The 115,343-nt window shown below is 59.5% G+C and carries 100 protein-coding genes, 21 tRNA genes and 2 rRNA genes; 64 read left to right on the forward strand and 59 right to left on the reverse strand.

What is annotated here, in order from left to right; all coding sequences use genetic code 11:
* From VIM61_01860 to rpsT, 4 genes are all read left to right on the forward strand, one after another.
* A 23S ribosomal RNA gene (locus VIM61_01860) occupies positions 1 to 1,295 on the forward strand; the annotation flags it as partial.
* A gap of 137 nt (positions 1,296 to 1,432) precedes the next feature.
* Positions 1,433 to 1,548, forward strand: a 5S ribosomal RNA gene (gene rrf / locus VIM61_01865).
* Positions 1,549 to 2,457: 909 nt separating this feature from the next.
* A tRNA-Met gene (locus tag VIM61_01870) sits at positions 2,458 to 2,532 on the forward strand.
* Between the two features lie 17 nt (positions 2,533 to 2,549).
* Entirely contained in the window at positions 2,550 to 2,828 is a 279-nt protein-coding gene (gene rpsT / locus VIM61_01875; GenBank protein HEY8899148.1) for a 30S ribosomal protein S20, read from the forward strand.
* Between the two features lie 277 nt (positions 2,829 to 3,105).
* On the opposite strand, the gene VIM61_01880 is transcribed toward rpsT, so the two are convergent.
* From VIM61_01880 to VIM61_01910, 7 genes are all read right to left on the reverse strand, one after another.
* Positions 3,106 to 3,738, reverse strand: coding sequence for a lysophospholipid acyltransferase family protein (locus tag VIM61_01880; protein ID HEY8899149.1), 633 nt, complete (start codon positions 3,736 to 3,738; stop codon positions 3,106 to 3,108).
* Positions 3,723 to 4,373: a (d)CMP kinase gene (gene cmk / locus VIM61_01885; protein HEY8899150.1), complete on the reverse strand. Its 651-nt coding sequence runs from the start codon at positions 4,371 to 4,373 to the stop codon at positions 3,723 to 3,725. Before cmk ends, VIM61_01880 begins: the two co-directional genes overlap by 16 nt.
* Positions 4,370 to 5,734, reverse strand: a complete 1,365-nt coding sequence (aroA, locus tag VIM61_01890) for a 3-phosphoshikimate 1-carboxyvinyltransferase (GenBank protein HEY8899151.1) — start codon at positions 5,732 to 5,734, stop codon at positions 4,370 to 4,372. The genes cmk and aroA overlap by 4 nt, the downstream gene beginning before the upstream one ends.
* Positions 5,724 to 6,590, reverse strand: a complete 867-nt coding sequence (locus tag VIM61_01895) for a prephenate dehydrogenase/arogenate dehydrogenase family protein (protein HEY8899152.1) — start codon at positions 6,588 to 6,590, stop codon at positions 5,724 to 5,726. Before VIM61_01895 ends, aroA begins: the two co-directional genes overlap by 11 nt.
* Positions 6,587 to 7,006: a hypothetical protein gene (locus tag VIM61_01900; protein HEY8899153.1), complete on the reverse strand. Its 420-nt coding sequence runs from the start codon at positions 7,004 to 7,006 to the stop codon at positions 6,587 to 6,589. Before VIM61_01900 ends, VIM61_01895 begins: the two co-directional genes overlap by 4 nt.
* Positions 7,007 to 7,100: 94 nt before the next feature.
* Positions 7,101 to 7,484 (reverse strand): hypothetical protein, encoded by a 384-nt coding sequence (locus VIM61_01905; protein ID HEY8899154.1) that lies wholly within the window; start codon positions 7,482 to 7,484, stop codon positions 7,101 to 7,103.
* 35 nt (positions 7,485 to 7,519) lie between these two features.
* The gene (locus VIM61_01910; GenBank protein HEY8899155.1) at positions 7,520 to 8,182 is read right to left on the reverse strand and encodes a C39 family peptidase; all 663 of its coding nucleotides are present in this window, start codon (positions 8,180 to 8,182) and stop codon (positions 7,520 to 7,522) included.
* Positions 8,183 to 8,215: 33 nt separating this feature from the next.
* Between VIM61_01910 and VIM61_01915 the strand changes: the two genes are divergently transcribed.
* Entirely contained in the window at positions 8,216 to 8,971 is a 756-nt protein-coding gene (locus tag VIM61_01915; protein ID HEY8899156.1) for a hypothetical protein, read from the forward strand.
* Here VIM61_01915 and VIM61_01920 read toward each other — a convergent pair.
* Both VIM61_01920 and VIM61_01925 read right to left on the reverse strand, forming a co-directional pair.
* On the reverse strand, positions 8,968 to 9,969 hold the full coding sequence (locus VIM61_01920) for an ATP-binding cassette domain-containing protein (protein HEY8899157.1): 1,002 nt from the start codon (positions 9,967 to 9,969) through the stop codon (positions 8,968 to 8,970). The two genes, VIM61_01915 and VIM61_01920, sit on opposite strands and share 4 nt — an antisense overlap.
* Before the next feature lie 2 nt (positions 9,970 to 9,971).
* Complete coding sequence (locus VIM61_01925) at positions 9,972 to 10,454, reverse strand: tRNA (cytidine(34)-2'-O)-methyltransferase (protein HEY8899158.1); 483 nt, start codon at positions 10,452 to 10,454, stop codon at positions 9,972 to 9,974.
* Positions 10,455 to 10,643: 189 nt separating this feature from the next.
* On the opposite strand from VIM61_01925, the gene VIM61_01930 reads away from it, so the two are divergent.
* The 11 genes from VIM61_01930 (at position 10,644) to VIM61_01980 (ending at position 24,079) form a co-directional block, all read left to right on the forward strand.
* A tRNA-Arg gene (locus tag VIM61_01930) sits at positions 10,644 to 10,715 on the forward strand.
* Positions 10,716 to 10,934: 219 nt separating this feature from the next.
* Positions 10,935 to 11,714 (forward strand): TIM barrel protein, encoded by a 780-nt coding sequence (locus VIM61_01935; GenBank protein HEY8899159.1) that lies wholly within the window; start codon positions 10,935 to 10,937, stop codon positions 11,712 to 11,714.
* A gap of 236 nt (positions 11,715 to 11,950) precedes the next feature.
* A complete protein-coding gene (locus VIM61_01940; GenBank protein HEY8899160.1) occupies positions 11,951 to 14,308 on the forward strand; it encodes a glycoside hydrolase family 127 protein in 2,358 nt (785 codons plus the stop codon).
* A gap of 58 nt (positions 14,309 to 14,366) precedes the next feature.
* Positions 14,367 to 15,347, forward strand: a complete 981-nt coding sequence (locus VIM61_01945; GenBank protein ID HEY8899161.1) for a family 43 glycosylhydrolase — start codon at positions 14,367 to 14,369, stop codon at positions 15,345 to 15,347.
* Positions 15,348 to 15,437: 90 nt separating this feature from the next.
* Positions 15,438 to 17,810, forward strand: coding sequence for a beta-galactosidase (locus tag VIM61_01950; GenBank protein HEY8899162.1), 2,373 nt, complete (start codon positions 15,438 to 15,440; stop codon positions 17,808 to 17,810).
* A 19-nt stretch (positions 17,811 to 17,829) separates the two neighbouring features.
* Positions 17,830 to 18,438, forward strand: coding sequence for an adenylyl-sulfate kinase (gene cysC, locus VIM61_01955; protein HEY8899163.1), 609 nt, complete (start codon positions 17,830 to 17,832; stop codon positions 18,436 to 18,438).
* A gap of 37 nt (positions 18,439 to 18,475) precedes the next feature.
* Positions 18,476 to 19,381, forward strand: coding sequence for a sulfate adenylyltransferase subunit CysD (gene cysD / locus VIM61_01960; protein HEY8899164.1), 906 nt, complete (start codon positions 18,476 to 18,478; stop codon positions 19,379 to 19,381).
* Between the two features lies 1 nt (position 19,382).
* Positions 19,383 to 20,630, forward strand: a complete 1,248-nt coding sequence (gene cysN, locus VIM61_01965; protein HEY8899165.1) for a sulfate adenylyltransferase subunit CysN — start codon at positions 19,383 to 19,385, stop codon at positions 20,628 to 20,630.
* Positions 20,631 to 20,722: 92 nt separating this feature from the next.
* Positions 20,723 to 21,151: a hypothetical protein gene (locus VIM61_01970; protein ID HEY8899166.1), complete on the forward strand. Its 429-nt coding sequence runs from the start codon at positions 20,723 to 20,725 to the stop codon at positions 21,149 to 21,151.
* Between the two features lie 208 nt (positions 21,152 to 21,359).
* Positions 21,360 to 21,878 (forward strand): polysaccharide biosynthesis/export family protein, encoded by a 519-nt coding sequence (locus tag VIM61_01975; GenBank protein ID HEY8899167.1) that lies wholly within the window; start codon positions 21,360 to 21,362, stop codon positions 21,876 to 21,878.
* A gap of 50 nt (positions 21,879 to 21,928) precedes the next feature.
* Positions 21,929 to 24,079, forward strand: a complete 2,151-nt coding sequence (locus VIM61_01980) for a polysaccharide biosynthesis tyrosine autokinase (protein HEY8899168.1) — start codon at positions 21,929 to 21,931, stop codon at positions 24,077 to 24,079.
* Positions 24,080 to 24,137: 58 nt separating this feature from the next.
* Here VIM61_01980 and VIM61_01985 read toward each other — a convergent pair whose 3' ends face one another.
* On the reverse strand, positions 24,138 to 25,604 hold the full coding sequence (locus VIM61_01985) for an O-antigen ligase family protein (protein ID HEY8899169.1): 1,467 nt from the start codon (positions 25,602 to 25,604) through the stop codon (positions 24,138 to 24,140).
* Between the two features lie 102 nt (positions 25,605 to 25,706).
* On the opposite strand from VIM61_01985, the gene VIM61_01990 reads away from it, so the two are divergent.
* The 35 genes from VIM61_01990 to VIM61_02160 all read left to right on the forward strand — a co-directional run bounded on the left by VIM61_01990 (position 25,707) and on the right by VIM61_02160 (position 61,182).
* The gene (locus tag VIM61_01990) at positions 25,707 to 27,719 is read left to right on the forward strand and encodes a hypothetical protein (GenBank protein HEY8899170.1); all 2,013 of its coding nucleotides are present in this window, start codon (positions 25,707 to 25,709) and stop codon (positions 27,717 to 27,719) included.
* A 47-nt stretch (positions 27,720 to 27,766) separates the two neighbouring features.
* Complete coding sequence (locus tag VIM61_01995) at positions 27,767 to 28,543, forward strand: MBL fold metallo-hydrolase (GenBank protein ID HEY8899171.1); 777 nt, start codon at positions 27,767 to 27,769, stop codon at positions 28,541 to 28,543.
* 17 nt (positions 28,544 to 28,560) lie between these two features.
* Positions 28,561 to 29,247: an acylneuraminate cytidylyltransferase family protein gene (locus tag VIM61_02000; GenBank protein ID HEY8899172.1), complete on the forward strand. Its 687-nt coding sequence runs from the start codon at positions 28,561 to 28,563 to the stop codon at positions 29,245 to 29,247.
* 31 nt (positions 29,248 to 29,278) lie between these two features.
* On the forward strand, positions 29,279 to 30,229 hold the full coding sequence (locus VIM61_02005) for a phosphoglycerate dehydrogenase (protein HEY8899173.1): 951 nt from the start codon (positions 29,279 to 29,281) through the stop codon (positions 30,227 to 30,229).
* Complete coding sequence (locus tag VIM61_02010; protein ID HEY8899174.1) at positions 30,226 to 30,966, forward strand: SDR family oxidoreductase; 741 nt, start codon at positions 30,226 to 30,228, stop codon at positions 30,964 to 30,966. Before VIM61_02005 ends, VIM61_02010 begins: the two co-directional genes overlap by 4 nt.
* Before the next feature lie 322 nt (positions 30,967 to 31,288).
* The gene (locus VIM61_02015) at positions 31,289 to 31,723 is read left to right on the forward strand and encodes a hypothetical protein (GenBank protein ID HEY8899175.1); all 435 of its coding nucleotides are present in this window, start codon (positions 31,289 to 31,291) and stop codon (positions 31,721 to 31,723) included.
* Positions 31,724 to 31,753: 30 nt separating this feature from the next.
* Positions 31,754 to 32,812, forward strand: coding sequence for a GDP-mannose 4,6-dehydratase (gmd, locus tag VIM61_02020; protein ID HEY8899176.1), 1,059 nt, complete (start codon positions 31,754 to 31,756; stop codon positions 32,810 to 32,812).
* Positions 32,813 to 32,844: 32 nt separating this feature from the next.
* Complete coding sequence (locus VIM61_02025; GenBank protein HEY8899177.1) at positions 32,845 to 33,771, forward strand: UDP-glucuronic acid decarboxylase family protein; 927 nt, start codon at positions 32,845 to 32,847, stop codon at positions 33,769 to 33,771.
* 36 nt (positions 33,772 to 33,807) lie between these two features.
* Positions 33,808 to 35,202: a UDP-glucose 6-dehydrogenase gene (locus VIM61_02030; protein ID HEY8899178.1), complete on the forward strand. Its 1,395-nt coding sequence runs from the start codon at positions 33,808 to 33,810 to the stop codon at positions 35,200 to 35,202.
* A gap of 94 nt (positions 35,203 to 35,296) precedes the next feature.
* Entirely contained in the window at positions 35,297 to 36,199 is a 903-nt protein-coding gene (locus tag VIM61_02035) for an exosortase/archaeosortase family protein (GenBank protein HEY8899179.1), read from the forward strand.
* On the forward strand, positions 36,186 to 36,917 hold the full coding sequence (locus VIM61_02040; protein ID HEY8899180.1) for a hypothetical protein: 732 nt from the start codon (positions 36,186 to 36,188) through the stop codon (positions 36,915 to 36,917). Before VIM61_02035 ends, VIM61_02040 begins: the two co-directional genes overlap by 14 nt.
* A gap of 110 nt (positions 36,918 to 37,027) precedes the next feature.
* Entirely contained in the window at positions 37,028 to 37,942 is a 915-nt protein-coding gene (locus VIM61_02045) for a sugar nucleotide-binding protein (protein ID HEY8899181.1), read from the forward strand.
* A gap of 59 nt (positions 37,943 to 38,001) precedes the next feature.
* A complete protein-coding gene (gene rfbB / locus VIM61_02050; GenBank protein HEY8899182.1) occupies positions 38,002 to 39,069 on the forward strand; it encodes a dTDP-glucose 4,6-dehydratase in 1,068 nt (355 codons plus the stop codon).
* A 29-nt stretch (positions 39,070 to 39,098) separates the two neighbouring features.
* Positions 39,099 to 39,473, forward strand: a complete 375-nt coding sequence (locus VIM61_02055) for a four helix bundle protein (protein HEY8899183.1) — start codon at positions 39,099 to 39,101, stop codon at positions 39,471 to 39,473.
* Between the two features lie 38 nt (positions 39,474 to 39,511).
* Entirely contained in the window at positions 39,512 to 40,438 is a 927-nt protein-coding gene (rfbA, locus tag VIM61_02060; GenBank protein ID HEY8899184.1) for a glucose-1-phosphate thymidylyltransferase RfbA, read from the forward strand.
* A gap of 710 nt (positions 40,439 to 41,148) precedes the next feature.
* Positions 41,149 to 41,385 carry a hypothetical protein gene (locus VIM61_02065; GenBank protein HEY8899185.1) on the forward strand — a complete coding sequence of 79 codons (237 nt, stop codon included), beginning with the start codon at positions 41,149 to 41,151 and terminating at the stop codon, positions 41,383 to 41,385.
* A 586-nt stretch (positions 41,386 to 41,971) separates the two neighbouring features.
* Positions 41,972 to 42,190, forward strand: a complete 219-nt coding sequence (locus VIM61_02070) for a hypothetical protein (protein ID HEY8899186.1) — start codon at positions 41,972 to 41,974, stop codon at positions 42,188 to 42,190.
* Positions 42,177 to 42,725 carry a hypothetical protein gene (locus VIM61_02075; protein ID HEY8899187.1) on the forward strand — a complete coding sequence of 183 codons (549 nt, stop codon included), beginning with the start codon at positions 42,177 to 42,179 and terminating at the stop codon, positions 42,723 to 42,725. Before VIM61_02070 ends, VIM61_02075 begins: the two co-directional genes overlap by 14 nt.
* A 356-nt stretch (positions 42,726 to 43,081) precedes the next feature.
* Positions 43,082 to 43,348, forward strand: coding sequence for a type II toxin-antitoxin system prevent-host-death family antitoxin (locus tag VIM61_02080; GenBank protein ID HEY8899188.1), 267 nt, complete (start codon positions 43,082 to 43,084; stop codon positions 43,346 to 43,348).
* Positions 43,345 to 43,764, forward strand: a complete 420-nt coding sequence (locus tag VIM61_02085; GenBank protein HEY8899189.1) for a type II toxin-antitoxin system VapC family toxin — start codon at positions 43,345 to 43,347, stop codon at positions 43,762 to 43,764. Before VIM61_02080 ends, VIM61_02085 begins: the two co-directional genes overlap by 4 nt.
* A gap of 341 nt (positions 43,765 to 44,105) precedes the next feature.
* Positions 44,106 to 44,684, forward strand: a complete 579-nt coding sequence (locus VIM61_02090; GenBank protein HEY8899190.1) for an acyltransferase — start codon at positions 44,106 to 44,108, stop codon at positions 44,682 to 44,684.
* A complete protein-coding gene (locus VIM61_02095) occupies positions 44,681 to 45,760 on the forward strand; it encodes an NAD-dependent epimerase/dehydratase family protein (GenBank protein HEY8899191.1) in 1,080 nt (359 codons plus the stop codon). The genes VIM61_02090 and VIM61_02095 overlap by 4 nt, the downstream gene beginning before the upstream one ends.
* Before the next feature lie 5 nt (positions 45,761 to 45,765).
* The gene (locus VIM61_02100) at positions 45,766 to 46,653 is read left to right on the forward strand and encodes a glycosyltransferase family 2 protein (GenBank protein HEY8899192.1); all 888 of its coding nucleotides are present in this window, start codon (positions 45,766 to 45,768) and stop codon (positions 46,651 to 46,653) included.
* 12 nt (positions 46,654 to 46,665) lie between these two features.
* Positions 46,666 to 47,298: an acyltransferase gene (locus VIM61_02105; GenBank protein ID HEY8899193.1), complete on the forward strand. Its 633-nt coding sequence runs from the start codon at positions 46,666 to 46,668 to the stop codon at positions 47,296 to 47,298.
* Between the two features lie 14 nt (positions 47,299 to 47,312).
* On the forward strand, positions 47,313 to 48,482 hold the full coding sequence (locus VIM61_02110; protein ID HEY8899194.1) for a glycosyltransferase family 61 protein: 1,170 nt from the start codon (positions 47,313 to 47,315) through the stop codon (positions 48,480 to 48,482).
* A 71-nt stretch (positions 48,483 to 48,553) separates the two neighbouring features.
* Positions 48,554 to 49,798 carry a hypothetical protein gene (locus VIM61_02115; GenBank protein ID HEY8899195.1) on the forward strand — a complete coding sequence of 415 codons (1,245 nt, stop codon included), beginning with the start codon at positions 48,554 to 48,556 and terminating at the stop codon, positions 49,796 to 49,798.
* 182 nt (positions 49,799 to 49,980) lie between these two features.
* Complete coding sequence (locus tag VIM61_02120; protein ID HEY8899196.1) at positions 49,981 to 51,042, forward strand: glycosyltransferase; 1,062 nt, start codon at positions 49,981 to 49,983, stop codon at positions 51,040 to 51,042.
* A gap of 7 nt (positions 51,043 to 51,049) precedes the next feature.
* Positions 51,050 to 52,423: a hypothetical protein gene (locus tag VIM61_02125; protein HEY8899197.1), complete on the forward strand. Its 1,374-nt coding sequence runs from the start codon at positions 51,050 to 51,052 to the stop codon at positions 52,421 to 52,423.
* A 112-nt stretch (positions 52,424 to 52,535) separates the two neighbouring features.
* Positions 52,536 to 53,591, forward strand: coding sequence for a glycosyltransferase family 4 protein (locus tag VIM61_02130; GenBank protein ID HEY8899198.1), 1,056 nt, complete (start codon positions 52,536 to 52,538; stop codon positions 53,589 to 53,591).
* Positions 53,581 to 54,420: a hypothetical protein gene (locus VIM61_02135; protein HEY8899199.1), complete on the forward strand. Its 840-nt coding sequence runs from the start codon at positions 53,581 to 53,583 to the stop codon at positions 54,418 to 54,420. The genes VIM61_02130 and VIM61_02135 overlap by 11 nt, the downstream gene beginning before the upstream one ends.
* Entirely contained in the window at positions 54,417 to 55,625 is a 1,209-nt protein-coding gene (locus VIM61_02140; GenBank protein ID HEY8899200.1) for a glycosyltransferase family 4 protein, read from the forward strand. The genes VIM61_02135 and VIM61_02140 overlap by 4 nt, the downstream gene beginning before the upstream one ends.
* Positions 55,618 to 56,745 (forward strand): glycosyltransferase, encoded by a 1,128-nt coding sequence (locus tag VIM61_02145; protein HEY8899201.1) that lies wholly within the window; start codon positions 55,618 to 55,620, stop codon positions 56,743 to 56,745. Before VIM61_02140 ends, VIM61_02145 begins: the two co-directional genes overlap by 8 nt.
* A gap of 34 nt (positions 56,746 to 56,779) precedes the next feature.
* Positions 56,780 to 57,796 carry an acyltransferase family protein gene (locus VIM61_02150; GenBank protein ID HEY8899202.1) on the forward strand — a complete coding sequence of 339 codons (1,017 nt, stop codon included), beginning with the start codon at positions 56,780 to 56,782 and terminating at the stop codon, positions 57,794 to 57,796.
* Positions 57,797 to 57,933: 137 nt separating this feature from the next.
* Positions 57,934 to 59,430, forward strand: coding sequence for an exopolysaccharide biosynthesis polyprenyl glycosylphosphotransferase (locus tag VIM61_02155; GenBank protein ID HEY8899203.1), 1,497 nt, complete (start codon positions 57,934 to 57,936; stop codon positions 59,428 to 59,430).
* 396 nt (positions 59,431 to 59,826) lie between these two features.
* Complete coding sequence (locus tag VIM61_02160) at positions 59,827 to 61,182, forward strand: hypothetical protein (protein HEY8899204.1); 1,356 nt, start codon at positions 59,827 to 59,829, stop codon at positions 61,180 to 61,182.
* 114 nt (positions 61,183 to 61,296) lie between these two features.
* Here the strand turns inward: VIM61_02160 and VIM61_02165 are convergent, their stop codons facing one another.
* Positions 61,297 to 62,697, reverse strand: a complete 1,401-nt coding sequence (locus tag VIM61_02165; GenBank protein ID HEY8899205.1) for an outer membrane beta-barrel protein — start codon at positions 62,695 to 62,697, stop codon at positions 61,297 to 61,299.
* 69 nt (positions 62,698 to 62,766) lie between these two features.
* Positions 62,767 to 63,420 carry a toxin-antitoxin system YwqK family antitoxin gene (locus VIM61_02170; GenBank protein ID HEY8899206.1) on the reverse strand — a complete coding sequence of 218 codons (654 nt, stop codon included), beginning with the start codon at positions 63,418 to 63,420 and terminating at the stop codon, positions 62,767 to 62,769.
* Positions 63,421 to 63,846: 426 nt separating this feature from the next.
* Here VIM61_02170 and VIM61_02175 point away from each other — a divergent pair, with 426 nt between their 5' ends.
* A complete protein-coding gene (locus VIM61_02175) occupies positions 63,847 to 64,569 on the forward strand; it encodes a hypothetical protein (GenBank protein HEY8899207.1) in 723 nt (240 codons plus the stop codon).
* A gap of 146 nt (positions 64,570 to 64,715) precedes the next feature.
* Here the strand turns inward: VIM61_02175 and ppdK are convergent, their stop codons facing one another.
* The 3 genes from ppdK to rnr form a co-directional block, all read right to left on the reverse strand.
* Positions 64,716 to 67,463, reverse strand: coding sequence for a pyruvate, phosphate dikinase (gene ppdK / locus VIM61_02180; GenBank protein HEY8899208.1), 2,748 nt, complete (start codon positions 67,461 to 67,463; stop codon positions 64,716 to 64,718).
* A 219-nt stretch (positions 67,464 to 67,682) separates the two neighbouring features.
* Complete coding sequence (locus VIM61_02185) at positions 67,683 to 67,898, reverse strand: DNA-binding protein (GenBank protein ID HEY8899209.1); 216 nt, start codon at positions 67,896 to 67,898, stop codon at positions 67,683 to 67,685.
* A gap of 87 nt (positions 67,899 to 67,985) precedes the next feature.
* Positions 67,986 to 70,520, reverse strand: a complete 2,535-nt coding sequence (gene rnr / locus VIM61_02190; protein HEY8899210.1) for a ribonuclease R — start codon at positions 70,518 to 70,520, stop codon at positions 67,986 to 67,988.
* Between the two features lie 94 nt (positions 70,521 to 70,614).
* Between rnr and VIM61_02195 the strand changes: the two genes are divergently transcribed.
* Positions 70,615 to 71,181 carry a type II secretion system protein gene (locus VIM61_02195; protein HEY8899211.1) on the forward strand — a complete coding sequence of 189 codons (567 nt, stop codon included), beginning with the start codon at positions 70,615 to 70,617 and terminating at the stop codon, positions 71,179 to 71,181.
* 22 nt (positions 71,182 to 71,203) lie between these two features.
* Positions 71,204 to 71,274 (forward strand) — tRNA-Gly (locus tag VIM61_02200).
* A gap of 395 nt (positions 71,275 to 71,669) precedes the next feature.
* On the opposite strand, the gene VIM61_02205 is transcribed toward VIM61_02200, so the two are convergent.
* The 5 genes from VIM61_02205 to VIM61_02225 form a co-directional block, all read right to left on the reverse strand.
* On the reverse strand, positions 71,670 to 72,134 hold the full coding sequence (locus tag VIM61_02205; protein ID HEY8899212.1) for a hypothetical protein: 465 nt from the start codon (positions 72,132 to 72,134) through the stop codon (positions 71,670 to 71,672).
* A 404-nt stretch (positions 72,135 to 72,538) separates the two neighbouring features.
* Positions 72,539 to 72,925, reverse strand: a complete 387-nt coding sequence (locus VIM61_02210) for a hypothetical protein (protein ID HEY8899213.1) — start codon at positions 72,923 to 72,925, stop codon at positions 72,539 to 72,541.
* Positions 72,922 to 73,344: a hypothetical protein gene (locus tag VIM61_02215; GenBank protein HEY8899214.1), complete on the reverse strand. Its 423-nt coding sequence runs from the start codon at positions 73,342 to 73,344 to the stop codon at positions 72,922 to 72,924. The genes VIM61_02210 and VIM61_02215 overlap by 4 nt, the downstream gene beginning before the upstream one ends.
* Positions 73,341 to 74,624: a hypothetical protein gene (locus VIM61_02220; GenBank protein ID HEY8899215.1), complete on the reverse strand. Its 1,284-nt coding sequence runs from the start codon at positions 74,622 to 74,624 to the stop codon at positions 73,341 to 73,343. Before VIM61_02220 ends, VIM61_02215 begins: the two co-directional genes overlap by 4 nt.
* Positions 74,621 to 74,857, reverse strand: a complete 237-nt coding sequence (locus tag VIM61_02225; GenBank protein ID HEY8899216.1) for a hypothetical protein — start codon at positions 74,855 to 74,857, stop codon at positions 74,621 to 74,623. The genes VIM61_02220 and VIM61_02225 overlap by 4 nt, the downstream gene beginning before the upstream one ends.
* Before the next feature lie 74 nt (positions 74,858 to 74,931).
* Here VIM61_02225 and VIM61_02230 point away from each other — a divergent pair, with 74 nt between their 5' ends.
* Complete coding sequence (locus tag VIM61_02230) at positions 74,932 to 75,639, forward strand: hypothetical protein (protein ID HEY8899217.1); 708 nt, start codon at positions 74,932 to 74,934, stop codon at positions 75,637 to 75,639.
* 101 nt (positions 75,640 to 75,740) lie between these two features.
* Here the strand turns inward: VIM61_02230 and VIM61_02235 are convergent, their stop codons facing one another.
* From VIM61_02235 to VIM61_02250, 4 genes are all read right to left on the reverse strand, one after another.
* Positions 75,741 to 76,100 (reverse strand): response regulator, encoded by a 360-nt coding sequence (locus VIM61_02235; protein HEY8899218.1) that lies wholly within the window; start codon positions 76,098 to 76,100, stop codon positions 75,741 to 75,743.
* Positions 76,097 to 77,014 carry a PEP-CTERM sorting domain-containing protein gene (locus VIM61_02240; protein HEY8899219.1) on the reverse strand — a complete coding sequence of 306 codons (918 nt, stop codon included), beginning with the start codon at positions 77,012 to 77,014 and terminating at the stop codon, positions 76,097 to 76,099. The genes VIM61_02235 and VIM61_02240 overlap by 4 nt, the downstream gene beginning before the upstream one ends.
* Positions 77,015 to 77,294: 280 nt before the next feature.
* Entirely contained in the window at positions 77,295 to 77,666 is a 372-nt protein-coding gene (locus VIM61_02245) for a superinfection immunity protein (protein ID HEY8899220.1), read from the reverse strand.
* A 61-nt stretch (positions 77,667 to 77,727) separates the two neighbouring features.
* Positions 77,728 to 78,195, reverse strand: a complete 468-nt coding sequence (locus VIM61_02250) for a hypothetical protein (GenBank protein HEY8899221.1) — start codon at positions 78,193 to 78,195, stop codon at positions 77,728 to 77,730.
* 93 nt (positions 78,196 to 78,288) lie between these two features.
* Between VIM61_02250 and VIM61_02255 the strand changes: the two genes are divergently transcribed.
* Together VIM61_02255 and VIM61_02260 are read left to right on the forward strand one after the other, a co-directional pair.
* Entirely contained in the window at positions 78,289 to 78,534 is a 246-nt protein-coding gene (locus VIM61_02255; GenBank protein ID HEY8899222.1) for a helix-turn-helix transcriptional regulator, read from the forward strand.
* A gap of 167 nt (positions 78,535 to 78,701) precedes the next feature.
* Positions 78,702 to 78,983 (forward strand): helix-turn-helix transcriptional regulator, encoded by a 282-nt coding sequence (locus VIM61_02260; GenBank protein HEY8899223.1) that lies wholly within the window; start codon positions 78,702 to 78,704, stop codon positions 78,981 to 78,983.
* 68 nt (positions 78,984 to 79,051) lie between these two features.
* Here VIM61_02260 and VIM61_02265 read toward each other — a convergent pair whose 3' ends face one another.
* The 11 genes from VIM61_02265 to VIM61_02315 form a co-directional block, all read right to left on the reverse strand.
* Positions 79,052 to 83,245 (reverse strand): DUF3883 domain-containing protein, encoded by a 4,194-nt coding sequence (locus VIM61_02265; GenBank protein ID HEY8899224.1) that lies wholly within the window; start codon positions 83,243 to 83,245, stop codon positions 79,052 to 79,054.
* Positions 83,246 to 83,275: 30 nt separating this feature from the next.
* Positions 83,276 to 86,491: a DUF499 domain-containing protein gene (locus VIM61_02270; GenBank protein HEY8899225.1), complete on the reverse strand. Its 3,216-nt coding sequence runs from the start codon at positions 86,489 to 86,491 to the stop codon at positions 83,276 to 83,278.
* A gap of 108 nt (positions 86,492 to 86,599) precedes the next feature.
* The gene (locus VIM61_02275; protein HEY8899226.1) at positions 86,600 to 89,794 is read right to left on the reverse strand and encodes a DUF1156 domain-containing protein; all 3,195 of its coding nucleotides are present in this window, start codon (positions 89,792 to 89,794) and stop codon (positions 86,600 to 86,602) included.
* Between the two features lie 6 nt (positions 89,795 to 89,800).
* On the reverse strand, positions 89,801 to 90,895 hold the full coding sequence (locus tag VIM61_02280; GenBank protein ID HEY8899227.1) for a serine/threonine-protein kinase: 1,095 nt from the start codon (positions 90,893 to 90,895) through the stop codon (positions 89,801 to 89,803).
* 28 nt (positions 90,896 to 90,923) lie between these two features.
* Positions 90,924 to 91,379, reverse strand: coding sequence for a hypothetical protein (locus tag VIM61_02285; protein HEY8899228.1), 456 nt, complete (start codon positions 91,377 to 91,379; stop codon positions 90,924 to 90,926).
* 27 nt (positions 91,380 to 91,406) lie between these two features.
* Entirely contained in the window at positions 91,407 to 91,958 is a 552-nt protein-coding gene (locus VIM61_02290; GenBank protein HEY8899229.1) for a hypothetical protein, read from the reverse strand.
* Complete coding sequence (locus tag VIM61_02295; GenBank protein HEY8899230.1) at positions 91,951 to 95,424, reverse strand: helicase-related protein; 3,474 nt, start codon at positions 95,422 to 95,424, stop codon at positions 91,951 to 91,953. Before VIM61_02295 ends, VIM61_02290 begins: the two co-directional genes overlap by 8 nt.
* A 330-nt stretch (positions 95,425 to 95,754) precedes the next feature.
* Complete coding sequence (locus VIM61_02300) at positions 95,755 to 96,372, reverse strand: hypothetical protein (GenBank protein ID HEY8899231.1); 618 nt, start codon at positions 96,370 to 96,372, stop codon at positions 95,755 to 95,757.
* Between the two features lie 9 nt (positions 96,373 to 96,381).
* Positions 96,382 to 97,002 (reverse strand): 7-cyano-7-deazaguanine synthase, encoded by a 621-nt coding sequence (locus VIM61_02305; protein HEY8899232.1) that lies wholly within the window; start codon positions 97,000 to 97,002, stop codon positions 96,382 to 96,384.
* A gap of 8 nt (positions 97,003 to 97,010) precedes the next feature.
* A complete protein-coding gene (locus VIM61_02310) occupies positions 97,011 to 98,327 on the reverse strand; it encodes a nucleoside 2-deoxyribosyltransferase (protein HEY8899233.1) in 1,317 nt (438 codons plus the stop codon).
* Between the two features lie 10 nt (positions 98,328 to 98,337).
* Positions 98,338 to 98,760 (reverse strand): hypothetical protein, encoded by a 423-nt coding sequence (locus tag VIM61_02315; GenBank protein ID HEY8899234.1) that lies wholly within the window; start codon positions 98,758 to 98,760, stop codon positions 98,338 to 98,340.
* A 519-nt stretch (positions 98,761 to 99,279) separates the two neighbouring features.
* Between VIM61_02315 and VIM61_02320 the strand changes: the two genes are divergently transcribed.
* The 4 genes from VIM61_02320 (at position 99,280) to VIM61_02335 (ending at position 102,628) form a co-directional block, all read left to right on the forward strand.
* Positions 99,280 to 100,443, forward strand: a complete 1,164-nt coding sequence (locus VIM61_02320) for an AAA family ATPase (GenBank protein ID HEY8899235.1) — start codon at positions 99,280 to 99,282, stop codon at positions 100,441 to 100,443.
* Between the two features lie 475 nt (positions 100,444 to 100,918).
* On the forward strand, positions 100,919 to 101,380 hold the full coding sequence (locus tag VIM61_02325) for a hypothetical protein (protein HEY8899236.1): 462 nt from the start codon (positions 100,919 to 100,921) through the stop codon (positions 101,378 to 101,380).
* 1 nt (position 101,381) lies between these two features.
* Entirely contained in the window at positions 101,382 to 102,146 is a 765-nt protein-coding gene (locus VIM61_02330; GenBank protein HEY8899237.1) for a phage Gp37/Gp68 family protein, read from the forward strand.
* Positions 102,143 to 102,628 (forward strand): hypothetical protein, encoded by a 486-nt coding sequence (locus VIM61_02335; GenBank protein ID HEY8899238.1) that lies wholly within the window; start codon positions 102,143 to 102,145, stop codon positions 102,626 to 102,628. The genes VIM61_02330 and VIM61_02335 overlap by 4 nt, the downstream gene beginning before the upstream one ends.
* A 43-nt stretch (positions 102,629 to 102,671) precedes the next feature.
* Here the strand turns inward: VIM61_02335 and VIM61_02340 are convergent, their stop codons facing one another.
* On the reverse strand, positions 102,672 to 103,022 hold the full coding sequence (locus VIM61_02340) for a hypothetical protein (protein ID HEY8899239.1): 351 nt from the start codon (positions 103,020 to 103,022) through the stop codon (positions 102,672 to 102,674).
* A gap of 232 nt (positions 103,023 to 103,254) precedes the next feature.
* Between VIM61_02340 and VIM61_02345 the strand changes: the two genes are divergently transcribed.
* Together VIM61_02345 and VIM61_02350 are read left to right on the forward strand one after the other, a co-directional pair.
* Positions 103,255 to 103,572, forward strand: coding sequence for a hypothetical protein (locus VIM61_02345; protein HEY8899240.1), 318 nt, complete (start codon positions 103,255 to 103,257; stop codon positions 103,570 to 103,572).
* Entirely contained in the window at positions 103,569 to 105,062 is a 1,494-nt protein-coding gene (locus VIM61_02350) for a hypothetical protein (GenBank protein HEY8899241.1), read from the forward strand. Before VIM61_02345 ends, VIM61_02350 begins: the two co-directional genes overlap by 4 nt.
* Positions 105,063 to 105,396: 334 nt before the next feature.
* Here the strand turns inward: VIM61_02350 and VIM61_02355 are convergent, their stop codons facing one another.
* The 9 genes from VIM61_02355 to VIM61_02395 form a co-directional block, all read right to left on the reverse strand.
* Positions 105,397 to 105,981, reverse strand: a complete 585-nt coding sequence (locus VIM61_02355) for an HNH endonuclease (protein ID HEY8899242.1) — start codon at positions 105,979 to 105,981, stop codon at positions 105,397 to 105,399.
* Positions 105,982 to 106,023: 42 nt separating this feature from the next.
* A complete protein-coding gene (locus VIM61_02360) occupies positions 106,024 to 107,418 on the reverse strand; it encodes an RtcB family protein (protein HEY8899243.1) in 1,395 nt (464 codons plus the stop codon).
* Positions 107,419 to 107,541: 123 nt separating this feature from the next.
* The gene (locus VIM61_02365; GenBank protein ID HEY8899244.1) at positions 107,542 to 108,318 is read right to left on the reverse strand and encodes a nucleotidyltransferase domain-containing protein; all 777 of its coding nucleotides are present in this window, start codon (positions 108,316 to 108,318) and stop codon (positions 107,542 to 107,544) included.
* A gap of 93 nt (positions 108,319 to 108,411) precedes the next feature.
* Positions 108,412 to 109,845 carry a TROVE domain-containing protein gene (locus VIM61_02370; protein ID HEY8899245.1) on the reverse strand — a complete coding sequence of 478 codons (1,434 nt, stop codon included), beginning with the start codon at positions 109,843 to 109,845 and terminating at the stop codon, positions 108,412 to 108,414.
* Positions 109,846 to 110,165: 320 nt separating this feature from the next.
* Complete coding sequence (locus tag VIM61_02375) at positions 110,166 to 111,344, reverse strand: Fic family protein (protein ID HEY8899246.1); 1,179 nt, start codon at positions 111,342 to 111,344, stop codon at positions 110,166 to 110,168.
* Positions 111,345 to 111,652: 308 nt separating this feature from the next.
* Positions 111,653 to 111,727: transfer RNA gene (locus VIM61_02380), tRNA-Lys, on the reverse strand.
* Positions 111,728 to 111,731: 4 nt separating this feature from the next.
* A tRNA-Leu gene (locus VIM61_02385) sits at positions 111,732 to 111,808 on the reverse strand.
* Positions 111,809 to 112,000: 192 nt separating this feature from the next.
* Positions 112,001 to 112,075 (reverse strand) — tRNA-Leu (locus tag VIM61_02390).
* A 7-nt stretch (positions 112,076 to 112,082) separates the two neighbouring features.
* Positions 112,083 to 112,157 (reverse strand) — tRNA-Leu (locus VIM61_02395).
* A 492-nt stretch (positions 112,158 to 112,649) separates the two neighbouring features.
* Here VIM61_02395 and VIM61_02400 point away from each other — a divergent pair.
* Positions 112,650 to 112,904, forward strand: coding sequence for a hypothetical protein (locus VIM61_02400; protein HEY8899247.1), 255 nt, complete (start codon positions 112,650 to 112,652; stop codon positions 112,902 to 112,904).
* Here the strand turns inward: VIM61_02400 and VIM61_02405 are convergent.
* The 14 genes from VIM61_02405 to VIM61_02470 form a co-directional block, all read right to left on the reverse strand.
* Positions 112,890 to 112,967: transfer RNA gene (locus VIM61_02405), tRNA-Arg, on the reverse strand. The genes VIM61_02400 and VIM61_02405 overlap by 15 nt on opposite strands.
* A gap of 12 nt (positions 112,968 to 112,979) precedes the next feature.
* Positions 112,980 to 113,053: transfer RNA gene (locus VIM61_02410), tRNA-Val, on the reverse strand.
* Between the two features lie 30 nt (positions 113,054 to 113,083).
* Positions 113,084 to 113,159 (reverse strand) — tRNA-Gln (locus tag VIM61_02415).
* Between the two features lie 254 nt (positions 113,160 to 113,413).
* Positions 113,414 to 113,489 (reverse strand) — tRNA-His (locus VIM61_02420).
* A gap of 10 nt (positions 113,490 to 113,499) precedes the next feature.
* Positions 113,500 to 113,576: transfer RNA gene (locus VIM61_02425), tRNA-Arg, on the reverse strand.
* Between the two features lie 4 nt (positions 113,577 to 113,580).
* Positions 113,581 to 113,654: transfer RNA gene (locus tag VIM61_02430), tRNA-Gly, on the reverse strand.
* Positions 113,655 to 113,663: 9 nt separating this feature from the next.
* A tRNA-Phe gene (locus VIM61_02435) sits at positions 113,664 to 113,738 on the reverse strand.
* 3 nt (positions 113,739 to 113,741) lie between these two features.
* Positions 113,742 to 113,815, reverse strand: a tRNA-Ile gene (locus VIM61_02440).
* Between the two features lie 166 nt (positions 113,816 to 113,981).
* A tRNA-Ser gene (locus tag VIM61_02445) sits at positions 113,982 to 114,070 on the reverse strand.
* An 87-nt stretch (positions 114,071 to 114,157) separates the two neighbouring features.
* Positions 114,158 to 114,230 (reverse strand) — tRNA-Arg (locus VIM61_02450).
* A gap of 107 nt (positions 114,231 to 114,337) precedes the next feature.
* A tRNA-Asp gene (locus tag VIM61_02455) sits at positions 114,338 to 114,414 on the reverse strand.
* A 106-nt stretch (positions 114,415 to 114,520) separates the two neighbouring features.
* Positions 114,521 to 114,595 (reverse strand) — tRNA-Ala (locus VIM61_02460).
* Positions 114,596 to 114,604: 9 nt separating this feature from the next.
* A tRNA-Ile gene (locus tag VIM61_02465) sits at positions 114,605 to 114,677 on the reverse strand.
* Between the two features lie 94 nt (positions 114,678 to 114,771).
* Positions 114,772 to 114,845: transfer RNA gene (locus tag VIM61_02470), tRNA-Gly, on the reverse strand.
* Positions 114,846 to 115,343: the final 498 nt, after the last annotated feature.

A 115,343-nucleotide genomic window follows, 5' to 3' on the forward strand; every position in this document is an offset into this window, starting at 1 on the left:
GTCGAGAAAAGCCACTGTGTATACTAAGGTGCCCGTACCGTAAACCGACACAGGTGGGTGGGTAGAATATACCAAGGCGCGTGAGTGAAATCTCTAGAAGGAACTAGGCAAATTAGCCCCGTAACTTCGGAAGAAGGGGCGCCCCGCAAGGGGCCGCAGTGAAAGGGGTCAACCGACTGTTTAACAAAAACACAGCACTCTGCCAAGTCGAGAAAGACGACGTATAGGGTGTGACACGTGACCAATGCGGAAAGATTACGGTAAGAGGTTAGCTAGCAATAGCGAAGCTTTGAGCCCAAGTCCCCGTGAATGTCGGCCGTAACTATAACGGTCCTAAGGTAGCGAAATTCCTTGTCGGGTAAGTTCCGACCTGCACGAATCGTGTAACGAGTTGACCGCTGTCTCAACGAGGAGCTCAGCGAAGTTGTATTGGCGGTGAAGATGCCGCCTGCCCGCAGTAGGACGGAAAGACCCTATGCACCTTTACTGTACGCTGTCACTGTTGTTTCGATTTTATTGCTTAGCGTAAGTGGGAGACTTTGATCCCAGCCTTTCGGGGCTGGAGGAGTCGTCAATGAAACACCACCCTATGGGATTGGAACATCTAACCTTGACCCATCATCTGGGCAAGAGACACTGGCAGCCGGTCAGTTTGACTGGGGCGGTCTCCTCCCAAAGAGTAACGGAGGAGTACGAAGGTTGGCTCAACCTGGTTGGCAATCAGGTGACGAGTATATGGATATAAGCCAGCTTGACTGCGAGACTTACAAGTCGAGCAGGTACGAAAGTAGGTCCAAGTGATCCGGTGGTTGAATGTGGAATTGCCATCGCTCAACGGACAAAAGGTACGCTAGGGATAACAGGCTGATCCTGCCCAAGAGCTCATATCGACGGCAGGGTTTGGCACCTCGATGTCGGCTCATCACATCCTGGGGCTGGAGAAGGTCCCAAGGGTCCGGCTGTTCGCCGGTTAAAGTGGTACGCGAGCTGGGTTCAGAACGTCGCGAGACAGTTCGGTCCTTATCCACTGTGGGCGCAGGAGAGTTGAGGGGTTCAATCCTTAGTACGAGAGGACCGGGATTGACAAACCTCTGGTGTTCCAGTTGTCGCGTCAGCGGCATTGCTGGGCAGCTATGTTTGGAAAGGATAAGCGCTGAAAGCATCTAAGCGCCAAGCCTCTCCCAAGATGAACTCTCCCTGAAGAGTCGTGGTAGACCACCACGTTGATAGGCCATGGGTGCAAGCGTAGCAATACGTTCAGCTTAATGGTACTAATACTCGTCCGGCTTTTTATTCTGAGCAACTTTTGCTCAGCAACATTGAAGAAACTGCGGAATTTTGCTCGATATGCGGATGTCAGAGAACTTTTGTTCTTTAGGTATCGTCAGATATCCGGGCCGCGACAAGCGACCAACGCTTATGCGGTCCGTAATCTGGTGATCCTTGCACAGTGGACCCACCCGTTCCCATCCCGAACACGGAAGTGAAACGCTGTAGCGCCGATGGTAGTGCATCTATAGGTTGTGCGAGAGTAGGTCGTTGCCAGTAATATGCCCCGTTCCTTGGAAACAAGGAACGGGGCTTTTTTTTGCGAGTTCATTATTCTCCTCGAGAGAATAGTGACTGTAATCAACATGCTGACCGACGGGGAGAGTTGATTTCATCATTTGTCGGAAAAGCAGCCCCGCACGCGAAATTGTCGCGTCGAACACTTTGTTATAGGCAGCGTTGCGGCGGCTTCCCTTGCCATAAATCGACGTCAAACGCGGTTTTCATGACGATCGGTTAATGTCTCAAAATCTGGCTGGGCGACTGGAAAGGGGAGAGTGGGTTGTTCAAACCGTTGCGGGGAGAGTTTTTCGACTTCGGAAAGTTGGGCTCACTGCCCGTCTCCGTCTTCCGTTTAGAATCGTTCGTCCAGGCAGACGTCGATATCGCGGGGGCGTTTGGTGTTTCTGAATTCGCATGTCCAAGCGAATTCGTTTTTCCTTTCAACGGTTCGCGTGGTTTGGCTGCTTCGAGAGTTGATCAGCGTTTCGTATCCGGAAGATGGCGACCACCAGAACTGCTTTCGACGGTGTATGGAGATCTGCGACGCTGTAGTCGTGCGAGATGGTTTCTTGGAGAATGATTCGCCTCCAAGACTTGACCGCGTCAGCATTCTCCGACGGGTTCCCTTCAATCAGATCGAAGTAATACTTGGACCCGCACGATGGGGAGGGCTTTGGCGCAGGGTTCGCTCCTCAGAATTGATAGAACTGCGGCGGCTATTCGTCGCCACGAGGTCAGCTCGGTCCTTTGGTTTTGAAGAGAAATCCGACCGTTGGATTTTGCGAGAGCGAATGGATGAGATCGGAGATTCCAACTCCGTGATGCGGGGCGAATCGCAACTTCCACTGTTTTCGTGCTTGCTTACGCTGTGGAGATATCTATATTCGCCGACCCTACCGTTTTTACGCCAGAGTAGCTCAGGGGTAGAGCAGGGGACTCATAAGCCCTTGGTCGGGGGTTCAATTCCCTCCTCTGGCACCAATTTTACCAAACTTAACATGGCCAATACCAAATCCGCCGCCAAGCGTTCGCGACAGACCGTCGTTCGCACCGAGCGCAATTCCAGCATCCTGACTGGCTTGAAGAATCAACAGAAGAAGTTCCGCAAGGCGATCGCTGAAGGAAACCTTGAAGCGGCGAAGGCCGGCTACCAGAGCGTTGTTTCGGCTCTCGACAAGGCCGCCAAGCGTGGTGTCATCCACAAGAATGTGGCGAATCGCCGCAAGAGCCAGATCGGCCGTGCGCTGAAGCCGAAGGCTGAAGCGGCCGCCGCCTGATTCGGTTTCGCTTCTCGAAATTCAAGCCCGCTGGCTGCTCGGAGTGCCGGCGGGCTTTTTGCGTTCTCTAACCGGCCGGGGGGACGAGGTCAGGGCGTTGGCTGGCCTGGAAAAAGTGGCAGGCCTTGGGCGTTCGATGGGGACGTGCTCTCCCGTGAGATTGAAACGACCGTGTGGGCTGCGCTGTGAAAAATGATCGGGAGGACGTTGCCGAACCCGATGAGTGCTGCTACGAGCAGGAGTAATCTCGAGATTCCGCCAGAGGAGGGATGCGAACTCATTTCTCGTCGACGCGCAGTTGACCGATTGCATCCATGACGCGCTGGCCGAGCTGGCGATAGGTTTCCCGATTCGGTGGAGCGACATCCGATTCTGAAAATTGGATGGGCTTGCCGATGACGACCGTAATCGGGTGCAGTTTCACTTTCTTGGACCCCTTTGGAAAGGCCTCGAACGATCCGAAAATGCGAACCGGAACCACGGGAGCGAGGGTCTTGGCGATGACAAGACCGACTCCTGCCTGCGCAGGCTGAAGATTGCCATCGCTGGAGCGAGTGCCTTCGGGGAAAAGAACAACACCTTCGCCCGACTTGACCTTGCGGATAACGGTCTTGAGCGCCGACATGTCATTGCCGTCCCGATCGACGGGAATGACGTTCATGTCCGGAAACATGGGGCCGAAGAACGGCCAATCCATCAGGGTCTTGCGCGCGAGATAATGGACGGCGCGGCGGGAGCAGATTCCGACCAGCGGGGGATCGAAATAACTTTGGTGATTTGCGGCGAGAATGAAGCCGCCGGTTTCGGGAAGTCGTTCCCGATGGACGATACGGAAACGGAAAAATATTCGCGCGAGGATGCGGGAGAGGTTTGCGAAGAACCAATACGTGAATGTCATGCGCGCTGACATGAGGGGAGGCCTTTCTCGAGAAGGGCGTCGTAGATGACCGCAATGACTTCTTCGAGGTTCAGCGAAGTGGTGTCGATGACGGTGGCGTCGGTCGCAATGGTGAGCGGAGCCGTGTGGCGAGAGGAGTCGAGACGATCGCGGGCCGCAATTTCGTCGGCCTGGCCCTGAGCGTTGCGGCGGCGCTGGCGCACCTCGGGGCTGGCATCGAGGTAGAATTTGAAGGGGCTATCGGGAAAGACCACCGAGCCGATGTCGCGACCCTCGACAACGGAATTGCTGGTGCGGGCGAGGGCGCGAAACTCCGCGACGAGGCGCTCGCGGGTGGCGGGGACGGAAGAGACCGCGGAGACAGCGCGGTTCACCTCTTCGGCGCGAAGCTCGTCCAGTGGTCGGTAGCCATCGATCTCGATAAAGGAATGATAGTCCTCGAAGCCGGTGCGAAGGGAGGCCCCGGCGACGCTTTCGGCAATGGCGGAGGGCGATTGGGGGGCGATGCCGTTCCTCAGCACATACCAGGTGAGGGCGCGATACATGGCACCGGTGTTGATGAACGAAAAGCCGAGCAGCTGAGCCAGGCCTCGGGCGACGCTGCTTTTTCCGGAAGCGGCAGGTCCGTCGATGGCAATGACCGTCATAGCGTGTTTTCGGAACGCTGACGTCGGATGCTGGATCCGACAGAGCCGCGCTCGATCGACGATTTCCTTGGAAGGGCCTTTCCGGAGCGGACACGATTGAGCGTTTCTTCGAAGCCGGGATAGGACGTGGCGACGCATTCGACGTCCTCGATGATTGTCTCGCCGCTTGCGAAGAGGCCGGCGATGGCGAAGGACATGGCGATGCGGTGATCGCCGAAGCTGGGCAGCGTTGCTCCGCGAAGTTTGGCGCCGCCCGTGATTGCCATGCCGTCTTCGAATTCCTCGACGGTGACACCCATTGCGCGAAGGTTCTGGGCCACGGCCGCAATGCGGTCGGTTTCCTTCACGCGGAGTTCCGCGGCGCCGCGGATCGTGGTCGTGCCCTGAGCGAGCGCTGCCGCCACGGCGAGGGCGGGAATCTCGTCGATGACGTTCGGGATCTCATCGCCTTCGATGGTGGTGCCGTTGAGGGTGCCTCCGGTGATTTCGATGACGCCGCGAGGTTCGCCGTCGGCGGACTCCACGATTTCGCGCAAACGGGCGCCCATGCGCACCAGCACATCGAGCACGCCGGTGCGTGTCGGATTGAGGCCGACGTTTTCAATGAGAAGATGGGCGCCAGGTTGCGCGGCAGCCGCGACGAGCCAGAAGGCGGCACTGGAAACATCGCCGGGCACTTCGAAGTCGCGGGACTCGAGGGTCTGGCCGCCGTAGACGGTGATTTCGTTGCCCAGGCGGATGGGGCGAACCTGAAAATACTCGAGCATGCGCTCGGTATGATCGCGCGAAGGTGCGGGCTCGACGACGGTGGTCTTGCCGGAGGCGAAAAGGCCGGCAAGCAGGACCGCGCTCTTCACCTGGGCACTCGCGTGGGGCATTTCGTAGCGGATGCCGGTGAGCGGGCCGCCGGTAATCTCGAGGGGCAGCGTGTCGCGGCTTCCATGAGCCTTTAGCTGGCCGCCCATTTCGGTGAGCGGCGTGATCACGCGGCGCATGGGACGTTGCGAGAGCGATGCGTCCCCGATCATGCGGGTCGAGAATGGCTGCGCGGCGAGAATGCCGGAAAGCAGGCGCACGGTGGTGCCAGAGTTTCCGCAATCCAGATCGGACTCGGGTGCGGTGAAGCGACCTTTCGAGCCGTGCACGATGACGGTGCCGGGCTCGGGGTGCTCGATCTGGACGCCGAGTTTTCGCATCGCCTCCATCGTGGCGAGGCAGTCCTCTCCCTCGAGGAAGTTCGTGATGACGCATGTGCCGTTCGACAGGGCGCCGAGCATGATGGAACGGTGCGAGATGCTCTTGTCGCCCGGAACGGTGAGCTCGGCGACAATGGGCGCGGATTTGGTAACCTTAAAATACATCGAATTTCTGCCGGGCGGAGCGGCCTTCGGCGAGCAGGGCGTGAATGGCGGCCGTGTCGCCGGACTCCAGTGCGGCACGGATGTTTTGCAGGATTTCCGTCAATTCCGCAATCGAAGTCGAAATCTCGTGGCGATTTGCCTCGAGAATTCCGGTCCAGAGATCGGGATGGCCGAGGGCAATCCGGGTGGAGTCGCGATAGCCGCCACCGGCCAGGTGGGGCCAGTCGGCGTCTGGAACGGAACGGTCGATGCAGGCGGCCAGCGCCGAGGCCACGGTGTGCGGAAGATGGCTGGTGCGGGCCAGGGCGGCGTCGTGGGCGGCAGCCGTCATCTCGACGATGCGGCAGCCGGCGGTTTCCCACAGATCGCGCACGACCGCGAGCGTGTCGGGTTGGGTGGTCTCCGTCGGCGTGACGACACAGGTCGCCCCGTCGTAAAGGTCGGCCGAGGAAGCCTCGATCCCGGCGCGGTCGGAACCGGCGATGGGATGGGCGCCGAGAAAGCGGTCGCCAAGAATTGGCGGAAGGGTGTCACCAACGACGCCTTTCACGCTGCCGGCGTCGGTGACGACGGCAGCCGGCGAGAGGCTGGCCGCGAATTGCGCGGCCAGCGCGGGCATGACTTCGACCGGAGTGCAGAGCACGACGCAGCGGGCGCCGGTGACGATGGCCGGGAGGTCGGTGCTGGCGATGTCCGCAAAGCCGAGCTGGCGCACGGTCTCGAGCGGCGCCTCGTTCCGGCTCCAGACACGAATTTCGACTTCGGGTGCCCGGGCGCGCAAGGCGAGGCCGAGGGACCCTCCAATCAATCCGGGGCCGATGATGGCGACCGGGCTGAAGCGAGCAGCGGAGCTCAGGGGACGAGGAAGATCTTGCCCGAGTAGGGGTCCTTGACTTCGGTGTTCGGCGGGAAGCCGCGGACGTCGACGTAGCCGGCATACGGGGCGTGCGGGCTGGTCACGAAACCGGGCTTTCCGGCCACCGGGGTGCCGAAGGGGATGTTGCGCTCGGGGGCGGCGGCGGTCGCGGGCTCCGGCGTGGGCGTCGGAGCGACATCCGTCGTGGTCGGAGCGGTCGGCTCCGGCGTGGGCGTCGGAGCGGCGTCGGTGACAAAATCCGTAGCGGTGCCGGGCGTCGAGGCCTGGTAGCCGTAGTTGTTCGTGCCGGTCTGGGCGGCCGTGTTCTGACGTTGCCGGGGACGGGATTCCTCTTCGCAGGCGGCGAGTAGCACCAGAGTGAGAGCTGCCGGAATGATCAGAGAGGAGAATTTCATAAATCTTGGCGAATGGGGATAGAGATCATTTTTTCTGGAGGAACTTCAAACCCTTTTTGGGCTTTCCCATGTTTCCGCCGACCGCGCGGGGCGATCAGGGCACGAGAAAGGTCTTTCCGGAATAGGGATCCTTCACCTCGCTGTTTGGAGCGAAGCCTCGAACGTCGACATAGCCGGAATTCGGGGAATAGGGGCTGACGACAAAGCCGGGTTTGCCAGGCACCGGAATTCCGAACGGGATGTTGCCAGTGGTCGCGGGCGTGGCCTCGGGAGTCGGGGAGGGATTCGCTTCGGCCGGCGTGGGCGAAGCTTCCGGGGCAGGTGAGGGGGAGGCTTCGGGGGAGGGCGAAGGAGCCGGAGAAGCACCGGATTGCGCGGGCGGGACCGGGGGCGGCACGGGAGGTTTCGTTTCCGTTTCGCAGGCCGCGAGGAGAAGCATCGCGGAGACGGTCGAGGTGGCCAGCAGTGCAGTTTTCATCGGCATTCCCGAGGATCGATGGATGCGGGGGAAGTTCAATCCTTTTCCGCCTCGGGAGGCCATTGCACCGCGCCAGGTGGGGTCTTTTCGAAGAAGCGCAGAGCCTCGATCGGCCGGCCGAAGTCCTTGAGTGGATAGACGCCGCGCGCGCCGCCGGCGCCGGGGTCGCGAATGAGGTAGTCGAACCCGCGTTTGCCGACGATCACCACAAAATGCGTCGTGCCGCTCGGGTAGCGCACGCGCACGATCACGGGGTTGCCGGCGAGGAGGTTGCGGTCGATCAACGCGAAGGAGGGCTTGTCCTCGTAGGCCTTGCGGGCAATTGCCGGTGGATAGGCGGCAGCGGCTTCCCAATAGAGCCAGCCCTCCGGGGTGAAGCCGCCGTGTTCCGTGACGAAGGTATTCAAACGGCCGGGGTCCACGTCCGCGCCATAGCTGGCCAGCACCATCGCAGCGGAACTCACCGCGCAGCCCTCGGCGCCGAGGGTCGCGGGCGTCGGCCCGAGGGGATCGGAGGCCCAGCGGCGGTCTCCCTGGAAGAACTGCGGCACGTCGAGAATTTTCTCCGGAAAGAAATAGAGGCCGCCACTGGCGCTGAGCGGCGCGCGAGGCTCCTGCCACTGCCAATACCAGGCGCCGCCCGCGATCGCGCTCACCAGCACGATGGCGAGAGCGGCAAAAATGCGCCTTGCGGTCATGCGTCCACGGTATTTCTTCAATGCACCCGCTCAATGAGAATTCTTCGACTTCTTGCCGTCCTTTTGATTGCGCCGTCCCTCCATGCGGCGGACTGGAATGCGGCCGTTCTTGCGGCGGTGCGCAGCATGCCGACTGGCGGTGGGTATTCGGTGACGAGTGAGACCAGCGCGCGGTTGCGGGCGGCGACGGGCGTCGGGGCGGACAATCTACGGATCAGTCCTGCCATCGCGCGGCCGAGTTATTGCTCCGGAGCGACCTATCTCGTGCTGCTGAAAGCCCTGGCCGGGGCGCAGGCGACGGGTGCGTTGCAACTCGATCCCGCCACGCTGCAGGCGCTCGCGCCGGCGATGCAACGCGATGGGCAGGGAGCGTGGGGCCGCTGGAATGCGAACGGGCCGGGAACGGCGAGGCTGTTTCACGAGCTCGGCGTGGGGCGAAATTTTACGAGCTGGGAGGCCGCGCGGCCGGGAGACTTTCTGAAGATTTTCTGGCGGGATGCGGTCGGCTCGGACGAGCGCGGACATTCCGTGATCTTTCTGGGCGTGGAAAATCGTGACGGCGTCGAGTCGGTGAGGTTCTGGTCGAGCAACAAGCCGGATGGCTACGGCGAGAAGGTCGTGCCGAAGGCAAAGATCGCGAGGGCGCTGTTTTCGCGCCTCGAGCAACCCGAGCGCTTCGCCGGAATCGCGCGCGTCCCGGCGGTCGATCCCTATCTTGCAAGTCTGCTCGAGCGGCGTTCGAGCTTTGCGGAAGCCTGCGCGAAATCGGGAGTCGCGGTGCCGCGCTAGGTTTTCGCGGGCAGGCCGGCGCGGGCGTGGTTCTCGCCGAACGTGCGCCGGATCACTTCTTCGATCGGCATTTCCTGCACGGAGAAATCCACGACATCGGCCTCGGCCAGAATGTGACGGCAGATCTCCGCGACCCGGGGGCGGTCGACCTCGAGACGCAGGTGCGTGGGCGTTGCCTCGAGCACCGTGCCGAGGTGGGAAAACGAGCAGTGGCACGCGCGAGTGAAGTCGACCTCGATGATCTTCGTCTTTGCGAACTGCGTGGTGACGTCCTCGAGCGGGCCGTCGAAGAAGAGCCGACCGCGGTCGATGAGGATCACCCGTTCGCAAAGCTCCTCGATGTCCTGCATGTAATGGCTCGTCAGCAGGATCGTGATGCGGCTGCCTTCGTTATAGGTCTTGAGGAAGTCGCGCACCTTTTTCTGGCTGGTGACGTCGAGACCGATCGTGGGTTCGTCGAGGAAGAGCACCTTCGGGTGGTGCAGCAGCGCGGCGATGAGCTCAAATTTCATCCGCTCACCGAGACTGAGCTCGCGCACCATCACGCCGAGCTTGTCGGCGCAGTCGAGCATCGTCGTGAGATCGTCCACTGTGCGATTGAAGTCTGCGTGGTCGATGCCGTAGATGGCGCGGTTCAATTCCAGCGACTCGCGGGCGGGCAAATCCCACCATAGCGCGTTTTTCTGGCCCATCAGCAGGCTGAATTGCCGCTTCATGGCCGGACGCCGATGCCAGGGAACGAAACCGAGCACGCTGGCGTCGCCGCTGCTGGGTTGAACGAGGCCGGAGAGCATCTTGAGCGTCGTCGTTTTGCCGGCGCCATTGGGGCCGAGGAAGCCGACGAACTCGCCGGGTTCGACCGAAAAGCTCACGCCATCGACCGCAGCCGTTTCGTCATAGCGCCGGTGGAGCAGGCCTTTCACCGCGCCGAGCACGCCCTGTTCCTTGCGATAGACGCGATAGATTTTGCGGAGGTTGCGGGCTTCGACGGACGGCATGGTCAGGAGTGGATCGGGGGCTCGAGCGGAGCCGGTCGGGCAAGCTGGCGTTTCGCTTCGTAGAGCGCAATGCCCACGGAGGTGGAAAGATTCAGGCTTCGCGCGCCCGGCTCCATGGGAATCGTGAGACACGTGGCGGGGTTGGCGGCGAGCAGCGATTCGGGCAGTCCGCGGGTTTCGCGACCGAAGACGAGATGGTCGCCGTCGCGGAAGTCGGCGTCCCAGTAGAGCTGCGAGGTCTTGGTCGTGAAAAAGTGAAATCGCGCGGAGTCGGCGGCGGCCGCTCGCAATGTCGCGAAGTCGGACCAGAGATGCACGTCGACTTCCTTCCAGTAATCCATTCCGGCGCGGCGCAGAGCGCGGTCATCGAGCGAGAAGCCGAGGGGCTCCACAAGATGAAGTCGGGTGCCGGAGGCGAGACAGAGTCGCGCGATGTTTCCCGTATTCGGGGGAATTTCCGGTTCGACCAGCACGACGTGGAGCATCGCGCGGAGGCTAGCCGCGGGCGAGGCCGTTGGCAAATGCGGCCGGACGATGAGGAAAACGGAGGCGGGAGCCTCCGGTGCCGTGGTGGTTTTTTCTTTGAGCTTGGAAGGACTTGCCTCAATCTTCGCAGGCGACGTCGCTGCGGCCGACTTGAAAAAATGGGAGTCGGGCAGCCGAGTCCCCACGAAGCCCCTGTAGTTCAACGGATAGAACGGAGGTTTCCTAAACCTTAAATCTGGGTTCGATTCCCGGCAGGGGCATGTTTTTTGGTCCTGTGATTTCGATGGGCAGGGAGGAGCGTTTTACCGCCGCCGGTTTTGAGTCGCTGCGGGTGGGAGAGCGGTTAGTAGATCGACGCAGTCGATGCTGGAGAGTGCAGCGCATCAGGATGAAATCCTTCCTCACAGTCTTGCCTTGATCGCGTAATCCTCCCGGAGAAAATTGCGGCTAAATTGCATCGTTTGAAAGAGTCATCTCCCATGTTCCGGATTGGTTTGGTTTCTGCGACGTTTCGTCATCTGGCACCCGAGGAGATCATTGCGGTCGCGCAGGCGGCGGGCATCGAGGGGCTGACCTGGAGCGGAGACGTTCACGTGCCGCTGGGGCAGCCCGACCGCGCCTGCGAAGTGGCTCGCCGGACGAAGGATGCCGGTCTGGAGATCGAGGGTTACGGATCCTATTACCGCGCGGGTTGTGCGGATGGCGTTCAACTGTTCGAGCGGGAATTGGAGGCCGTCCTTGCGCTCGGCGCGCCGCGGATCCGCGTCTGGGCTGGGACGAAGGAAAGCGCGGTGGTCACGGACCGCGAGCGGGAGACGATCATCGAGGATCTCCGGCGCTGCGGGCAAACCGCTCGACAAGCCGGAGTGACGCTGGCGATCGAATTTCACTCCCATTCGCTGACCGACACTGCGGAGTCGACGGCGGCGTTGATGATGGCCCTGGAGGGCTCCGGGGCGCGGCTTTACTGGCAACCGCCGAATGGAATGCCCTCCGGCGACGCGGTGGCGGGATTGCGAAAAATCCTGCCGTGGGTCGATCATGTCCATGTCTTCCACTGGATCGTTCGCGAGGGGGAGTTGATCCGGCTCCCGCTGTCGAAGGGGGGCGAGGTCTGGCCCGGGTATCTTGGCGTCTTCGCGGAACGACCGATGCCTCGGTGGGCGCTGCTCGAGTTCGTTGCGGGGGATGATCCGAAACAATTCGCGGCCGATGCCCAACAGCTTCGAGACTGGCTACAGTCACCGGGAAAATGCTAGCGCGGCGGCTGCCCGGTCCTGTCCGGTAGCGAGCTGCCGTCGTGCGATTCGTCGCGGTGAACGAGGCGTGTCTTGACAGTAAAGTATGCTCTCCTTTGACGGGCAGGAGAAGTGCCGTTCTAGTGACGGCTGAATTCCCTTCAAATCGGCCACCGACAAAGGTCCGGTCAACTTCCTCCTCCATGTTTCTTTCCTTTCTTCGTTTCGCCCTTCTCTTGTGCTCAGGATTTCCCCTCGTGATTCGCGCGGCGGACGCTCCGATTTCTCCGCAGGCGCAACCGTTCCCGCTGGCGGATGTGCGGCTGCTCGATGGGCCGTTCAAGTCGGCGCAGGACGTGAATGCGCGCTATCTGCTCGAGGTGGTGAATGTCGATCGCCTGCTCGCGGGATTTCGCGCTCAGGCGAAGTTGCCGGCGAAGGCAGAGCGCTACGGCGGCTGGGAGGCGCGGGGCATCAACGGGCATAGCCTCGGGCATTATCTTTCCGCCGTTTCCGCGCTCTACGCCGCGACCGGCGATCCGAAGGCGTTGAAGAAGATCGAATACGTCGTCGCGGAGCTTGCCGCCTGCCAGCAGGCGAATGGCGATGGCTACGTGCTGCCGGTGAACAAGCAGATCTACGAGGATATTCGCCGCGGGCAGATCCAGGCCTCTGGCTTCTCGCTGAATCGGGAATGGGTGCCGAATTACAATTTGCACAAGGTCCTCGCGGGACTTCGCGACGCCTATCGCTACGCCGGCAACAAGCAGGCACTCGCCGTCGAGCGCGGCATGGCGGACTATCTCGCGGGCGTTTACAAGGACCTCACTCCCGCGCAGGCGCAGGAGATTCTTCGGGCCGAATATGGCGGGCTGAACGAGGTCTTCGCCGATCTCAGCGTGGACACGGGCGATCCGCGGTATCTCGAGCTGTCGCGCACCATTTTTCACCACGATGCCATTCTCGATCCGCTCGAGCAGGGGCAGGATCGCCTCAACGGGCAGCACGGCAACACGCAGATCCCGAAGATCATCGGCATTGCCCGCGATTACGAACTCACCGGCGAGGCGAAATACCGGACGGGAGTGCAGACGTTCTGGGACAGCGTCGTCAACCTGCGCACCTTTGCGAACGGCGGTCACGGTGAGCACGAGCATTTCTTCCCGCCGGCGCAGTTCCCGCAAAAGCTTGGCAAGCAGGACACGGAGACCTGCAACACCTACAACATGATCAAGCTCACCGGGCAGATGTTCTCGTGGGATCCGAATGCCGCGGAGATGGACTACGTCGAGCGCGGGATCATCAATCATCTCCTCTCGAATATCGGCCGCCAGCCTGGGGAGTTCGGTTACTTCGTGAGCTTCGACCCGATCGCCACGAAGGTCTTCTCGAAGCCCGAGGGCGGCTGGTGGTGCTGCGTGGGGACGGGCATGGAAAATCCGGCGCGCTACGGCGAGCAGGTGTATTTCCACGATGCCACTTCGCTGTGGGTGAACCTGTTCATCGCGAGCGAGCTGAGTTGGAAGGAACGCGGAATCCAGCTGCGCCAGGAGACGGCGTTTCCGGATTCCGACACGGTGCGCTTCACGTTCAAGGCCGCCGCTCCGACGAAGCTCGCGCTGCGCATCCGCCATCCTTTCTGGTGCACGCGGCCCGAGGTGAAGATCAATGGCGCCCCCGTGGCGGTGAAATCGGAGCCGTCCTCGTATTTCACGATCGACCGCGTCTGGAAGACCGGAGATGTCGTCACGTTGCGCCTGCCCATGACGCTGCGCGTCGAGGCGCTGCCGCACTCCGATGGCAAGGTCGTGTCGGTGCTCTACGGTCCCAATCTTCTTGCGGGCATCGTGCCGGCGAAGCCCGGAGCGCCCGACCCCGCGAAGGAGCGGTGGGATGACCATCTCAAGGCGCCGGGGCAGGTCCCGGGGACGCCCCCGGTATTCATCGCGGAGAATTACGAGGCGCTGCTTCGGCGTTTTCAGCCGACGGGCCGGGCGTTTGCCGAATTCCGCAGCGTCGGCGTCGTATTGCCGCAGGACCTCACGTTTGTGCCGCTCCATCGCGTCTACGAGGAGCACTACGCCGTTTATCTTCCCTTCGCGACGCCGACCGAATGGAAGCAGCGCGAAGAGGAGATTCGAGCGGCGGAGGCGGCAAAAGCCCGCCTGGACGCGGCGACGCTGGACGCCGTGCAGCCGGGATTTCAGCAGTCCGAGGTCGAGCACAACTTCCAGTCCGAGAACAGCGAGACCGGCTCCTTTCGCGATCGCAAATGGCGCGACGCGCGGACCGGTGGCTGGTTCTCCTACGATCTTGCCGTCGATCCGAACAAGCCCATGGCACTTATCGTGACCTACTTCGGCGGAGATCGCGGCCGCACCTTCGACGTTCTTGTCGACGGGAAAAAGGTCGCCACCCAGAAGCTCGACGGCCGGCAGAATGGCAAGTTCCTCAATGTGGTTTATGCGCTTCCGGCCGATTCGACCCGGCGCAAGACCAAGGTCACCGTGCGGCTGCAGGGCGTTGGAAACTCGCTGGCTGGCGGCGCTTATGATCTGCGAGTGCTGCAGGCCGATGCGGCCAAAGCCCTCGTCCCCGCCACCGAAAATCCCTGATTTTTCTCCCATCAAGATCCTTCGCACTCTTCTCATCACTGCGACCGCGGCCTTCTGCATGGCCGCCGAGCCGAGCCCGGCCGCCGCGCCGCCGAAGCCGATCCTCGGCGGATTCACGGCCGATCCCGCCATCCGCGTCTTCGGCGACACCTATTACGTGTATCCGACGACGGATAAGCCGAACTGGGAGACGACGGAGTTCGTCGTCTGGTCCTCGAAGAACCTTGTCGATTGGAAACGCGAGGGCGTGGCCCTCGATGTCACGAAGGATCTGAAGTGGGCCGACCTCAAGGCGTGGGCGCCGGACTGCATCGAGCGGAATGGCACCTATTATTTCTACTTCTGCGCCCGCGGAAAAATCGGGGTGGCGACGGCGAAGGCGCCGGTGGGACCGTTCAGGGACGCCCTCGACCGCCCTCTCCTTGAACGCATGGGCAAGACGGACAAGCGGATCACGTCGAACACGATCGATCCCTATCCCTTCATCGATGATGACGGTCAGGCCTATCTCTATTGGGGGAACGGCAACGGCATCGTGAATGTCGTGAAGCTGAAGCCCGACATGATCACGATCGACGGCGATCCGATCGAATTTCGTATCGAGGGTGGCGATGCGACCTTCCGGGAGGGCGTCGTGGTTTTCAAGCAAGGCGGAAAGTATTATTTCATGTGGTCGGTGGACGACGCGCGCAGCGACAACTATCGCATCGGCTACGGCACGGCCGACTGTCCCCTTGGGCCGGTGACGATTGCCGCAGCGCCGATCATTCTTCAAAAGAATGGCCTCGCCAAAGGCACCGGCCATCACAGTGTGGTGAACATTCCCGGGACCGATCGCTGGTATGCGGTTTACCACCGCCACGCGATTCCCAACGGCAGCGGCTATCAACGCGAGACCTGCCTCGCGCGCATGGAATTCGAGCCCGACGGCACCATCAAACCGATGGACCCCATGGTGACGCCGTTCAAGCCCGGCGATGTCGGCGAACCCCTCGTCAACGGCAAGGGGGCACCCGACGGTCTGCCGAAGAGCGAATAGCCGGGAACATCCTTCGCCCGGGCGACATCCGCGCGCCGTCCGCCCTTGTCGAAGCGGAGCTCCTTCTCCTAGGCTGCAGAATTCCCTCCCATGAAATCCTGGCTTGCTTCCGCATTGCTCCTGTTCTCCCTGGCTCCGGCTCTTCCTCTCGCTGCCGCATCGGATGGTTCCGCGACCTCCGCCCCGAAGCATACGTTCGCCATTGGCGAAAAGGACTTCCTGCTCGATGGGAAGCCTCTGCAGATCCGCTGCGGCGAGATTCATTTCGCCCGCGTGCCTCGGGAATACTGGCGCAATCGGCTCGAAACCCTGAAGGCGATGGGCCTGAATGCGGTCTGCGCCTACCTCTTCTGGAATTTCCACGAGTTCGAGAAAGGGAAATTCGATTGGAGCGAGCAGCGGGACGTCGCCGAGTTTTGCCGGATTGCGCAGGAGGTTGGCTTGTGGGTCGTCCTGCGGCCCGGTCCATACGCCTGCGCCGAGTGGGACGGGGGTGGGTTGCCGTGGTGGCTGCTGAAGAATCCCGACATCAGGATGCGCTCGCAGGATCCGGAGTTTCTCTCCGCAGCCACGAAATGGCTGAAGGAAGTCGGGCGCGTGCTCGGGCCGCTGCAAATCACCCACGGCGGCCCGATCCTCATGGTGCAGGCGGAAAACGAATACGGCCTCTACGGCGCCGACGTGGAATACATGGGGAAGATTCGGCAGGCGCTCCTCGACGCCGGGTTCGACGTGCCGCTGTTCGCCTGCGATCCCCGCAGCGCGCTGGCGAAGGGATATCGAGAGGACTTGTTTCAGGTCGTAAATCTTGGCCGCGATCCGAAATCGGCCTTCGCCAGGCTGCGGGAAGTGCAGCCGAAAGGGCCGTTGATGAGCGGGGAGTTCTATCCCGGGTGGTTCGACACGTGGGGCGCGCGCCATCACCTCGGGGACACGAAGCGCTATCTCGGCGACCTCGAGACCATGCTCTCGATGGGCGCCTCTTTCAGTATCTACATGGCCCACGGCGGAACGTCGTTTGGCATGTGGGCGGGGGCGAATCGGCCGTTCAAGCCGGATACGAGCAGCTACGACTACGATGCCCCCGTCTCCGAGGCCGGCTGGGTTGGCGAAAAGTTCGAACTCACCCGCGACCTGATCAGGAAGTATCTCGCGAAGGGCGAGACGCTGCCCGAACCGCCGGCGCGCCTGCCGGTGGCGACCGTGCCGGCGTTCCCCTTCACGGAAATCGCTCCGGTGTTTGCGAATCTCCCGCAGGCCGTGAAGGACAAGGAACCTCGCAACATGGAGGATTACGATCAGGGCCACGGCTGCACGGTCTATCGCACGACCCTGCCGGCGGGCCCGGCGGCCACTCTCAGCGTCGGCCGGGCGCATGATTTCGGCTGGGTCTTCATCGACGGCAAGGAGGTCGGCATGATGGATCGCCGCAATCGCACCTACGCCGTGGATCTCCCCGAACGCGCGAAGCCCGTGCAGCTCGATATCCTCGTCGAGGCGATGGGCCACGTTAATTTCGGCACCGAGATTCACGACCGCAAAGGCCTCGCGGGCCCCGTCGTTCTGCGCGCGAAGGACGGCGCGGAAACCCCTGTCGAAGGCCCGTGGGACGTTTTCCCACTGCGTCTCGATGCGCCGGAACTGGCCGGCTTGAAGTGGGAAAAAACCACGCCCGGAGCGAAGGCCGCCGGCCCGGCTTTCTGGCGCGGCTCCTTCGAGATCGAGAAGCCCGCGGATACCTTTCTGGACCTGCGAAAATGGGGCAAGGGCGTCGTGTGGGTGAACGGACACTGCCTTGCCCGCTACTGGAACATCGGCCCGACGCAGACCGCGTATCTGCCCGGAGTCTGGCTGAAGCCCGGCCGCAACGAAGTCGTCATTCTCGATCTCGTCGGTCCGGAAGAACCGGTGGCTGCGGGCCTGAACGAGCCGATCCTCGACGAACTTCGCCTCGATCTCGACAAGAGCCGTCCGCTCTCGGCCTACGGAAAATTGAAGATTTCCGGCGTGGCGCCGCTGGTCTCCGGATCGTTCGCGCCCGGTGAAGAGCCGCAGGAAGTGAAATTCGAGAAGCCGGTGAATGCCCGTCAGGTTTGTTTCGAGGCCGTGGACTCGCATGATGGCAGGCCCGTCGCGGCTGTCGCCGAAATCGATTTCCTCGACGCCGGGGGGCGATCGATCCCGCACACGGACTGGTCCATCGCGTATGCTGACAGCGAGGAGGGCGTGAGGGACGACGGGGCCGCATCGAATGCCATCGATGGCCAGGTTGCGAATTACTGGATCACGGAGTTCAGCAAATCCCAACCGGCTTATCCGCACCAGCTCGTCATCGATTTTGGAAACCCGACGGAGATCGCGGGCTTCCGCTACGTGCCGAAGGCGGGCGAAAAAGAACCCGGCCGCATCAAGAATTATCGCATCTTTGTCGGTGACGCGCTCGCCGAGATGCCGCAGAAGTGAGGGTCACACCACCGAGAGAATGTCTGCCGTGAGCGTGCCCGAGAATATTCACACCCAGTTTCATCGCTTCGTTCCGCCGTCGGAAAAAGAGCAATTGCTCGGCCAGCGCGGCGTGGTGGCCTGGCTGATCGGGCTCTCCGGTTCAGGCAAATCCACCATTGCCGCGGCGGTGGAGCGCACCCTGCAGGACGAGGGCCGGTTCAGCGTCATTCTCGACGGCGACAACCTGCGCAGCGGGCTCAATCGCAACGTCGGCTTTTCCGACGACGACCGGCGCGAGAACGTCCGTCGCACCGCCGAGGTCGCGAAATTGTTTGCGAGTCAGGGCGTCATCACGCTCGTGTCGCTGATCACGCCGCGCGAGGAATTCCGCCGCTCCGCACGCGAGATTCTCGGCGACGCCTACGTGGAGGTCTACGTGAAGGCGCCCTTCGACCTGTGCGCCGAGCGCGACCCGAAGGGCCTCTACAGGAAGGCGGCTGCCGGCGGCATCGCGAATTTCACGGGACGGGACAGCGGATTCGAGGAGCCGACGGAGGCAAATCTTGTGCTGGACACGGCGGCGGCATCCGTGGACGAATGTTCGGCTCGATTGGTCGCTCTGCTCCGGAATCATTTCGCGGCGTAGGGCGCCGGCCGTCTCTGGCGGCATCCCTTCAATCCGTATGCCTGATTACAATTTAAGCCACCTCGACCAGCTGGAAGCCGAGGCCATCTACGTTCTGCGGGAAACCGCGGCCCAATTTCGCAAGCCGGCCCTCCTGTTTTCCGGCGGCAAGGATTCCATCGTGATGGCGCACCTCGCGCGAAAGGCCTTCTGGCCGGCGAAGATGCCCTTTCCGCTCGTGCACGTGGACACGGGCCACAATTTTCCCGAGACGATCACCTATCGCGACGAATATGTCGCGAAGCTCGGCGCGGATCTGCTTGTCGGATCCGTCCAGGAGTCGATCGACACCGGTCGCGTCGTCGAAGAAAAGGGCATCAACGCCTCCCGCAACAAGCTCCAGACCGTCACTCTGCTCGACACGATCGAGGCGAACCAGTTCGATGCCTGCCTCGGCGGCGGCCGCCGCGACGAGGAAAAGGCCCGCGCCAAGGAGCGCTTCTTCTCGCACCGTGACGAGTTCGGCCAGTGGGATCCCAAGAACCAGCGCCCCGAGCTCTGGAACCTCTTCAATGGCCGCAAGCACGAGGGCGAGCATTTCCGCGTCTTCCCGCTCTCGAACTTCACCGAGATGGACGTGTGGCTCTATATCCAGCGCGAGAAGATTCCCCTCCCAAGCCTCTATTTCTCGCATGAACGCGAGGTTTTCGCCCGCAATGGCAGCCTGCTCGCCGTTACGGATTTCGTGACCGTTCAACCCAACGAAACCGTCGAAAAGAAGGTCGTGCGCTTCCGCACGATCGGCGACGCGACCTGCACCGGCGCCGTGGAATCCACTGCCGCGACGATCGAGGAGATCATCGACGAGGTGGCCGCTTCCCGGCAGACGGAACGCGGCACCCGCGCCGACGACAAGCGCTCCGAGACGGCGATGGAAGACCGCAAGCGCGAAGGATATTTCTAAAATGGACATTCTCCGTTTCACGACCGCCGGATCGGTCGACGATGGCAAATCCACCCTCATCGGGCGCCTTCTCTACGATTCCAAAAGCATTTTCGAAGACCAGCTCGCCGCCGTGGAGGAAAGCTCCCGCCGCCGTGGCGATGCCGTCGTCAATCTCGCGCTGCTCACCGACGGCCTGAAGGCCGAGCGCGAGCAGGGCATCACGATCGATGTGGCTTATCGCTATTTCGCGACGCCGCGCCGCAAGTTCATCATCGCGGACACTCCGGGGCACATCCAATACACCCGGAACATGGTCACGGGCGCCTCGACGGCAAATCTGGCGATCATCCTCGTCGACGCGCGCAAGGGCGTCATCGAGCAGACGAAGCGGCATTCGTTCATTGCGGACCTTCTGCGCATCCAGCACGTCGTGGTCGCGATCAACAAGATGGATCTCGTCGACTACGACCAGGCCGTCTACGATCGCATCGTCGAGGAATACAAGGCTTTCGCGTCCCGCCTCGACAACCTCGTCGAGATCACGACGATTCCGATCAGCGCGCTCAACGGCGACAACGTCGTGGAAAAGTCCGCCGCGATGCCGTGGTATCAGGGCCCGTCGCTGCTCTATCATCTCGAGACCGTCTACGTCGGCGGCGAACACAACCACGTCGATGCGCGGTTTCCCGTGCAATGGGTCATCCGCCCGCAATCGAACGAGTGGCACGATTTTCGCGGCTACGCGGGCCGCGTGGCCGGCGGGGTTTTCAAGCCCGGAGACGATGTCACGGTGCTTCCATCTGGATTCACTACGAAAATCAAGGAAATTCATGCCGACACAGGCTTGCTGGATGAAGCCTTCGCGCCGCAGTCGGTGACGATCACCCTCGCGAACGAGATCGATATCTCCCGCGGCGACATGATCGTGAAAGCCAATAACCAGCCGGAGGTGTCGCAGGACATCGAGGCCATGATTTGCTGGTTTTCGCAGACCCCGCTGGCCGAGCGCGGCAAGTATCTTCTCCGGCACACCACTCGGGAGACCCAGGTCGCGATCAAGGACGTTCGCTATCTGGTCGACATCAACACCCTTCACAAGATCGAAGGGCCGGCTTCCTGCGCGATGAACGATATTGGTCGCGTGACGCTCCGCACGGCCGCTCCGCTCATCCACGACGCCTATCGGCGGAACCGAATGACAGGATCGTTTGTGCTCATCCATCCCGGAACGAACGAAACCGTTGCGGCAGGGATGATTGTGCAATAAATTTTCGTTGACGCAGCGTGGAAGTCGCTCTAACAACAGCGGCGGTGCGGTGAGAGATTCACCCTAAAGAATTCCAATAAAAACAGGGAAATATGAACATCAAGAAAATTGCTACAATGATCGTCGTGGGCGCCATTGCCCTCGTGGTGGGAGCCCCGATGAAGGCGGAGGCGGCCTCGGACAACAAAACGCGGATCAAGAAACTGTCGAAGGAGCTTAAGAAGCTTCCGAACAATTCCGCGCCCATTGCCAAGGTCACCCAGCTGGTTTCCAAGCTCTCGAAGCTGGATCCCAAGAAAGCTGCGAAATACTACAAGACCGGCCTCAAGAAGCTTGCCAGCAATCCTGAGCAGCAGAAGCAGGCCAGCAAGCTCGCCAAGGTCGTGACGAAGATCGTGAACAAGTCCGGTCTGAGCGAGAGTGAAATCGCCAAGATCACCAAGGGCGTCGATAAGGAAGAAAACAAGGTCCCGCCCTATCAGGCTTACGTGACGGTTTCTTACGAATACGCACTCGCCTGAGTTCATAACCACAGTTTAAAGAAAAAATGGGAGGCAGGTTTGCCTCCCGTTTTTTTATCCCCATCGACCGTTTCTTTCTATTGCCCGGTCCGGTGAAAAATGTGACGCAATCTGTATGAGTTTGAAGTTCGTTCTGCGGCGGGTCGTTCCTGCCATCGCTCTGGCGCTGGGAATCTCGAGTTGTTCGAGTCCCATCCAGGAGCGCGAGGTGACCGGAGTGGCGGCCACGACCTCCTCGGAAAACTACAAACTCGTCTCCAATGATCTGGTTCGGATCGACGTTTTCCAGGAGCCGGACATGCAGACCGAGCAGCGCATCGCGCAGGATGGCACGGTTAACATCTCTCTCGCGGGTCGCGTTCCCGTCGGCGGGCTGACGATGGAGCAGGCCGGTGATCTCATCGCGGAGAAGCTGAAAGGCGGGATTCTGATCAATCCTCAGGTGACCGTGAGTGTGATCGAATACGCCCCTCGCCGCTTTTCGGTGCTCGGTCAGGTCAATCGGCCGGGAGCCTTTGAAATTCCCGGAGAGGAGATCGTGACCCTGCCTACGGCGATCGCCATGGCGGGTGGAAATACGCAGATCGCCAATCTGCGGGAAGTGCTGGTGACCCGGAATCGAGACGGCAAGGTTTACGACATCAAAGTCAACTTGCAAAGTCCGCAGGGTCGGCAATTTGTTGTTGGAAAAGGGGACATGATCATGGTCCCGGAAAGCCTGTTTTAATGATTTCTCGACCGACCCCTCCCGAAGGATCTCAGCCTTATCCCGCGCCGGTGGAAACCGACGAAGGCGGAATTTCCATCGATTTTCACCGCATCTTCGAGGCCCTCAAAAAGTATTTTTGGGTCGTCCTTCTCTTCCTGATCGCCGGAATCGTCGGCGCAGTGGCGTATCTGAACATCGCCACACCGATTTACGAGTCCTACTCGGTGTTGAAGGTCGAGCAACGCGTGCGTGATGCGGCGCCATTTACCTCGAACAGTTCCGAGGGGTTGGAAGATTTGCGATCTCTCGAAATGGTGGCCACGTTGCAGCGGGGCTTCCTCAGTCGCACGCTGATGGGCGAAGTGTCCGACCACTTGAAACTCGCCGAGCGCAAGGGCTTTCTGCCCAAGAGCGTTCCGGCTGATGAGAAGCAGAATGCGATCATCAAATATCTTTTGAAGAACACCGACGCTCAGGTGATCCGGGGAACGCGTCTGATCCAGCTGTCCTTCGAACATCCGGATCCGGATATTGCGACGGAAGTTACCGGCGCGTTGATCACCGAATACAAGGCCCTCGATGCGGATCAGCGCCTTCAGGCCGCGAGCGGAAGCCTTGCTTACCTCCAGCGCGAAAAGGAGCGCCTGGAGAAGCAGCTCACGGATTCCGGGGAAAAACTGGCCTCCTACACGCGCAACCTGGGAAGCGTGTCCGTGGATGACGAGCTGAACATCATCGCCGATCAGCTCAAGGAGCTCAACACACGGCTGACGATCGCGATTTCGGATCGGCTGAAGTTGGAGGCCGATTACGAGCAGATTCAGAACGTCCGGAACGATCCGCAGGCCCTTTTGCAGATCGAGAGCGTTTCCAAGCTGCCGGAAATCCAATCCGCGCGGACTTCCCTGAACCAGATCGACGGAGAGATCGCGAAAATGCAGGAGCGCTACGGGCGGGATAATCCCCAGCTCGTTCAGCTCCTCAGCCAGCGCGAAGGTTTGCAGAAGGCTCTTTACGCGGAAGCTTTGCGGGGTCCGCGAGCGGTGGAGATTTCGTTGCGCGCGGCGGTGCAGAACGAGAAGAGCCTCGAGCGGGAGACGAAGAAGCAGGAGATCAAGACTATCGACGTGAAGGATCTCGCCATGAAGACATCGGTGATGCGCCGGCAGATCGAGGCGGATCAGCTCGCCTACAAATCGGTGTGCGAGCGGCTGAACGACGAGGAGTCCCAGGCGCGTAGCCAGCAGATTTTCCTTCAGGTGATGGACGCTCCTTCTCCGGCAGCGCAGGTGAAACCGCGGCCGTTGCTCGTCGTTGCCCTGGCGCTGGTCGCCTCGATGGGTCTCGCGGTGGGCACGATTTTCCTTCTGGCGATTGCGGATACGTCCCTGAAGTCGGTGGACGAAACCGAGCGCGCCCTCGGCGTTCATGTGCTGGCGGCCATCCCCCAGCTTTCGGCGTCGCGTGACGAGAAGGGGAAGACACCGAGCACGCTGGCACGCATTCCCCTTCTGGAAGATCCGCATTCGACCATCAGCGAATCCTTCCGCACGATGCGCGCTTCCCTTCTGCTTCTGGAGGAAGACGAACAGCCCTTCGTTCTGATGACAAGTGCGGTGCCCGGCGAAGGAAAGTCCTTCTGTTCGATCAATCTGGCTGTGGCCATGGCGCAGCAGGGCATGAAGACGCTCCTCGTCGACGCGGATTTGCGTAAACCGGTGATCGAAGGGCGCTTGTTTGGAACGTCGGATGAACGAGGTCTTTCCGATTTCCTGATGGGCAAGGTGGATTTCGAGGATGTTCTCCGCCCGACGAAAGTGCCCAATCTTTACGCGATTACCGCGGGGCGGCGTTATGCGAATCCCGCCGAGTTGCTGCTCCGACAGGAACGCGTGAAGGAACTCCTCGACAATGTGCAGAAGCAGTTTGACCGCGGCATCGTCGATTCCGCCCCAGTTCTTGCGGTGAGCGATACCCTGAACCTTGCCCGTCACTTCAAGACGATCGGCCTGGTGCTGCGTTCCCACAAGACCCCGCGCCGGCTTGCCGTGCGGGCGGAGGATCTTCTCGCGCGGACCGGACATCCGGTCAGCGGCGTGGTGCTGAACATGGTTCCCGCGCGTGGTGCGGCCTACTATTACTACAGCTACGGGAAGGAAGGACAGACTTACGGCGCGCCGGCCGACGGGGTGAAGGCTCCGGCACACGCCGAGGTCTAGCGTTATCCGGCGCGGAGAGGGGGCACGTAAACCCCTCATCTCGCTTGTCCGTGAGCGGTCAGGACGAAAGGGCGGACGCGGCTTGCCGCCGGCGTTCCGCCTTGGCTCGAAGAACTCGCCATCCCAGCGCGACCCAGATCAGGAAGTAGAACTGGATCGAGACAATCTGCATGGGAAAATCGACCGCGGCATGGAGCGCGGTGAGCATGATTGCGACGAAGGCCCCCCGTTTGACGAGCGGCGCGTCTGAGGCGGGGATGGCGTCGAAGAATTTTCGGAGCTTTTCTCCGATCCCGTATTCGTAGCCGAATTCCTCGGGAAAACGGGATCGACCGTTTGCCGAAGTCTTGCCGGCAAGCAGAAGACAGGTGCCGGTAATCAGAATCAGTCCCCAGAAGGCCGTTCCGATGTAGCCCCATTCCACGAGGGTCTGGATGTAGTCTTCGTGTGCGACCCAGAAGGGGTAGTTCGCGATATTTGGTTCGTTACTGAAGTATTGAAGATGAACCAGTCGAAAGGTGCCGGCTCCGAATCCGGTCCAGCCGGCGTCGGGGATGAGCTTCACGAACAGTCGATAGGCCATGAGGCGGTCGTTCCCTGCGAAGGTGCTTCCCATAAGAGAGTTCCACCGGTTCCACGGCATCGCAATGGGGAGTGCGGCAAAGAGAAGAATTAACGGGATCGCCCCGGCAAGAAGAGCAGGCCAGGAGATGCGGCGAAAGACTTGGCGCTCGTTTCTGACGAGATAGAAGAGGCTCACAAGGACGAAGGCGATCAATCCGACGACGCCCAGTGCCTGCCCGGCTTTGGAAAGATTGACATAAAGAGCTGCGAAAACGAGAAGAGCGCCAGCCAGCCAGATGGACCAGCCACGTCCGCGAGTGAGCGCCATCTGGACGCCGATCCCGGCCAGGGCCGGCCACATGAGATTCAGGAACGACGCCCCGTTTCCCCAATAGCGGTAGGTTGCGAACGAGAGCCAGACGTTCGGATCGACCGAGGAACGGAGGCGGAAGGTGCCCGGGGCGATTTTCTGAAGGAAGAAGAAAATGACCATTCCCGTGGCGGTCACGGCGATTGTCAGGAAGAGTCCGCGAGTCCATTGCGGGTGAGCGAACAGATCCGTCGCCAGGAGGAGGGTGCCCAGAAGCACGCTTGTGCGAACCATGGCGGCGACCGAGAGGTCGTAATCGAAGGTGGCGAAATCGAAGATGAAGTCCGACCATGCCTCGGGTGCCGGAAGGGCATTTTCGTTCGTAGGGTCCCACCAGGAAGCGATGGTAACGGCCCATCCCAGGGCCAGAATCGCAATCACGAGAAGCGGGAGAACGATCCCAGTCTTGGGAAGCTTTCCACCGATCAGGCAGCCGAGAATCCAGACGACAATGGTGATCCCCATCGTCCAGTTGAATGCGTGAATGCCGTCTTCGCGCGTGAGGCCGTAGGCGACGGCGGCCGCAATGATGTGGATGAGGAAGGACAGGCGGGCACCCTGAATCAGCCTTTCTCCGAGGATGTCTCTCATGCATGGGAAGGGATTCTCAAGCCCAAGGGCATTGCAAGACAAAACCTTGTCGCAGCGGAATTCCTATGCGATAGCGTCGTGCTCCTCCGAACGCCTTTTCCGATGCCCGCTCCCGAACCGTCCCCGGTCACGCTCAAGAAGCGCAAAATTCCCATCTGGCAGCAGGTCCTGAACTGGTATCTGAAGCTGCGTCTGCTCAACAAAATCGCGTTGTTGTTGCTGCTGGCGGCCATTCCGACGGCCGCGATCGGCTACAAGGTGCTCCGCCCGGCTTACAAGGAGTGGAAACAGCGAAATGCGCTGGCACTGGCCGCGAGTTGCATTGCCAGGAAGGACGACAAGGGGGCGGTGCTGGCTTTTCGGCGGGCCATCATGGCCAATCCCAAGAATCCCCGGGTCTGGGAGCAACTGGGAACTTATTTGGAGAGCAGGAAGTCTCCGGAGGCCCTCTGGGTGTGGGATCGCCTGGCAATGGTGCAGCCGACTACGGGAAATCATCTCCGGGTGGCAAAAGCGGCATTGGCAATCGGGGACTGGCAGCGCGCCCGGACCCATCTGGATGCGGTTCCGGAGGCAGAGCGGAGTTCTCGGGAGTATCGGCTGCTCTCCGCGCAGACGTTAGCCGCCTCCAATCAGGTGGCGAAGGCGGAATCCCTGATCACCCAGGTGCTCAAGGAGCATCCTGACAATGCCGACGCGGCTTTTTTGCTGGGTCAGATCCGAATGAATTCGACGGATCCTGCCGTGCGGGCGCAGGCGCAGGTGCAGATGAGGGCTCTGGCCGATGGCAAGGGCCCGCTGGCAATGGAAGCCCTCCGCCTTCTGACGATTCAGGAAATGAGGACGGGGCAGAATATGCTCGCGGCCTCGGATGCCGGGGAGTTGATCAAGCGCCCGGAAGCTCAGGTGAGCGATCAACTGCTATTTCTCGATCTTGAATTCATGACGCAGAGTTTTTCGCTGCCGATTTCGATCGAGAAGGCCCGCAAACTCGCGTTGGCGAATCCCGAGAACACGCGTCCGATTATCAGTTATCTCATTCGCCGCGGACTCGCTGCCGAGACTCTCGCGTGGCTGGAGCGGCAGCCCCCCGAGACGGTCAATGCACCGGAAGTTTTTCCGGTGCACCTCGACCTCGCGATTTCCGCGCGTGATTGGGACAAGGTCTACGCGCTCCTCGCGAAGGCCGATCCGCCCATCGCTCCGGAAATGCTGACGAAACTGCGCACGATTCAGGACGACTTCCGCGCCGATAAGCCGGATGCCATCACCAAATGGGGCGAACTCGCTTCCGGGGCTCGAAATAATCTTTTCCTGCTCGGCACGATGGAACAGCTCTCGGCGGCGTGGAACTGGCCGCAGGGTCGCGAGAAGGTCCTGTGGACGATCTCCGAGGTCGTGCCGTCGAACCAGTTCGTTTGGAAGGAGCTCCTGCCCATCGAGTTGAAGGCGGGGAATACCCCGGCAGTGCTCCGAATCCTGGCCGCGCTCACGGCGCTCGATCCGTCGAACCAGCAGTTGCGCACCAGTTGGCTGACGTTGCAATTCCTGCTCCAGCGTGGCGAGGGCAAGGATTTGCTGGGGATGGCGGAAGCCGATGCGAAAGTGTCGGACGCTCCCGAGGTGCAGGTGATTTATGCCGCGCTTCTCGCGGATGCCGGGCGCACCGATGACGCGATCACGGTGATCGAGAAGATCCCCGCCGAGGCAAGGAACACCCCTCGAATTGCTGCGTATCTGACCTACGTCTACGCGAAGGCGAAGAAACCGGATGTCGTGAAAAGCCTGCTTGGAGTGGTGCAGGGGGATACCAAAGGGCTGTTGAATGAGGAGATTGCGCTGGCCCAGCGCTCGCTGGCGATCGCCGAGCAGCGCCCCGAGGACAGCATTCCCTCGAGGGCAGCGCAGGCCATGGATGAGGAGTCGGCCGCCCGCGTGCTCCACGAGCTCGAAGGTCTGCGAGCTGATCCGGGCGCGGACCGTCAACGTCTGCTCGAGCAGCTCAAAAGCCAGGGCGTCGATGCCACGGGAGCGAACGACCAGCTGAAACGCCTGCGGCAGGAACTGCAGAAGGACGCCGCGTCGACTCCCGCCCCGCGGCCGGTGAAACCCTGATCGCCAAGGAACTCGACGCGGAAGCGCTGGCCGAAAAGACTGTCCGGATGAGCGATGTTCGACTTCTGGCCCTCGGGCAATCCGGCTTCGTCCTCGATGCCTTTGGGACTCGCCTGGTCATCGATCCTTACCTCTCGGACAGCGTTGCGGAAACCTATGGCGAGAGCCTGCGCCGGCAGATCCCCATTGTCCGGCCGCCGGGTGATCTGACGGGGGTCGATTGGATCCTTTTGTCGCACGCCCATCTCGACCACACCGATCCCGCCACGCTGCGCCCGCTTTTGCGAGCTTCTCCCGGAGCGAGGTTCATTGCTCCGTATGAGTCTCGCGCCATCGTCGAAGGCCTGACGGCGGGCGGTAACGAATTGTGTGTTCCTCCGACGAACTGGCTCGAGCTGGGGCCGGAGCTCGCCGTGCGCGCGATCCCGGCCGCGCATCCGGAGCTCGCAAGGAATGCCGCGGGGGAGCTGCGGGACGTCGGCTATCTGTTGCGTTGCGGCACGAAGACGATCTACCACGCGGGAGATACCAGCCCGGATCCCGCCCTGGTGGAGGCGTTGGCCGGGGAGATGGTCGACTTTGCGCTGCTGCCGATCAACGAACGGAATTACTACCGCGATCGCGAAGGAATCATCGGCAACATGTCGGTGCGCGAGGCGTTTCAACTTGCCGCAGAGATCGGTGCGCGCACGCTGGTTCCGGTCCATTGGGACCTCTTTGCGCCAAACCGCGTCTATCCCGAGGAAGTCACCGCCCTTTTCGATCGCGAATCCCTGCCGTTCCGCCTTGAGTTTCTGGCTGCGGGTGAGGAAAAACAGCTCTGACAATTTGTCGTTGAAGTATGTCCGTTCCGAAAGTCGTCGCCCTCCTTCCCATGAAAGCGCACAGCGCGCGCGTGAGCGGAAAAAATTTCCGGTCCTTTGCCGGCAAGCCGCTGTTTCGGTGGATTCTCGATGCGCTGCTGAGCGTGGAGGACATCTCGTCCGTCGTGATCAATACCGATGCCCGGGACATCCTCGCGGCCAACGGTCTCGTGGACGGCGATCGCGTGATGATCCGCGACCGAAAGCCGGAGATCTGCGGAGATTTCGTGAGCATGAACCTCGTTCTGGCCGACGATGTCGCGAACGTTGCAGCCGACGCCTACCTCATGACGCACACGACGAATCCGCTGTTGCGGCCGGCGACGATCCAGCGCGCGCTTGCGGCTTATCAGGAAGGCGTCGCGGCTGGCACCGCCGACAGCCTGTTCACCGTCAATCGATTCCAGACCCGCTTTTATCGCGAGGATGGCTCTCCGGTGAACCACGATCCGAACGTGCTTCTCCGCACGCAGGATCTCGAACCGTGGCTCGAGGAAAACTCGAACGCCTACATTTTCAGCCGCGAGAGCTTTGCCGCGACCAACGCGCGCATCGGCGCCAGGCCGATTCTTTTCGAGACGCCGCGCATCGAGTCCGCCGACATCGACGACCAGGAAGGCTGGGACATCGCCGAGACGCTCGCCAAAGCCACCCTGCGGGCCTGAGATTCCGCCCGCGCCAATTCCCTCACATCCCATGAAAATTTTGCTGACCTGTCCCCCGATGCTGCGGGCAGTGGACCGCTTTCGCGACCGCTTTGCCGCGCTGGGCTATGAACTCACGACCCCCGACGTCCCTCAGATATTGCCCGAGGAGGAGCTCATCGAGCTCGTGCCGCAATTCGACGGCTGGATCATCGGCGATGACCCCGCGACCGCCCGCGTCTTCGAGGCGGGAAAAGCCGGCCGGTTGAAGGCCGCCGTCAAATGGGGGGTCGGCGTGGACAATGTCGACTTCGCCGCCTGCAAGCGCCTGGGGATTCCGATCACGAACACGCCGGGCATGTTCGGCCGCGAGGTGGCGGACATGGCGATGGGCTACGTCATCGCGCTGGCGCGCGAGCTTTTCGCGGTGCATGCCGGTATCCGGGCCGGCGGCTGGCCGAAGCCTCCCGGCATTTCTCTCGCGGGCAAGACGGTCGCCCTCGCGGGATTCGGCGACATCGGCCGGAACACCGCGCGGCGTTTGCTGGCGAGCGAGATGCGAGTCGTCGCCTATGACCCTTATTTCAAGCCCGCCGAAGGGCTCGAGGCCGTGGAAAATGCCGCGTGGCCCGATCGCCTCGAGGAGGCGGATTTCATCGTGCTGACCTGCGCGCTCACGCCGGAGAATCGTCACATGCTCGGGGCCGCGGCGCTCGGAAAAGTGAAGCCCGGTGTGCGTGTCGTGAACGTCGCCCGCGGTCCGCTCGTGGACGAGGCTGCGCTCTCGGCGGCGTTGGCCGATGGCCGGGTGCGCAGCGCGGCGCTCGACGTCTTCGAGGTCGAGCCGCTGCCGATGAATTCGCCCCTGCGAGCGTTCGACCAGTGCCTCTTCGGCTCGCACAATGGTTCCAACACGATCGACGCCGTCGTGCGGACGAGCGAGCGGGCGATCGACTTGCTCGACGGATTCCTGAAAGCCCTCCCGGCGGAGGTCGCATCATGAGCCAGCGCACCGCTTTGATCACCGGCGCCCTCGGAGGCATCGGCATTTCCCTCTGCGAGGAGTTTCGCCGCGCGGGCTATTTCGTGATTGCCACCGATCGCAAGGATGGCGATTGCGCCTGCGACGAGTTCCTGAACATCGATGTGCGCGATCTTTATCGGAGCGAGGAAACCCGAAAATCGGTGCGCGCCGATGTGCAGCGGCTGGTCGGCGACACGGGCCTGCACGTGCTGGTCAATAACGCCGCGTCCCAGGTGCTCAACCGCACCGACGATATCCAGATCTCGGACTGGGACGAGACGCTCCAGACGAACCTCATCGCCCCGTTCCTCTTCTCGCAGATGCTGCTGCCGGAGATCGAGCACGCAAAGGGCTCCGTGATCAACATTGCGAGCATTCATTCCGTGGCCACGAAGCCCGGCTTCGTCTGCTACGCGACGAGCAAGGCCGCGCTGGTGGGGATGACGCGCGCCATGGCCGTCGATCTCGGACCGCGCGTGCGCGTGAACGCCATCAATCCCGCGGCGACGGCGACGCCCATGCTGCTGGCGGGATTCGAGGGCAAATCGGCGGAGTTCGACGAGCTCGCCAAAAAGCATCCCCTCGAACGCATTGCCCAGCCCTGGGAAGTCGCCAAGACCGCTCTCTTTCTGGCCTCTTCGGATGCGGCGTTCATCACCGGCGCCTGCCTTCATATCGACGGCGGAATCGGGGGGCGTCTGCACGATCCGGTGTGAGCCCCAGCCCGAAAATCCCGAAGGTCGCGACTTGGCAACGGTTGCTTTCAGTTAGGAATAAATGACCGGGCGAGTCATTCTGTTCACTTTTTCTTGAACATTTTCAAAGTTCGCGATTCCTTGCGTCCATGGCGGCGGGGATCGAACGAACCGGACGCATGGGCGAGGGGCCTTTCGGCTCCCCGCACCAAGGGCGGCAGCATGCCCGGACGTTACGCAAGACGTTATCGAGGCGGGACTAATGGGGGAAAATCCGTTGCCAGAATCCGCGGATGCTGCGGAGGAGTTGACTGCGTTCCAGAACGAATGCATCGAGATTTTCGTGCGCGCGTCGCAGTTGCTTTCGATTCCGCGATCGATCGGCGAAATTTACGGTCTGCTCTATGCGAGTCCGCAGCCGATCTCGATGGACGCGATCATGGAGCGTCTCGCGATGAGCAAGGGCTCGGTAAGCCAGGGATTGCGCTGGCTGCGCGAGATTGGAGCCGTGCGCTCGACCTATTTTCCCGGCGATCGGCGGGATCACTTCCTCGCGGAAACCGAACTCCGAAAACTCGCGGCCGGATTCTTGAGGGAACGGATTGGCCCCCATTTGCGGTCCGCGGAGGACAATCTGGGCCGTCTGACAGAGACGGCGGCCAAAATTGGGGACGGCGATAAGGAGTTTGTGGCCGACCGGCTGGCAAAGATGCAGACCTGGTATCGGTTGTCGAATCAAGTGCTGCCGTTTTTTTTACAGGCGACAGGCAAGTTTTAGAAGTTCGATCGTAACACCCTGAAACAATTTATGAAGACAGCGCTTATCACCGGCATTACGGGCCAGGACGGCTCCTATCTCACGGAGCAGCTGCTTGCCAAGGGCTACACCGTTCACGGCATGATTCGCCGCTCGAGCAGCTTCAATACGGGACGGATCGATCACCTTTACAGCGATCCGGAGATCATCGATAAGCGACTTTTCCTCCACTACGGCGATCTCACCGATTCCAGCAATCTCAACCGCATGCTCGAGAAGGTCGGGCCGGATGAAATCTACAACCTCGGCGCCCAGAGCCACGTGAAGGTCTCGTTCGATGTCCCGGAATACACCGGCGAGGTCGACGCGATGGGCACGCTGCGCTTCCTCGACGCGATCAAGGAAGTCGGTCTGAAGGACAAGACCCGCTTCTACCAGGCGTCGACGAGCGAACTTTACGGCCTCGTGCAGGAGGTTCCCCAGACCGAGAAGACGCCTTTCTATCCGCGTTCGCCCTACGCCGTCGCGAAGCTCTACGGCTTCTGGATCATCGTGAACTACCGCGAGGCCTACGGCATCCATGCCTCGAACGGCATCCTTTTCAACCACGAGTCTCCCCGCCGTGGGGAGACCTTTGTCACGCGCAAGATCACGCGGGCCGCGGGCCGCATCAGGGAAGGTCTCGAGGATTGCCTCGTCATGGGCAACATCGATTCCAAGCGCGACTGGGGTTATGCGCCGGAATACACCGACGCGATGTGGCGCATCCTTCAGCAGGACACGCCGGACGACTACGTCTGCGCGACGAACGAGACGCACACCGTCCGCGAGTTCATCGACCTCACCTTCAGGCAGCTCGACATGGAGTTGGAATTCAAGGGTGAGGGCGTGAACGAAGTCGGTATCGAGAAGAAGACCGGCAAGGTTCGCCTGAAGATCGATCCCCGCTATTTCCGTCCGACCGAGGTCGAACTCCTCATCGGCGACTACACGAAATCGAAGCTCAAGTTCGGCTGGGAGCCGACCACCCGTTTCGAGGAGCTCGTCCGCATCATGACCGACGCGGATTGGAAGCTCGCCCAGCGCGAAAAACTCGGCCTTGGGCAGTAATCAGCCGCATTTCGATTTCACCATCATTTACCATGCGCATTCTTGTCACCGGCGGGGCAGGGTTTCTCGGTTCCCATTTGTGCGATCGGCTCGTCGAGCGCGGAGATGAGGTGCTCTGCCTCGATAATTTCTTCACGGGGCGGAAGGCGAATATCGCCCACCTGCTCGGGAATCCCCGCTTCGAGCTCATTCGTCACGACGTCATCGATCCTTTCAAGTTCGAGGTCGACCAGATTTACAATCTCGCCTGCCCGGCCTCGCCGCCGCATTACCAATACAACCCCATCAAGACGACGAAGACGTCGGTGATGGGCGCGATCAACTGCCTCGGCCTCGCCAAGCGCGTGAAGGCGCGCGTTTTCCAGGCCTCCACGTCGGAGGTTTACGGCGATCCCGCGATTCACCCGCAGGAAGAGAGCTACTGGGGCAACGTGAACCCGATTGGTCGCCGGTCCTGCTATGACGAGGGCAAGCGCGTCGCCGAGACGCTCTTCTTCGACTACCATCGCGAGAACAAGGTCGATATCCGCATCGTTCGCATTTTCAACACCTACGGGCCCCGCATGCACCCGAACGACGGCCGCGTCGTCTCGAACTTCATCGTGCAGGCGCTCAAGGGCGAAGACCTCACCGTTTACGGCGATGGCTCGCAAACGCGCTCGTTCTGTTACGTCGACGATCTCATCGAGGGCTTCATCCGCCTGATGAACCAGGACGAAACCGTGGGCCCGGTGAACATTGGCAACCCCGGGGAATTCACGATGCTCCAGCTTGCGGAACTCGTGCTCGAAAAGGTTGGCGGCCCGTCGAAGATCGTGCATCGTGACCTTCCGGCAGACGATCCGAAGCAGCGGCGACCCGACATCACCCTCGCCAGGAAGCATCTCGATTGGGAGCCGACCGTTCCCCTCGAGGAGGGCATCGAACGCACGATCGCCTACTTCAAAACGGCCATCTGATTGGCTGAAATCCTTTTTAATCGCGCAACGTCTTACATGAAAATTACCTGTCTTGGAGCTGGTTACGTGGGTGGTCCCACGATGGCGATGATCGCCGCCAAATGCCCCGATATCGAAGTCACCGTCGTCGATCCCAACGCCGCCCGCATCGCCGCATGGAATTCCGACACCCTGCCCGTTTACGAACCGGGGCTCGATGAGGTCGTCAAGGAAGCCCGCGGTCGCAACCTCTTCTTCACCACCGAGGTCGAGGCCGCCATTCGCGCCGCGGAGATCATTTTTGTGAGTGTCGGCACTCCGACGAAGACCTACGGCATCGGCGCCGGTCGCGCGGCCGACCTCAAGTATATCGAGAGCGCCGCTCGTATGATCGCCGAAGTCGCCGAGGGGCCGAAGATCATCGTCGAGAAGAGCACCATCCCGGTGAAGACCGCCGAGGCCATGCTCACGATCCTCCGCGCGAATTCCAAGAAGGGCACCTTCCAGGTCCTCTCGAATCCCGAGTTCCTCGCCGAAGGCACGGCGATCGCCGACCTGCAGAAGCCCGATCGCATCCTCATCGGCGGCGAGACCACCCCCGAAGGCGCCGCCGCCGTCGAAAAGCTCGTCTCCGTCTATGCCCGCTGGGTGCCGCGCGAGCGCATTCTCACGACGAACCTCTGGTCGTCCGAGCTTTCCAAGCTCGTCGCGAATGCCTTCCTCGCGCAGCGCATCTCGTCGATCAATTCCATCTCGGCCCTCTGCGAAGCCACCGGCGCCGACGTCGACGAAGTCGCTCATGCCATCGGCACCGACTCGCGCATTGGCCCGAAGTTCCTCAAGGCCTCCGTCGGCTTCGGCGGGTCCTGCTTCCAGAAGGACATCCTCAACCTCGTCTATCTCTGCGGCCACTTCGGCCTGCCCCAGGTCGCCGCGTATTGGGAGAGTGTCGTGCAGATGAATGACTGGCAGAAGCGCCGCTTCGCGCACCTGATCGTCAGCACGCTCTTCAACACCGTCTCCGGCAAGCGCATCGCCGTGCTCGGCTTCGCGTTCAAGAAGGACACCAACGACACCCGCGAATCCGCCGCGATTTCCGTCGTGCAGGACCTCCTCGAGGAAGGCGCGACCGTCGTCGTGTATGACCCCAAGGTCTCGGCCGAGGAAATCCGCCGCGACGTGCTCGGGGCCAGGGAAAATTCGCGGCTCGTCATCGCCGAGAGCGCCGAGGAAGCCGCCAGGGGCGCCCACGCCGTGGCGATCGTCACCGAATGGGACGCCTTCAAGGAGCTGGACTGGGCGGCAATCTACGCCGGCATGCCGAAGCCTGCGTTCGTGTTCGACGGCCGCAACATCCTGCCGGCCACGAAGCTGCGCGAGATCGGTTTCCGCGTCTTCGCGATCGGCAAGCCCGTCCAGCGTCGCGAGAGCGACCTCATCGGCGCGAACTGATCCATCCCTCTTCCGCCGGGCGGCCGGGGGCATTAGTCCTTGCGCCCGGCTCTCCCCTCCGTAGATTCCGGCCTCCCCTCCGGATTTTCCTGTTTTGAACTCGTCCCCCGTTTCCGCTTCCGCCGATTCGCGCTCGGGCGTGGCCAGCATGGCTGTCTCGCCATGGATCCTGGTCGCGCTGCTTGCCTTCGTCTGGCTGCCGGCGATTCGGCAGTGGAGTTACGACTGGAGCACGAATCCTCAGTATTACTATGGCTGGGCCGTGCCCTTGCTTGCCGCCTACCTTGCCTACGAGAGGTGGGAGACACGCCCGGCGGCGCGCCCGCTTGTCCGTTTCTGGGTGTTCCTTCCGCTCGTTGGGCTTGCGGCCCTGCAATTGCCCGTGAGGTGGTTCGGCGAGGCGAATTCCGATTGGTGGCCCGTGTGGTGGGCCTACGGAACGATCTGCGTCGGGGTCACGCTCGGCCTGCTCGCCCTGTTCGGCGGCGCGGGCTGGGTCAGGCATTTTTTGTATCCGTGCCTGTTCATGTTCACGGCGATTCCCTGGCCGACCTATTTCGAAATTTCCGTGGTGCAGCGGTTGATGGGAATCAATGCCGCGATCTCCGCCGAGATCGTTTCTGCCCTGGGAGCGCCGGCGATCGCGGTCGGTAATGTCATCGAGGTTTCCAGCGGAGTGCTCGGAGTGAACGAAGCCTGCAGCGGAATCCGCTCCCTGCAATCCACGCTCATGGCGGCATTCTTCCTCGCCGGTCTCTACCAGTTGCGGAGCTTCGGCATTGCGCTCCTTGCCGGGGTGGGGGTGTTGATCGCGTTCACCTGCAACATCATTCGCACGACTTTCCTCACTTACGAAGGCGCCACCAAGGGCGTGGAGGCCACCGAGAAGTGGCACGACACGGCCGGCTTCGTCATTCTCGGCGTGGTCCTCGTTTGTCTCTTCTTCATCAGCCAGTTTCTCGACCGGCGCACCGCTGCTCGGAATGTCCACCGCTGAATCCTCTCGCCGGCAACCGGCTTCCGACGCACAAGGCCGGGTGAAGTTCTCCCGCATCGGCTGGGGAATCGCCATCGCGGTGGCCCTGTGGTTCGCGCTCAGCGAAGGGGCGACGGAAATCTGGTATCGGCTGCACGAAATGCGCGCCACGAAGAATCCGGCATGGTCGTTTTTGTGGCCCGACTCGCCGGAGGCGCAGGCCGAGGGAATCTCCGTCGCGAATTTTCAGGAATTTCCGGTCGCTGGTCAGGAGGTGCTCCATTTCGACCGCGCCCGGGCCGCGACCTGGCAGGCGGGTGACATTCGCTGGATTGTCACCGTGCTTGAATGGAATCCCGGCACGAAGGCCAGCGCGATGGATTCGCGCCACAATCCCATGATCTGTCTGCCTTCCGTGGGGTTCCAACTCGTCAGGGAACTGGGCTCCTCGAAGATTTCTTCACCGGTCGGCGACATTTCCTTCCGCGGTTACGAATTCCGGCGCGGCGGAGGGACGCCGTATGTCTTCTCCGCCGTCATTCGTCCATTGGAGATGCCGGAGGGAACCCTGCGCTCGGGTCGCTTGGAGCGTCGACTCACTCAGCTCGAGAAAGCCGTGAATGGCAATCGCCAGAGCCCGGAGCGCATTCTTCTCATCGCTGTCGAGGGGCCGAAGACCCCGGAGGCGGCGGAGAAGGCCCTTCGCGAGACCTTCCCGGGCTGGGTCAAGGTCAGCTAACGCCGGTCGAAGGCCGAGGTTCAAGTTGAAGGCAACGAGGGGCTCCTCTCTCGAGGCTGGCAACTTGAACTCGAGACTTCAACGTCCACTTTCCTCTTAAACTTTACGTCATGATCTATCTGCTCGGAGGCTCCGGCTATGTTGGCCTGGCCTATCAGGAACTGCTCACCCGCAAGGGCATCGCCTTTCGAAATCTCCGCCGCGCGGAAGTCGATTATTCCGACACGGCCACGCTCACCGCGACGCTGGAACGGGATCGCCCGGATTTCGTGATCAATGCCGCCGGCTACACCGGCAAGCCCAATGTCGACGCCTGCGAGCTGCATCGCACCGATTGTCTCTTCGGGAATGCCGTCCTTCCGGGGCGGATCGCCGATGCCTGCGAGGCGGCGGGCATTCCGTGGGGGCATGTCTCGTCGGGTTGCATCTACACCGGCGCCCGGCCGGATGGGGGCGATTTCACCGAGGAGGATGCGCCGAATTTCAGTTTCCGGCAGAATAATTGCAGCTTCTACAGCGGCACGAAAGCCCTCGGGGAAGAAGTCCTTGCTGGCCGGCCGAATGTTTACATCTGGCGCCTGCGCATCCCGTTCGATCACGTCGACAGCCCGCGCAATTACCTCACGAAGGTCATGCGCTACCCCCGCCTCCTTGCCGCGGAGAACTCCATCTCGCAGCTCGAGGAATTCGTCGCCGCGACCTTCGCCTGCTGGGAAAAACAGGTGCCCTTCGGCACCTACAACGTCACGAACCCCGGCCGCATCACCACTCACCGTGTGGTCGAGCTCATCGAGGAAAGCGGCGTCTGCCGGAAGGACTGGGATTTCTTCGAAACCGAGGAGGAGTTCATGCGCCTTGCCGCGAAGACCCCGCGCTCGAACTGCGTGATGACCTCCGCCAGGCTCGCCTCGGTCGGCATCACCATGACGCCCGTGGAGGACGCCGTCCGCGCAGCCCTCGCCAACTGGAAAAGTGCGCCGTCCACAGGGATTGAAGGGGTAAAAGGGATCCGGGGAGAAGAATAGATTCCCAGAACGCAAAGTCATCCCTTGAATCCTTTCCATCCCTGTTAGACCTCCTTCTCATGAACTTGCTCGTCACCGGCGGCTGCGGATTCATCGGCAGCAATTTCATTCGCCAGCGCCTCACGGAAGCGAATTCGCCGCTGCAGAAGCTGGTCAATCTCGACAAGCTCACCTACGCGGGAAACCCCGCCAATCTCGCCGACCTTGCCGACGACCCGCGCTACGTCTTCGTCCACGGCGACATCGGCGATCCCGCGCTGGTGGATGCCCTTCTGCGCGACCACGCGATCGACGCGATCGTCAATTTCGCCGCGGAGTCCCACGTCGACCGCTCCATCGACTCGCCCGAGCCCTTCATCCAGACGAACGTCGTCGGCACGCTGCGCCTGCTGGAGTCCGCCCGGAAATATTGGCAGGGCCTCGACGGCGCGCGAAAGGCGGGCTTTCGCTTCCTGCACGTCTCGACCGACGAGGTCTACGGCACGCTCGCGCCCGAAGATCCCGCCTTCACCGAGGAGACGCCCTTCGCGCCGAACAGTCCCTACGCCGCGTCGAAGGCCTCCAGCGACCATCTCGTCCGCGCCAGCCATCACACCTACGGCCTGCCGACGCTCACGACGAACTGTTCGAACAACTACGGCCCGTTCCACTTCCCCGAGAAGCTCATCCCGCTCATCATCCTCAACGCGCTGGACGGCAAGCCGCTCCCCATCTACGGCGACGGCCGGCAGATCCGCGACTGGCTTTACGTCGAGGATCACGCCCGCGGCATCTGGTCCGTTCTCCACGGCGGCCGGCTCGGCGAGACCTACAATATCGGCGGCATCAACGAGCAGGCAAACGTCGACGTCGTCCGCATTGTCTGCGCCCTGCTCGACCGCAAGCAACCCCGCGCCGACGGCCGCTCCTACGCCGAGCAGATCACCTTCGTCGCCGACCGCCCCGGCCACGACCGCCGCTACGCGATCGACTGCACGAAGATCACCCGTGAACTCGGCTGGCAGCCACAGGAATCCTTCGAGACCGGCATCGAGAGAACCGTCGACTGGTATCTGGCAAACCGCCCCTGGGCCGACGACATCACCGCCACCCGCTACGCCCGTCAGCGCCTCGGCGCCAGCCGCTGACGAGAGAGAGGAGTCGAGGGACGAGAGCCATGACTTTTCGCTTTGAGAAATTGGAAGTGTGGCAGCGCGCACGCGAGTTCAACCGCGCCGCCTATGACGCCGTTCGCCATTTTCCGAAAAGTGAAGAATACGCACTGTCCGCTCAACTGCGGAGAGCGGCGATCTCGGTCTCTTCCAATATCGCGGAAGGCTCTGGCCGAAATTCCGACGCGGATTTCGCGCACTTTTTGGAAATTGCCTACGGCTCTTTGATGGAAGTCGTGTCCCAGATCTACTTGGCCTTCGATCAATCTTACATGAACGAATCCGAGCTGAATGCTCTTTTGCAAAAGGCGGACGTCATCGCTGGCCAGCTTTCCGCACTGGCTCGATCGCTGGGACGCGAACCCCGCCGCACCAAATAGCCCTCGACGCCCGACTCTCGCCCCTCGACTCATCCCCAATGCCCTCGCCCCTCGACTCCCGCCCCTCGACTTCCGCGCCGCCGGCGCGGCGCGGAATCATCCTCGCGGGCGGCTCCGGCACGCGGCTGTATCCGCTCACCATCGCGGTGAGCAAGCAGCTCATGCCGGTTTACGACAAGCCGATGATCTACTACCCGCTGTCGGTCCTCATGCTGGCCGGCATTCGGGAGATCCTCATCATCTCCACGCCGGCCGACCTGCCGCTTTTCGAGCGCCTGCTCAGCGACGGATCCCAGTTCGGCCTCTCGCTCACCTACGCCGAGCAGCCTCGCCCCGAGGGCCTTGCCCAGGCCTTTCACATCGGCGCGGACTTCCTGGCCGACGCGCCCTCCGCCCTTGTGCTGGGCGATAACATCTTCTACGGCCACGATTTCGTCGGCGCCCTCGAAGCGGCCGACGCGCTGGATTCGGGCGCCACCGTTTTCGGCTACCACGTCGCCGAGCCTTCCGCCTACGGCGTCGTCGAGTTTGCGTCCGACGGTCGCGTGATTTCCCTCGAGGAAAAACCGGCGAAGCCAAAGTCGAACTACGCCATTCCCGGGCTCTACTTCTACGACAGCTCCGTCGTCGAGAAGGCGCGCAGTTTGAAGCCCTCGGCCCGCGGCGAACTCGAGATCACCGACCTCAACCGCCTCTACCTCGACGAAGGCACCCTGCGGGTGGAACTGCTCGGCCGCGGCACCGCCTGGCTCGACACCGGCACGCATGACTCCCTGCTCGACGCCGCGGATTTCGTCAGCGTGATCGAGCGCCGCCAGGGCCTCAAGATCGCCTGCCTCGAGGAAATCGCGTTCCGTTCCGGCTGGATCGACGCTGCCGGCCTCCAGCGTCAGATCGACCGCCTCGGTAAATCGAGCTATGGCGCCTACCTTCGTCGGGTCTCCACGAGCGGCGGAGACCGTTGAAGAGGGAAAGTGGAAGTTGAAGAAGAGTGCCAGAAACCGAACTTCAACCTCAACTTGAACCTTCCACTTCGCTTTTCAGAGCGAACCGAAGCGATCCCTTGAATCCCTTCCATCCCTGTGAAAATAGGCAGGGATTTTCGGGATAAAAGGGATGGAGAATGTCCGAACGACGCGTCCGCTCGATCTTCAAACTTAAACTTCTCTCTTCAACTTGAGATCCGGGAGCCGTCGTTGACATCATTTTTACAGCGTTGCATATTTGCGACATGGTAAGGACGCAGATCCAGCTCCCAGATCCGCTTTATCGAGAGGTTCAGAGGGTTGCCCGCGAGCGGGAGTGGAGCATCGCGGAAGTCCTTCGGCGCGGGGCCGAGGCTGTTACGAGAGCTTATCCCGCCGGGGATCGGGAGGCCGCGAAATCCTGGAAACTTCCGCCGCCTCTTACGGCGCGATTGCTGATTCTGGAGCCCGAGGCGTTGAGCGACATCATCCGAGGGGACGACGAACCAAATATGGGATGATCGGGATCGATACGAACATCCTCATCTGTGCCCGGGCGGCGGCCTCTCCATGGCAGGCGACCGCAGCCGCGTTTCTGGAAGGGCTGGGAGCAAATCCCAATGTGGTGACGCTGAATTGGTTCTGGTGGAATTTATCTGGCCCTCCGAAACCCGGCGATATTTTCTCCGGCTCTTGGCGCGAGTGCCGCCGTGGCCGAATGCCAGATCTTTCGCCGCCATCCGAGTTGGGCGGTCGCCGAAAACGCGGAGATCATGGATGAGTTGTGGTCCCTCGCCAGTCAATCTGGGTTCGCCCGGCGCCGAATCATCGATGCGCGACTGGCTCTGACCTTGCAGCGCCACGGCGTCACGAAATTTGCCACGGTCAACACCCGCGATTTCGAGACCTTTGGCTTTGCTCGAGTTTGGAATCCGCTCGAGGGTTAAGTTGAGGAGAAAAAGTGGAAGTTGAAAGAGGGCCAGAAAGCGGAACTTCAACTTAAACTTTCAACTCATCAGGTTGAACCGAAGCGATCCCATGAATCCCTTCCATCGCTGTAAAAAACAGGCAACAGGGATTTCAGGGATGAAAGAGATGGGAAAAGTCAGCTTCTGGTTTTCTGGAGGTAACCGGATCCTTTGCGCCTCCGCGCGAAAATCCCTTCTATCCCTTGTATCCCTGTGGATAAGTTTTTGTGCCGCGCTCCAGCGCTTGTGAAAGAGGGACGCAGAGGGTAAGGAACATGAAAGAGGGGAACAGGGATGGAAGAGATGAAAGGGATGGCAAAGGTCAGTTCCTTGTTTTCTGAGGTGACTGGATCCTTTGCTTGAAGGCCGCTGTCCCGTCGCAGCGGCAAACTGGCAACCAGGAATAACGAATCCCAAGCACCCCTCCATAACCTTCTCTCCTGTAAAGACGCCATTCTTCGCGCTCTTCGTTTCCTTCTGTAAAAACCCCGCGGAAGTTCAGCGGTAAGATCATTCCCTTCACGCCCTCGGCGATCTTCTGTTTAAATGCGGAAGCTTGAAAGAAATGCCACAGCCCGCGCACGTCGCAGAAGCCCAGCGCCGACAGGACGACATCATCCGGCGGATGACACCCTGCCGTCGGCTCGAGATCGCGATGGCGCTCTACCGCACGGCATGGGATTACAAGCAGGCGTGGCTGCGCTCCCAGCATCCCGACTGGAGCGAAGAAAAGATCGCCTCCGCCACGCGGCGCATATTTCAGACCGGCCATGCAGGAGATTGATCTGATCACGCGCCGCCTCGACGAGGCGGGCATCGTGTATTGTCTGGTTGGAGGACTGGCTGCCATCGCCTACGGTCGCCCCCGTCTCACGCTCGACGCGGACCTCGTCCTCGCGCTCTCTCCCCGCGACGTGTCCCGATTGCCAGACCTCTTTCCCGAACAGGATTTCTATCTGCCACCACCGGAGGTGCTTTTAGCCGAGATCGAGCGGGAATCCCGGGGACACTTCAATATCCTCCATCAACACAGTGCGCTGAGAGCGGATTGTTACCTTCCGGGCAAAAGCGCTTTGGCGCATTGGGAGCTGCGAAATCGCCGACTGCTCGATGGCCCGTGGGGCGCGAACTGGTTTTCCCCGCCGGAAGCGGTGATTGTGCACAAGCTTCTCTTCTACCGCGAAGGCCGTTCGGAAAAGCACCTCGACGACATTCGCGCCATGCTTTCCACGGGAGCACTGCCCGACCTCGCAACCCTGCGCGAATGGATCGACCGCCTCGGCCTTGCCGGGGAATGGGAAACCGTCCAGGCCGGATAACCACTTTGCTTCTCCGCGCCTCCGCGTCTCTGCGCGAAAATCCCTTCTATCCCTTGCATCCCTGTGGATAAGTTTTGTGCCGGGCTCCAGCGCTTGTGAAAGACTCCTGAGAAGCTCGCGCAGAGGCGCAGGGACGCAGAGAAGAAAACGTGAATGGGGAACAGGGATGGAAGGGATGAAAGAGATGAGGGAAACGTGAATTCAGGTTTCGATGCAGAAAACGAAAACCCTCTCCTCTCCGCGCCTCCGCGACTCCGCGCGAAGATCCCTTCTATCCCCTTGCATCCCTGTGAATAACCCTCGGCGTCCTGGCGGAAGCCCGTTGACACGTTTGTCAATCTGGCTATTATGGCCATATGCTTTCCAGCATCTCTCAAACGAAGAATAATTTGAGCGCCCTGCTGGAGAAGGTTCAGGCAGGGGAAACGTTGATCATTCTCGATCGGAATCGCCCGGTGGCTCGGGTCGAACGTGTCGCGATCGGGGAGGACCTCACTCACCTGACCCCCCCGAGAGAAGCAAAAGCCATCACTGCGGTTCTGGATTTGCCAATCGGCGGAACCCCGGGAGTGCCTGGAGGAGCCGTCGACGCGCTCCTCGATGAACGATCCGGGTCGCGATGAAATTCTGGGATTCCTCCGCAGTCCTGCCGCTCCTCTTGTGGGAACAGGATACTGTAATCCGGGAAGGCCAATTGCGGGAGGATGCGGATTTCGTCGTCTGGTGGGGCACCCGGATCGAGTGTCACTCCGCGCTTCGCCGCCGGCTTCGGGAAGGAGGCATCGGTTCGAAGGATGGTGATCGAGCCCTCGCCCGTCTCACGGCCCTGGCCGGAAGCTGGATCGAGGTTCCTCCTTCGGAAGCCGTGAGACTCCGCGCGGAACGACTGCTGGTCGGGCACAACCTTCGCGCCGCCGACGCCCTGCAGCTCGGCGCCGCATTGAACGCCTTCAAGGAACAAACGGCGAATCAGCATTTCCTCACTGCCGACGCCCGTCTCGCTTCCGCCGCCGCCGCGGAAGGATTTCAGATTCGGTGATGACACGTTCTCGCGCAAAGGTTTAACAGGGATGAAAGCGATAATGGGATGAGGGAAAGGGAATGAATATCCCCAGACCCAAAAGCCCTTACGGATCAACATCCTCTTCGTAAACGTTCAGCCTCGGCAGCTTCGACCATCAGGCATTCGAGCCTCGCTTTCCGAGAGTTTCTGGAGGCTCTTACTCTCCGACACACCGAGGACGAGGCTCTGCAAGCGTGAATGCGAGCTTTATGGGCCCTAGGGTTCAGCCGTTGATGTAAATGTCGCTTCGGAAAAGAATATTTCCTCTCTGTATCGACTGAGATATTTCAGGAAAACGGACTCAAGCCGCAGAATAAATGCTTCTAATTGGAAAAAAAATCCGGGATTACCTATTTGGACCTCGAGGGTTGGCGAGGTTGGGAGCCGGGGCAATCATCAGACCACCTTTCGATTTGAATGGACGTGATCGGATTGAAATCGGTGAGAATACCATCATCCTCTCACATGCTAATATCTGTGCACTTTCCGGCTATGCCGACGCGTCGCTCGATGGTCGGGTGATTATTGGAAATCGCGTATATATCGGAAGGCGATTCTATATTGGAGGGGCGGCTAAGCTGATTAAAATCGGGGATGACTGCGTTTTAAGTGAAAATGTATCAATCTTTGATAATTCACATGGGTTGTCTCCCGAAGGCCTAGCAATCATGCAGCAAGCGCTGGAAGACATTCGGGAAGTTGTCATTGGAGATAGTTCATTCATTGGAATTAACTCGGTCATTTTGCCGGGGGTGACACTTGGAAAACACTGTGTGGTCGGAGCCGGTTCCGTAGTCACTAAGAGTTTTTCGGATTATTCCATGGTTGCGGGGGTTCCCGCGCGACTTCTCAAGAGATATAATTTAGAAACCCATTGTTGGGAAATTTGTAGATGAAAGTATTAGTTACAGGTGGGGCAGGATTTATTGGTTCTTATCTTTGCGAAGAACTGATTGCGGCAGGGCATGACGTGACGGTGTTCGATTCTTTCCATGCGCAAATTCATGGCTCTCAGCCCTGTTTTGACAGGCCGTGGCTTAAGCCGTGTGAGGTGATTCGTGAAAGCGTGGAAAATCGGGATGCTCTCTATTCGGCTGCGATCTCTGCCGAGGTTGTTGTGCATCTTGCTGCTGAAACGGGAACCGGTCAGTCGATGCAGGAGGTGAGTCGCTATTCTAGCGTGAATCTGGTCGGAACGACCAATCTGGCACACCTGATTGCCAACAAGAGTTTGCCGAATCTCAAACGAGTTGTCATTGCCTCGTCGCGTGCGATATATGGCGAAGGGAAATATAACTGTGCAAATGATGGCGTTGTTTATCCCAAACCCAGATCGGCGGAACGAATGCTCAAAGGGCAATTTGATCCCGTTTGTCCGATGTGCGGAGGAGAAGTTGAATTGGCACCGACAGACGAAACTTCGCTCAAGCAGCCTTCGTCGTTTTACGGGTTATCCAAACAGTTTCAGGAGGACTGCCTGACCCTGATTTGCGATGCCGCCGGAATTTCCTGTGCGGCGCTTCGATTCCAAAATGTCTACGGTCCCCGGCAGTCTCTTAACAATCCTTACACGGGGGTCCTGACCGTTTTCGCACGAAATGCGTTCCACGGTAGGCGGATCAATGTTTTTGAGGACGGAAAAGAAAGTCGGGATTTTGTCTACGTGACGGATGTTGTGGCAGCAATTGTTGGTGCCATTAGTTTTAGTTATCAGAGTTCACTTGTTTTGAATGTCGGAACGGGAGTTGGGGTTCCGTTGAAGCAATTGGCGGAGATGATTAATCTTTATTACGGAGGTAAGTCAGATGTTTATGTATCTGGGGATTTCCGAGTTGGAGATATCCGGCACAATGTTGCTGATATTGCAGCGATTGGACGTGCTTTCGGTTACAGTCCTAAAATTGCTGTAGACGAGGGGGTCGGGCGTTTTTGTGATTGGGCTCGTGCTGAGCTTGAGGCGGAATTGCAGTGAACGGTATGCCTCCGATTGCGTTAGTAACGGTTCTTTTTAACAGTCGTCCGATATTGCCGGCGTTTGTTGAGTCGCTGAACGCTCAGACTTATGAAAATTGGCGATTGATCGCTATTGATAACGCTAGTTCTGATGACGGAGCTGATTATTTGAAGGGTCTTAGGCATCCTAAAATTGAAGTTATTGAGAATGATGAAAATCTGGGTGTCGCTGCCGCAAATAATCAAGGCATTGCGCGAGCTTTGTCAGACCGAAATGTCGACTGGATTGGAGTTATAAACAACGACGTCACCTTTTTGCCCGATTGCTTTGAAAGTCTGTTGAAGTCTGCAAGCTCCAAGGGGGCGAAGTTTGTTTCGCCGCAGATTGTTTACGCGGAAGATCGCGACCGTATCTGGTATGCCGGAGGCAGTTTGAAACGGTGGCCGATCATCGACAACTCTCATTGGGACATGGAAAAGTCCCTTCAGAAAACGAATCCGACTTCTCAGTGGGTATCGTATGCCCCGACTTGTTTTCTCTTTGTCCAGCGGGATGTCTTCTTGGACGTTGGGCTCATGTGGGAGCCGTATTTCGTCTATAACGATGATGTCGACTTCATCTTTCGGGCGGCGGCGAGAGGGTATCGCATCTGGATGGAAACAAATGTCACCATTGATCATTATGTTGGATTCAGTAGTGGGGGAGGGCTTTCGCGCTTCTCGCTGTATTATGGATCGAGAAATGCCGTTTTGCTAATGAGAAGAAATCTTCCGGAACTGTTGTGGCGAATTCAGTATGGTTTCCTTTGGGTAAAATATCGAGCAACCGCATCCCTGAAGCGCAAGGCTGCCTACATTCTCGAAGCGCAGATTGAAGGACTTCGTGACGGGTTGCGGGCAGAGGCGCGTTAATGTATTTGAGTGATGATTCGCTCGATTTTGAAATCAAATCTGGTTCGCTGGGCGGCGGGTCCTCCACTTAATTTGATTTCCAAAGGTTGTGTCCGCGTAAAGAGTCTTTTTGAATTTTGGTCTTTGCCCGAATTTAAGAGTCTTGGAGACGAGGTGGTATTTAGAATGCCTCGAGCTATAGCTCGCCCTGAATGCATCTCGATTGGATCAAATGTTTATCTCGGTCCGAACTCAGTGTTGTGCTGCGCAAAATCGTTGGCGGAAAATCAGAATCCTCAACTGATAATAAGTTCGGGAGTCTGGGCGACTCTAGGATTGCAGATTTACTGCATTTCATCCGTTATCATTGAAGAAGATGTGATGATCGCAGGTAATGTATTTGTTTCCGACTACTCCCACGGCTATTCTGACGCCACCACTCCCTATATTTCTCAAGGATTTAGTGAAATTCGCCCAGTCAAGATTAGTAAAGGCTGCTGGATTGGTCAGAATGTTGTAGTTCTGCCAGGTGTTCACATCGGCGAGGGAGCAATTGTTGGCGCAAATAGTGTAGTTACGAAATCAATCCCGCCTCGATCTATTGCTGTCGGAGCCCCAGCCCGTGTTATTCGAACGTGGGATGATGATCGCAAGGGGTGGCGCTAGCTTTCAAAAAGCGAATGGGAATCGTCCATTTTCTTAAAAAGGAATTAAAACGGGTGCCGGGGATGGCTGATCTTTTGGCGGCCCAGAAAATCGCCCCGATCGTAAGATCTCCGATCAAGAAGCTGGCGGGGAATTCCAAGGTTGCGATCTCTTCGGGACAGATTGCGGGAGAAGTCCAGGTTGTTCACGGTCCGGATTCGAGGGTAAGATATTTGCCGCAAGATGTCGCTTGGGCGACGGATCGGATTTTCACGGAAGCCGCTCCTGCGGAATATCCGGAATGCTTTCTTGTCCGCCTGCCAGATGGAGGAGTTTGGGACTTTTGCACAATTTCAAAAGAAGGGGCGCTTCTCGCGGATGTTTCCTACGAGCCGGGCTTGGATCTGGCGACGGGTCGTAATCATAGTTTTCTTGCTCGTCGATTTTCTCCTGCTGCAACGCACTTGGAGGGGACTGCGGTGAACCTCTGCACAAGTTGGGCTCACATCGCTTTTTATCATTGGATGATCGAATTATTGCCCCGGTTCTCCATTGCGAAGGAAGCGGGTGTCGATTTGGAGAAAGCGACCGTTCTCGTCAATTCCCTGAACCTTCCCTTTCAAAGAGAAAGTTTGCGGATTTTTAATATATCAAGAGCGCTGGCGGCTAATGGACTTCGTGTATCGGCCGATGAGATGTGCGTTCCTTCGTTGGCAGGGATTACGAGTAAGCCTCCACGATGGGCAGTTGATTTTTTAAGAGATTCCTTCTTCAACGGGGCTCGGAAGGTGACTGTCGAATGTCCTTCCAAAATCTATATTTCGAGAGGTGACACGGGATCTCGTCGGGTCCTTAACGAGGTGGAATTGACTGCACAACTCGCGCGACGGGGGTTTGTCGCCATGACGCTTTCGAAATACCATTTGCTGGAGCAGGTGGCGCTCTTCATGAACGCTTCCCACATCGTTGCGCCTCACGGTGGAGGGCTGACGAATATCGTGTTTTGCAATGCGGGCTGCCGCGTGGTGGAGTTGTTTGGGCCGAAGTATGTCAATCCCTGCTACTGGTCCCTCGCTGAGCTGGTGGGATTGGATTACCATGCGGAAATTGCGCCGGGCGTGCGCGAGTATCTCTACGATGGCCCCCGCGTGGCGGACGACTACGAGGTCGATGTCGAGCGGGTGTTGCAGGCCGTCGAACGATGAGATCGCTCTCGTCGTTTTTTCGGGAAGCCGGATGGTCGGTTTCGTCGCGAATCGCCCAGGCGCTCGCCTCGGTGGTCAACACGGCGCTGCTCGTGCGCTATCTGGGGCCGGAGTCGCTCGGTCTGCTGATCACGGTGTGGTCGACCCTGCTGTGGGGAAACCTCTTCAATCTTGGCGTGACCGGAGCCCTTGTGAATCGACTCGCGGTGCATGTCGCGGGCCGCGACGAGGGCAGCTATCGGCGGGATTTCGGCTCTGGGGCGGTGCTCATCCTTGCGATTGGGCTGGGATTGGCCGTCGTTCTTGGGATGGCGATCCTGCTTCTGCCGCTGCGCGCCGTCTTTCCGGTTTCCGATCCGAATCTGGTCGCCGCGCTTCCCGGGGTGTTATCGGCGGGAGGGATGGCCTTCGTCTCCCTCTTTCTTTCGAGCTTCTGCTACCCTGAATTCGCCGCCCGCGGTCGGCTGGCGACCTATTTCCGGATCAACACGGCGGCGTCGGTGGTCAATTGCGTCGCGGTGGCCCTTGCGTGCGGCCTGCAGCAGCCCCTCTGGGTTTGTGCAGTCGCGTTACTGGTTTCCGGTAACCTGTGGCTGCTCCTGGGAAGCCTCTGGGCGATCTCGCTCCGGACGATCGGCGAGGCGTTGCGGGCGGTGCGGTGGGGGGCTATTCGTGAGCTGATCGCAAGTTCGAAGCCATTTTTTCTGATCCAACTCAGCACGATCGTCCTGTTCAGTTGCGACGCGTTCATCATCGCGCACGCGCAGAGCTTCGAGAACGTGACGCTGTATTCCTCGATCAACCGCCTCTTCCTGCTCGGGTTCACGCTGGCCGGCGGCATCATCGCTCCGCTTTATCCCGCGCTGCGCAGCGCGGTCGTGAAGGAGGACTGGACATGGGTGACCGGGGTCGCCCGCCGGATGAGCCTGTCGGCGGTGGGTTTTTTGGGCGTGCTGGTGGCGGTGGGCGTCTGGCCCATCCCGGAGATCGCGAAGATCTGGCTGAGTCTGCCGGCGGCGGCTCCCTGGTTACTGTGTGTCCTTCTCGGACTAGCCACTGGGATGCGCTTGCTCGCCGACGTTTTCGGGCAATTGATTCTCGCCGCGGAACGGATGCGGACGGTCACCGTTGTGGCGATCTGCGCGCCGGTCATTTATCTCGGCTTCGCATTGCTGATGGTTCGGGTGCTGGGGGTGATAGCCCTCCCGATCGCGGCGGTGCTGGCCTTCGGATTCAGTATCGCCGTCGCGGGTTTCAACGTGCAGTCGCTTCTTCAGCTGGCTCGGGCTCAACGCACGGAATTCAAACGAAAATGAGGATTCTGGTTGTTTGCGAGGCTTTCGGCTACGGCGGGACGGAGCGGGCGGCCTGCACCTGGGCGATTGGCTTGGTGCGGCGTGGCCATCACGTGCGTTTCGTGGCTGGCACGGACGGCCCGCGGCGGAACTGGCTTGAGAAATCGGGCGTGGAGTTCGCGGTTGCGGAGAGTTCCGCGGGCGTGGCCCGGGAAATCGCCGCCTTTTCTCCCGACGTCATTCACGAGCACGTGCCCGGATTTTTACGCCGACAAAATCTGGGGCTCGACGGGCGGAGGAAGGCGGGTGCCATCCCGCTCGTCCAGACCAATGTTTTCGGGAGGCAGGACGAGATGCTGACGTATCGGGCCAGCGGCATCACCAGCTATATCTCCATGACTTCAGCCGCCCAGGCTTTCCAGCGGGCCGGGCGGTCAATCCGGCGGGAAGACTTCGACTTTCAGACGGTAGTGCCTTACCCCAGCGTGCCCGCGCCGGATGTGAGCGCCGTCGAGGCGGCCGAGGCGAGGCGAAGATGGGGCTTGGAATCCGGGGCATTCGTCATCGGTCGATTTGGCCGGCCGGACTGGCAAAAGTGGAGCCGGCTTTACGAACCGATTTGCCTGCGAGCGGCCCAGCGGCACCCGGAGGTGCGCTTCCTTTTCCAGGCCGCCCCGGGGGAACTCCGCGAGCGGCTTGCGAATTCCCCCGCGGCGCGGAATTGCGTTTTCCTGGAACCGACGCAGGATGACCGGGAACTCGCTCGCGCTATCGCCGTGTGCGACGCCATCCTGCATCTCTCCCGCATCGGCGAAAGTTTTGGCTTCTCCATCGCCGAGGCCATGCAGGCCGCCAAGCCGGTGATCGTGAATTCGAGCCCGGACTTCGATCAGGCGCAACTGGAGCTGATCCGGCACGGGATCGAGGGGTTTCACGCCAGCAGCGTGGGGGCGGCGTTGGAAGCGATCCGGCATTTTCGCGATGGCCGGTCGGATCTCGCGACGATGGGAAGAGCGGCTAAAATCCGTATCGCCGCCTTGGCCAATGCCGAAGATTCGACAGATAAATTGGAGCGCGTGCTGGCGGCGGCGGCGGCGGGCGGGAAAAACCCGTTTGCCGGAGAAGATTTTGAGAGCGTTTTGGAGGCCGCCAAGAATCTGCGGATGGTTTCTCACGGGCATGCCTTAAATGAGCAGCTCGAATTGCGATATCTAAGCCTGCGAGGACGGGTGCGGAATCGGTGGAATCGGTTAAAGCTTCGTTGAATTAGTCATGTATGTTCCGTTTGCAGAGAATATCGGGATTTTTGCCGTCGTAGGATTGGCTTTTGCCGCGCTTTACCTGTGGTGGTATCGCCGCACGTGGACCCAATTCTACGATCCGTATTTCACGAGTATCTTCATCATTGGGTTAAGCACCTGTTTCGTCACTTCGGTTCTCTACGTGTCTCCGGTGGTGCCGTTGACCATCCTGGCGGGGTTGCTCACCTTTTTGGCGGGGTTTCGGTATGGGCTTGGCAATCTCAACGGAGTGCTGAAGAGCGCCGCTCCCTTTCGGCCGAGCAAAAACAGTGACTTGGTCCTGGGGGCGCTTCTCGCATTCGGCGCGATTGCTCTGGCGCTGGACTTTTGGGTAAACGTGCGGCCGGCTCTCGGCACGGGGACGGAGTTGGGGGGGGCTCGCTACCTCGCCGGGGCAAACAACCGGTTCCTTTCGATCTTTGGGTATGCCGCTCGTCCGCTGCCTTTGTTTTTTTTCTGGTTGGTGCGATCCAAGTTTTTGAAGGCGGGGTGCATGGCTATGATTGCTTACGACCCCCTCTTCTCGATCTTGATGGGAGGGAAGTCCGCTATTTTTACGATGCCCCTTAAACTTGGGGCCATTCTCTATTTCAAATACGCCCTGCTTGGCGCGCACCGGAATTTCGCGCAATCGAAGTGGGAGCGTTTTTTCAAAAAAAATCGAGGTCTTTGCCTGACTGCGTTTGCGGGAGTCATCTTTTTAACGCTCGTGGTGACGCCCTTCTACATTACGAAGGACTTGTCGTGGGCCGGCTACCAAACGGGTTTCACGACGATCTCGCAAAGATTTTTACTGGGATTCGATTCGGCCTTGATGGCCATTCAATTCAATATGGCCTTTCCCTCGCCGGGCTTGAACCTGATCGAGTTGTGGTTTGGTGCCCCCCTCAAAGTGCTGGGGCTTTTTCATGGATATTGGAATGGCATTAACCAGTTTGTGGCGATTCATTTTATGATGTTGTCGGACGACGCGACCATGCAGTTCCCCAACAACTTTATCGTATTGGAAATCTTCGGGTCCATCGGATGGATCGCCGGTATCCCCTTGTTAGCCATTCTGTCCGTTTCCTTGGGAAAACTGATTCAGCATGCCGCGAGGAATCGGGCCTCGCTGATCTGGGCCTATTGGTTTGGCTATCTTTCGGTAAACCCTGTCCAGATGCTGATCGACGGTCAAAGTTTCTTCAATATGATGATGCTCGGACTTGTAATGGCAGTCCCTTTGTATTTCTTTTCCACGAAAGCTACCGGCCGTCGAAGAGTTCGATTTGTCAATTTTCGGAACTTCCCTGGAGGGCCGGCAACCTCGGAGGCTTCCCGCCGGTCTCCGTCGCGCTCCCGTTAGCAAGGACGCGGTCCGATTTCAAGTGGGGCCCGGATGAACGGTAGCTCAGAACAGTAGCCGCTTTAATGTCGTTCCCGAAATTCTAATGCGCGTCGCCTTGATTTCTCATGCGATGACGGTCCGCAGCACGTGGTCCAAGTCCGAAGTTTTGCGGCAAAAGGTGGACCTCTGCACGATCATTCCCCACGACTGGCAGACTTACGGGGTCGATGAGTCGGCGGCAGGCGTTCCGGAAGGGTTTCGCCGGCTGCCGTGCGTTTTCCCGGGCCGGATTCATTTCCATTTTCACCGGGGCGTCGGCCGGTTTCTCGATGAGTTTCGCCCGGACCTCGTCCATCTGGATCAGGAGCCGTATAGCATAGTCACGTTCCGGTGGGCAATGGCGTGTCGACGCCGCAGGATCCCCTACCTCGTCTTCACCTGGCAGAACATCTTCAAGCGCTATCCCGTGCCGTTTCGCTGGATGGAGAAGTGGGTGCTCTCGCACGCCGCCGGTCTCGTCTGCGGAAACTCGGAAAGCGTCGAGGTCTTTCGCCGGAAAGGCTATCGCGGCCCGATCTGGACGATCCCACAGTTCGGCGTAGAGGAACCGGAGACCTCGTGGCCTCCGCGGGAGAACCGGAAGCTACGCGTGGGATTTGTGGGCCGGCTGGTCGAAGAGAAGGGCGTGAGCGACCTGATTGCCGCACTGTCTCCCGTTTCGGGTAGCGAATTGGTTCTCATCGGAGATGGTGATGATCGAGAGGCTCTCCTCTCCCGGGCCAGGGCCTTGCCGGGGAAGGACCGGGTGGACTTTCTGGGGCCGATGCATTCGGAAAAGGTGCGCGAGGCGATCGGGACGCTCGACGTCCTCGTCCTGCCATCTCGCACGCGCTCCAACTGGAAAGAGCAGTTTGGCCGGGTGCTCGTGGAGGCAATGGCCGAGGGCGTTGCGGTGATCGGCTCGAGTTCTGGAGCCATTCCGGAGGTCGTTGGCGAGGCAGGATTGATTTTCGAGGAGGGCAACGTCGAGGCGCTCACCGATGCGATTCAAAAGATGGCCGACCCCGCGATCCGGGCAAGTTACGGGAGCGCAGGGCGGGCGAGATTTCGCAAACTCTATACGCAGGAGCAGGTCTGCGAACGATATGCCGAGGCTTATCGGCAGATTCTTTCTCATGCAGACTGATGGTTACAGTCATGTCCGGGTGGTGACCCCCACCTTGGGAGAATCGCCATTTCTTGCGCAAACGGTCGACTCGATTGCGAAGGTGGCTCCAGATTGCCTGCATGTCATGGCGGCTCCTGCATTGAAGGTCGACGAGTTGCAGCGGCGATTTCCGAGGGTTTTGGTCGTCGAGGACCGGGGACGCGCCGGCGGGATGTATGGGGCCATCAACGCGGGGCTGCGAGCTGCCGGGCGTTCATTCGAGGTCTGGACGTATCTGAACGACGATGACCTCCTTCGTCCGGGTTTCGCTCAGATCTGCCGCAAAACCGGGCTGCGGGAGGTCCGCTACGGCGATGTGGACCTCATCGACGCGGAGGGCAATCATCTCTCGTGGATCACCCGATGGAGACGAAAACAGTTGCCGCGAGGGATTCTGGCCGCGAGGCGCTCGCCATTGAACCAGCAAGGCACGGCATTCGGTCGGGATGTCTTCGTCGAATTGGATGGTTTCGACGAACGGCTCCGTTACGCCAGTGATTTCGATTTCTTTTCCCGGTGCGCACGCGGGAGCATCCCGTTGATCCCGGAACCGTTTCATGTGGCGAGTTTTCGGTGCCATGGAGGCCAGCTTTCATTGGAATCCACGCATTTCGATCGGGAAATTGCCGACATCCGACAGCAGTATTTCAGTGATGTGAAAACATGGGAGGTTCGCGCTGCGACCGCGGCGTTTCTTGCCCAAAACTTCCCAGTCTATGCGGGTCGTTTGTGGGCGAGAACTCCTTTGAGCGGAAGGGATTCCATGCGTTCCACTGGGAGCGTCGACCGTCGGAATAAACAACCGTGACCATCGTGCTCGTCAACGATTCGTGCTCGGTGAATGGAGGCACGGCGGCGGTGGCCATCGAGGAGGCCGTGGGGCTGTCCAATGCGGGATTCGCGGTGCATTTTTTTGGAGTGACCGGGCCGGTGGACGCACGGCTTGCGACGGCCGGGGTCCAGGTGCATTGCAGTGACCGCCCCAGCTTTCTCGACGACCCCGATCGGCTCGGGGCGGCGGCGCGAGGATGGTGGAATTTCGAAGAGGCCGCGCGCTTCCGGCAGCTGCTCCGCGCGCTCGATCCGAAGACCTCGATCGTTCATATCCACGGGTGGATGAAGGCGCTCTCTCCGGCGATCTTTCATACGGCTTGGACGGCGGGGTTTCGGGTCGTCACGACGCTGCACGACTACTTCTTGAGTTGCCCGAACGGGGCGTTTTTAGAGCATCCAACGCGGCGGATCTGCACAAGAAAGCCCCTTTCCCGTAGTTGTATTTCCTGCAATTGCGATCCGCGTTCTCGTGGGCAGAAATTCTGGAGGGTGGGGCGCGGATTCGTGCAGGAATACATTGCCCGGGCAGCGGAGCGAACTTCCGGCTTTCTCGCGGTCTCGAAATTTTCGCTGGAGAAGCTTCGAGATAAGATTCCCGCCGAATGCCCTGTCGACGTTGTCCAAAATCCCTTAAATTTGGCACCACCGGAAAAACCCGCCGGCGACCCTGGCGGTCCGTTGCTTTTTGTTGGACGCCTGTCGCCGGAAAAAGGCGCCATGATTTTCGCCGAAGCGGTCGCGGAGACAGGGCGATCGGCCGTTATTCTCGGAGACGGCCCCCAGGGGGACAGGTTGAGAGAATCGTATCCGCAGCTGGATTTTCGCGGGTGGGTCGATCCGGCGGAGGTGCGCCGATGGATGACGGTGGCATCTGGCCTGGTGTTTCCTTCGATCTGGTATGAGACAAATGGCTTGGTGGTCGCCGAGGCCATGGCTCACGGCCTGCCGGTTTATGTTTCAGAGGGAACGGCCGCCTGCGAGTTCGTGCGCGATGGGGTCACCGGATTTCGATTTCCCATGGGATCGGTTGCCGGTCTCGTGGAAAGGCTGCAGAGCAGTCGGGACATGGCTTTCGAGGTGGGCCGCCGGGCCTTTGACTGGTATTGGGCTGAGCCGTGGACCACGGAAAGTCACGTCACGAGGATCATTGATTTTTATCGCCGAATTTTGAATGAGTGAGCGTTCATCAGTTCATCTTGCCCACCACTGGCTTGTTGGCATGCGGGGAGGCGAGGCGGTGCTGGAGCAGTTCAGCCTCCTCTGCCCGGAGGCGCCGATTCATACGCTGGTGGCGAACCCCGCGAAGCTTTCCGAGGCCCTGCAACGGCACCGGATCGAAACTTCGTTTCTTCAGCGCCTGGGAGGAATCCGCCGTTACAAGGAAATGCTGCCGCTCTTTCCGCTGGCGGTTGGGCGGATGCGAGTTCCGAAAACCGCGACATTCGTTCTCAGTTCGGACGCGGCGGTGATCAAGGGGCTTCGGATGCCCGAGGGCGTTCCGCACGTGTGCTATTGCCACTCGCCGCCTCGGTATCTGTGGGATCAGCAGGAGACTTATGCGAAGCAAACATCCGGGCTGGGAGCCTTTGGGCGTTTCGTTTTTCGGGCCGTGACCCCCTATGTGCGGCGGTTCGATCAAAATGCGGCCCGGGGGGTCGACCATTTTATTGCAAATTCCGGTTTCGTGGCGGAACGGATTCGACGCTGTTATGGGCGGGAAGCTGCGGTGATCTATCCTCCAGTGAACGTCGGCGCCTTCGAAGCGGATCGGCCGCGCGGTGATTTTTACCTCATCGTTTCGGAACTCGCTCCCTACAAGCGGGTCGATCTGGCGGTCGAAGTCTTCACCCGTTTGGGCGAGCCACTGGTGGTGATCGGCGATGGGCCGGAGATGCCCCGGCTACGGGCGATGGCGGGCCCCACGGTGAACCTGATGGGACGGCAGCCTTCTGCGGTGCTCAAGGAGCATTACGAACGCTGCGCGGCGTTCCTGTATCCTCAGGTCGAGGACTTTGGCATAACGGCCGTCGAGGCCCAGGCGGCAGGAGCGCCGGTGATCGCTCTGGCCGCCGGGGGGGCCTTGGAATCCGTGCTCGACGACGAAACGGGAGTCTTCTTCCCGGAACAAAAGGTGGAGAGTCTCATGCGTGCAATCAAGCATTTCGAAGAACGGAGGGCGCTCCTCACTCCTTCCAATTGTCGTCGCAATGCGGAGCGGTTTCGTCCCGAGCGTTTTCGCGTCGAAATCCTAGGTTTTTTGAAATTGCACTACCCCTCACACTTCGGTTTTAGGGAGTGAGCGAGGAATGGATTTTGGGGTTCACTAACTTGAAATGGGCGAAGCAGGGCGCAAAAGTTTCAACCAAGTGTTGTCCGGAATCGGCATTTTTCTTGTCGTCTTAGGGCACAGCTCGGGAGTCCTGCCGGAGAAAGCCGCAATCATAGCCTCGGGAAATCCTTGGTATTTCGGATTCTTGCAGATTCTGGCGTGGATTTACACCTTTCACATGCCGCTTTTTTTTATGCTTTCGGGCATGAACTACGCAGAGTTCACTCTGCCCAAAACTCCTTCATACGTTCAGTTGCTCCGCTCGAAGGCATGTCGCCTTTTATTTCCCTATTTGACAATTTCCACGTTGGCCTACCCGGTCAAAGCCGTTTTGTCCCGTTTGGCGTTGAGGCCCATCGACTTGTCATTTGGTAGCTATTTCACGCAGATTTTTTACCCATGGGAGAATTCAATCGTTTTCTTCTGGTTCCTCCCAACTCTATTCCTGTGTTTCGCCGTGGCACCGCTATTGACCCATGCCCGGTCGGTGGGAGGGCGTGTTACTCTAGTTTGCGGATTGCTCGCCGCTTCGTTTTTATTTCCCCACCATCCCGTGAAAGAGGAATGGCTGGCATTGGGGAATCTGGGCGGCGTTCTCCATAATTTGATCTATTTCTACTTGGGCATCGAGTTGGTTCGACTAGGGCTCACTTCGGTCAGCCGGTCGATCTGGACTCTCGCAATTCTGACGGGTTTCTATGTCCTGCAGGGCTATTTACACTCGATCGAAATCGCGACCTTCATCTTCACCCTGATCGGAATTTCGGGATGTTTGGTATGCGGTCACTTTCTGAGCGGCAGCAATTTGCTTTCTAGTTTGGGACGCTATTCTTATCAGATATATTTATTTAGTTGGTTTTTCCAGATTCCTGCGCGAATCGTTTTCGGGCAAATTTGGTGCCCATCCATCTGGCTCGCCGTGACGGCAAGTCTCGGGGCCGGAATCCTCGGGCCTATCGTGCTCACGCGCTTCCTCGAAAAGGTTGCTCCGAAGTGGCTTTCGACACTCTATGGAACTTAACAGGAAGGGCTGTGAAAATTATGATTTCGCGATGCCGAATGTTATATTGATTTTGGGGTGTGGACGAACTGTGAGATACGAGTCCAACACCGTTATGTCGGTATTTTCCGAGGGATGCAAATTAGTCAAATTTTGACATGAAAGAGGATGTCCGCGTGAAGAGTTCCTGTGATGAGGTGGCGGTTTTGAGGAGGTTTCGACGTAGTCGCGACGGCAGAGGGGAAGACTTTCTGTTGGTTGCCTTGGTGGGAGGCTATCTTGCAATTTTTTTCCTTTCTCAGGTCCTCGCATATTGGATTCGTTTCCAATCCGTGGTGCTTCGGTGGATCCCTTTCGACGGCACGATTTTCGTGCAGATGCAGGGGGACTTGCCTTCCTATGTCCCCCATTTCCAATTAGGACTTATATTTTTCGTCGTTTCTGGAATTTATTTTGGAATCTTTGAAAGGTCGATGCTGTTGAAGCGGGGACGGGTTGTCATCGACCTTCTGTCGACGATGATTGTGTGGGCCTGCTTTTATCTTTTGCTAAGCCTTTTTTTCCGAGTTGATCCGCTGATTTCCCGGTTCTATTGCGTCTTGGTTGCGTTACTGTCTGTTCCCCTTCTGTTTCTCTGGCATCGGCTGATCATAACGATCGTCTGGAGAACCTCCCTGGGGAACTCTTTGCGGAAAAGTGTTCTGGTGATCGGATGGAACGCCGATGTGCAAAAGATCGTGCAACGCATGCGCGAGGATTTCCAAGCTCCTTACCGGATTGTGGGGGCGGTGGAATTCAATGAACACCACTTCGAAACAGCGCCTCCAATGGAGTTTAATCTGGGATCGGTGGGTGACTTGCGGACCATCGTTCGAAGTTCGAACATCGACGCTGTTTTGTTGGCGGACCTGAATCCATCGGTTCAGGACACCACATACCTTGTCAATGTCTGTCACAAGGAGATGGTGACATTCATGGCCATCCCCGCATTTTTTGAAGTATTGTTGTCCGGTTTGCGACTTCAGAGTTTGGGAGGGGTGCCGGTCGTGACAATTGGGCGGCTGCCACTGGAACATCTTCCGGCTCGGATGATCAAGAGAGTGGTGGATATTGTCGGAGCCTGTGTGGGGCTTCTCTTGGCTGCTCCGATTTGTGTCGTTGTTGGATTTCTAATTTACCGGGAATCGCCTGGTCCGATTTTCTTTTCGCAGGAGCGTTTTGGTCGAAGAGGGCGTCCGTTCAAAATGTATAAGCTACGGAGTATGTGCTTGGATGCGGATAAGACCGATCACCTTAGCCAGTCCACCGCCGTTGGAGACGCGAGAATGCTGAAAGTTGGAGCGGTGATTCGACGCTGGAATATCGATGAGTTGCCTCAATTCTGGAATGTGCTCCGTGGGGACATGAGTCTGGTAGGACCGCGTCCGGAGCGGGTATTCCATTCTCTTCAGTTGGAGGACGAGATCACGCACTACAACATTCGCTTGGCGGTGAAACCGGGGCTGACTGGCTGGGCGGCGGTGAACGGCCTGCGGGGCAATACTGATCTCAATGCCCGGGTGCGATTCGATATCGAATACATCGAGCGCTGGAGTCTGAGCTTCGATCTTTATATCATGGCGCTGACTTTCGTCAGGAACAGGAACGCGTATTAGGCCGCGGCACGCGGCCTGAAGTTGAAGAAGAAAGTTGAAGTTGAAGAGACGCGAGAAGAGCGTCGGACTCCACATTGTCTCTTGCATCCCTTTGATCCCTGTAAACTTTTTAGAAACAAGGATGGAGGGGATGCAAGGGATGGTCTGAAGAGAGATGAGCCGCGTGGCACGAAGGAATGCGACTGGGATGGAGGAGACGCAGGGCAAGCTCGTGAGCCTTGGCGGCGCAGTTGAAAAGGAAGAGTTGAAGTTGAAGAGACGCGAAAAGACCGTCGGGCTCCGCATGGTCCCTTGCATCCCTTTGATCCCGGTAAACTTTTTGAGCAACAAGTCGGTTTCGAAAAGTGATCGTCCAACTTCTGACGCTCCATCTGATACCTGAACCTGCCCCTGACTTTGATCTTCAACTTCCAGCTTCAACGGACGGCCGCGGCGATCGCCGCGGCTGTCCTGGCCTTCGCGGGCTGCGAACGGCGAGCGACTCCGAAGGAGGAGTTCCTGCTCGGCGTGGCTGCGCCGTGGAGTGCCGAGACGATGGCGGCGGCCCGGGTGGCGCAGGCGGACACTTTGCGCGGAGATGTCGCCTGGTCGGGAGTCGAGACGAGCCCCGGGAAGTTCGCGCTGTCCGAAGAGATGCGGGCGGTTCCGAGAAAGGCTTCCGGGGAGGGGATCGCCCCTCTCGGAATCCTTGCCTACGGAAATCGCTTCCACGACCGCGGACTTTATCCGTCCACGCCGGAGGGGCGCGCCGCATACGCCGACTTTGCGGGATTTGCGGTGGGGCAGTTGAAGGATGCGGTTTCCCTCTGGGAGGTCTGGAACGAATGGAATCTTGCGATCGGCATGCCGGCGGGAACCGCGCCGGGATCTCCCGAGGAATACGTGGCCTTGCTGCGCGAAACCTACGAAAGGCTGAAACCGGCGTTCCCTTCGAAGGTTTTTCTCGGCGGCTCGGTGGCGGGCATTGGGCGCAAGGATGACTGGACGCGCCGCGCCTGCGAGGCGGGTTTGCTCCGGCATCTGGATGGATTTTCGTTCCACCCGTATGTGTATTGGATGTCGCCGGAGCGTCGAGTGCCCGAGCGTGGCCTGCTCGAACTGGTCGGAGAACTCGAGGGCCTGCTTGCGAAATATCCCGGCGGCGCGGCCGTGCCGCTGTATGTGACGGAGCTGGGATGGCCGACGCACGACGGAACGGAGGGGGTGACCCTCGACCAGCAGGCAAAGTATCTCTCCCGGGCCATCCTGTTGCTGCGAGCGGACCCCCGGATTCGCGGGCTGTGGATTTACACCCTGCGAGACGGTGATGGACCATTCACCGATCGGGAAAGCCACTTCGGCCTCGAGTTTGCCGATGGCTCGCCGAAGCCGGCGTGGTTTGCGTTCCGGGACACGGCTGCGCTGGTCCGAACGATGCAATCCTGCCGGCGCATCGAGTTCGAGGGTTACGAGGACGATCTTGCGGGCGTCGAATTCGTCGATGCCACGGGGCGACGCTCCCTGGCGATCTGGGCGATCGACGAGGGAGCGGTTCTGCAGGTGGATCTACGCCTGACTGCCCGCCCCTGGCAGTCGGCGATCCGGACGCGAATTCCGGGCCTGGGAGCGGGGCCTCGGCTCCCGATTCGACGCGATTCCAAGGACGGAAGCCGTCAGCTTTCGGTGACGGTGAGCGATCGTCCGCAGGTGCTCGAGGACGTCGGCGCTCTTCAAGAGGTCGAGTGGGTGGATACCGTGCGGCCGGCGGACTGAAAGTTTAAGGGGAAAGTTTGAAGTTGAAGCTGGCGGAGGATCGTTCCTCCGCTTTTTTTGTGCCCGAATGCTTCAACTTAAACTCTCAACGTCAACGAGCCGGCCGATGGCCGGCTAGAATTGGACGTTGATGCCGGTGCCGAGGAAATTCGAATCGTATTCGTAGGCCGAGATATCAGAAATGCGCTGGTTGCGCACGTAGGTCACGTAGACGCTGCAACGCTGCTGCCAGAACAGGTAGCCGACACGCACGTTGAAGACGATGTAGGTGTCGGTGCGGGCGCCGACTCCCTGGTAGTCGTAAACCTGATAGGAGCCGGTGAGGTCGAGCTGGATGCGGCTCCAGATGCGCTTCTGGTAGGACGCGGAAATGGCGGTCTGGATGTAGGTTTCCCCGTTCGAGGTGCCTCCCGTCGAAACGTTGCGGGCCAGGTCGAGGGCGATGGAACTGGTGTTGTCGATCGTGTAGGTGGCTCCGAGCGAGAAAACCGGGCTGGTGAAGTCGCCGTCGTCGGAGGAGTTGCTGTTGCCCTCGGTGCGCTGGATGCCGACCGAGCCCTCGAATTGAAGCTTGTGAGTCGTGTCGTAGGTGAAGCCAAGATTCACCGACTGGAATGGCTGTTCGCCGCCGCTCTCGAAATACGAAACGCCAGCCGTCGGCCCCAGGGTGAGGCGCAGTTTCTTGCTGAATTGGTAGCCGAGCGCCGGCGCGATGCTCACGGTGGTCGTCGCGGTATTCGGAATCTCTGGATAGTCCTGATAACTGCCGGCGGCGATCACCTGCAGGAATGTTTTCGTCGAGAGGGCGTAGCTGGCTTTGATGTTCAGCGAAGTCGTGTTGTATTGCTGACGCCCGATGTCCGTCGGCGTCGGATTTGTCGTGGTGACGTAGCTGAAGGCGCCATCGAGAACGAGACGGCGAAACGTGTAGCGCCCGGCGATCGTCAAATTCTCGTTCGTCGCGTTCTGCGCGGGATTCTCCGCAAAAAACAGGAACGACGGCGTGTAGCGCAGATAAAAGTAGTTTTGCTGCTCGCTGAGCGGCACGAGCTGCCGCGGTCGGGGATACTCACCGATGCCGGCTTCGATCGTCGGGGAGATGGTCGAGACATAGTCGCCGACTTTTGGGAAATTCGTGCCGAAGATGTTGTCGTTGTAGCCGACGTTCAGATCGAGGTCGAAGCGGAGCTGGAGGGGGCCGACGCGCATCCGCAGGCCCTGCATCTGGAACCACGATGACGTGTCGGAAAAATCCGGCAGGTTCCAGCCCTGGTCGACTGGCACGCCGAGCGTGCTCTCGTCCGGCTCGAGGATGAAGGGCGGAAGCGGCTTGGGCGGTGGGGTGGGTTCCGGAGTGGGGGTGGCTGTCGTCGTGCTACCGTCCTCTGCGATAGACGAATCCTCGGCGCGAACGCCGGGCGCGGCGGGAGCGGTCCAGGTCGGTTGCTCGGGAAGTTCCTCTTCCTCCTGGGCGCGCGCAAGCGTCAGCGTGAGGCCGCCGATCGCGCTTCCCACGAGGAGGACGCGACCGATCGAACGACAGGAACGGGAGGGGACTCGCAAGAGAACCGGAGACGCAACGGCTTACTTCGTCAGCTGGACGCCCTTGTCGTATTTGATCGCCTTCGACTCGCCGGTCAGCTCGTCGTAGAAGGTCCATTCGCCGTCCATCAGGCCGTCCTTGTAAACGCCGACGGAGCTGGGCTTGCCGCTCTCGAAAAATTCCTCCCATTTGCCAACCATCGAGCCGTTCTTGAATTCGCCGAAGTTCAGGAGCTGGCCGTTTTCGGACCAGTAAGTCCAGGCGCCGTCCTCGAGGTCGTTCTTGCGAAAGCCCTCGGAGGTCTTCTGACCATTCTCGGCGAATTCGATCCACCAGCCGGTGCGCTGGCCATCCGTGACCGTGCCGATCAGCTCCACGACGCCGTTGTCGTAGTGGGAGATCACCGGGCCGGTGAAGGGGGTCTTGGTGCCGGGCACCAGAAATTTGTCGGCATCCTCGTCGTAATCGAGCGCCCAGAGTTCCTGCGTTTTCGTGGCAGGTTTGGACGCCGCCTCGGCGGCGGGGGCGGGACTCGGTGTGGCGGAGACGTCGGGGGTTGCCGAAGGCGAAGGAGCGGGCGTCGCGGAGGCGGCCGGGGCAGGCGAAGGAGTGCCGGTGGCATCGGGTTCCGCGGCGGAGAGGGAGAGAGCTCCGCTGGCGAAGGTCACGAGGCAGAAAAAGAAGGGCGATTTCATCAAAAAAATGGCTGTTTCGGAGGGGCGGCCGGCTCCGGAACCACTCTCGTAAGAGCGGGCCTTTCCGGCGTCAACGATAAACGTCCCGCACTCCGCCCGGGCGATGGGAGGAAGGATCGCGAGGAAGTGACTCTGGTCGGGAAGGCATTCCTGTTCGGAATGCCGGGCGCCTGGCAGAGGGCTCGAGGGGCATTGGGAAGCAAAAGAACCGCAGGGAAAACCTGATCTTTCTGAACTGAGAGGAGGCCATGGGATGTTCTGCGGGGGCGTGGGCGGCAAAAATGTTGCAAAAACAGAATTGTTGGCCCCGGAGTTGCTGAATCACCCTGCAATCCTGTCTGCGCCCCGTCGCAGGCAGCTTCGTCGGGAGGGAACTGCCAGGTGAGGTCGCTGTTTCATTCGGGAACCCTAGAAAAACCAAAACAAATGATTAAGAAAGTATTCGCCGGTTTTGCGCTGGCAGTGGTGCTTGCTGGTTCGGCTGGAGCGCAGATCATCTCACAATGGAACTTTGACCCCAATCCTCCGGCAGATCTTACCGACTCCGCGACGATAACCGGAATTGCTGCGAGCATCGGCACTGGAACGGCCTCTGGAGTCCATGCTAGCGCTTTGACGGACTGGACTACTCCTGCTGGAAATGGGACGAGTGATTCTCTTAGTGCTACAAACTGGGGTGTAGGGGACTATTTTCAATTCACATTGTCGACTACTGGCTTCTCGGGAATTTATGTTGCTTGGTCTCAGACTGGCAGCAACACCGGCCCAAGAGACTTCAAACTCTCATATAGTTTGGATGGAACGTCGTTTGTCGACGTCAAGTCCTACTCAATTACTAACGATGGTTGGAATGGAACAACTTCTTATAAAGCTGCATCCCTGTATTCCGCAGATCTCAGTTCGATCTCCGAACTTAACAACGCGGCGACGGTGTATTTCCGTGTTATCGACACATCGACTACGGGTATTGGTGGATCGGCGGTCGCTACGGGAGGAACTGGGCGAATTGATCAGTTCACAGTCTCGCAAGGTTTCGTGGACATTACAGTCACACCTGTCCCCGAGCCGCATGAGTATGCGTTGGCGGTGGCGGGTCTTCTCGGTTTGGTCATTATCATGCGTCGCCGGAAGGCTGCGCAGGTTTTCTAAGCGGAGTTTAAGGGTCTTCGCTGCCCGCTCCGGATTCGTCCGGGGCGGGCTTTTTATTTGGTTTTGGAGGGCGCCGTTTCGCTGAGGCGGCGCTCTTTTCCGCGTTGAAGAGCCGACGCGGCTCTCTCATCATCTTTGGCCGGGACTTATTTTGCGCCTTTGGCCGGCTTCGCGGCGTGCTTTTCCTCGATGGCGGCCTGGGCGGCGGCGAGGCGGGCGACGGGGACGCGGTAGGGGCTGCAGCTCACGTAGTCGAGGCCGAGGCGGTGGCAGAATTTCACGCTGTCGGGGTCGCCGCCATGTTCGCCGCAGATGCCCATCTTCAGTTTCGGGCGGGTGGTGCGGCCTTTTTCGACGGCGATTTCCATCAGGCGGCCGACGCCGACGGTGTCGAGGGTGGCGAAGGGGTTCTTCTTGAAGATTTCCTGCTCGGTGTAGGGCAGGAGGAAGTTCCCCATGTCGTCGCGGCTGATGCCAAGAGCGGTCTGGGTGAGGTCGTTGGTGCCGAAGCTGAAGAATTCGGCGGTCCGGGCGATTTCGTCGGCGGTGAGCGCACCGCGGGGCACCTCGATCATCGTGCCGACGAGGTAGTCGAGCTTCACCTTCTTCTCGGCCTGCACGTCCTTCGCGACGCGGTGGACGATTTCCACCTGGAGGTCGAGTTCGCGCCTGAAGCCGACGAGGGGAATCATGATCTCGGGATGAACCTTGATCTTCTCCTTCGCGACGATGGCGGCGGCCTCGAAGATGGCGCGGACCTGCATCTCGGTGATCTCGGGGTAGGCGATGCCGAGGCGGCAGCCGCGGTGGCCGAGCATGGGGTTGAACTCGTGCAGAGTGTGGACGCGGGCCTGGATTTTCGCCACGGGGATGCCGGTCTTCTTCGAGAGGTCGGCCTGCTGTTCCTTGGTGTGGGGGAGAAACTCGTGCAGCGGGGGATCGAGCAGGCGAATCGTGGCGGGATGGCCCTGTAACGCGCGAAAGATGCCGGCGAAGTCCTCGCGCTGGTAGGGCAGGAGCTTCGCGAGCGCGGCGCGGCGGTTGCCGACGGTGCTGGCGAGGATCATCTCGCGCATGGCGTCGATCCGATCGCCCTCGAAGAACATGTGCTCCGTGCGGGTAAGGCCGATGCCGGTGGCGCCGAAGGCAAGGGCGTTCTCGGTCTGTTCGGGGGTGTCGGCATTCGTGCGCACCTCGAGCCGGGCGGCCTGCGCGCACCATTTCATGAGCTGCTGGAAGCCGCGGAATTTCTCGGTCTTCTGCGCGGCTTTGTTGCCGTTCAGCATGCCGGTGATGATTTCGGACGGCGCGGTGGCGAGCTGGCCGGCGTAAATGGTGCCGGTGGTGCCGTCGATGGAGAGGAAGTCGCCCTCGCGGAAGGTTTTTCCCGCAGCGCTGACGGTTTTTTCCACGTAGTCGATCACCAGCGCGCTGGCGCCGCAGATGCAGACCTTGCCCATCTGCCGGGCGACGAGGGCGGCGTGGGAACTGACCCCGCCGCGCGCGGTGAGGATGCCCTCGGCGGCGATCATTCCGCGAAGATCCTCGGGCGACGTCTCGTTGCGAACGAGGAGCACCTTTTCGCCGCGCTCGGCGGCCGCGGCGGCGCGGTCGGCGTTGAGGTAGATTTTGCCGGAGGCGGCGCCGGGGCCGGCGGGCAGGCCGGTCGCGATGGCGGTGGCCTTCTGGAGTTCGGCGGGATCGAAGATGGGCGCGAGGAGCTGGTCGAGCTGGTCGGCGGGATTGCGCAGGACGGCGGTCTCCCAGTCGATGAGCCCCTCCTTGAACATATCCATGGAAAACTTCAGCGCGGCGGCGGCGGTGCGTTTACCATTGCGCGTCTGGAGCATGAAGAGCTTGCCGTCCTGAATGGTGAACTCGATATCCTGCACGTCCTTGAAATGCTTCTCGAGCGTGGCGCGGACCTTCAGCAGCTCGGCGTAGGCTTTCGGCATGGCGGCCTTCAGACGGGCGACGGGCTCGGGCGTGCGCACACCGGCGACGACGTCCTCGCCCTGCGCGTTGATGAGGAATTCGCCGTAGAATTCATTGGCGCCGTTTGCGGGATTGCGCGTGAAGGCGACGCCGCTGCCGGATTTGCCGCCGGTGTTGCCGTAGACCATGGCCTGCACGTTGACGGCGGTGCCCCAGTCGCTCGGGATGCCGTATTTGCGACGATAGACGATGGCGCGGTCGTTCATCCACGAGCCGAAGACGGCGCCGGTCGCGCCGTGGAGCTGCTCCCACGGATCGTTCGGGAAATCCTTCTTCGTGCGCGTGCGGACGAGGCGCTTGAACCGGCGGACAAGCTCCTGCTGGTCCTCCGCGGTGAGGTCGCTATCGACGACGTCGTGGTGGTAGATCTCGTGCTTGTAGGCCTCGATGACGGTCTCGAAGGGCTCGTGGTCCTCGCCTTCGCGCTTCTGCACGCCGAGCACGACGTCGCCATACATCTGGATGAATCGGCGGTAGCAATCCCACGCGAAGCGCTCGTTCTTCGTCGCAGCGGCGAGGGCGACCACGGTCTCGTCGTTGAGGCCGAGGTTGAGGATCGTATCCATCATGCCGGGCATGGAATCCCGCGCGCCGGAGCGCACGGCGACGAGCAGCGGCAGAGCCTTCGCGTCGCCAAACTTGCAGCCCATGATGCGCTCCATGTTCGCGATGCCCTTCTCGATCTGCGACGGGAGCTCCGCCGGATAGGCGTGGCCGTGGTCGTAGAAATACGTGCAGACTTCGGTGGTGATCGTGAAGCCGGGAGGCACCGGCAGGCCGATGCGCGTCATTTCCGCGAGGTTGGCGCCCTTGCCGCCGAGGAGCGGCTTCATCCCGCCGTCGCCGTCGGCTTTGCCCGCCCCCCATTGGTAGACGTATTTGTGGGGTTTCGCGGGCACGGCGGAGGCTTTCGCCGTCTTTTTCGAGGGAGATTTGTTCATGGGGCTGGGAGGGAGGCGGAGCCGTCAGCATACCATGCAAGGACGGGAAGTTAAAGCACGCAGGAGCGGGCGTGGATCTGTTCCGACAGATCGCGGGCGGTCCGCGGAACGGACGGGCGTGAAAGCAGAACGGCCCGCAAAATTGCGGGCCGGGAGAAAGGCGGAAGAGGACTCGCCTCAGGCGGGCTGGGACTCGATGGAGGCCGCGCTGGCGACATCGTCGAAGTGGCGGACGAATTCCGCGAGGCCCGTGCTCGGAATGATGATGGAGTTCCGGCGACCGTGCGCTTCCTCGGTGATGCGGACAAATTTTCCGCGGTCGTTTTCGCGGTATTCGATGAAGAAGTGCTTGCGCTCGACCTGCAGGTCACGGGCCAGGATGATATTGTCCATTCCTTTTTGAGTTACAACTTATTGGCAGTGGGATTTCCAAATATCGCGAGGCTTTCCCTCGTCACAAGGGGAAATCTTCCGGCTAGGTCAAACCGCCTTGAAATCGACCTGCTGCTTGAACATGTCGACCTTGGCCACGATCACCTCGATCGTCTGCCCGGCCTCGTAAACGCGCTTCGTCTTGCGGCCGATGAACCTCCCGCGGGCGGCATCGTGCAGGTAAAAGTCGTCGTCGAGGGTGGAGACATGGACGAGGCCGGAAATCAGGAACTCGGGCAGCTCCACGAAGAGGCCGTAGTTGCGGACCTCGAGGATGAGGGCCGGGAACGGATGCCCCTCGCGCGAGGACGTCTGGCGCTGGAAATACTCGAGCTTCTTGAGCTTCGTCGATTCGCGTTCGGCGTCGGTGGCGACGCGCTCGGTCGTCGAGATGTGCTCGGCGAGCGAGGCGATCTCCGTGGAATTTGGGCCGGACTTCGTGAGGCCGAGGTGGCGTTCCAGCGAGCGATGGACGATGAGGTCGGCGTAGCGACGGATCGGGCTGGTGAAGTGCGTGTAATTTTCCTTCGCGAGGCCGTAGTGACCGAGCGGAGCGGGGCCGTAGGTCGCGCGCTTGAGGCTCTTCAGCAGGCCGATCTTGAGCGCGTTCTCGAACGACTGGCCGCGGGTCGCGGCGAGGAGTCGCACGAGGTTGTCGCGATTCGTGAGATCGCCCACGCGGAGACCGTGGGCCACGGCCGTTTCGCGATATTCGGCGAGCTTGTCGGGATCCGGCTTCTCGTGGACGCGGTAGACGGTGGGCTGCCTGGCGAGGGTGAGCTCGCGGGCAACGCACTCGTTCGCGAAGAGCATCAGCTCCTCGATGAGCTGGTGCGAGATGTCGTTCTCGATACGCTCGAGGCGCACGGGCACGCCCTTGTCGTCGAGCCAGACCTTGACCTCGGGGAAGTCGAGCTCGAGCGAGCCTTTTGCGAACCGCTGTTTCCGCAGCAGCGAGGAAAGCTCCCAGGCCGTGTGCACGCGCCGGGAGACTTCGTCCGTCGGCGGCTTTTGCAGAATGGCGAAGGCCTCCTTGTAAGTGAGGCGCGCGGCGCTGCGGATGACGGATTTGCCAAAGCGCACGTTGTGCACCTTTCCGCTCGTGGAGACTTCCGCGAAGACCGAGAAGGCGAGGCGATCGACCTGCGGCTTCAGGCTGCAGATGCCGTTGCTCAGCGCCTCGGGCAGCATCGGGATGACGCGGTCGGCCAGGTAGACGCTGTTCCCGCGGCCCACGGCCTCGCGATCCAGCGACGTCTTCGGGCGCACGTAATGCGACACGTCGGCGATGTGCACACTCACGGACCAGCCGTTCTTCGTGCGCTGCACCTCGACGGCGTCGTCGAAGTCCTTCGCGTCGTCGGGATCGATCGTGATGATGAAGCGGTCCCGCAGGTCGATGCGGCGGGCCGCCTCTTCCGGCGGCACGGTCGGGGCGATGCGCTCCGCCTCCCGGACGACATCGTCGGGAAATTTTTCGGGCAGGTTGTATTTGCGGATGATCGAGAGGATGTCGACGCCGGGAGCGCCGGTGCGGCCGAGCACCTCGATGACGTGCCCCTCGGGATTCACGTGGCGCGACGGCCAGGCATCGAGCTTCGCGACGACCTTGTCGCCGGCGGAGGCGCGGAGGTCTGCCGCGGGGACGGGCACGTAGAGGTTGTGGACGAAACGCGGATCGTCCGCGACGACGTAGAAGAAGTTCTTCGACTTCTGCAGCGTGCCGACAATTTTTTCGTTCGCGCGCTTGAGGATGCGGATCACCCGGCCTTCGCGTCGCGGGGGAGTGCCCGGCGCGACCTTGCGCCACGGCTCCGACGAGCCCCCCTTGTTGATGCGGGCGACGACGACGTCGCCGTGCATGGCGGTCCACGTATTCTCCGCGCTCACGTAGAGGTCGGCCTCGCCCTGCTTTTCGTTCAGCACGTGGGCGGCGCCGCTGGCGTGGAATTGAATGACGCCAGTGAAGAGGTCGGCGTCCTGCGGAACGACGTAGCGATCCTTCCGGACGCGCGCGATCTCGCCGAGGTTTTCCATCTCGGAGAGCAGCTCGCGAAGTCGACGACGGTCGTCGGCGGGGAGGTTCAGGCGTTTGGAGATTTCGACCTTGTCCAGCGGCTGAGCGCGCACGAGCTCGACGATCTGTTCACGGAGCGAGCGGCCGGCGGAGGAGGGACGCGTGGGCTTGTCGCGATGCGGCCTGGGTGGCCGGGAATCCTGGGCCGGCCGGTCGAGGCGAGGGCGTGGCTTCTTTGGATCGCGACTCGGAGCCTGCCGGGATTTGCCGGGGGGACGCTGGGAGGGGGCGTCCTCGGGGGCCTTGCCGCGGTTGCGGCGAGGGCGCGGCTGCTCTGCGACGGGCTGGCGGGTTTCTTCCGGCGGACGCGCGGATTTCCCCTTGCGGCGACGACGTTTCTTGGAAGGGCCGGCGGTTTTCTCGGGAGACGGTTTCTCCGGGATCGGGCGGGATTTACCGCGGACGAGATCGACGAAGCGCTCGCGAAGAGACTTTTTGGGTTTCGAGGCGGGGGACGGTTTGGGGGCCGATCTGGACTTCCCTTTTCGGCGCTCGTTTTCTGGCACGGAGCGAGTTTCCCCGCCGGGTCCCGCGAATACAAGAAAATGCTTGCCTGCCGATGGAGGAACGCGACATTTACGCGTCTGCTTTTCTCGACTCATGATCTCCCCTAAACTCTCCTCCCGTCGCGGCTTTACCCTTATCGAATTGCTGGTCGTCATCGCGATTCTTGCGATCCTGATGACCCTCCTTTTCCCCGCGGTGCAGGGCGCGATGGAAACCGCGAAAAAGACTCAGGCCAAGAATGACGTCACGCAGATCGTGGCGGCGATCAATGCCTATGTCGCGGAATACGGCAAGATGCCCATTGCCGGTGGAGGCAACACCGATGTGGAGGGTGATGCAGGAAATTCGGAGGTGTTGTGGGAAGTTTTGAGCGGGCAAAACGTTAATGATCTAAACCCGAGAGAGCTTGTTTTTATGGAGGTCCCGAACGCGAAAAGTGGAAAAAATGGCCGCGTTGCCAATGGTAACCGTCAGACTGGGCAGTTTTTGGATTCTTGGAACAAGCCCTACAAGATCGCCATGGATGGCGATTACGACAATAAGGTAAGGGGACCTAATGGGTCCGATATCACGAAGACGGTGATCGCCTGGTCCCCCGGCACTCCGGTGAAGGGTTCTCCCAACACGGACGCCAAAAAGTTCATCAAGTCCTGGGAGTAGTCCCGGGACGTCCCAGCCTTACGCGGGTGTAGTTCAATGGTAGAACGGCAGCTTCCCAAGCTGCATACGAGGGTTCGATTCCCTTCACCCGCTCTCTTGATAATCAACGACTTACGTTGATTTTGCACCAAGACTGCACCAAGCAGCCCGTTTAACAGAGTAAAAGTGCTCTTTTCCTGAGGCTCTGGTGCGGCGTCAATCGGCATCCTGGAATTCCGGAAATCCATTTGGTTTTGGCCTGAGGTAAACGCGGTGGTTTGCGAGCGGGAGCCACTCGGCAATTTGAATTCCACGGCTCTTGCAGAGTGCGACTTGGGCGGGCTTGGGATGCCACTGGCAGGTGAGGGGTTGATCGAGAAATAATCGCGGTCCGCAGATCAGAACTTCCATGGCATAGCAGAGACGCAACTCGAGTCGACGACTCCATCGGCATATCTCGAAGAACTCGTGTGGGTGGTGGAAGAGCCAGCCCATTTGCCAAGACTCATTCATGGCGCGGGGCTGCGAAAGAGAAACGCCGCGCGGGTTTGGTTGATCGACTCCGCGTTCCTTCCATCGAAGAAGACGCGCTCGGTTCGGGACGTCAGGCAATTCTCGAAATCCTCAACAAGCAACCTCTCCACGGTCTGGGGAAGCGAGTCGTCCGCGACGGCGATGACGCCGGCGTGCCACAACTGCTCCATCAAAAACTCGGGACGTGAGCGGTCGGTGAGAAGTCCGAATGCCGTTCCCTCGAGCCAGGGACTGAGGACGAGATGAACACAGGTCGCCGCCTCGAGAAGGTGCGAATAGGGCTGCATCCCGGACTGCAAAAGACGTTCGAGTGAGGCGGCTTCCCACGGCTCGAGGACGCCTTGGTTGACCGCGGCAGAGAAGGATTCTCGGGCGTCGGAAATCGCCGAACCCGTATAGCGGGAACCGGTCGAGCGGCTGAGCTCCAGAATCGTCGCCACTCCCTCAACGATCCCTTGGATCGATTCGATCCGACCGAGTCCACCCATGCGAGCCAAGATGCACGCACAAGACAGGAGGCGGAGGGCGAGCGGATTGCGAAGGGTGAGAGGCGAATGGGCTTCGAGCCAAGTCGCGACGGCACAACTATCCCTCTCGAAATCGCGGAATGGCGCGACGTAAAACGAATCGGCCGTCAGCGCCAGGACCTCCTCCGCGCGACCACTGGGAGCGAGAATCTCCCGCACGCGGTCGACGGATTTTGCACCGAGGATCAAGGCTCCGGGACGCGACGAGGCTCCGAGAACAAGCGGAAGCAGGTGCGCAAAACCCGGCAGCGGAGCGTTCTTCGAACGGGATGCGGCGCGACGAAGCAGAACCTCAACAAAGTGGTGAAGATGAGCTTTCATTGGGGATGGCCGAGAGCGTGGGCGAAATCCCACATGGCGAGGTGAAATTTCCGGAACTCATCGCCGGAGATCGCGAGGATCGTTTCTGGATTCACGGAAAGCCCCTGAAAGGCCTTGCCCCAATGCTCCCAGCGGTCTTCGGCGACGTGATCCGGGCGGCTCATGCACGAAAGCGCATCGAGGGCTTCCTCGAAGGACTCGACGATTTCTGCCCGCGCGGTGGCGTGGAGTTCCTGCTGAGCCGCACCAAAATCGAGATAAAATCCCGGCAGGCGTCCATGCACCCGCCAGCGGAGCAGGCATTCGGCGACGGTGGCGACGCACGCTCCGCCGACCGTTTCGTCGGGGGGCACATAGCGGTGAGAGTCGGGTGGAAGTTTCATCGGGCAACGAGGCGGTAAAGTCCCCGACTGACCCGGACAATACGCGGATCATTGGGCCGGTTGAGGGTGTCGTGAACCTTGGCTGTGAGCGTGTCGCGGTCCTTGTGCGGACGCGTCCGCGCGATGGCCTCCACGATCTCCGCGCGGCTCATCGTCGGCCGCATGGAGAGGACGTCGTAGACCGCGGCGCGGAGCGAGCCGGGCCGTGGCGGACGCATGGGAGCAAGCGCCTGCGGCAGGCGCGGCGAAGAACTGACCGCTGCCCGAGCCGGCATGGAAACAATGGGCCGCGGCGCAGGGACACGGGGCGGCTCCACCATCGTGCGCGCGGCAATGAGTTCATCGATAGCCTGGCGCAGATGCTTGAGGGCGGCCGGATCGGCGTGAAGGAGAGAGGCGAGAGAGTCAGCGATTTTCATTGGTAGGAGAGGACGAGTTTTTCGAGGGGCGGAGTGAGGTCGTAGGGCAGCGGCATCGGCAGCCTCGTGGCGGACAGCGCGATGTCGGCCTGCAGGAACTTGCCTCGCTCGGCGCCAATCCAGAACAGGGTTTGCGAAGGCAATGTCGGCGCGAATGCCTGACCGTAGGTGTCCTGGCCGACGAGCGAACCGTTCACGAGAAAGTGCCCGTTTCCGACGGGCAGCTGCATGGAGATGTGTTTGTCCCCGATGACGAAGAGCTCCGGGATCTGGCCCTCCGGGCCGTGACGCAAGGCGGAGTGGTAAGCCTCGCGCTTGAAGCCTGCGACGCAATACTCGCCGCCCCGAAATTGATCCCCGTGCGAGACCTGGATGAGGGTGTTCTGGATCTCGATCAACTGGCGGGATGAATCGCGCAGATCGAAGGTGATGTGTTCGGTGTCCTCGAGAATGGACTCGAGTGCCGTATAGACGAGGCGGTCGAAATTGGACTCACGACCTACGGTCGGCATGCGGCGCTGGTTGGGCCAGCGGCCGTGGTTACCGGCGACGCCATGGACCACGATCTTCGGCGCCGGGAAACGCAAAAGCATCTGCGAGAGAGCTCGGATCGCGAGAGCAAACTGCTGGGCCAGGAGGATGGTGTCCTCCTTCTCGGCATGGTGGTCGAGAACACCCTCCAAGATGTCGCCGAGAAAAATGACCACGAGTTCCTCGATGGCCGGACCGCCGTCCAGAAGGCGGGTCACACGACCTTCCAGCTCATGGATGCGCGCAAGCGTGACGGCGGGATTGTAATGCGCCTGGCCCTCGGTTTCTTCGGGACGGCAAACCTTTCCGAAATGGGCGTCGCCGAAAAGAAGCACCGCGGAAGTGGGCTCATCGATCGCGCGGTCGATAACGAGGGGCGGCGGAGCGATGGGGGCCCTGGCCACACATTCCTGGAGCGTGGTTCGGACGACTTCGACCAAGCGATCCTCGAGCACACCCTCCATCGCCGCTTTCTGCTCCCGTTTCGTTTCGAGCCGACGCTCCCGCTCCGCGACGAGGCGCTCGGCTTCGCTGAGAGTCACAGCGTCGGGCTCCGGCTCTTCGGGCGGCAGCGCAGAAGGCGCCGGTTCAGAAAGTGTCTTCGAAGAGTAGCCTTTCGAAATCAATTTCCAGCGTACGGAATTCTCCGAACGGCCGAGTGCTTTTGCGATCTCGGCAATCGACCATCCCGCGGTGAAGAGCGCGAGCATGCGCTCGAATTCTTCTTCGGTCCAAAGACGCACGCTCATCGGCCTCCTCCATTGTCTTCGACCGCCACGGTGGCGGCTGCCCTCACCGCGGCGACGGCGATGGCCATGAAACGGTCGAGTTGAGTTTCGGAATCCTGCGCGGCGGAGAGCTGAACCATCTCGGAAAAGATGAGGCCGGCGGCGCGCAGGGCAGGCATCTCCGCGTCGAGCGGAGAGTCGGAAAGCTCCTCTTGGAGAAGCTGGAGAACGAGTCGGTGATTGGCGGTCAACATAGGTCTTCACCGGATATAGACGCAGCAAAACCGCCGTTGCCGCACGCGGCGCGGGATTTTTCCTGTTCGCGAAGATGGCGGGAGCCTCGGTGTCCCGATGTTCCCGCCCGCGCGGTGAGTTGATCGGAAGGGCCGGTGTGAAAAACAATCTCACACCAAGCTGTGCGCCGTCCTCGCAGGCGGCGCGGAACCATCAAAATCAAACAGGACTTTCCGCACTGCGGCGGATCATTGCTGGCGCGGGAAGCGGCCGAGACGAGGAGGACGCGTCTCTCCTGCTCCTTCGCCGCATTCGCTCGGAAGCCGGTGAACATTGCCGGATCGGCTGGGCCGATCGCGAGGACGTCGTGCAGACGGTGCTCTGCGATATGCATCACCGTCTCACCTGCGACGAGGGACTCAAAAGCCGTGTTGCGGGTCACTGCACCGACCGAGAGCTGATGCGCGCACTTCGAGCCCGCATCAGGCTTCGTCTGCGCTCGCGCACCGTGGACGCGATCCGCCGGATCAGCGTGCGGCTCGAAGTGCCGCTCGAAGACACGCCGCAGGAAAATTCACCGCCCCAGATTCCTGATCGCGAGGAAGTGCTGACGGCGCTCCGAACCTCTCCGAGGCTCAAGACCAGCTACGCGGCCGACCTACGGTATCTCCTCCACATGGTGGAGAATACGGCATCGGCCCGACAAACCGCGCGGGCCCACGTTGTGAATCCCTCGACGGTCGACCGTGCCGTCAAACGCACACGCCCGCTTCTGCGGGCCGAATTCGGGCTCGACGGGTGACCACGCCGTCACCGAAGGCGCGAGATCCGCCAATGAAAACACTTGGCGGCGGTCGTCGCCTCTTCAATGTTTCACACAACATGCGGTGGCGCGTGCGCCGTTTACCGCGGAAGCATCGAGATCACGTCTCTCGCCCGGTAAGGCTTGAACACAAACCTGTCAAATCCCTCTCCCAGAGCGTAGAGGCGAACGTTTTCCGAGACCACTCCCGTCACGGCGATGGCGAAGATCCACGGCTGCACGCGACGGATTATCTTAATCACGTCGATTCCGCTGCCGACCGGAAGGACGAGATCAACGACGGCGGCCTGAAAGCGAGCTTGTCGTAACGCCTCGATCGCTTGCTTTGCGTCTTCAATGGAGGTCACCCGATACCTGGCGCGGGCGAATTCAATCTCTAGGATGCGTCGGCACGGCGGGGAGTCTTCCACCACGAGAACGTGATGGGAGTCTGCGCTCACGGCGATTCCTGTTTTCGAGCGCGCCGAAGGACGAATACGCCGAGAACGATCGCTGTGGACAAGAGGGCGATCGCAGATGGCTCGGGGACTGCGGTGACGTAATACTGCTGACCGCCAGCGGTGAAAACGAAGTCGCCGGTCTCGCCCGCAACCGCGCCGCCGGTGATCGTGGGAAATCCCGAAGGATCGATCTGGTAAGTTGTCAGAAGATTCCGAAAGAACGTGTCATCGGATTGAAGGACGAGTCCCTCGGGCGCGATCGCAAGCCACGCGGATTGTTCGGTCAGGTCTTGGAGAACGCGAATGCCGTATGTTCCAGCGATGGAGCTCACCTCCCATCCGGCTGGCACGCTCCCGATTGAAAAGTAGATCGGAACTCCGCTTCCACCTGCCGGCACCCAGAACATGATCTCTGCCGGGTTCTCCATGGTCGCAGGCGTCTCGTAAAGCACCGTGCCATTGCCGACAAAGATCGATCCGAATTTGTCATTGTCCGGGAAAGGGAGCGTTCCTGAAGTCGCCGAGTGGAACTGATCGCCGCTTGGCGGAAAGCCCCAGTTCCCATTGACCGCCACTGATTGGCGATCCGGGGAGACAGCGAGAGTCAGTCCGCTCGAGCCCACGATCGTGAGTCCAGCAGCAGGACTGCTGCCCGGCACCCAATCGTAAATTGCCGTGGGGCTCGAAAAGTCAGCGCGCCTCGCGAAGAAGACGTGACCGCTCTCTGCGGTCAGATTGCTCGCGGCTCCGGAAGACGAACTGCCCAGGGTAATGGGGTTTGTGCTGCCATTTGAAAGACTGACTGCAGTGAGCGTCGTCGCTGATGTCATGTCGTTTTCCTTCGCGTAAACGCCCAGTCCGCCGTTGACGATCCGCAAAGTCCCGTAGGCCGGCAGAGTCGGCACGAGATTCACGGCACCGCCTGTCGGCGTCCAGACGGACAGGCTCTCGTTCCCGTCGCTGTCCCAGACATCTCCCGAGGCCGAGATGTTCCATCCGCCCGCCGGCAAGGTGTAGAGGGTTCCTTGGGGACCGGAGGGAGGCGGCGGGGTAGGCTGTGGTGTTTGGGCTTCGGCCCGGAAAATCCCCATCCCGATGACGAGGCTCAGGAAAAGTGCGCGTGTTCGGCTCATGATGAAAAGATCTGTTTTGCGAGTTCCGCGGCATTTCTTCGGAAATCGCGGAAGGCAGGCGTTAGGAAAGGAGACGCTTCTTCGCAGCCGTGAATTCGTCTTCCGAGATGAGGCCTTGGCCGCGAAGCGATGCGAGACGATCGAGTTCACTTGTGGTCGACGGCGCGGCGGGACCGTCGGTCGGCAGCACCGACCACACGAGCGCGATGAGCCAAGGAATGCCGGCAAGGAAGCCGAGGGCATTGGTGATCAAAATTCCCCAATAGTGCCGGCTCCCGCGGTAAGCTGCGATCGAGGTCGGCAGGAAATAGACAAAGAATCCCAGGCAGACCGCGAAAAGCGTCTGGATGAGCCAGAACGGATTCTGTCCCCCGTTCATTCCGCGGTTGTAGTTGAGCGGATCGTGCGCGCTGATCCATGCGCCCCATCCCATGATGCCCAAGAGGAGCGCGGAGGGAACCGCGGCCGGTAGAAAAGCGCGCAGGAGAGTCGAGTTAGAGAGTCTTGAAGTCGACATCGGCTGAATAGGCGCCTTGGCGCGCCGTGCCCTCGATAATGACCACTGCCGAATGGGTCGGCGAAGAGCTCGCCGCGGAGCGCAGTGACAACTTGAAGAGCAATCCCGCCGGCGCGCGGAGGTTCAACCGCCCAAGCCACCGATAGACTCCGGTGACCGGCTTGCCGGAAAATTCGTTGCGAACACCGGTCACTTTTCCGCGCAGCTGCGCGGATGGAGCATAGCCGCCTGCCACGTCGGACCACTCCAGAAGGAAACCTTTCACCCGCCCAGAAGCAGCGATCTGAATGTTCACAAATTTGAGGTCCTGATGCTCCCCCGAAAGGGTACGCAGGGTGAAGGAACCTTGATAGCGGCCTTTGAAGGGGCGTGCCGATGCGGCTTCGCTTGAATGAGGCGTCACAAGGAGCGCCAGGGTCAAAGAGAGGAGGGCGAAAAGTTTCATTGCAGCTAGCGGGTAGGTATTGCGTGTATTGTGAAAGACACAGCCTATAATGACATATGCCAATAAAGACAGAGGCTCATCTAGTCAAGGACCATGCGCAAGCGTGGTATTGTGGAGGACAAGCACGGAAAGCGGAATGCGCTTGGTCCCCGCCTCCAAGAATTGAGAAAAGCGGCGGGACTGAGCCAATCCAAGTTCGTCGAAAAGCTGCAGCTCCAAGCCAAGTGGGATTGCGACAAAGCAGTGCTTGCCAGTATCGAAAATGGACGCCGCTCGCTGACCGATTTGGAACTATTGGCCATTTTGAAGGTGCTGAAACTTCGCTGGGCCGATCTGTAGGTTGCGGGCGATTGGAACCCGACGCAGCCCTTGTCGGTCGGAAACGTTGCTCGGCCTCTCCGCTCTCTATTGACGAGGGGCGGCAGAAAAATATCTGAGCTTCGGCACTCATCATGAATGAGTTTTATCGCCTATAGGCGACAGATGTACAATCTGAATCGTCGCCCATGGGCGACGTATTGATAGTCATCGTTGCGGCCATGCCGCACGCTGTCGCGTCTCAATTGGACAGGGAGCTCTCCGAATTCCTGCGTCGCACCATGAAAACGAATGGTTGGAGCTACGCGGACCTTTCGAAAAGGGCAGGCGTGTCGAAAGCAATGCTACAGCGAATCGTGGAACTGGAACGCTTCGCAACCCTCAACCTGCTCGCGCGAATCTGCGCAAAACTCGAGGTCAATCTGTCAGAGGTTTTTCCAAAGTCGATCAGCCGAAGGCACAAGACTTAGCGAGATCACTCAAATAACTCAGAGGAAACATAACCCGACCGGAACGTAATAGATAGAAAGCGCAAATTCTAAACGAAGTTGCTCTCTTGAAGTCCGCCGGACATCTCAAATTCCACTGTGCCCGCAGCGACCTCGAGGTCTACCTCGACAACGGCGCGAACCCCTTTCGAATCCCCAAGCGGATCTTGCAGGATGGCGAGGCTGTAGTTTCCATCTCCCCGGTCGAACACGGAATAGATGTAGTAACGTCCCCGCTGAAGTTGAGCCGCGGTTAGTTCATTTCCCCGAAGGTCGACCTTAGAATTTCCTGAGGCGGTTCCCTTGACCTCAATGAATCGTGCGATAAGCCCATCATTCTTGACCGGGGAAGCGTTAAAGTTTGCGCGGTCCTCAACACTCGCAAAACTAATGATATCCACACCGGGTGCCTGCCAGCCCGTCACGTTGCTTACGAGGATGGGGAAACGCGCCGGCGAATCGTTTTCCTCGAACTCCATCGCCTTTTTCTCACAGAACGCCCAATTGGTTACACGCCGCGTTCCGGAAAGATTTCGCTGCCCACCGGTCTGCTTTCGGGTTACCCGACAACCGATCCGACTTCTTTCAATTGGCTCATGTTCGCGTTTTTCAATTTTGAGCGGCTGATCGCCGAGGGCAGGATCCTCTGGCGCTGGTGGCTGGATCGGCGGCAGCGTTGGTGGGGGATCCGGCTTGGAAGTATGAGGCTGTTTCGGTGGTTCGTCTGGAACTTTGATTTCTTGAGGCTCACGCGATGTCGTCGCGTTCAGGTAGCGGCGCTCTATTTCCGCTATCGTTGGCAAATCCTCCTCGCCGGCCAATCGGCGCAGGATTTTGACCCGGTTCTTGGGTTTGCATGCAATCAAGCGGGCAAACTCGTCGCCGCGCTCAACGCTGAAAATCGCAGCGAAGATCTGGCCGACCGCATCTGCGAGCAGGTCCGAGCGGAGTGGATCTGGTTCGCTTGGATCCGTCTGCACGTAGGCTGTCTTGCTGTTTTCGTCTAAAATCCAGTCCCAAGCGCCCAATTCGAGCGGTGACTGCTGCCCCTCGAACTCGACCTCGCCGGAAATCGACAAACACACTTGAATCGTCACAGACTTGAAGAGGTCAGTCTCCCGCGCAGATTGCGACCTGCTGCGCCGCAAAAAGAAGATCATTGGCTTGATACTCTGGATTTCGGCGTTGAACTGCTCCGCTCCCACGACCGGCTGATGGTCGGAAATCGTGCGCAGAATGTTCTTTCGATCAACGCTTCTGACACCAAAGAGGTCGAAAACCTTCTTTGAACCCGAGCGCTTTGGAAGGGCCGCGACGTTCAGATTTTTCAGCAGCGCCACTGGCACGTCTTCGGAATCGACATGCCACAGGTCGGATACTTTACAATAAGTCTCTACCTCCGCTTGCCGCGCCCACATTCTGCCCTGCCGACAGAATCTTTGTCGGGCCGGACTGTCGGTGACATCCGCGGAGGAAAAATGGTCGAGGACGGCGCGGTAAACCCCTCTTGCCCAGCGTCCCTGTCGATCACCCTCCCGTTCGGGGAGGGTCAGAAGCATTGAGTAAAGTTGATCGGGATCGATTTGGGTGAAGCTGGAAATCACGCCCGCCCGGTCGTGCGCATCGCGAATCAGCGCGCCGGGGAGGTCAAATTCTGCGAGTTGATCCTGTGTGGGCCTGGCTGGGGTTGGGAAGAGTTCCTCAAGCCCGTGAGCGACTTCGACGACACAGTCCATCGGTCGGGCAGGCGTCCCATCGCGAAGCGGCAACCACGTCGAACTCTGCAGCCTCCAGCGCACGTAGCTGGGAATGGGCCCTTCATAGTGGCGATGAACACTTGCGCGGTGAGGCCGGTTCTCGAGGCGACCGTGAGCCGTGGACGGGATTTTCCACGATTTTGCCCGCTCGTCGTGGGCAAGCCACGAGAGAATTGCGATCGGATTTCCTGTCGAAAGAATATCATTAAGTCCATCCACCGTCGCCAGCTTTGAAAAGCGGACCGAATTCAAACTTGTCGCACGTTCGATGACATCATCCTGCATGCGAATCGGAAAACTCAGGGAGGCCAGAACATATTCCCTAAAATCGTGGCCTGGTTCCGTCTCAATGTCTTCCCTTGGAAATTCAGCCACTCCCAACCACAGAAAGAATTGGTCATACGTCGGGCCAGATTCGTCGAATCCCAATGCACCCGGCTCTGCCAAAAGCCGCTCGGGAAAATTCCGATAAAGTCCCTCCAGAATTCGGCCCTTTGGGCCGTATCCCCCGCTGAGATAGACGGCTTTTGCCGAGCGAAACGTCCCGGCCTTCGTCAACAACTGCAAACCGGCATCAGCCGGAAACTTGGGACGCTCACCGGGAGACTGGTCCTCCGGATACAATGAATAAAGGACGCGCAGCAATTCCCTCCGGATGGTTGCCTCCTCGGCAGGCGTTTCGCTCACTCGTTGATTCGCACGCGCAACCAAGTGACTGAGCACGTTGTCGAGTGAATATCGAACGACCCCCAGGGGCGCGAGCCGCCCCACCAGCGCAATTTGGTCTCCCACGTTGAGCCGACTCTCCAGCGCTTTTCGGAGATTTTGGTCGAGAAAGCGCAGGTCCACCCATTCCGGGACATCGTGAAGACGCTCATTCGGACCGGATACAAAAACACGTCGGCCAGCAGGAACAGGACTTCCAAAACCATCGAGGAGCAGCGGAAGAGAAAACGCGGATTCTGCGGCGTGCTTCAGGGAGCCCACGATGAAATCCGCTCTCTCGTCAATGGTGTGGAATTCCAGCAACTCGCGAGCCTGCTGCCAGTGCTCTTCTTCGAGCGAAGGAACCTCAAGTTGTCCGAGCACTTCCTTGATTGAGCCGCCTTTGCGTGTATCGACCACTGTCGGAAAGGCCGTCGCGGGGAGCCAGGATGTATCTTCAAATGACGCGTGCAATGCCTCGTCCGCTCGAACGAGGTGGCCCGCGCGGACCGGAATGAGCGCCAGCTCACGCGCATGAGTCATCAGCATCTCCCGGAAGCCAATCTTCGAGAGCGCTTCGCCATGATGTGCCTTCGGAGACAATATCTCCAACCCGGAGCAGTCAGCCGCGGCTGCCGCCCGCTCCGCCGCACATTTCGCCAGCAAGTTTGCGAGCCGAGAAATGATGAACTCATTCGCCTTCGTTGGCTTGAACTGCTGGCGATTGGACAGCAGTTCCACCGTTGCGTGCGCGATTACGGCGTAGGGAAATCTGACCTCCGTCGGGAAATACGAGTATAGGAACCCAGCTTCAGAAGAGAGATTCGATGCCGTCGCGATCGCCACTTCGTAGTCGAGGGGCGGCGAATCCGGTGGCAGAAACTCAGCGGGAACGGATTTCATTTCCCGGCGGACATGCCAGGCGAGGATCGGCTCCTCACCACCGGAAATCGAGATACGAACGAGACCGTTTTCAACCGGCTGTTTCGTCCACGTGCGCTCCGGTTCTCCAGGAAGCGTGATCGAGATTTCGGAGAGTCCCGATGCGAAAAGCAAAACTTCCGGCCGCAGCTGTTCGATCTGAGCCTTGGCGTTTCGGAATCCTCCCTCACGGTCGTCGAACGGCATGGAGACGACAGTGTCGAAGCGGTCTCGTATTTTTCTGGCCGAGAGAAAAAGCAGCCGCTGCTCTTCTGAATCAAACAACGGCTCCAGATTTTGATCTCTTGGGCATACCGGAAAGGCGAGTAGCGGAAGCAGCAAACTCTCCTGTGTGCGCAGTTCCTGCAGGATCACTTGCGCGACATCGCCTCCACCCGTTACGAGATCATCCTGTTTCTGTCGCGCAAACTTGAAGGAATAGGCGAGTTGGAGATTTCCGCTCAGAATGCAGGGAAATCGAGACCAATTCAGAACCGCGCGGAATCCCAGTCCCTTGTTGCCAACAAACTTGGCACGGCGTTTCGGACTGAGGTGGGCGACACGCAGCGAGGCGACACCATCTCGCGAGAAAGGCTTTCCCGTATTTGCGACGAGAAGCCCCGTCTCGGTCAGTTCGATCCGAACACGGCCCTCGATTCCAGCGTCTGTCGCCGCATCACCCGCGTTCTGCAGCAACTCAAGCAGTTCGCGACCCGCGTAGTCGTTGGTCGCGCTTGCCTCCTGTCCGGCATCGGAAATGAGCCGCCTCGGGTTTCTTCGGTATTCCTCGCACGTTGCCTCTTCTTCAGCGGCAATCCAGTCTGACCATGTTTCGGCGGAGTCCTGGATCGTGTCAGCCATGATCAATCTCGAAACGCGATTTCGACTCCGTCAGATTTTCCAATCCGGGTCGAACTGCTGCATCAGCTTGTTGATCTCGGTGAGGTCGGATGGAGGCGTGCCTTCGAACTGAAGACGGATTTCGAATCCGGGTGAACAGCCGGATAGCAGTTTCGTCAGTTGCGGCGCAACGTCCTCGGCCAAATCCTGCAACGCGGCGACTTCGATTCGAATCGTGTTCGACGTGAACCCGCTCCCGGATGGCGACGGAGGCGGTGTGGGTGGAGGCGGAAGTTGAGACGGCACGGAGATCACGACCGCCGCGTCCCCGAAAGCCGACTTGATTTCCCCTGACCCAGAGCCGCGGAGCATCACCCCTTGGTTGATCGCTCCATTCAACACATCGACAAACTGCCTCGACGGCCACGGCATGCCCCTCTGGGCCTTGAGAGCCGAATAAATTTCGGCCACGGTCGTCTTGGGAGACGGATCGGAAGACCATGCATCAGGCAGCGCGGCCGGCAGAAGTTCCAGGCTCCTCAAAGCCTGCGGCGGACGGCGAAGAGAAGCACTCGGATCGAGCTGGATCGTGGACGGTCTCTCCCCCAAGACGCTCTCGTTGCCAAAAACCAGCCAGAGCTTCCCTTGCTCCACGGCGTCGGCGACGGCCTGATGCACCGCCTTGTAATCCACTTTCGGAAGCGGATGCTTCTCGGCGACTCCCTGCTGGGTTTCCTCGAACTCTTGAGTGCCGTCGAACCACGCGCACAGGGTCGAGAGCTGCACCGGAGAGTCATCCTGCGGCCAGAGTCCGCCGAGCGATTCCGGCAGAACGGCCGCCGCCGGAAGACGATCTACCGACGCATCCTGCGGTAGCCAGGCTTCCGAGTTGGCCTCCCATCCGGCAATCGGGATGGAGCAACGCCAGAACCAATCGGCAGAACCATCCGGGCGGACATAACGCACTGCCAGCAACCCGCGGCTCACGCCCTCGGCCACGGTGTTCACGATCGTCTGCGGCGAGATCAATTTGGGAAGTTTTGGCTGCCGGGCGAAGGACTGGTAGAGGTCCTTTACCTGCACGGCGGCCTGGCCCGCAGGCCAAACGGGATAAAGCCCGCCGGGCATGATCGCCAGAGGCTCGATGCGCTGATCGAACAGGCGAAGATCCTTCTCCCGGAGAAGAGCCGGGAACATCGCCTCCGCGCCCATCGTAAACTTCCTCGTCTGCGGCGCACCGGTCTTATCCACGTAGAGCACGACCTCGAAGGCATTGCGGACCGCCGATTCCGCATTTTTCTTCGTGTCACGCTCGTTGCGCTGCACCTCCACGAGCTGGAGGTCGGTGAGGTTCTTTCCTTCGCGCTGCCGCACTTCGCCCCACGCCAGCCAGCTCGCGATCTCCGCTTCCGCCTGGCCGAGCCCGGTCACGGAGGGCGTGACCACCAGCATCACGTTCTGGCAGACACGTTGATCGGTCGGCGACGAATGTGTGGTGAGAAAAGCCAGCGTATCCGGAGCGACGGCTCCGCCCGCCTGGTGCGCATGATCCGAGCCCAATAGGGCCAGCCGGAACTGCTCGTTGTCATCGAGCTTGCTCGGATCGCTCGGCAACCGGTGGAAGCTCACGCCTTGGGGAATTCCTTCGCCGAGCACCTTGAGACTGCCGGCAAGTTCGTCGAATTTAATCCTGGCGACTCCCAATGCCTGCTGCACGTAGGAGTCGTGCATCTGAGTGATGTTCGGCTTCGGCCCCATGCGCCACGCCATCGGCAATTCGGTCGAGGGTTCCGTTCGCTCGCACGGTTCCAGATACCACGACAGCTTGCGCCAAGCCTTGAGCCCGTTGTTGAAGATCACAGGGACATCACAGGTCGCGCCGGTAAGCCAGCGGATGTCGTGGAGGTCGGCCTCCTGCCCGGTGGGCTGGGAATAGAGGAAGGCCGCCACACAGGCGGATTCGATTTCCCGTCCGCTCAAGCCCGCTGCATCGCTCTTCTGAGCCTGCACGGCGCGTCCCAATTCCACGCTGAGATTTTGCTCCCACGGAGGATTCGCATCGGAGGACTTCATGGCCACATCGGCCAGAGCCCGGAGGGCGCTGCTCACGCCGCCGGCGTCGGGCGGATTGAGGAAGACCTGCGTGCTGACAATCGGCGACTCGTCCCACGCCTCTGCCTCGCGAAGTGCTTTGGAGAAGGTTTGGAGCACATTTCGCGTCCGTTGAAATTGCCGAAGGTGCGTCCATTTCCCGTAGAAACGCTCGATGAGATCGGGATGGAAGGGATAGGCCGTGACGAACCGGCTCTTTGCGTTGGGGTCGCCTGCACGAACCGGGCTCGCCTTTTTCATCCGATCCCAAAAGCCCGCGATCTGCGCTTCGATCTCCGCCTGATTCTCAGGGAATTTCTCGAACATCCGGCGGCGCAGCAGCTCCGCCACGTCCTCTTTCTCGACGGGCGATTTCAATTCAGCCTGGCGATTCAACCCGCCCGAACACGCGGCGAGGATGGCCTGGCCCACCTCGTCCGTCTTGCTGACGTCCGTCGCCAGCAGGGAGACTACGAGCGAGCAGTGCGGGGTGTTCACCACCGCCTGGCCGAGTTTCTGGAAGAAATTTTTCAGCCGGTCGGCCCAGAACATCCCACGTCCGCCGTCCTGGCCGGTCGGGTCCGGCGACGCGGCGTCGTGCGCCCACATCAGGAATTCGTCGATGAGAATCAGAGCGCCCTTGTTTGCCTTCACCGCCGCGCTCAAGACTTCGTTCCAGTCTTCCTCTCCCGGCGGGGTGTCGTAGCCGGGTTTGGTTTCGTCCAGATTCAGGATTTTGAGTCCCTGTTCACCCAGGAGCTGCCACGCGATCGAGTTCCACGGCATCCGGAATTTCCGGACTTCGCCGATCGGCGATTTGGCGCTGCCGCCGTTCACCCAGCTCCACTTATCCAACGAGAGCCCCGCGACGATAGCCGTGGGAGGTTTGTCGAGCTTCGCGGCGTTGAGGATCGCCTGCACCGAGGCTTCATCCGTTGGGAGCTTTTTCCCGAGAGTGACGAGATAGTAAAGTGCGGCGAGCGTGTGCGACTTTCCACCGCCGAACGTCTGGGCGACATTCAGGATCGATTCCCCGCCGGACTCGCCCGCAAGCTGCCGAAGCACCACCCGGCAAAACTGCTGCAGATTCGGCGTCGCGTAGGTCGATGAGAAGAAATTCTTGGGATCGCAATAAAACGCCTTTTCACCTGGCTCCCGGTGCATCACGCGGAACATATCCACGGCGAAATCCTGCGGTGTAAGTTCCTGCGCCCGGATTTCCGGGCGCAATCGGCATGTTTGTTTCCAGGGTTTCATTGGCGTTGTTTCTTCTTGGGTGAGTATTTAACGGGGGAGGAATGGGGGCAGATCCATGCTCTCGAAAAGCGGTGCCTCCTGAACCACACCGTCCGCATTGACGAGGCGGCGGGTGTTCATGTTGAGCGTGGTGGCCAGGGCCTCGACCATGCGGCATTCGAGGTCCTGTTTGTCCCGGAGGGCAAGTTCGCGCAGCGCTTGGAGCAAAGGCTTGAAAGCCGGTTCGCTTGCCAGCGCCCATTGGTTGAAAAGCTGCTGAACGTCGGAGGCCCCGCCTTGATGCAGGAGCACGAGGAGGCGATGCACACGATCGATCAACGGCGACGGCCCGCCGCCCCGGGGTTCGCCGATGTCTTCGTTGCGGCCACGTTCCAACCAGTCCACCAGAGCGAGCTCGTTGCCCTTGGCCTCCACCGGTTCGCCGTTCTCCGGCGAATCCTCCTCATCCGCCTTCTTCGGACGCCCCTTCTTTTTACCTCCCTGGGCAAGGACGCGCCACACCATCTGCAACTCGCCGAGATTCTTCCCGCAACTCATCGCGTAGAGGATGCAGGCGCCAGCCGGTGCCGGATCGAGGCCGAAGGTCGAACGATGCAGCAGGTAAAACTGTGTCACCGGGTCAAGATCGAGCCCCTCGGCATGGAGCAATCGGCCAAGTGCAAATTGAAGGACCAGCTTCCGCACTTCGCGGAGGAAATCCGCGACCTCCATGTTGCCGCCGCCGCCCGCCTTGCGAACGAAGGGATGCGCGCTGTAGGCCTCGAGCGCCGGGCCAAGCGCGGCCCACAAAAAGTCGGGTCCGATGATGCCTTGGTCGAAATAATACTGGAGGATGTTTTTGTTTCCGAGTTCCGGACGCGGATCGAAAAGCTTCGATTCCATGGCTTCCAAAACCTGTTCGTCCCAACCAGGCGTGGCGCTTTTAGGTCGCTTTCTACAAACGAGCCAAACCGAAGATCCCAGCGATACACGATTGTGATTTCGAAACCCTCCTCGCATTTCCGTTTGGATTGGCCAACTCGCACTGGTGACGAAACCAGCGCGAATAATCGCCGCAACCAAAGTTTCCCAGGCGTCGACTTCCTGGTTGGCGAACACAATTACGTATCGCCCATTATCATCAAGACTTTCAGCTGAGCGTTTGAAGGCCCGGGCCATCCCATCTTCGTAGGCCAACTTAGCCTTCCGCTTATCTCCACCATGTCGGGATTCATCTTCAATCAATTCTCCGTCAGAATGGTCATTGTCCCATTTTGGAGCCAATTGTCGCTCATAGGCCTTCTGAAATTCTTCATTTAGATCGGCGACAATCCTTTTTTGCCACACAAAGAAGAAATCCATCAGGTCCGAATACGGAATCGCATCGTAATACGGCGGATCAGTAAAAACTACATCGTTGCCCAAATGCATTGAAACGATGCTGCTTTCACAGCGGACTTCAGGAGAAATTTCGGTTCCCGCCGCGGCATTCATCAACGCTTCTATAGCAAGAGCGGCATAGTGAATTCCTCCCGAGTAATACCGATCTGCTTCAGATAGAGGATTGGCCTCTGCGCAATCCCACGTAATGGGGAACGCAAACCTTGAAAAGGTCTGCTTGACCTCGCCTGCAGCCGAATCCCAGATGCACTGCATGCTCATGTAATTGGCAAGTTTCCCGAAAACCACTGCTAGCCCAGCGGCTAATGCCTCAGCGGCGTCAACTCGATGGTTTCTAACTTGCTCGACGGCAGATCTAGTGTGCTTAACAAATGCACCAAGCGAAAGCAGTTGGCGTGGCAAATAAAAGAGACGCCACGTTTTTATGCCATATTTATGGAGCGAAAACGCACGAGCAGCTCCGCTGCCGCCGCCTGCAGGAGTAGGTTCATCGGGAATTCCAAATGGAATTGATGAAAACATGCTTTCGAGTTCATCAGCCTCAACACAGGCAGCCTCAACTTCCGCGACATTCGGAAGCCTATAGATTTTCTGAACCTTCCTTATTTCCTTCTGCTTGCCGTTTTTTCCCTCGGTGATGGTGACTTTTGTTCGCTCAACGACCACCGCTGTCATCTGCTTATCCAGCAGTTCTTTTTGCCCTTGGAAACGTAAATCCTCCATTGTCAGTGCAATGGTCGTAGGCCTGCCACTGCAGGGGCTCCAGACACCGGCCCTGTTCATCGTTCCACGATCAAGGAACCCAAGGAGGTTCTCTCCAGATACGCCCCATGCCTCCAAATGAGAGAAGCGCTCGCGAAGGAGCCGCGACCACTCTTCCTGCGCATGAACAAAGAAGTCCTCCTCAATCAGCCGGAACTCGACGCTCTTATTGTCCGGCGCTGGCACAGGAATCAAGGCACTGCGACGCCCCCTCTTCTTGCATAGCCAAAAAGTCTTCAACAAAGGGATGCGAGCGAACGGCTCCGACTTGTCGCGAGCCGTCCGTGCCCAGAGGTAGGCAACCGCAGGCTCCCCGTTGATCACGGGGTAACGCGAAGCAAGTTCCTGCCGAGCGCGTTCCAGCACCCACCGTCCCCACGCGCGGACATGCCAGGCGAGATTCGCCTCGGGGAGGTCGAGCATTTCGAGTTGCTTGTCGTCCGTGAAATGGGGCTTTCGTCCGCCCTTGCGCTTCTTGACCTTGCCGGCCTGGAAATCCTCCACGAAGTCCGGCCACTCTTTGACGAAATCCGGCAGCGGCCATGTTTTCCCCGCGAATCGCTGGGGATAATCGAGCGTGCATTTGAGAATGAACCACGCGACCGGATTCAAATCCGAAGCCGTTACCTGACAGCCCAGGCGCATGGCCTCCAGCGGGATCGCCCCGCCGCCGGCAAACGGATCAAGCACGCGGGGCGCCTTCCCTCCGTAAAACTCCCGCACCAGCTTGCGAAAGTCATCCATCGCCGAGGCATTCTCCTGCCCCCAAGCCAGCACGCCCCCTTTGACCACTTCCTTCTCCTCAACGAGACGCTGTCCGTCCTCGTCCACCGACTCGACGATCTCCGTCTCGATGCGCCCGCCAATCGCGTCGAGCAAAGCCTGACGCTTTTCCGGATCACCGGGGTCCGGCAGCAACGTCGCCAGCAGCGCTGCCCGGCACGCAGCCAAAGGACGTCGCGCCGGCCAGATGTGCAACGTGGAAATATGTCCATGCCGGACATTCTTCTCATGCACGCTAGCCACCGACGCCTGACGGAGCGGGAAAGCAATTTCAATAAGTCGTGGGCGGTCGGTCATGCAGTTTTACGATTGAAAGTTTTCCACGTATCCAAAGACATCAGAAAGAGACGCAAAGGTTTGATTAGCAACTCGGCGGAACGAACCGCTTCCAACCCTTGCTCGCTCCAGAACCGGTTCGGCGCCGATCCGGCGGGGTCGAAGAGAAGCGCGCCAGTCCCACCCCTGCCAATCCGAGGCTTCAAAACGGTCATCCGCGGTTTTCCAATTCGGCAGATTGATTTGAAGCAACTTCGAATGAAATTCCAATGCTGTGCCAAATCGCTTAGCTAGGTCAGGATTGGTTGCGCTTTTTATGAGTCGGCGAAGCCTTTGCGAAAAGTAAGGGACCGGCTCCCTTCCATGCGACAATAGAGATTCCTTATCCGCGAGTGCCTTAATGCACTCCCGATTCAGGCGAGATTGCTCGAAACCGTCGAGCTGATCATAGGGCGTGCCATCTCGATTTAGCTGACGTTGAGCTTTGGGCAGCACGTAATGTGCATAGCTGTAGTTCATGGGACCGTTCACCATCTCATACAGCACCATGCCCACCTGATACAAATCGGAGGAAAATCGGTATCTGCCCCCCATTGCCTCCGGCGGAACATAGAGGATCGAGTGCCGGGATGCCGTGCAGTAATCGACCGCGTCGGGAATCCTCGCAACAGAACCGAAATCGGTAATTTTCGCTACGCCGTCACTCGAAATAAGGATATTAGCTGGCTTGAGATCGCGATGAACAAACCGCAGGTGATGAAGCTGGTGCACGCCTTGAAGCACTTGCGTGGCTATGCGCACCGCATCCTGCTGCCCGATCTCAGAGGCTTGCATGCGAGCCAGCAGGCTTCCCCCTTCGACGTATTCCATTTGCAGGCAAACGTAATCATCGTCGCCGATCTTAAACACGTCACCGTCAAAGACTCTGACAATATTGGTACAGCCGTTCGATTGCGTGGCCTGAGTCAAAAGTCGCGGCTCTCTCAGGGTCAGTTCCGTCTCCTCAGTTCCGAGGTAAAACACCTTGAGAAAAACGTCGCGCTCTAGATGATCGTGAAAGGCCCTGAAGGCATACGCGTTTGCGCCTTCACGATTCTCATCGAGAATCGTGAATTTTCCCAATCCCCTCAGCGCTGACAATATGTCTGAGTCAGACGGCATTGTGAACACACCACGCTGCATGAGCGGGCTTGGTGAGGTATTTGGGCCGAATCTCCAGCCCTCCGTTATAAATATCCCATAACGAGTTGCCCGTGATCTGCATGACTTTCCGATCAACCGCGGCGCGAACTGTCAAAATCGAAATTAAGGAACAAGGAACTCCCGATTCCCGGCAGGCGATTTGAAGGGCAAACTCCACCTTCGCCCTCAACACGGAACAACCTTTATCCGCGCGAATGATGCCCACTCGCTCTACACCCAAGGTTTGAAAATGGTTTCTGGCGGACTGGGTGAGGGCAAGAAGGTTTCCGCAATCATCGGTATCCGCCTGAGGCAGCGCGAGTGAGTTATCAGTTAAAAACTCGAACACTCCTCCATTCTTATCTCCATCGAGAATAACCCATTTCAGGTCGCCTGATACGATTTCAATGCCTAGAGCTTTCATTGTGTTTTTCGGTGGTCGGCAGCGGATTTAGGGGTCGATAAACTTGAACTCCCGCATAAGAGGAGAATCCGCATCCCTCCAAATCTCCTTTTTCTGGCGAAGCTTGTGGACGATCCGGTCGCGAAGAATCCAAGGGTTCACCCAAGCCTCGTTACCTTTCTCCACGACGACATCGTCCTGCTTTCCCGTGAGGATCCAGATGTAGTCCCCGCCTGCCTTGGGCATGCCTCGATGGAGCAATCCATTTCGCCAGTCCGACCAAAAGCGAAACGCCATCTGCTCGGAGACACCGAAATCTTCACCGATGTATCGGAAAACTTTGGCTCCCTCCGAAAATTTGTAATCGGGCGGAAGGCCATGCACGGCTCGGAGATATTTCTCGTAGAGCAGGAAGCAGATCGCGAGACAAACGAAGGCCTCATGTCCCGACATTTTCTCAAGCGGTTCGAGATACCACTGCTCAATCAATTCCTTTCGTGTAGCGCCAGTATCGGCCGAAGCCGGACCCGAATGTGAAGGCTGTGCGGTGTATCCGGGAGGAGCCTGGCCAGTGATGAGGTGTTTGGAATAATCAGTCATTTTCGGCCTCCCTGACGATGTCGGTGAAGTTTACGGTGAAACTCTGGCGCGATTTTACCGCCAGCTTGAAAGCGGGATCTTGGACCCGGTATAGGACCGGATTCGTGGCGCAATCCACCACCACGTATAGCCAATAACGCTCTCGGACGTTCGCTGCGGTCGGCCATTCATTCTCCGTGAGATGAACGGATCCGCGGCCCGCGCGGCCTTTCACCTCGATACAGATCGGCGGCTGGTCGGGACGATAGCTCTCGAGATCGTAGCCCCGGGCCAACGCCGGCGCCGACACGTCCAGCACCCGCGCCCGAAATCGATCCACCTCGAAGTTCCGCGCGATGCGAACCGCGATGGCCTCGATATTCTTGTCGTAAGCTTCCCGGGCCTCCGGGCTCGGATCCGGCACGACGATCCCGGTGGCGATACGCTGAAAGTGGACGATGTCCAGGAGGTCAGCCCGGCGCTGTTCACGGAGCAGGGCAGTGGCACGGTCCTCGGACAAATGCGCCTGCTCACCCCGCACTTGATCCAATTCAATGCGGAGCTTCGGATTGTCGGCTGATTCGCGAAGCTTTCGAGACAGCTCGGACCGTCTTTCCGCGAGTTCCGCCGATCGAAAGTCGAACCCTCGAGCGATGTCGCGAGCACGCGTCTCGGCTTCGGCTCTCACCGTCAGTCGCGCCTGGGTGACGATGGTCGCCTCCGCCACGGACCTCGCGTATCGATCCGCTCGAACGATCTGCTCGTCGGGGCGATAGATCAGCCGCCCGGCTTTGTGCATCCCGGCAAGGCCGACAGCATGGAGCGCCAGCAGATGATTCGGAGCACAGACGTCGAAGCGCCCGTCTTCGTCCCATCGAATGGCGATCAACTTTCGATCCGCACGGGCAGCGGCACCTCCTTCCATTCCTCGCTCACCGACCTGACAAGTATACACCGCAACGCCGTAAGGCTTGGCGCATGTCGGATCGCACAGAAGTGCACCACGGGCCACATCGCGAGCGAATCGCGATTCCACCTCATCGCAAACCGCTTCGAAGAATGGATCGCCGGGCCGAAGGAATGCCACCTTCGACGACAGGATGTCCCCGAGGGAAAAATCCCGGCGGACCGAAAGGTAGTCGGGCAGGCCGTTAGGCAGACGCGACACGGATGGGGCCAGCCAGCGCGTCGAGCGCTGATCATAAGTCACCCGGGCGGCCGAAGTGAGATCCCCTTCGAGTTTCAGACCCAGATGTGGTGCCGACTTTTCGACGAAGTTCTGAACATAGGCGGGAAGGAGCCGGGTGAAATCTTCGGCCTCGATCTCTGTCTTGAGCTGGCCGATCCGTTTTCCAACATCCCCAAACTTCGAAGCCTGATCGCGAAGCCGCTCCACGGCAGCCCGGAGTTCCTTCGTCGCCAGCCGGGCTTCGAGTTTCTTCCGCCACCCGTCCGACTCGGGATCGGTCAAAGTTTCGAGGAGAAGATCGCGGACCTTGATGTCCTGGAGCTGCTGTCCGACGACGTCGAAAACCTTGTCGGTGCAGAGATCGTGGCGGGCATCATCGAGCTTGCGGAGGAGGGTGAGCAAGACATCGCCCTCACGCGTGCCATCGGCGATAAAATTGAAGATACGGACCTCCGAGTGCTGCTGCCCGAATCGATGGAGACGCCCCATGCGTTGCTCCAACCTCGCCGGGTTCCACGGGATGTCATAGTTGATCATGATCCAGGCGAACTGGAGATTGATGCCTTCGCCTGCGGCATCGGTCGCGAGCATTAGGTTCGCACTCGGCCCGTCAGGGTTCGGGACACCCATCTTCCGACGGACATCCGGAGGCATGAAATAATTGCGCTGCACTTCTCGCTCGGCCGCCTCCACACCACCATGGATCACAGCAATGTTCGTATAGCCGAGCTGCATGAACTGACGCTCCAGATACCGAAGGGTGTCCCGATGCTCCGTGAAAATGAGGAGCTTCTCCTGATGATACTCGGGGGACTCAATCAACTCACGCAGCTTGGTGAACTTGGCGTCTTCCCTGACTTTTGCGCCAAGCCCCAGCACGTGATCGATCAGCTCGATTTCTTCGAGTAATCGCTTGGCGTCCGCCGGACGCACGGCTTCCAGCAGACGGGCCTCGGCGCTCTCATCACCTTCCGGACCTGAACCCATCGGGTCATGATCCTCGGGAGTTGCAGCATCGAGGTCATCGATGAGATCGTTCCAAAGCCGCGGCTCTGGGTGAAACGCGGCTCCCGATTCAAGGGCGGTGACACGTTTGTCACGGATTCGACGCAGGGATTCGCTCAACGCGAAAGTCGAGCTGGCAAGGCGGCGCTGGAGCACAGCCACGACCATGGCGGCGGCGTTCTTATTCAGGGAACGATTGTTCTCGAAGCTCCAGCGAAGGTAACCCGTGGCGCCATCGTAGAAGGCGCGTTCCTCCGGAGTCAGCGGAAACACAATCGACTGCGCCAGCCGTGGCTTGTAAATCGGCCGCCCTTCATAATCGACCATCTCCTCCTTCAATCGGCGGATGAAGTGCCGCTGGCGCGTTGCCGGATCGAGAGCGTTGAGTGCCTCGTAGGTGGAGAAGATTGCGGGATTCAGGAGCCTCCACAGCGCGAAATAGGCGAACCTATTGCCCATGTGGGGGGTCGCCGTCAGCAGCAGGGCGTTCGCGGTGCGCTTACAGATTCGATCCGCGAACTGATAACGGAGCGTCGGAGAGCGATCTCTGTCGATCCAGGACAGCTTGTGCGCCTCGTCGAAGATCACCAAGTCGAACGGCGCAACTTCGCTGGACAGCAGTTTCTCCTGCACGTTCGGCGAGGTCGCGGTGTCGATGCTGATAACGAAGAGGGACCGATTCGTGTGCTGAATCGGGTTATCGCCCTTGAAATGCGTCCCTTTTAGAATCGTGAAATCCAGCTCGAAAAAGAACCGGAGTTCGCGCTGCCAGTTGAATACCAACCCAGCGGGACAGCAGATCAAAACCCGTGCAAGGCGGCCGCGGTTGATCATTTCGCGGATGTAGAGCCCGGCCATGATGGTCTTTCCTGCGCCGGCGTCGTCGGCCAGGAGGAAGCGAAGTGTGTCTTCCGTTAGCAAGTGCTCATAGACGGCAATCCGCTGATGCGGCAGCGGAACGACGCGGGATAACTCCAGTCCGAATGCCCGATTGAAAAGATGGCCGTTTCGTAAGCGGACTGCATCAACGACCAGCTTCACTGCCTCGGGATCACCCTCGAAATCGATTTGAACCGGGGCATGGGAAACTTCGGAAGGAAGCGCTAATACCTCTCCCTCTTGAGAAGCCCGAACCAATTCACGCAGCCTCTGCATCCGGTCTGGCTGTGGCTCAGCATGGCCGCGTTCCCATCGATTAACGGTCGAAAACGCAACGCCAAGTTTTGCCGCCAACTCTTGCTGTGAGAGCCGAAGAACGGACTTCCTGATGTGTTTAATCTCGGCGGCGGTCATCAAAACAATACTAAAACCCCGGTATAATTAAATCAATACCAAAATATAGCATACGCTATATCTCAAATTTAACCGTTCTCTATAAGCACAATGGCGCTATTACAGGGCTCTGAGAGCCTTCCGGTCCCTCAGCAACCAACGAGCGGAATTATCAACGCCTATAGTGAAGGTGACCAAACGAAGAAATGGCGGTGCACGACTCGATTGCAGAATGGGGATTCACCGATCACCTTGCTTGCGATCTGGGATGTATCCGTAGAGGAAGGATTTGAAAAACCGGAAGGAGCTCTTTAGGAAAAGCGACCGCCCGCGGCGGGCGCGATAATGGCATCAGGAGTTGACGGACATATGAGACCAAATGGCGACGTCCAAGGTGGAGGGATTCACCTTCAGGATCATCGCAGCATGCTCGATCACTCCACGCAAAACGAAGTAGTCTTTCGAATGAACTCCGGCATCATTGGCGAATTGTCGCAAATGGCGATCAATCGCAATGGCGTCCAGCCCTAAAAGAATTTTTAAATAGTCTACGCTTTTCGGTCCAATCCCCCTTACCGTCTGGAGCCGCTGAGCGTTGTATGGCTCTTCAAGCCAGTTGATGAGGTCATGAGAGGTATCGATCAACTCTGTGCAGAGAAATTCGACCAATAAAATCAATCGTTGTGGCTTCTCAGGATGATTCCAACGAAGAACCTCTTCTGCCCCTAAACAGTTAATCACACCTCGGAAACCATTCAGTGTCGCTGCTTCCGGGTAGTTCCAGCGAATTCGCGCAACGCGAGGTTGCACGACGGTTTGATAATTCAAACCTGCCTGAAGAACAGTGTCGACCAAAACAGCACCTATGTGGTGATGGACAGTATCCGACGCAGGGCGTGTGCGAGCAGTCGAAAACGCCAAACCTGAGTTGTGAACGTGTCTTACCAGAAGAGCAGCATCTGAAGTCATGAAAGTGCGTTAAGTATCGAGGCTGGCAAGAGCCTTAAGACGATCGACGCAATTGGGGCAGGCTCCACAAGCTGTCGAAGCTCCTGCAAGGCAAGAATACGTGGCTCCTAAAGGAACTTGTAAACGTACCCCAAGCCGGGCGACCTCTGTTTTCGACATTTGAGCGAATGGAAAATGAAGTCTGACGCCGCCGTAATTCACGGTAAGCTCGGCGAGCTCTTGTAGAAATTTGGTTGTGCAGTCAGTCGCCAGCGCCACATTCGATTGGATGAACGCACTGTAAAGGTCATCGATTCCTTTGCTCTTCGCGACTGCTGCGCCAGCAGTCAGCAAGAGTTGATTACGATAGGGAACAAAAAAGTCGTCGTCTGTAACCTTTTCGCTCCACAGATCTGCGGCCGAGAGCATGCGCGAAAAGCAATCTGTGTAGATGCTTCCAAGATTGATAACAAATATCCGATTCCTCAGATTTGCCGGGAGGACTTCCTGTAGTGTGAGTAATTCTGTCACGGCACAATGCTGGCCGTAGTCTGCAAAAATCGGCACAACATCAAATCCATCGCTGACAAGAGAGTAAGCCAATGTGGTCGAATCCAGGCCGCCCGATGCCAGTAAAGCGACTTTTAACATGGCATTTATTAACGGAGTGATTCCGCGATCCTATAGATCTCGCCGAGCACGACATCACGGTCGGCAGAGACTAAAGTGGCGAACGAGGTCACCATCAAATTTTGGGCGAGGGAGTGTGGGTCGTATACGACGACCGGGATATTGAGTGTCGCAGCCATCCCGATTTCGACATAAGTGCCAGGATCATCGTATTCTAAAACTGCTAGAAGGACTCGACATCGCCGGATCAGGTCAGCATCCAGATGGCCGATTCGGCTTTTCTCTTCAGGAGAAGCAGAGTTCGGCACTTCGCCATTATCCTGCACCGGCCGATGAACGGTAAAGTTATGGTACGCAAGAGCTGAGCAGATTGCCTCTATGTTTGGGCGGTAGAGAGTAGAAAAATCTGGCGCTGCGATGTAAATTTCGATTTTCGCCCTAACTTCCCAAGGCAGGCTAACGCCCATTAGTGTGGATACCTCTGCCGGGTCAATTCCGAGTGCCGCTTTCGTTGCAGCTTTGAAGGAGTCTCCGTCGTCGAATCGGCAGGCATATTCCGCCGCAATCAAAGAACTGTAACCAAGTGCGGCGAGAGGAGAGTGAGTGGTCACCGTCGAAACGTAGATTGCGTCAAAACAGTCTCCAACTCCTACCGAATGGAGAATTTTTCTGGTGTGCGCCGGAACCGAAATCTCGTCGCCATCGTTCGTAAATAGTCGGGAGCCGCCACGGTTTTCCTTCAGTAGAATGTTCCGCGCTACCCCGCTAAATTGCTCTCGCAGACAGGTTGAAGATCCTCCTACTTGCTCTAGAAAGAGGTGGGTTGAAGTGGAAGTTATAAGAGTCTCTACCGGCCTGCCCAGTCTGGCGAGAGTTGATGGCTCGATGTGTCCCTCCGTAGTATCTATGTGAACTCGGGCGGACGCGGATTTGAGGCGTTCGAGAAGGCTGCCCAAATCAAAGGCCCCCGGAAAGATCAATACATCGTCAGGGATATAGTCTAAACTTTCCGTCAGCGCGTCTGCGGATAGCTCGCTTCGTTTCTCTGGCTCCAAAAGCATCTCATAGTGTTGGGCACCGACTTCGCGCTCGTCGTCAACCAAAAGGACGTTTGGGCAGTGGGTGATGTTCCCGAATTTATGGACTGCCCGAACTTCGAGGTCTGCTGCCTCGTTCTCTACCAGACCGTCGAGATATTGGGGGCCGAGGTAGCAAAGCTGATATTGCACTTCCGCGGCCCACAAACCACGTGCTGCGTGGAATATTCCGCCCAACCGAACTCGCAGTTTTCCGCGAATCCTCAATGTGTCGAGGAAGACTTGCCCGATAAGACAAACGGATCCCATTTAGGGCTTCCTATTGTGAGGAAAGCGAGACTCGCACCGAAGGAACCGGCGTGGTCGTCGATCCAGAAACTTCTCCGGCATAAGATCCACCTTGCTCGATGCAAAGGCGCAAAAAGTTGAATCGAGTAGGCAGGTAGCCGAGCAATTCGCCGCCGCCATCTTCGATCACACCGAGCCGACCATTTATCACGGTCGGATTTACATGGATCGTCGAGCCCTTCGGCGGCACTATCTTGGATTTTTTCCAAAATGGACAACGCTCGAATTCCTCGAGAGTGATGTTCTCATTCACGAGAAGGCATTGGTCAATCGCCTCTTCGCCATCACCACCACCGCCGTCTTCTCCGCCACCCGACGTTGTGCCATCACGAGGATTAGGGCGGAGTTTGATATGTGAATAATCACTGAGATGACCCGTGCTGTCAGACTCCATATCGGTGGGGGATTGTCTACCACTGAGCTATCCTCCTTAGTCATGCAAGAAAAATAAGCTGCCTAGAAATTGATCAAATGTGAGCTAGATCGGGACAGCGTTGTCGGCTACTCCTAACACTCGATAGTGTCGGTATCATGGGGGCCGGGCACCGTGGACAATCATCACTAAACCGATGAACGCCAAAGGCAGCGACTGCGCCGCTCTCACCATTTATGGAAAACGCCGCATGGGCTTCGATGTCCGCTGCGGCGGACGCAGGGCATTCTGACTTCACCTTGACGAGCTTCATGCCCAACCACTTCGACCTGATCGCCAAGGAATTTCCCGCGATTATCGCGGCTGCAAGTAGCGGACTCTTCGCGGTGATTCCGACGCCGACCCATTGGAGAATTCCAACAAACCCGGACAGTCCGAGCCAGAGCCCCCATTTCGCTACCGAAGGCTTTCGAGAAATCGCCGAAAGCCGATGCACTTCCCGATTGGTTTCAGGCTGCATTCCCGCTAAAAGCGCGAGCCATGTCCGACACGACATTGGAGAAGAATCGGATTCAACTGCATCCTGCTTCGGAACTCGCAAACGTCGTCAATGAAGCACCGAAGTGGGTGTTCGAGAATTTCATCGAGCGGCGCGAACAGGTGATTCTTTTCGGCCCGCCCAAAACCGGAAAATCGCAGTTGGCGCTCCAGATCGCACTCGCAGCGGCACGCGGGGAGCCGTTCCTTAAGCGGAAGCCACCAAAGGCCATCAAGGTTCTTTATTTCAATTTCGAAATCAATCGCAGGCAGTTTGCCCGCCGGCTCGTGGAAATGACGCGAGGAAAACGCCTCGGTGATACCCAGGTCTCCGAAGACTTTGAGTGGCCGAGCGAATTTTGGTTCTACGGCGGGACGCTCGACGAGCGACTCATGGTCATCCACGAAAGTCGGGACGATGGCCGTCTCGAAAAGAAGCGGGCCGAACTCAAGGCGCAGATCGATGCGATCCAGCCTGAACTGATTATCTTCGACACCTTGAGTTACCTTCACGGCGTCGACGAGAACGCGAATATCGAAGTCACCCGCCTTCTCGAAATCATTCGCGAACTCGCGGGGGAAGCCGCGCACATCATTGTCCACCACACCCGCAAGCAGGGTGCCGACCGGGAGGGCCGCCGCGACTACTCAACGGACTCGATCCGCGGCGCCACCGCCATCCGCGGCTCGGCGGATTTGATTCTGGGCCTTTTTCCAGCGAATGGTGGGGCCGGCGGAGGAGCCGGTTTCAAATTTGAAATCGAGGCCCGTAACATCCCTTCCGGAGAATCTTTCCTTTACGCCCGGGATTATGGAGGATTCGAGGATCGGAGTGAGGATGACGCCGAGAATCTTCTGAATTGGCTCGTAGATAACAAGGACGAGCCCATCCCGCGGCTCGCGGAGGACAATGATGCAGTAGTTATCGGAGCGGATTTTCCCATTGACGGTCCACGAACAATTTCGCGAACGATTCAACAGGTGAACAAGAAGACGCTGGTCAAATACTTGCAAAGTCTTGGACAATTCGGAGGGGGCGACAAGATTCGGAGACTCCTTAAAGATTTGGAGGAGGGAAAGGAGATCCAGTTCAAGTCCACCGGCAAGGATGGTAACACCAAGACGCTCTTCGTCCCTCCAAGAAGCGGTAAAAATGTGAAAAACTGATCGTTCTACTAACGTAGGGACACAACCAACATTTCAAACCTTCAAGGTCTGTCACATCATCAAAGAAAAGGAACCGCCTCTGTAGAGGCGGTTCCGTTCTAACGAAGTTTAAAGGGGCGCAGCGGCGGTAACCGCTGCGCCCTTCTTTATCACCAGCATTCGCCGGGAGCCAAAGGCGACTCTTTTTCCACGCCCTTGGCAAAACGTCCCATCGTGGGGACGGGGTGTCGAACGACCAGAGTTTTCTCTGAGCGGACGGCGGGGCTCGTCGCCTGTCGGCTCCGTGCTGGCCGCCCGGAGAGACGGAAGGATTTCCGAGTTCAGAGTGATACTTCCAATTCTTGTCGCTTCGACCCAGCGGACGTCTTGCCGGACGGACGCGTTCTCCAGCGGAGGAATCGGGCTTCTGGACCAGAAACCCTTAAAGAGCCGGTTACGTGCGTAACGGGCTTTTTCTCCAATCAAAAAGCAACTTATGGAAACGATACCCTTCGGTCACGGCGTGATCGAAATTGAAAATGACGGCTGGCGGATTGTCTCCACCACCATTTGGGACAAGCTCGCACCGAACGGAGAGGCCTCCCTCATCACCGTTCGTGAAAACAACATTCGGATTTTAATCATCGGCGAGTTGTGGCCGTTTTTCGCGGCGACAAAGCGAAAAGTGAGTCATGTCGAAATCAGTCCCGGCATCGACTTATCCAAGGTTCTGCGGACGGAGATGTTGCTTTTCACGTTTGTCGACGGTTCCGATTTTCCCAGATCGATCAATATCGGTCGCGACAAAATCGTGTCGGCTTTGCCCAGAGGTTCCAGCGGCTCTCCCGACGTAAGTCTTTGGACCCAGCGTCGGGGGCATCGCCCTTATTGCGCAGGCAATTGGAAGTCATCGTGTCATCCGGCCAATCTTTTGACCGGGGATTTCAAGGACGCCTGACATGTCTGACCAATCTTCGATCGAATGGACGGACGCGTCTTGGAATTCGTTCACGGGGTGTTCCAAGGTCAGCGAAGGGTGTCGTCACTGCTATGCTGACCGCCTGGCGAATCGACTCTTCCTCATGGGAAATCCACGCTATCGCCGCGGGTTCAGGGTCACGCTTCACGAGGACCTTCTGAACCTCCCGCGGAAGTGGAAAAAGCCGCGGAAAGTTTTCGTCAATTCGATGAGCGATCTCTTCCACGAGGAAGTGCCCGCCGAGTTCATCGCCAAGATGTTCGCGACGATGGCGGCCTGCCCGCAGCACACCTTTCAGGCGCTCACCAAGCGGAGCGGGCGACTCGCGGAACTCGCGCCCGAGCTTCCCTGGCCACCCAACCTGTGGATGGGTGTCAGCGTCGAGAACGAGCGGGTTTTGCACCGCGTCGACGACCTTCGGAAAGTCCCGGCTGCCGTCCGGTTCCTTTCCTGCGAACCGCTCCTCGGCCCGCTCGGTGCCCTCGACCTCGATGGCATCGACTGGGTGATCGCGGGCGGCGAATCCGGCCCTGGCGCCCGTCCCATGAACCTCGACTGGGCCCGCTCCCTTCGGGACCGCTGTGCGAAAGCTCACGTCGCCTTCTTCTTCAAGCAAGTCGGCGGCGTGCAGAAGCATCGCACCGGCCGTCATCTCGACGGTCGGACCCATGATGAAATGCCCGAGCCGGTCGACCGGTTCGGATTCGTCGGAAGTGCGTTCCAAACGCAGGTCGCAATCCCATGAGCGCGAACTTTCGTCTTACCGTGGGGATTCCCCGCAAGGTCATCGAAGCTCTCGACATCGAGTTGTTTCTCAATCAGTTCGCGCCAGCCAACCTACCCAGAGGACGAGAACTCGCTGACCTCATGGGCGGCGTCGAGGTCATGCCTCTTGGCTATCCGGATGACGCCGGCGCGTTCTACGAGATTCCCGAAGTCCGGAAGTTCTTCCAAGAACTCCACGCCGCCTGGCCTTACTGGCTCTTTTTCGGGCAGACCGAAACGCAAACCCTCCGCTTCACCGCGGCGTGCCTTTTCGACAACGTAACGACGGTCCGCCAAGCGGATCGGCAGCGATTCCAAGTCGTCATTCAAGCCCAGGAACTTGGGCGGTTCCTTGACGACTGTAGCCTTCCGTTCGTGGAACTCTGCACACGCGCCAATGTCGGCGCGGATGCTCAGAAGCGTCGCATCCTAGGATTGTTTCAATACTTCCAACTTCTCTAGGGCGCTCCGTCGGCCTGTCGGCCGGTCGCAAGCCCCGGTGAGATCAAAGGATCGGGTGGCATACGAGTGGCGGAGGAGAGGCGTAACCATCGCCATTTCCGAAGTCGCTCGGTTTTGGAGAAAGCTCCGGGAGGGATGGGTGTCCCTCCCGGAGTGACCCCGGAGAGAACTCTGCCTCGCCGGTCGATACGCCGCCCGGCCATTCAAAGAAAACCAAACTATGAAAATCAAAATCCCTATCGAAATCTCCTTGCCGGCTGGGCCGGAATTCAAGATCCGCCCGAAGCGACAGTTCGTGCAGTTTCTCGAGAATCGGCTCGCTGCCGCTCTCGAGCACGAAACGACTTCGGAGAAGATCGGCGAAGCGCTCATCGACTTCGTCGACCAGCGTCACAAGGATCAAATCGAAACCCTTCGTCAGAAAGTCCGAAGCCTTCGCAAGGGCTCGAAGACTTCCGGGAAGTCGACTGACGTCGATTCCTCCGCGGCCGATTCCGCACCTCTCAAACCCGCGGTAAAGCCACCGACCTCGAAGAGTCCGGCGGTCGGGGAACCCGTACCAAAAGCCGCTCCTGCCGAGGGGGGCCAAAAGGGGGGAGACAGCCCCTTCCAGCAAGGATAGTGGCGTGACAACATCAGCGTCCAAATCGAAGGAGCGGAAGCCTCACAGAATTTCGATCGAACTGGAGGTCGATGAGTTCGAGCAGATCGACAGAATCTACGGTCAGGGATACCGCTCGGCGAACATCATTGACGCGCTTCTCAACCCGGCGACCGCCAGAGGAACAGCCGCTTACCAAAACAAAGCGCGAATCCTTGAACGCGTTCTCAACGCCTTAAATGAACTCGGAAAGCGTGTGGCTTCCGCTGACATCACCGACGAAACGGCGCTCAAGGTTTTGTGTGAACTTCGGTCGCTCCGAAAAGAGCTTTTGAAACCGTGACGCTCGAAATTTTGAACCCGAAGGTGACGTCGAAAAGGTCGAAGGGCTTGGTCGAATACCTTTTCGCTCTGAAAGATTCCAAGAAAGAGGATCGGCCGTTTCCACCCGAGTTAATCTGGGGAAATGGAGATCATTTCCAACGCCTCATCGAGTCGGTGCGCGAACAAAATGCTTACCTTTCGTTCAGCATTAACTTCACCGAAAAGTTAGAACAGGTCGGCCGGGAAACAGCCGTTCAAATTGCTCAGATTTACTGCCGACACTTTGCCGCAGGCCTCGCCGAAAACGATGTCGCAACGATCTGCGTCCTACACGACAAGGACGTCAACTTTCATCTCCACGTGGGGATGTATAAACGTCACCTCGTAACCGGTGGCCGATTCGATCCCTTCTTTCATCGTCGAGATCGAGAGCATTTCACTCTTCTGACAGAACTGTGCAACCTTGCCTACGGGCTTACGTCGGCGCGCGAAGAAAAACGCCATCAAAAACTCAAGATCCCTGACCGTCTTCGCGGCAATCCGCAGAAGGTGAGGACCTACCAACAAGAGCACTTAATTGGCGAGCAGGCGTTCTACAGTTTGAACGCAAGTGACCGCGATGAACTCATTCAGCGGATGATCGAACTTGGCACCAAGTTCGTTAAGAAAAACCGTGATTCGATTACAGTTCTGACACCTGGAGGTGAGCCCATTCGTTTGCGGGGCTTCATTTACAGCGAACGCTTTGTGAGTCGAGAGGCTTACTTCGAAAACAAGACGAAACTAACGGCGTTTCTAACGCAGTTACGCAGCGAGCGGCGACGCTTCGAGCGCGCGCTTTGGAAATCCTATCGTGTTCGAGCAGAGCGAAACGCCCGCCAGTCGCGCTCGGAACATCTGGCATGCCTTACACCTAAACGACGGTTTTTGATCCCGTCCCTGTCCAAACGTCACCATGAAAAATCTCTCGAAACCTCCGCGCAACGAAATCGATCTCCTCATATTGGAGAAACTCGAATGCCTTACCCAATCGCTCGCTCAGTCGGCGAATTGGAGAAAGGAAATCGAATCGAAACTCGCCCAGAACGCGGAAGCATTGGCGACACTGGAATCAAATCTATCGGAGACGGTAACGCGCCTGACGGCCTTGGAAAACGAGACGGCGTGTTTTCAAAACGCGACGTCAGTTCTATCGAGCGTTCAACGCTTGCTGCGTCAACTGCACTAGTCGGGAAACTGCTTGAAGACGTTTTGCGCATCCCAATCGAAATCTTGCGGATGCGCGCGTGGAGGCGTCATGCGCGGAATCTCGGACGCGGTCGGAAGAGGCAACCGGACGAGCGTCCCACGAGCTCACTCCGCTCTTTGGGATTGGGCCACATTGTGGCCGATGTCCTCAGCCGCCAGGCGGTCAAAGTCGCGGAATCCTTTACAGAATTTGCCCGGCAGCCGGAGCAAACCATTGTTCCGCCTCGGACAAAGAAAAAGGAACCTGAAATGGGAATGTGATTATGAGTGCAACACCAAAACTTATCCGCGGACTACTAATTGAGACGTCCAATGGCGAAACACATTGGCTGCCGTATGGCCACCTGCTTCACGCCAGGCATTCGACGGGAAATGACTTCGAGCAAATCGAACTGATGTTCGCAACTCACGATGTGAGTTTCCGAGGAGAAGGACTCGGAAAACTCCTCTCGAGTGTAGGCGATCAAACTGTCGAAATTTTAAGCGTGTCCGAGAAGGACGGTCAGAGAATCGACGCGATCGACGTTCAGTATCGTCACGCAGAGCAGAAGTAGGGGAATTGACCTGCCGAGTGATGTTCGGCAAGTCAGCGGAATCAGTTTGAGAGGAAATGCTTCCAGTCCGGGATCGCGTGAAGATTCCGAATGCTGGCCGAAGTTGGCAGCAGGCGCGGAGTCGCCGGGCGGCGGAGCAGCTTGAGGCCGACCTCCTGGGGCAGGCGATCGGCCTTCCTCGAGTTCACCTCGCGATGCGCCAGCACGCAGTTTTCCCATGACGTCGATCCTCCGCGGGAGCGGGGAATGACGTGGTCGATGTTCCCATCGCCGCGCTCGAGCTTTCGGCCTGTGTATTGGCACACGCCGCCATCGCGTTCCCAGATGCCGCGCGGACCGAACGCCGGCCGGCGCATCGGCACCTTTGCGTAGTTGGCCGCGACAATGACCGTCGGCACGCGAACTCGACCCCGCGGCGTATTAACTCCGTGGTCGTAATCGCGGACAGGCAGCGCGAGCCAGGCGTCCCAACGGACAGGCGTGATCCAGTCATCACCCTGGATGTCGAGTGCGGTGGCCGCGCCGGTCGCGAGCATGCAGAACGCCTCGGCCGGCGTCTTCACGTGGATCGCCTGCCAGTTGCGGTTCAGCACCAGCACCGTCTGCTTGTTGAGAATGTCATTCATCGAATTTGAAATTGGCGGCGGAGGGGATCGCCTCCGCCGCGGTTAGTCCTCGGCCTTCTCGCCGGCCGGGCACATCTTCACCAGTCGCGGCTGGAACTCGCCCAGCACGTCGACCAGATCGGTCTGCGCAGCCATGACCGTGTGGATGTCCTTGTAGACGCCGGGCACCTCGTCGAGCCCCGCCGAGAGCAGTTCGACGCCTCGCTCGGCGAGCAGCTTCTTCGTGGCACTCCATGTGAAGGACTGCATCGCCTTCGTGCGGCTCATTACACGGCCCGCACCGTGCGAGGCCGAATGCAGCGACTCGGGCTGCCCCTTGCCGCGCACGACGAATCCCGGCGTCGCCATTGAGCCCGGGATCACTCCGAGAACGCCGGCGCCCGCAGGCGTCGCGCCCTTGCGGTGCACGATCACCTCGCGCTCAGATCCGTCCACAACATGGCGCTCCTTCCACGCGAAGTTGTGGTGGTTCTCGATGTCGAGGATCACCGACGCTCCGAGCTTCTTTGCGATATGCTTGTGGATCAGCGCGTGGTTCGCGGCTGCGTAGCGGCCCATCAGGTTCATCGCGGCCCAGTATTCCTGGCCATCGGCCTCGTCGAGCGAGAGCCACGCCAGGTGCTTGAGCTCCTTTGGCAGGTGCTCGTGGCGCGCCATCGCGCGCTTGGAATACTCGGCGCAAACCTGCGCACCCGCTCCACGCGAACCCGAGTGGCTCAGCAGCGCGACATATTCGCCCGGCGGGATGCCGAGATCGTCCGTCGTCACCGTGAACGCACCGAACTCCACGAAGTGGTTGCCGCTTCCGCTCGTTCCGAGCTGGCTCCACGCCTTGTCGCGCAGACGATTTGTGAGCGGGGTCACCGCCCAGTCCTCGTCCATCACGTCATGGTCGCGACGCTCCTTGAAGGATGCGCCGACACCGAAGCGCGTCTCGCTCTCGAGGATGTTCGCGAGGCGATCGCGCTGGCCGGCGATCGTGTTCGCCTTGCGGTCGTAGACCGTGAGCTTCATGCGGCACGCGATGTCGACGCCGACCGCGTAAGGCACGACGGCGTTATCGGTCGCGAGCACGCCACCAATAGGCAGTCCGTAACCGAGGTGCGCGTCGGGCATAAGCGCACCCGCCACCGCCACCGGCAGCGCGCAGGCATTCGCCATCTGCTTCACCGCCTCGGGCTCGAGGTCGACGCCCCACTGTTTCCACGGCGCAAGCTCCGCGCGCGGAGTGAAGGCAGGACGGAAGATCGCGCGGGCCAGCGGCGCACGCAGCGGATCCGCAAAGAACGCCGACGGATCGGCGACGAGATTGAAGATCTCGGCCTCGAGCTGCGTGCCGTCGTTACCCAGAGCGATGAAGTTCTGGATGAACTCGTGCGCGAGCTTGATCGGCTCGCCCGCAGGCACGCCGAGGCGAATCAGGTCTTTGGTATTCATGGTTGAGTAAATTTAATTGGTGATGCGCGGGCACACCTCGGGTGGACATCGGTGTTTGTTCTTTTTGTCGTATCAGAAATGTCCGCCGGCGCCGCAAAACTGCGGCCACCGGCGGACTCTCCGTCAGGCGGCGAGCGCGTAGCGACGGAAGAAGCCGTTAAGCTCCTCCACATCACCTCCGCACTCGGCCGGCTCCCTAAGCGCATCGAGCCTCGTCAATTCCCTCTCGACGAAGCGCGAGAGCGCCTCGACCGGCGCCTCCACATCGAGTTCCTCGCCGGAGCGCTTGCGCGCGACAAGTTCCTCGAGTGCGGAGCGCACGTCGGTCTCCTCGAGAACGCCCTCCACGAGCTGCGCGAAGAGCATCGGCACCTGGCCGAGTTGTCGCTCGATCCAGCGGCACGCGAGCACTGGCCTGAAGACGTAGAGATACTTCTTCAGGCTCACAAACTCGCGGCCCTGCAGGTAGCCCCGCCAGTTGCCGAAGCCCATGTGCAGGTAGTGCGCGAAGCAGCGCCGCGGTGAATAAAACTCGCTGGCAAGCGCGCCGAACTCGGTGACGAACGCCGGATCGTATTGATAGACGATCGGCGACTTGAGCCACTCGAGCAGCGGCGGGTTGCTCTTGCGGAGCAGGCGCAGCGCCTTGCGCAGCTCCCAGCCGCTCACGTCGAGGTCGTCCGCGATCGGCAGCTCAATGACATCCCGCCGGTCCTCGACAGAGAGATACCAGTCTCGCTGGTGGACGTAGATGAATCGAACGTCGTAGTCGCTGTCACGCGAGGCGAATCCCCACGCGCGACTGCCGCTCTCGCACGCGTAAAGCACGCGCACGTTTCGCTCGGACTCGATCCGAACGAGCGCGTCGCGGACGCGCTGGTGAACATTGGTTCCGTGCATGGGAACTCTCCTTTCTAGTTGTTGATGATTGTTGAACGAACGGCTTGCCCCGGCAGACCGGATTGTCCGCCGGGGCATCCACCGTTCCCATGGTTACAGTTCGATCGCCTCGATCTCGCGCAGCAGCGCGCCCTTGTCCTCCTCGAGGAAGCTCATCGTCTGCAGCGCCTTGTCGGAAAAACCCGCCAGGCAGTAAACGTGGCGCTCGGGAAACTGGAGCGTGCCGTAGCCGGCGAGATCGAAGCTGAACACGCGCGGATCGGAGCCCGTTCGTCGCTTGTAGTCGGCGAACGTCTTGACCGGCGCGTTGTGACCGATCCAGCCCTGCATGTCGGACAGGATCACGATGCGATCGTAGGCAGCCTTTGCGCGCTGGAAGATCGCATGGAAGTTCGTGCCGGCCGGCGCCGCACGGCTCGCAATCTCACGCGCGAGCGTGAGGGTCGAGTCGCGCAGGTTGACCGTGATGAACTTCGCATCGTCGCTGAAGAGCATGACGTCCGCCTTGCGGTTGGCCTTGGCCAGCACGGCGGCGAACAGCGAGCCAATCTGCAGCGGACGACCGGCCATCGAGCCCGAGCAATCGAGCGCGATGAGCGTGCGGCCGGCGAAGCGGGGCACGTTGGCGAGAGCCTTGTCCACGGCGTCGTTGATCGCAGCCAGCGCCTGGCTCGCGCGCGGCAGGTTGCTGGCCTGCACGGCATCGAGCGCGGTGAGGTAGCGAAACGGCAGCACGAGCGACTTCGCAATCAGCCGGTCGTCGACCAGCATCGCGAGCGCGGCGTCCACGCTCTGCGGGGCCTGCTCAAGAATGTTGCGCAGGTTTCGCAAGAGCGCGAAGTAGCCGAGCTTGCGCGAGGCGATGAGCTCGTCCCACGCGGCGCCCTTGAGCTCCGCGACCTCGCCGTCGGTTTCACCGCGCGCGCCGGCCTGGGTGAGCTTGGTCTCCCACGTCTCCGCGGGAGCGAGTTCGCCACGGACAAGCTTGCGCAGCGGCTCCGAGTGCGGCGGGTGGAGCAGGTTCACTGCGTCCACCAGCTTGATCTCGGCCGACTCGCGTCGATAGTTCGCGAGCTGGTATTCGTCGAAACGGGCGAGCGCTGCGCCGAGGCCCTTCTTGAGGGCGTTCGGGATCGGACGGTCGCCCGCGGCGAGATAGCACGCGAGGATTTCGAGCGCGTCGTCGGGGCGGTGGACCACACGCTCACAGAACGTCTTGGTCCACGGCTCTCCCTTGACCGAGGCCGCGAGTTCCGCGGCGACGAGGTGCGAGACCGAGCGCATGCCCGCCTTGGTGCGAGCGTAGATGGCCGCCTTCGCGACGAAGCGCTTGTCGGCCGTGGCGGCGACGAGTTCCTTCACGCGCGCGACGGTCGCATCGCCGCTGCGGTAAAACGTATCGCCGAGCGTCGCCGTGAGCAGGATCGAGACGAGCTCTTCCTTCGTCGACTGGATGAATGCGCGGCCGCCGGCGAGGTTGGTGGTGTTGCCGGCCGCGGCGCGCTTGAGCAGGGTGTTGAACTTCATGGTTCACCTCCGTGGTTGTGGCTCCGCGAGCGCGGAGCCGGGTTGACTGAAAAAAGCTCGGGGAGAAACGGCGCCCGGAGTGTTGGGTTCGTTTAACAGACGAAGGAACTCGCAGGCTCACTGCCCCGAAAGAGGTCCTCGCGGAGAAAATAGACAGGCTCCCACCGGAGGTGTCGGGAATCGAACCCGAGTTCCGCTTGCGCGAAACCTCCACTCAGGAGCATCACGATTCCGGTGATGGTGTTGAGCGAAGAAATCCCGTCTTCACTGCCGCGAAAACTGAAAATGTTTAGAGTTAGAACCGAAGGTGCGGCCCGCGCCTACGAACCCTCGTCTTCGGCAAAATCGACGAGGTGGTAACTGGTGCTACGTCCGCCGGCTTCGTCCTGGACGAGCACCCCGCGCTCGACCAAATCCTTGATGTCGCGAAGGGCCGTGTCGGAAGAGCACTTCGCGAGCTTTGCGTATTTCGAAGTCGTGAGTTTTCCCTCGAGGCCGTCAAACAGGCGGTTGATGACCTTGCGCTGCCGCACATTCACGAGATCGGAATCGATGCGTTCCCACAGCCGGGCCTTTTTCAAAGTCTGTTGGAGCCCGGCTTCAGCTTTCTCGATCGCCCGGCGCAGGCAACCGAGGAACCAGGTGAGCCAAGGGGTGATGTCGAGGCCTGCCTTCTGCACCGTCTCCAATTGGTGATAGTAGTCCTTCCTCTCGGACTCGATCTGCGCCGACATGCTGTAGAATCGATCCGTGGTGAGGTCGGCCCGGGCGAGCGCCATGTCGGCAATCGCACGGCCAATTCGCCCGTTTCCGTCGGAGAAAGGGTGGATTGTGACGAACCACAAATGGGCGACTCCGGCCTTAAGGACGGGATCAATCTCGCTTCGGTCAAACCACGCGAGAAAAGCCGCCATTTCGGCGTCGACTTTTTCCGCCGCTGGAGCCTCAAAATGAACTTTCTCGCGTCCGATCGGACCGGAAACCACCTGCATGGGACCGCTTTCCGGTCTGCGCCACTCGCCCACGGCGATTTTATAAAGTCCGCTATAGCCGGTTGGAAACAGCGCGGCGTGCCAGCCGAACAGCCGCTCCTTCGTCAGAGGCCGGGAGAATTGTTGTGTGGCGTCCAGCATGATCTCGACGATCCCCTCGACGTGGCGGCTCGGAACTGCGGTGCCGGCAAACTCGAAACCAAGGCGCCGGGCGATCGAGGAACGCACCTGCTCGGCATCCAATCGCTCTCCCTCGATGGCGCTGGATTTCACAGCGTCCTCGGTCAGCGTCGACAATTGCGCCTCGGCACGAAATCGAAACCCGAGTCCTTCCATCCGGCCAAGCAGTCGCCCCTGCTTGTGTCGGATCTCGGCGACCAGCGGAAGCAGGGAGGAATGGTCCCATTGAAAATCCGGCCACCCTTCGACTTCGTAGATGTAGGACATAATCGTTGCAGATTTGCGGTGAATATCGCCGCACCCGAGGCACATATCGAGAATAATCACCGCAAATCTGCGGCAATTCAAAACCCCATTCACCGCATTTACTCTGATGAAGATTTTGCGGAGAGAGTTGACCGGAGGTCTGAATCGCACGGATCGCTCCGTTTGATTCGGCGGGGATCGAACCCGCAACCAGTGGATGACTCCACTGCTCTACCGTTGAGCTACGAAGGAACTCCGATCTCGCTGCCGCAAATTGGGAAAATGTTTTCCGGAGAATGCCGACCAGGGCTTACATGACCCATCGCTGAGTCATGGCAGGAGTTGAACCTGCGTATGCCGAAGTATCCCCGATCTCACTGCCGGAAAAATGGTGGGCTCGTAGGGACTTGCACCCTCCTCAGCCGCTTAAAAGACGGCTGCTTCGCTCTCAAAGCTTCGAACCCAAAATGGTAGTCACGGCTGGATTTGAACCAGCACTGGCGGCGCTCTCGACGCCGTGCCTCTTCCAGTTGGGCTACGTGACCATTAGAAAATCAGCCCCCGTGGTGGGACTCGCACCCACTAGGGTCGGCTTGAAAAACCGAACGCTCGGCTCTTTGCATTCACGGGTGTTTGAAAATGGCGGAACGCGGAGGGCATGCTCCCCATCACGCAAGAGTGCGCGACGATTTCTTTAGCAAAGAATCCCGGCTCGCTTGTCCGGATCACGTTCCGTGTGGTGCTCCCGGTCGGGCTCGCACCGACACTTTGCGGATTTTAAGTCCGCTGCCTCTGCGTTGGGCTACGGGAGCTTGAAAATGGTCCCGGCGGCAGGACTTGCACCCGCACTCGACGAGGTCTGAGCTCGTTGCCTCTGCATTGGGCTACGCCGGGAAAGAAAAATGACCAGCGGCTGATTCGGATTCGCTGCGCGAGCGAAGCCGGATCAACCTCCGGGAAGATGGCGAGGGCGCGGTCGATCTCTCGTCGATGTGCCCGCTTGAGAAATTTCTGCCGGGCCGAGGGCGGATCGCCCCAGCGGTAATGTTGGGTGCGGCCGTGGAGCCACCTGTAGCGGGCCCAGCCGTTATGAGTTTCCAGCCAGCGGGCAATCTCGCTCAGGCGGGATTCGACGGCCGGATCCACCTCACGGAAATACCAGAGCCAGTTGCGCTCGACCTTCAGCTCGAAGAGTGACGGCTGGGTGAAAACCCAGCGTGGCTGCCAGTGGCGGTTCCATTCGAGCACAAGCTCGTATCGGAAGTAAGGCTGCCATGCGGCTGAGAACCCGAGGCGTGACCACTCGTAAGGGCGAATCGAGCGAAGCGGCTGCTCGATTTCCACGAGCTTGCGCGAGCGACCACGCTTTTTGCGGAAGTCGCGCGAATGATGCACGACCACGGTGCCGATGACTTCGAGAATGCTCTCGAGCGCGAAACAGTCCGGACGGTTGCGTGCGTTCTCGGTGAGAACATGGAGCCTTCGCCAGCCGCGTTGAATTGGCCGGTCGAGCTTCACGATCGTGAAGCATCGCTCTCGAAGCTCGTCGTGTTCGCGGATGAGCGCACGCAGGCGCCGGTCCGCTTTATCTTTAGAATTTTGCATAAGGAGTTTGATGGGTTGAATTGGCGCTCCCGGTAGGATTTGCACCCACGACCTGCCGGTTCGAAGCCGGCCGCTCTTGATCTGCTGAGCTACGGGAGCTTGATGTTGAAATGGTGCGCCGGGACGGTTCCGCCCCGCCTTCTCCGCAATGTCGGTGCAGCGATCTGCTATTGATCTACCGGCGCGCCTCGTTCGAATGATGTCGAACAAAGCAATGGCTGCCCCAGATGGATTCGCACCATCAACCGCCCGATCCAAAGTCGGGTGCTCTGCTAGTTGAGCTACAGGGCAAATGGATCCAGCTGCCGGTGCCGCCCCGGCCTAAACTCGTTTACAAGACGAGTGCATAAGCTGCTCTGCCAAGCTGGAATCAAAGTGGTGGGCCGCCACGGTGCCGCCCCGTGCTCTGCGGTTTAAGAGACCGCTGCATCGCTGCAATGCTTGCAACCCAAAGACTGAAAAATGGACGCACACCCCGGACTCGCACCGGGTATCTCGGTTTTGCAGACCGACGGTTCGACGACTTTACCTTGTGTGCGAAAAAATGGTCAGGAGCGTGGGATTTGCACCCACCCCGCAGGCTTCACAGGCCCGAATGCTCACTCGCTACACTATCTCCTGAATCTAAAAGTGGTGCTCCCGCGAGGACTCGCACCTCGAACCTCCGCCTTCGCAAGGCGGCGTGCAGAACTCTTACACCTCGGGAGCAAAATGGTGCGCCATGTCGGAGTTGCGCCGACACCGTGTCTTTGGAAGAGACGCATGCTGCTGTTACACCAATGACGCGATCGAAAATGGTGGCTGCGTCCGGAATCGCGCCGGACTCTCCTCGTCTTCAGCGAGGCGCTAATCTTTCTCAGCTACACAGCCGTGTGGTCCCTCCGCACGGTATCGCGCCGTGGTCTCCCGGTTATCAGCCGGGTGCTCTGCTTTTGAGCTACGGAGGAATGTAAAAATGGTCGCCCGACGAGGTAATGCTCCCCGGTCCGCCGGATGTAAGCCGGCCGCTCTGCTTTTGAGCTATCGGGCGAAAATGGCGTCCGCACCCGGTAACGCTCCGGGGCTTCTTGGTTGAGAACCAAGCGTGCTGCTATTGCACCATGCGGACAGAAATGGCGGAGCGCCAAGGACTCGAACCCTGGACGCCTTTTGAAGGCGCTACTGTTTTCAAGACAGCTTCCTCGACCGACCGGACGCGCTCCGTTGAAAAATGGCTCCTCCCCTTGGCATCGCACCAAGCTCACACCGCTTAACAGGCGGGCCGCACACTCTGTGCGTTGAGAGGAATTTGCTCCCGGCAGGAATTGCACCTGCGTTTCTCCGATTAGAAGACGGATGCCTGATCTGCTCGGCCACGGAAGCGGAAGTTGGTCGCGCGCCCCGGTGCTGCCCCGGGTGTCTCCTCGTCCCAAGCGAGGCGGGTTCGCTGTCTCCCTCGCGCGCGAAAAATGAATTGTCGTGTTGGAAAATGGCGGCCTGTGCGGGCATTGCTCCCGCGACCTTCCGCTCGACAGGCGGTTGCTCTTCGTAGCTGAGCTAACAGACCGAAATGGTGGGTTGTGTCGGTAACGCTCCGACGCTGGTCCGACTGGACTACCGCTTTACAGGCGGCTCGCGATCTTTACGCGGCTACCAACCCGGTTGATGTTAAATGGTGGACCGCCACGGCTTTGCACCGTGCTCTCCTGCTTGCAAGGCAGGCGACCTCCTGAATGATCGAGCGGCCCATTGAAAAATGGCGGGGACGGGAGTCGAACCCGTTCATCGGCGGCTTATGAGGCCGCTGCCTTCCCACTTGGCTACCCCGCGGTTGAAAATGGCACGACGTCTCGGTGCTGCCCCGAGCCCGCGGAGTTTTGGAGACTCTGCTGCGCATGCTGGCGCCCGCCGTGTTGTTGAAAATTGGTGCGGTCAGCCGGAATTGCACCGGCATCGCCTGATTGGCAACCAGGCATCCTGCTCTTGGACGATGACCGCAATGAGCGGCGCGAGCAGAAGTGCCCGCGCCGCTTACGACAAAAAAGAACAAACACCGCTGCCCTCGTTGGTTGAAGACACCCACTGGATTTCTCGGTGGATCTTTCGGTGTTTCAGGCACACCTCCCGCAAAGCCTTCGGACTGTAAAAAAGGTCCGGATGCGGGATCGGATTGAGGCAGGCGACATCTGAAAGTCCGCTTGGGGCAGTTGACACAACCCGGCGGTTCAATAACCTCGTGAGAGGTTACTATCAGAGAGGCGGCTAGCCCTGTGTTGGTATCCGATCCGGTCTCGTCTTCAGTTACAGCTGAGGGCGAGACCATTTTTTCGCACCCGAAGGTGGTTCAAATTTTTAAGCCATTCGTTGGTTGTCGTTGTTGGTTGTTGGAAAAAGAAAAAACCCTGCTGGCTGTGGCCAAGCAGGGTTCGGAAAAAGCGCTAAAATTTGTGCGTAATTCGATTACCTGCTCGGCTCCCGGGTATTGGGTTCGTCGCT

It is taken from the genome of Chthoniobacterales bacterium, from assembly GCA_036569045.1.
In the GTDB taxonomy this organism is placed as follows: Bacteria; Verrucomicrobiota; Verrucomicrobiia; order Chthoniobacterales; family JAATET01; genus JAATET01.

Bases quoted from the DNA above. Each gene is read 5' to 3' on its own strand.
- rpsT (HEY8899148.1), top strand. From the start codon at position 2,550: ATGGCCAATACCAAATCCGCCGCCAAGCGTTCGCGACAGACCGTCGTT.
- VIM61_01880 (HEY8899149.1), bottom strand. From the start codon at position 3,738: ATGTCAGCGCGCATGACATTCACGTATTGGTTCTTCGCAAACCTCTCC.
- cmk (HEY8899150.1), bottom strand. From the start codon at position 4,373: ATGACGGTCATTGCCATCGACGGACCTGCCGCTTCCGGAAAAAGCAGC.
- aroA (HEY8899151.1), bottom strand. From the start codon at position 5,734: ATGTATTTTAAGGTTACCAAATCCGCGCCCATTGTCGCCGAGCTCACC.
- VIM61_01900 (HEY8899153.1), bottom strand. From the start codon at position 7,006: ATGAAATTCTCCTCTCTGATCATTCCGGCAGCTCTCACTCTGGTGCTA.
- VIM61_01905 (HEY8899154.1), bottom strand. From the start codon at position 7,484: ATGAAAACTGCACTGCTGGCCACCTCGACCGTCTCCGCGATGCTTCTC.
- VIM61_01910 (HEY8899155.1), bottom strand. From the start codon at position 8,182: ATGACCGCAAGGCGCATTTTTGCCGCTCTCGCCATCGTGCTGGTGAGC.
- VIM61_01915 (HEY8899156.1), top strand. From the start codon at position 8,216: ATGAGAATTCTTCGACTTCTTGCCGTCCTTTTGATTGCGCCGTCCCTC.
- VIM61_01920 (HEY8899157.1), bottom strand. From the start codon at position 9,969: ATGCCGTCCGTCGAAGCCCGCAACCTCCGCAAAATCTATCGCGTCTAT.
- VIM61_01925 (HEY8899158.1), bottom strand. From the start codon at position 10,454: ATGCTCCACGTCGTGCTGGTCGAACCGGAAATTCCCCCGAATACGGGA.
- VIM61_01935 (HEY8899159.1), top strand. From the start codon at position 10,935: ATGTTCCGGATTGGTTTGGTTTCTGCGACGTTTCGTCATCTGGCACCC.
- VIM61_01945 (HEY8899161.1), top strand. From the start codon at position 14,367: ATGGCCGCCGAGCCGAGCCCGGCCGCCGCGCCGCCGAAGCCGATCCTC.
- VIM61_01950 (HEY8899162.1), top strand. From the start codon at position 15,438: ATGAAATCCTGGCTTGCTTCCGCATTGCTCCTGTTCTCCCTGGCTCCG.
- cysC (HEY8899163.1), top strand. From the start codon at position 17,830: ATGTCTGCCGTGAGCGTGCCCGAGAATATTCACACCCAGTTTCATCGC.
- cysD (HEY8899164.1), top strand. From the start codon at position 18,476: ATGCCTGATTACAATTTAAGCCACCTCGACCAGCTGGAAGCCGAGGCC.
- cysN (HEY8899165.1), top strand. From the start codon at position 19,383: ATGGACATTCTCCGTTTCACGACCGCCGGATCGGTCGACGATGGCAAA.
- VIM61_01970 (HEY8899166.1), top strand. From the start codon at position 20,723: ATGAACATCAAGAAAATTGCTACAATGATCGTCGTGGGCGCCATTGCC.
- VIM61_01985 (HEY8899169.1), bottom strand. From the start codon at position 25,604: ATGAGAGACATCCTCGGAGAAAGGCTGATTCAGGGTGCCCGCCTGTCC.
- VIM61_01990 (HEY8899170.1), top strand. From the start codon at position 25,707: ATGCCCGCTCCCGAACCGTCCCCGGTCACGCTCAAGAAGCGCAAAATT.
- VIM61_01995 (HEY8899171.1), top strand. From the start codon at position 27,767: ATGAGCGATGTTCGACTTCTGGCCCTCGGGCAATCCGGCTTCGTCCTC.
- VIM61_02000 (HEY8899172.1), top strand. From the start codon at position 28,561: ATGTCCGTTCCGAAAGTCGTCGCCCTCCTTCCCATGAAAGCGCACAGC.
- VIM61_02005 (HEY8899173.1), top strand. From the start codon at position 29,279: ATGAAAATTTTGCTGACCTGTCCCCCGATGCTGCGGGCAGTGGACCGC.
- VIM61_02010 (HEY8899174.1), top strand. From the start codon at position 30,226: ATGAGCCAGCGCACCGCTTTGATCACCGGCGCCCTCGGAGGCATCGGC.
- gmd (HEY8899176.1), top strand. From the start codon at position 31,754: ATGAAGACAGCGCTTATCACCGGCATTACGGGCCAGGACGGCTCCTAT.
- VIM61_02025 (HEY8899177.1), top strand. From the start codon at position 32,845: ATGCGCATTCTTGTCACCGGCGGGGCAGGGTTTCTCGGTTCCCATTTG.
- VIM61_02030 (HEY8899178.1), top strand. From the start codon at position 33,808: ATGAAAATTACCTGTCTTGGAGCTGGTTACGTGGGTGGTCCCACGATG.
- VIM61_02040 (HEY8899180.1), top strand. From the start codon at position 36,186: ATGTCCACCGCTGAATCCTCTCGCCGGCAACCGGCTTCCGACGCACAA.
- VIM61_02045 (HEY8899181.1), top strand. From the start codon at position 37,028: ATGATCTATCTGCTCGGAGGCTCCGGCTATGTTGGCCTGGCCTATCAG.
- rfbB (HEY8899182.1), top strand. From the start codon at position 38,002: ATGAACTTGCTCGTCACCGGCGGCTGCGGATTCATCGGCAGCAATTTC.
- VIM61_02055 (HEY8899183.1), top strand. From the start codon at position 39,099: ATGACTTTTCGCTTTGAGAAATTGGAAGTGTGGCAGCGCGCACGCGAG.
- rfbA (HEY8899184.1), top strand. From the start codon at position 39,512: ATGCCCTCGCCCCTCGACTCCCGCCCCTCGACTTCCGCGCCGCCGGCG.
- VIM61_02070 (HEY8899186.1), top strand. From the start codon at position 41,972: ATGCCACAGCCCGCGCACGTCGCAGAAGCCCAGCGCCGACAGGACGAC.
- VIM61_02075 (HEY8899187.1), top strand. From the start codon at position 42,177: ATGCAGGAGATTGATCTGATCACGCGCCGCCTCGACGAGGCGGGCATC.
- VIM61_02080 (HEY8899188.1), top strand. From the start codon at position 43,082: ATGCTTTCCAGCATCTCTCAAACGAAGAATAATTTGAGCGCCCTGCTG.
- VIM61_02085 (HEY8899189.1), top strand. From the start codon at position 43,345: ATGAAATTCTGGGATTCCTCCGCAGTCCTGCCGCTCCTCTTGTGGGAA.
- VIM61_02090 (HEY8899190.1), top strand. From the start codon at position 44,106: ATGCTTCTAATTGGAAAAAAAATCCGGGATTACCTATTTGGACCTCGA.
- VIM61_02095 (HEY8899191.1), top strand. From the start codon at position 44,681: ATGAAAGTATTAGTTACAGGTGGGGCAGGATTTATTGGTTCTTATCTT.
- VIM61_02100 (HEY8899192.1), top strand. From the start codon at position 45,766: ATGCCTCCGATTGCGTTAGTAACGGTTCTTTTTAACAGTCGTCCGATA.
- VIM61_02105 (HEY8899193.1), top strand. From the start codon at position 46,666: ATGATTCGCTCGATTTTGAAATCAAATCTGGTTCGCTGGGCGGCGGGT.
- VIM61_02110 (HEY8899194.1), top strand. From the start codon at position 47,313: ATGGGAATCGTCCATTTTCTTAAAAAGGAATTAAAACGGGTGCCGGGG.
- VIM61_02125 (HEY8899197.1), top strand. From the start codon at position 51,050: ATGTATGTTCCGTTTGCAGAGAATATCGGGATTTTTGCCGTCGTAGGA.
- VIM61_02130 (HEY8899198.1), top strand. From the start codon at position 52,536: ATGACGGTCCGCAGCACGTGGTCCAAGTCCGAAGTTTTGCGGCAAAAG.
- VIM61_02135 (HEY8899199.1), top strand. From the start codon at position 53,581: ATGCAGACTGATGGTTACAGTCATGTCCGGGTGGTGACCCCCACCTTG.
- VIM61_02145 (HEY8899201.1), top strand. From the start codon at position 55,618: ATGAGTGAGCGTTCATCAGTTCATCTTGCCCACCACTGGCTTGTTGGC.
- VIM61_02150 (HEY8899202.1), top strand. From the start codon at position 56,780: ATGGGCGAAGCAGGGCGCAAAAGTTTCAACCAAGTGTTGTCCGGAATC.
- VIM61_02155 (HEY8899203.1), top strand. From the start codon at position 57,934: ATGAAAGAGGATGTCCGCGTGAAGAGTTCCTGTGATGAGGTGGCGGTT.
- VIM61_02170 (HEY8899206.1), bottom strand. From the start codon at position 63,420: ATGAAATCGCCCTTCTTTTTCTGCCTCGTGACCTTCGCCAGCGGAGCT.
- VIM61_02175 (HEY8899207.1), top strand. From the start codon at position 63,847: ATGATTAAGAAAGTATTCGCCGGTTTTGCGCTGGCAGTGGTGCTTGCT.
- VIM61_02185 (HEY8899209.1), bottom strand. From the start codon at position 67,898: ATGGACAATATCATCCTGGCCCGTGACCTGCAGGTCGAGCGCAAGCAC.
- VIM61_02195 (HEY8899211.1), top strand. From the start codon at position 70,615: ATGATCTCCCCTAAACTCTCCTCCCGTCGCGGCTTTACCCTTATCGAA.
- VIM61_02210 (HEY8899213.1), bottom strand. From the start codon at position 72,925: ATGAAACTTCCACCCGACTCTCACCGCTATGTGCCCCCCGACGAAACG.
- VIM61_02215 (HEY8899214.1), bottom strand. From the start codon at position 73,344: ATGAAAATCGCTGACTCTCTCGCCTCTCTCCTTCACGCCGATCCGGCC.
- VIM61_02220 (HEY8899215.1), bottom strand. From the start codon at position 74,624: ATGAGCGTGCGTCTTTGGACCGAAGAAGAATTCGAGCGCATGCTCGCG.
- VIM61_02225 (HEY8899216.1), bottom strand. From the start codon at position 74,857: ATGTTGACCGCCAATCACCGACTCGTTCTCCAGCTTCTCCAAGAGGAG.
- VIM61_02230 (HEY8899217.1), top strand. From the start codon at position 74,932: ATGGCGGGAGCCTCGGTGTCCCGATGTTCCCGCCCGCGCGGTGAGTTG.
- VIM61_02245 (HEY8899220.1), bottom strand. From the start codon at position 77,666: ATGGGATGGGGCGCATGGATCAGCGCGCACGATCCGCTCAACTACAAC.
- VIM61_02250 (HEY8899221.1), bottom strand. From the start codon at position 78,195: ATGAAACTTTTCGCCCTCCTCTCTTTGACCCTGGCGCTCCTTGTGACG.
- VIM61_02255 (HEY8899222.1), top strand. From the start codon at position 78,289: ATGCGCAAGCGTGGTATTGTGGAGGACAAGCACGGAAAGCGGAATGCG.
- VIM61_02260 (HEY8899223.1), top strand. From the start codon at position 78,702: ATGGGCGACGTATTGATAGTCATCGTTGCGGCCATGCCGCACGCTGTC.
- VIM61_02265 (HEY8899224.1), bottom strand. From the start codon at position 83,245: ATGGCTGACACGATCCAGGACTCCGCCGAAACATGGTCAGACTGGATT.
- VIM61_02270 (HEY8899225.1), bottom strand. From the start codon at position 86,491: ATGTTCCGCGTGATGCACCGGGAGCCAGGTGAAAAGGCGTTTTATTGC.
- VIM61_02275 (HEY8899226.1), bottom strand. From the start codon at position 89,794: ATGACCGACCGCCCACGACTTATTGAAATTGCTTTCCCGCTCCGTCAG.
- VIM61_02285 (HEY8899228.1), bottom strand. From the start codon at position 91,379: ATGAAAGCTCTAGGCATTGAAATCGTATCAGGCGACCTGAAATGGGTT.
- VIM61_02290 (HEY8899229.1), bottom strand. From the start codon at position 91,958: ATGACTGATTATTCCAAACACCTCATCACTGGCCAGGCTCCTCCCGGA.
- VIM61_02295 (HEY8899230.1), bottom strand. From the start codon at position 95,424: ATGACCGCCGCCGAGATTAAACACATCAGGAAGTCCGTTCTTCGGCTC.
- VIM61_02300 (HEY8899231.1), bottom strand. From the start codon at position 96,372: ATGACTTCAGATGCTGCTCTTCTGGTAAGACACGTTCACAACTCAGGT.
- VIM61_02305 (HEY8899232.1), bottom strand. From the start codon at position 97,002: ATGTTAAAAGTCGCTTTACTGGCATCGGGCGGCCTGGATTCGACCACA.
- VIM61_02310 (HEY8899233.1), bottom strand. From the start codon at position 98,327: ATGGGATCCGTTTGTCTTATCGGGCAAGTCTTCCTCGACACATTGAGG.
- VIM61_02315 (HEY8899234.1), bottom strand. From the start codon at position 98,760: ATGGAGTCTGACAGCACGGGTCATCTCAGTGATTATTCACATATCAAA.
- VIM61_02320 (HEY8899235.1), top strand. From the start codon at position 99,280: ATGTCCGACACGACATTGGAGAAGAATCGGATTCAACTGCATCCTGCT.
- VIM61_02325 (HEY8899236.1), top strand. From the start codon at position 100,919: ATGGAAACGATACCCTTCGGTCACGGCGTGATCGAAATTGAAAATGAC.
- VIM61_02330 (HEY8899237.1), top strand. From the start codon at position 101,382: ATGTCTGACCAATCTTCGATCGAATGGACGGACGCGTCTTGGAATTCG.
- VIM61_02335 (HEY8899238.1), top strand. From the start codon at position 102,143: ATGAGCGCGAACTTTCGTCTTACCGTGGGGATTCCCCGCAAGGTCATC.
- VIM61_02355 (HEY8899242.1), bottom strand. From the start codon at position 105,981: ATGAATGACATTCTCAACAAGCAGACGGTGCTGGTGCTGAACCGCAAC.
- VIM61_02360 (HEY8899243.1), bottom strand. From the start codon at position 107,418: ATGAATACCAAAGACCTGATTCGCCTCGGCGTGCCTGCGGGCGAGCCG.
- VIM61_02365 (HEY8899244.1), bottom strand. From the start codon at position 108,318: ATGCACGGAACCAATGTTCACCAGCGCGTCCGCGACGCGCTCGTTCGG.
- VIM61_02370 (HEY8899245.1), bottom strand. From the start codon at position 109,845: ATGAAGTTCAACACCCTGCTCAAGCGCGCCGCGGCCGGCAACACCACC.
- VIM61_02400 (HEY8899247.1), top strand. From the start codon at position 112,650: ATGATGCACGACCACGGTGCCGATGACTTCGAGAATGCTCTCGAGCGC.